Consider the following 115,343-nt stretch of genomic DNA (forward strand, 5'->3'; position numbering starts at 1 on the left):
GTGGACAGCCATACTTCCGAATTATGGCAGCAAATTTTATCGATTATTCAAACCAAATTAAGCAAGCCGAGCTTTGATACCTGGTTTAAGGCTACTAAAGCGATAACCTTCAACTCCCAGGTTCTCATTATCTCGGCACCTACAACGTTTGCAGTAGAATGGCTGGAAAGTCGTTACACCAAACTGGTAGGAGCAACCGTCTACGAAGTCACAGGGAAACAAGTGGATGTAAAATTCGTGATTGAAGAAAGCAAGCCGCCTGAGCTTGTGGTTCAACAATCCGCTCCGACTCCCGTAGTATCAAGAGAAGAAGCACAAACGCATCTGCTCAATCCAAAGTACACTTTTGACACCTTTGTAATCGGCTCTGGGAACCGCTTTGCGCATGCAGCCTCACTGGCAGTAGCCGAAGCACCAGCCAAAGCATACAATCCCTTGTTTTTATACGGTGGTGTAGGTCTGGGCAAAACCCATTTGATGCACGCAATTGGGCACTATGTCCTGGAACATAACCCAAATAACAAGGTAATTTACATCTCGTCTGAGAAATTCACGAATGAATTTATCAATTCGATCCGTGATAACCGCGGTGAAAGCTTCCGTAACAAGTATCGTAATGTTGACATTTTGCTTATCGACGACATTCAATTCCTCGCTGGAAAAGAGTCTACACAGGAGGAGTTTTTCCATACTTTCAATGCGCTCCACGAAGAACGCAAGCAAATTATCATCTCCAGCGACCGACCACCAAAGGAAATTCCCACACTGGAAGAACGGCTGCGTTCCCGGTTCGAATGGGGCTTGATTACGGATATTCAACCACCAGATCTGGAGACCCGGATTGCGATTTTACGCAAAAAGGCTAAGGCAGAGAACCTTGATATCCCTAATGAGGCCATGATGTATATTGCCAACCAGATTGACACCAATATTCGTGAGCTTGAGGGTGCATTAATTCGGGTAGTTGCTTATTCTTCGCTTACCAACCAGGATGTAACCACTCATTTGGCAGCTGAAGCGCTCAAGGATATTATTCCTTCCAGTCGTCCCAAGATGATCACCATCGCTGATATTCAGCAAAAAGTCGGAGAATACTACAATTTGCGCCTTGAAGACTTCAAAGCACGCAAAAGAACCAAAGCCGTAGCGTTTCCTCGTCAAATCGCAATGTATCTATCCCGTGAACTAACGGATTATTCGCTGCCTAAGATTGGTGAGGCTTTCGGAGGACGTGACCATACAACCGTAATTCATGCGCACGATAAAATTACACAGGCATTAAAGGTCGATCAGGAGTTGTACAAAGTGGTAAATAATCTTGCGGAGAAAATTAAAAATCCTTCCTAAGAGGAACAAAGAGCCTATACACAATCTATACACATGTGGGTAGGCTTAATTTTATGCTGTTTGGTGGGGTTATCCACATATTCGTCGCCCCTACTACTAATACTATTAAATAACTATAATAATTCATCATGTAAAGACGCGTAATTAACAGACTCAAATCCATCGAAATTCCCAATTTTTCAGCTAGGAGTGAAATCATGAAAATAAGCATTCTTAAAAATGAGCTCAACGAATCCATTCAACACGTATCCAAAGCTATATCCAGCAGAACAACAATCCCTATTTTGACCGGTATTAAACTGGAAGTTAGCCATCAAGGCGTCACATTAACTGCAAGTGATACCGATATTTCTATTCAATCGTTTATTCCAGCAGAGAATGACAGCCACACCATCGTGAAGATAGATCAGCCAGGAAGTGTTGTCCTTCCCGCTAAATTTTTCGTCGAGATTATTAAGAAGCTGCCCTCCAAAGAAATCCACATGGAAGTAAAAGAAGGATTCCAAACGTACATTTCTTCCGGATCCACTGAGATTCAGATGGTAGGTTTAGACCCTGAAGAATTCCCAGTGTTACCGAGCATTGAAGAGAATGACACGATCTCTCTACCAGGTGATTTGCTGAAAAATATGATCAAACAAACAGCCTTTTCTATTTCTACCCAAGAGACAACTCCGATATTAACGGGTATACTATGGAATCTGAGCGACAATGAGTTTAAGTTTACAGCGACTGACCGTCACCGCTTGGCAACAAGAGCTGCTAAACTTGAAGGCACGGAAAATGTCAATTTCGGAAATATTGTTATTGCCGGTAAAACCCTTAATGAGCTCAGCAAAATTATCCCTGACCAAAATATGCTGGTTGATATTGTCGTTGCGGATAATCAAGTTCTCTTCAAAATCGACAAAGTACTGTTTTATTCACGGATCCTAGATGGGATTTATCCTGATACTTCTAGAATTATTCCAACAACCTACAAAACAGAACTAACTTTAGATACAAAAAAATTAAGCGAATCGATTGATCGTGCTTATTTGCTGTCCCGGGAAGAAAAAACAAATATTGTTCGTATGCAGACGCTTGATCAAGGCGGTATTGAAATATCTTCAAGCTCATCAGAGCTGGGTAAAGTTCGCGAGGAACTTGAAGTCATTGATTTCAAAGGTGAACCTCTCAAAATATCTTTCAACTCGAAATATATGCTTGATGTATTAAAGGTCATAGAGAGTGAGCAGCTCGTTATTGCATTTACAGGGATGATGAGTCCGATCATTTTGAAACCACTTGACCAAACCAATAGCTTGTATATCATTTTGCCTTACCGTACAACAAATTAATGCCAATATTCATGAACATGTGGATAAGTGGCAGAAAGGATAAAAACCATGAAAAAAATACTTATCCACAGTGGATACATTAAGCTGGACCAATTTCTGAAACTCGCAGACTGTGTATCCACAGGTGGAATGGCCAAAGCTTTATTGCAGGAAGGTCACGTATTGGTCAACGGAGAGGTAGAGGAACGGCGCGGCAGAAAACTTTATCCGGGTGACAAAATCGAAGTGCAGGATAACGGTACCTTTGAGGTTGAAGGCGGAGGAGTAAAAGAGTAGTACGCTAGGGGAGGAACCATTTCGTGTTTGTTAAAAATATCGGTCTGCAGCATTATCGGAATTACGGGCTGCTGCGTCTGGAGAGCCTGGGCGATGTGAATCTGATTCTGGGTCAGAACGCCCAAGGCAAAACAAACCTCATGGAGGCATTGTACGTCCTGGCGATGACCAAAAGTCACCGCACCTCTAAGGACCGCGAACTTATCTCCTTCGATGCCCCCGGAGATGCAGCTCAGATCGTTGCCGAGGTGGAACGCAAGTATGGCGATCTCAAGCTGGAGCTCACCCTATCTGCCAAAGGTAAAAAAGCCAAGATCAATGGTTTGGAGCAGCGGCGCCTTAGTGAGTTTGTTGGATCTCTGAATGTGGTCATGTTTGCACCGGAAGATTTAGAGATTGTAAAAGGGACCCCTGGTATCAGACGGCGTTTTCTTGATATGGAGATCGGCCAAGTCCAGCCTAGTTATCTATTTCACCTACAGCAGTATCAAAAAATTCTCTTGCAAAGAGGTAATCTCTTAAAGCAATTATGGGGAAAAGAGGCTGCAGGGAAAGAGCTTCTGGAAATCTGGGATGCTCAACTTGTAGAGCATGGTGTTAAAATCGTCAAAAAAAGGAAACAATTCATAAAGAAGCTGCAAATATGGGCTGAAAGCATTCACCGGGGGATTACGAACGGCGGAGAAGAACTGAAATTGCTCTATGTCCCCTCTTTCGGCGATCGGGATGAGGAAGATGAAGCTGTCTTATTAGACAATTTTATGTTAAAGTTATCACAAACGAGAGAACAAGAAATCAGGCGCGGCATGACGCTGACGGGTCCCCATCGGGATGACCTGTCCTTTTTTATCAACGGAAGGGAAGCTCAGGTCTACGGTTCTCAAGGACAGCAGCGTACCACGGCTTTATCGCTTAAGCTGGCGGAAATCGAGCTGATCCATGAGGAAATCGGAGAATATCCTGTGCTGCTTCTTGATGATGTTTTATCCGAGCTTGATCCTTACCGCCAGACCCAGCTTATTGAAACCTTTCAAAGCAAGGTACAGACATTCATTACCGCTACCGGAATTGAGGGTCTGAATGCCGATAAATTAAAGGGCGCCAGCCTATTTCATGTTCATGATGGAAAAGTTGAGTTATAAAAGAGCGGAGGACGATCATGTATATTCATTTGGGCGGGGAGAAGATCATTAGGTCTTCGGAGTTAATTGCTATATTTGATATTTCGATTGAGAAATCTTCCAAGGTATCTAAGCAATTCGTTATTCACTCTGAGCAGGATAAGAAGCTTGAGCGGATTGGCGAAGAGGAAGCAAAATCTATTGTCGTAACTAAAAATATCGTGTATTACTCCCCCATTTCCTCCTCCACTCTTAAAAAAAGAGCCAAAATTTTGCTCGAAATATAACTTGCATTGGGTAACAAAGAGATAATCAGAAAGAAGTAGGTGAAGGCATGTCAATGAATCAACCGACATATGATGAGAGCCAGATTCAGGTACTGGAAGGGCTGGAAGCGGTTCGGAAACGTCCGGGCATGTATATTGGTTCGACTAGTTCTAAAGGTCTCCATCACTTGGTATGGGAGGTCGTCGATAATAGTATCGATGAGGCACTCGCAGGTTATTGTGACCGGATTCAAGTGATTATACATGAGGATAACGCGATCACTGTTATCGATAATGGACGTGGCATACCTGTAGGTGAGAATGTAAAGCTTAAGAAGTCGACGCTTGAAGTCGTAATGACCGTGCTGCATGCAGGCGGTAAATTCGGCGGTGGCGGATATAAAGTTTCCGGTGGTTTGCATGGTGTGGGTATCTCTGTAGTGAATGCCTTGTCTGAAAAGGTCCTTGTTAAGGTCAAACGTGACGGTCATATCTACCAACAGGAATATAGACGTGGTGCACCGCAGTATGACATCAAAATCGTTGGCGATTCAGATGAGACAGGAACGACTACAACCTTTCATCCGGATCCTGAAATATTTACGGAAACCACAGTTTTTGAATATTCGACACTGCTTACTCGTATTCGGGAGCTGGCTTTTCTTAACAAAGGAATCGAGCTTTCACTTCATGATGAGCGGACGGATGTCACCAACGTGTTCAAATACGAGGGTGGTATCGTTGAATATGTGAAATATTTGAATGAGAAAAAAGAAGCACTACATGAGGATCCGATCTACGTGGAAGGTTCACGCGATATGATCCAAGTTGAAGTGGCTCTCCAATATAACGATTCGTATACTGAGAACATCTACTCTTTTGCGAATAATATTAATACGCATGAGGGCGGAACGCATGAATCCGGCTTTAAAAGTGCGCTGACCCGTATCATCAACGATTATGCTCGTAAAGCGGGAGTACTGAAGGATAGCAATTCGAATCTGACTGGTGATGACGTGCGTGAAGGATTGACAGCCATTATTTCTGTCAAAATTCCAGATCCACAATTCGAAGGTCAAACGAAAACTAAGCTCGGAAATAGTGAAGTTCGGGGTATCGTAGAATCACTGTTCGGAGAGAAATTACAAGAGTTCCTGGAAGAAAACCCAGCAGTGTCACGTCGCGTTCTTGAGAAATCACTTTCCGCTTCGCGCGCGCGAGAAGCTGCTCGTAAGGCACGTGAGTTAACCCGTCGGAAGAGTGCGCTTGAAGTCAGTGCTCTGCCTGGTAAACTCGCCGACTGTTCATCCAAGGATGCCTCGATCAGCGAACTATACATCGTCGAAGGTGACTCAGCGGGTGGATCGGCTAAGCAAGGACGGGATCGCCATTTCCAAGCGATTCTACCGTTGCGTGGTAAGATCCTAAACGTTGAAAAAGCTCGCCTTGACCGTATTTTATCTAACGCGGAGATCCGCGCCATCATTACGGCTTTGGGCACAGGGATCAGCGATGACTTTGACTTATCGAAGGCTCGCTACCATAAAGTCGTTATTATGACCGATGCCGACGTCGATGGAGCCCATATTAGAACGCTATTATTAACGTTCTTCTATCGTTACATGCGGAAGCTAGTAGACGCGGGTTATATCTATATTGCACAGCCTCCTCTCTTTAAGATTGAGCGCAATAAGGTTATCCGCTACGCAGGCAGCGAGAAGGAACGCGATGATATTATCGCTTCTTTTGGAGAAAATGCTAAGGTTAACGTCCAACGTTACAAAGGTTTGGGAGAGATGAATGCAACCCAACTTTGGGACACAACGATGGACCCTGAGACCCGTATGATGCTCCAGGTTACGATTGAAGATGCGATGCTGGCAGATAGTATTTTTGATACACTTATGGGTGACAATGTTGAACCAAGACGTGACTTTATCCATGAGCATGCCAAGAACGTTAGATACCTTGATGTGTAAAAACAATATTTAATACAACCTCCGGCTTCTATTCCTAACGGAATGAGAACGCTGGAGGTTCTTTGATTTCAAGCTTCTTTTTAGGCTCTTGTAGATTGTTTATTGCGGGTCGAATAAGGGGATTTTCTTGCTTTTACACGTCCATAGGCTACGGCATAGCGATGTATTTTACGATAGATTGATTTATCAGGAAATAATTTGAATACAGCAATGGACGGAAGAGTGTTGACTTCCAGCAGCCACATATCCAGATGCTGATCCATGGCAATATCCAGACCAATCTCTTTGATTCCCGGATAGGCAGATTGAAGCTGTGCCGCGATTTGTATACCCAAAGCTTTTAAGTGATTGATCGTAACTAGGACTTCAGAGGGCGGCATATAATTTTTTAGCAGAGTACTTACGGAAAGGATACTGCCTCCACTGTGATAATTGGTGACGATTTTTTGAGGGGCAGCTACTCTTCCAAGCATTCCTGTTGTTTCCCATACTCCTGATGGAGTCTTTTGGGTAAGAACCCGAAGATCAAAAGGGCGGTCTTGATGACGCAGAAGGTCAATCCCTTTTTGAATCAAATAGGTTCGATTCTGAATTCGTTTCTGTAAGTTCTCATACAGCTCTTCTGGTGAGAAAAACACTTCCGCAGTCTTCCCATATCTTAAAATATACAAGATCTGTTCTTCGGGCTCTTCTTTATTAACGTTATCGAGGTCGGTACCGTGTTCAGCTTTCTGTTTGCTAGTGCTAAGAGTTACAGTACGCTGCTCAGCTCTCATTACACCGATACCATAACTTCCTCGATCTGGCTTAATATAGACCATTGTATATAACGCAAGCATCTCCTTAAGAGCATTGACATCGAATTTACGGGTATCAGGCACATATTGCAATAGAGAGTGATTTTGAAGGATGACTTTCGTTTTAGCCCATTTGCTTGGGACGCGTTGAATCTTCATTATCTTCCTCCTTATGAGTTTTGTGCAGGAATAGGTCCTTTGGGTTCCTTGTTGTAAAAAATGCAGTGGCAGCATAATCTTTGACAGCTGAAAATCAGGACAAGCTACCTAAACAATGGTATAATATAAGGATATGGGGTTATGCCTTATCGAACGATATTAGGATAATAAAACCGTGTTTCTTGTCTTTACAGTCTATGTAGTAAAGATATTTGCGGAAAGGGCAAATACCCTGATAAGCGCAAAAAGAAATCAATATTAGAAGATAAAAGGCTATCATGTTTAATTGTGCTACTTTTGTGAAAGTAATATAATTAAGGGTAGCGGTTTTTTAACTGAAGGAGGTCCAGCAACTCATGGCTGAACAAAATAACCCACAAGTCAAAGATCGGGACATTGGCGTGGAAATGCGTGAATCCTTTATGGATTACGCAATGAGCATCATTGTTAGCCGGGCTTTGCCAGATGTGCGGGACGGACTCAAGCCGGTTCACCGACGCATTTTGTTTGCGATGTCGGAGCTTGGAATGTCTGCGGATAAGCCTCATAAGAAATCTGCAAGAATCGTCGGTGAGGTTATCGGTAAGTACCACCCTCACGGTGACTCAGCTGTCTATGAAACAATGGTACGGATGGCTCAGGATTTCTCGATGCGCTATATGCTTGTAGACGGTCACGGGAACTTTGGTTCGATTGATGGTGATATGGCCGCGGCGATGCGGTACACAGAAGCCCGTCTCTCCAAGATTGCAGGCGAAATGCTTCGTGATTTGAACAAAGAGACAGTTGACTTCGCACCCAACTATGATGGTGAAGAGAATGAGCCGGTTGTATTGCCAGCCCGTTATCCGAATCTGCTCGTAAATGGGGTATCTGGTATTGCTGTAGGTATGGCTACTAATATTCCACCGCATAACCTTGGTGAAGTTATCGATGGTGTGCAGGCGATGATTAAGAATCCTGATATCACGCCAATGGAATTGATGGAGTTTATCCAAGGTCCGGATTTCCCTACGGCTGGATATATTTTGGGTCGTGAGGGCATTCGTCAGGCTTATCGTACGGGGCGTGGTTCAGTAACCATGCGTGCGAAGGCAACGATCGAAGAGAACAACGGCAAGGCTCGCATCATTGTGCATGAGCTTCCATACCAGGTTAACAAAGCAAGATTGGTTGAAAAAATCGCAGAATTAGTACGTGAGAAACGGATCGAAGGTATAACGGATCTTCGAGATGAGTCTGACCGTAACGGTATGCGTGTAGTTGTTGAGATGAGACGCGATGTTAATCCAAATGTAGTATTAAACAATCTATATAAACATACTTCTATGCAATCCACATTTGGGATCAACATGCTTGCCATCGTAAATAACGAGCCGAAAATTCTTAATCTGCGTGATGTACTTTATCATTATTTGCAGCACCAGATTGAAGTTATTCGTCGTCGTACTATATTTGATCTTAAAAAAGCTGAAGCACGCGCTCATATCTTAGAAGGTCTGCGCATTGCGCTTGATCATCTGGATGAAGTGATTGCGTTAATCCGTGCTTCACGGACAACTGATATAGCCCGCGAAGGATTAATGAGCACCTTTAGCCTCAGTTTAGAGCAGGCTCAGGCTATCCTCGATATGCGGATGCAACGTCTGACCGGTCTGGAACGGGAAAAGATCGAGAATGAATATAACGAATTGATCGTTAAAATTGCAGAGTACCGTGAAATTCTGGCTAACGAGCATCTTGTACTGGAAATCATCAGCAACGAGCTGCAGGATATCCGCGATAGATATTCTGATGAACGCCGGACAGAGATTACGGTTGGTGAAGAAAGTATCCTGGATGAAGACCTTATTCCACGTGAAGAGGTTGTTATCACTATTACACATACAGGATATATCAAACGTCTACCTGTCAGCACCTACCGCAGTCAGAAGCGCGGAGGTCGCGGAGTCATGGGGATGGACACCAAGGACCAGGATTTCGTGGAGCATCTCTTCGTGAGTAACTCTCATAACTATCTGATGTTCTTTACCGATAAGGGTAAAGTTTACCGGATTAAAGCTTATGAGATCCCAGAATTGGGCCGTACAGCCCGGGGGACGCCAATCATCAACCTGATTCAAATCGAACAAGGTGAGAAGATTAGTGCGGTAATCCAAGTGGAAGATGGCGATAGCGACAAATATTTATTCTTTGCTACCCGCGAGGGTATCGTGAAGAAGACGCCTCTTGGGGATTATAACAACATTCGTAAAGGCGGTCTTATTGCTATTAATCTTCGTGAAGAAGATTCCCTAATCGAGGTTAAGCTGACTGATGGACAGCAAAATCTCATTATCGGTACAGCTCGCGGAATGTCGATTACGTTCTCAGAGAATGATGTGCGTTCTATGGGACGTAGCGCGACTGGCGTTAAGGGCATTACGCTTGACGGTAATGACCATGTCATTGGTATGGACTGTGTCGATAAGGAGCTTGAGGTTCTGATTGTTACTACCAAGGGCTATGGTAAACGGACACCAGCCGGTGATTATCGTTCCCAGACTCGTGGCGGTAAAGGGATCAAGACCATTAATCTCACCGATAAGAATGGTCCTGTAGTGGGTCTTAAGGTCGTTAAGAAGGATGAAGACTTAATGATTATTACGACTAGCGGTACCCTGATTCGTACCAGCATGGATGGAATTTCTACTATGGGCCGTTATGCTCAAGGGGTTAAGCTGATTAACATCCGTGAGGATGACGCAGTAGCTACCCTGTGTAGAGCTGACAAGAACGAAGAGGATGAATCTGAGGAAGTGGAAGGTCTGGAAGGCTTGGAAGGGCAAGAAGGCCTGGATGGGCAAGATACAGTCGAGGAATCTGGCGATATTGATCAGCCTGAGATCCTGACTGAGGACGAAGACACTGACTTAGAATAGGTTGAATTCAAAAAAGAGCAAGGGCTTCTATTACAGAAGTTCTTGCTCTTTTTGTTGCTTTTAGAATGACCGATGCTTCAAAAAATAAAATAAATATTTTGAAAGAATAGTTTTCACTGCACTAGTGTCTTCCATTTATCCGTACTATAATTAGCCAATAGAATCCTATAAAGTACTAATTTCTCAGAAATTATCTGTCTTATCAATGTGAGGTAATGCTGGGTGTACGGCTTATAGAAATTAAGGGGCTGAGTATATGCCAAATATATTGGTTGGAGAAGTTAAAGCAGGCTCAAAGATAATAAAGGATGTAATTACACCTTTAGGGGGGACTTTATTCACTAAGGGAAAAATATTGCTCCCTCGTGATCTAGATATTTTACAGGCTTTTTTGATTGGGCAAGTGGAAATCGAAGGTGACCAAGGTGAGGCGAGTTCGGATGGAGCCAAAACAACAGCTAAGCAAGCTTCCCCTAAAGCTGGAGCCATTATCAACGAATCGATGTTGGCCAAGACTAATTCTCCTCTACATGATGAATACGATAAAATGCTCACTCTTATTAAGAACAGCTATCGATCGGTAACGGCAGCTTCACTTCCTATTTTTGAGCTTCGCAGTCAGTTAGAGACATTAATAGGTTATTTGAAGGATTATCATGTCTTGAAGTTTACACCGCGCACTTTAAAATATGAGGATTACAACTATCACAATGCTGTGTTGTCCGCGTTGACCTCCTATAAAATCGCTCAGTGGTGTGGGTACCCACAAAAGGATTGGATGCAGATTGCTTTTGCAGGATTATTACATGATATCGGCAATGCAAAAGTAGACAGCTCACTTTTACAGAAACCGGAGTCACTTAACAATAGTGAAATAGAAGAGGTTCGCCGACACACTACATATGGTTATCAATTATTACGCAATGTTACAGCGATTAATGAAGGGGTAAGACTTGCCGCCTTGCAGCATCATGAGAAGATTGATGGCTCTGGTTATCCATTGAAGCTGGACGGCAGTCAGATTCATTTCTACGCTAAAGTAGTCGCAGTAGCAGATATATTCCATGCTATGACCTTAGAAAGAGCCTACAGAAGAGCACAGTCTCCTTATTTGGTACTAGAGCAGATTCTGACAGAAAGCTTCGGTAAGCTTGACCCAGTGATTGTGCAGACGTTTATACAGAAGAGTACTGATCTCTTTAATGGCACTAGAATCAAATTAAGTGATGGCCGTCATGGGGAGATTATCTTCACAGATCGCGCAAACCCTACACGTCCGATGGTTAAGATAGAGGAAACAATAGTTAATTTGATGTTGGAACGTGAATTGTATATTCAAGAAATCATTGCTTAGGGCGTAGGTACAAAGGAATAAGGCTGTGCTAGCCATTATATATTGCAGTATTGAGGCTTTTGGCAGCACAGTCTCTCATTTATCTAGTATATTTCAAAAAAACTCTTGCAATGCAACTCCATACATGATATATTCTAAGTCCGGCCAAGAAGTACACATGCCGAGCTCGAAAAAGAAGTTAAAAAAGAGCTTGACATTAAATAGCCGAACATGATATAGTATAAGAGTTGCTGCTGAGACATTAAACGGCGCCAACGAGAACTTGATCTTTGAAAACTGAACAACGAGTGAGTGGGAAATCACGCAAGTGAAATCCAAAATTAGAGAATTAATTTTCTCGTCAGATGTTTCAAAATGAGCATATCGCTCTTTTCAATACTAATTGGAGAGTTTGATCCTGGCTCAGGACGAACGCTGGCGGCGTGCCTAATACATGCAAGTCGAGCGGAGTTATTTTGAAAGCTTGCTTTCAAAATAACTTAGCGGCGGACGGGTGAGTAACACGTAGGCAACCTGCCCTTCAGACTGGGATAACTACCGGAAACGGTAGCTAATACCGGATAATTTCTTTTTTCTCCTGAGAGAAGAATGAAAGACGGAGCAATCTGTCACTGAGGGATGGGCCTGCGGCGCATTAGCTAGTTGGTGGGGTAACGGCCCACCAAGGCGACGATGCGTAGCCGACCTGAGAGGGTGAACGGCCACACTGGGACTGAGACACGGCCCAGACTCCTACGGGAGGCAGCAGTAGGGAATCTTCCGCAATGGGCGAAAGCCTGACGGAGCAACGCCGCGTGAGTGATGAAGGTTTTCGGATCGTAAAGCTCTGTTGCCAGGGAAGAACGTCCGGTAGAGTAACTGCTACCGGAGTGACGGTACCTGAGAAGAAAGCCCCGGCTAACTACGTGCCAGCAGCCGCGGTAATACGTAGGGGGCAAGCGTTGTCCGGAATTATTGGGCGTAAAGCGCGCGCAGGCGGCTATTTAAGTCTGGTGTTTAAACCTTGGGCTCAACCTGAGGTCGCACTGGAAACTGGGTGGCTTGAGTACAGAAGAGGAAAGTGGAATTCCACGTGTAGCGGTGAAATGCGTAGATATGTGGAGGAACACCAGTGGCGAAGGCGACTTTCTGGGCTGTAACTGACGCTGAGGCGCGAAAGCGTGGGGAGCAAACAGGATTAGATACCCTGGTAGTCCACGCCGTAAACGATGAGTGCTAGGTGTTAGGGGTTTCGATACCCTTGGTGCCGAAGTTAACACAGTAAGCACTCCGCCTGGGGAGTACGGTCGCAAGACTGAAACTCAAAGGAATTGACGGGGACCCGCACAAGCAGTGGAGTATGTGGTTTAATTCGAAGCAACGCGAAGAACCTTACCAGGTCTTGACATCCCTCTGAATCCACTAGAGATAGTGGCGGCCTTCGGGACAGAGGAGACAGGTGGTGCATGGTTGTCGTCAGCTCGTGTCGTGAGATGTTGGGTTAAGTCCCGCAACGAGCGCAACCCTTAACTTTAGTTGCCAGCAAGTAATGTTGGGCACTCTAGAGTGACTGCCGGTGACAAACCGGAGGAAGGTGGGGATGACGTCAAATCATCATGCCCCTTATGACCTGGGCTACACACGTACTACAATGGCCGGTACAACGGGAAGCGAAGCCGCGAGGTGGAGCCAATCCCATCAAAGCCGGTCTCAGTTCGGATTGCAGGCTGCAACTCGCCTGCATGAAGTCGGAATTGCTAGTAATCGCGGATCAGCATGCCGCGGTGAATACGTTCCCGGGTCTTGTACACACCGCCCGTCACACCACGAGAGTTTACAACACCCGAAGTCGGTGGGGTAACCCGCAAGGGAGCCAGCCGCCGAAGGTGGGGTAGATGATTGGGGTGAAGTCGTAACAAGGTAGCCGTATCGGAAGGTGCGGCTGGATCACCTCCTTTCTATGGAGAATCGTTCTCTGCAATGAGAACATTCAAATCGGAAGCTAAGCTTCCAAAACTCAGGTTTAGGTCTGTTACTCACTCGTTGCTCAGTTTTGAGAGTTTAAGCTCTCAGCAAGACTTGATCCTTGAAAACTGGATACCGAAACGAATTTGCGTTTTAGAACATCTTTTAGCAACTTGTGTAAACAAGTAAATGTTATTAGTGAGATGATTCCAAAGAGAATGTCATCGTATGATATTTTCCTGCGGAAGAATCAAGGTTAAGCTAATAAGAGCACACGGAGGATGCCTAGGCGCCAGGAGCCGACGAAGGACGTGGCGAACAACGAAACTGCCTCGGGGAGCTGTAAGCAAGCTTTGATCCGGGGGTGTCCGAATGGGGAAACCCAGCTGTGGTAATTCGCAGTTACTCATTTCTGAATACATAGGAAATGTAGAGGCAGACCAGGGGAACTGAAACATCTAAGTACCCTGAGGAAGAGAAAACAATAGTGATTCCGTCAGTAGCGGCGAGCGAACGCGGAACAGCCTAAACCTAAGAGCTTGCTCTTAGGGGTTGTGGGACGTCTCACATGGAGTTACAAAGGAATATGGTAGGTGAAGAGGTCTGGAAAGGCCCGCGATAGAGGTAAAAGCCCTGTAACCTAAACTGTATTCTCTCCGAGACGGATCCCGAGTAGTGCGGGGCACGTGAAACCCCGTATGAATCCAGCAGGACCATCTGCTAAGGCTAAATACTACCTGGCGACCGATAGTGAAACAGTACCGTGAGGGAAAGGTGAAAAGCACCCCGGAAGGGGAGTGAAATAGAACCTGAAACCGTGTGCTTACAAAAAGTCAGAGCCCTATTAATGGGTGATGGCGTGCCTTTTGTAGAATGAACCGGCGAGTTACGTTTAACATGCAAGGTTAAGCCGAGAAGGTGGAGCCGCAGCGAAAGCGAGTCTGAATAGGGCGAATTAGTATGTGGACGTAGACCCGAAACCGTGTGATCTACCCCTGTCCAGGGTGAAGGTGCGGTAACACGCACTGGAGGCCCGAACCCACGTACGTTGAAAAGTGCGGGGATGAGGTGGGGGTAGCGGAGAAATTCCAATCGAACTCGGAGATAGCTGGTTCTCCCCGAAATAGCTTTAGGGCTAGCCTCGGTATAAGAGTAGTGGAGGTAGAGCACTGATTGGGTGCGGGGTCCGCAAGGATTACCAAGCTCAGTCAAACTCCGAATGCCATATACTTATTGCCGGGAGTCAGACAGTGAGTGCTAAGATCCATTGTCAAAAGGGAAACAGCCCAGACCATCAGCTAAGGTCCCCAAGTGTGTGTTAAGTGGGAAAGGATGTGGAGTTGCACAGACAACCAGGATGTTGGCTTAGAAGCAGCCACCATTGAAAGAGTGCGTAATAGCTCACTGGTCGAGTGACTCTGCGCCGAAAATGTAACGGGGCTAAACACACCACCGAAGCTATGGCTAGATGCTTTGCATCTGGGGTAGGGGAGCGTTGTGTAGGGGTTGAAGGTGTACTGAAAAGAGCGCTGGACACTACACAAGTGAGAATGCCGGTATGAGTAACGAAAAGATCAGTGAGAATCTGATCCGCCGAAAGCCCAAGGTTTCCTGAGGAAGGCTCGTCCGCTCAGGGTAAGTCGGGACCTAAGGCGAGGCCGAAAGGCGTAGTCGAAGGACAACAGTTTGAAATTACTGTACCACCGTAATCCGCTATGAGCGATGGGGTGACGCAGGAGGGTAGTGACGCGGACTGATGGATGTCCGTCTAAGCAGTGAGGCTGATGTGTAGGCAAATCCGCACATCGTTAAGGCTGGGCTGTGATGGGGAGCGAAAATTGTAGTAGCGAAGGTCATGATCTCACACTGCCAAGAAAAGCCTCTAGCCAGGAGAAGGTGCCCGTACCGCAAACCGACACAGGTAGGCGAGAAGAGAATTCTAAGGCGCGCGGAAGAACTCTCGTTAAGGAACTCGGCAAAATGACCCCGTAACTTCGGGAGAAGGGGTGCCCCGGTAGTGTGAATAGCACGAGGGGGCCGCAGTGAAAAGGCCCAAGCGACTGTTTAGCAAAAACACAGGTCTGTGCGAAGCCGCAAGGCGAAGTATACGGGCTGACGCCTGCCCGGTGCTGGAAGGTTAAGGGGAGTGGTTAGGGGTAACCCGAAGCTATGAACCGAAGCCCCAGTAAACGGCGGCCGTAACTATAACGGTCCTAAGGTAGCGAAATTCCTTGTCAGGTAAATTCTGACCCGCACGAATGGCGTAACGACTTGGGCGCTGTCTCAACGAGAGATCCGGTGAAATTTTAATACCTGTGAAGATGCAGGTTACCCGCGACAAGACGGAAAGACCCCATGGAGCTTTACTGCAGCTTGATATTGAATTTGGGTACGATCTGTACAGGATAGGTGGGAGCCGTAGAAATCGGAGCGCAAGCTTCGGTGGAGGCGCCGTTGGGATACCACCCTGATCGTATCTAGGTTCTAACCTAGTGCCCTTACCGGGTACGGGGACCGTGTCAGGCGGGCAGTTTGACTGGGGCGGTCGCCTCCTAAAGAGTAACGGAGGCGTTCCAAGGTTCCCTCAGAATGGTTGGAAATCATTCGCAGAGTGCAAAGGCATAAGGGAGCTTGACTGCGAGACCTACAAGTCGAGCAGGGACGAAAGTCGGACTTAGTGATCCGGTGGTACCGCATGGAAGGGCCATCGCTCAACGGATAAAAGCTACCCTGGGGATAACAGGCTTATCTCCCCCAAGAGTCCACATCGACGGGGAGGTTTGGCACCTCGATGTCGGCTCATCGCATCCTGGGGCTGAAGTAGGTCCCAAGGGTTGGGCTGTTCGCCCATTAAAGCGGTACGCGAGCTGGGTTCAGAACGTCGTGAGACAGTTCGGTCCCTATCTGTCGTGGGCGCAGGAAATTTGAGAGGAGCTGTCCTTAGTACGAGAGGACCGGGATGGACGTACCGCTGGTGCACCAGTTGTTCCGCCAGGAGCATGGCTGGGTAGCTACGTACGGACGGGATAAGCGCTGAAAGCATCTAAGCGTGAAGCCCCCCTCAAGATGAGATTTCCCAATTAGTAAGACCCCTTGAAGACGACGAGGTAGATAGGTTGGAGGTGGAAGTGCAGCAATGCATGGAGCTGACCAATACTAATCGGTCGAGGGCTTATCCTATAGTTAGAATGCAGATTCGTTTCGGATTCAGTTTTCAGGCATCAAGCCTGTAACACGCTTAGAAATTCATTGTCACTTCTGGTGATGAACCGAATTTTACGCGGCAGCGTCTGTTTCATAGACGCATGTTTGGTGGCGATAGCGGAGGGGTTCCACGCGTACCCATCCCGAACACGACCGTTAAGCCCTCCAGCGCCGATGGTACTTGGACCGAAGGGTCCTGGGAGAGTAGGACGTTGCCAAGCACGCAAGACCACTGTTGAGTAATCGACAGTGGTCTTTTTGTTATGTATATTTACTTAAGGATTGTTGCAAATTAAATTATGTTTGACAGACTAGAGTGTTTAACCCATAATACAATTCATACTAAACATATAAGAATTATAGGGGGAGCGAATTATGTCGTACTTTAGTGTATCTATTAAGAAACCAATTCTGTTGGGGGCAATAGCAGTTTTGCTATTGATGTTAATTGCAGGGTGCTCGGGGTCTAATAATAAGGCTGATTCAAATAAAGAGGCACAGGAAAGTGCGAGTCCGGCAACTCAAAGTCCTCAAACTGCAGAACCTGCAACGGGAGGGACTTTCGTCTATGGACGACCTGCTTCTGTAACTTCGCTGGATTTGCATAATCAGATTACGTCCAACAATGCTTTTGCAATCGACAAAGTCTTTGAATCATTAGTCGCTTTTGACAGCAAAGGTGAAATTGTAGATTGGCTTGCTAAGTCACATAATATCAGTGAAGATGGTCTGACGTATACATTCGAGCTTCGTGATGGGTTGAAGTTTTCCAATGGTACGGATGTGACCGCAGAAGATGCTGTATTCTCTCTTGAGCGGCACTTGAAGGTAGGCGGCCCGCTTGCAATATCCGCAAAGGTCGACACAATCAAAGCGCAAGATAACAAAACGCTTGTTATTACACTTAAAGAGCCTTATACACCATTTATCTCGGAGCTATCTAATTTCTCAAATGGTATCCTTCCTAACAATTTCGGGGGAGTATCCGAAGAGGAATTCTTCAAGAAACCAATCGGTACGGGACCTTTTGTTGTTGAAACATGGGACACTGCTGGTGATCTGACCTTCACTAAGAATACATTCTACTGGCAAGAAGGTAAACCCTATATTGATAAGCTCGTTTATAAGCTGATTGAAGATGACAGCCAAGCGATTAACCAGCTGAAGGCTGGAGAAGTTAATGCTATTGAATCTTTGGCTCTGCAAAATGCCAATGAGATTAAAGACGGGGCTGACACTAAAGTAGTTACTAACGGTAGTTGGGTGACAGAGCAATTGTTCTTTAATACGTTGGATGAACATTTTTCTGATGTGCATGTCCGTCGCGCTCTGGCGCTGGCGCTTGATCGTGAGGGCTTGACCAAGGCGCTAACCTTTGGTTATGCACAAACAGCAAACTCATTGCTGCCAACAACGATTCCTTATAACGCAAATGATACAATCAAAGCACTGAACTTTAATATCGAAGCAGCCAAGGAGGAGCTTGCAAAATCTTCCTTCCCTAATGGCTTCACTACCAAATTACTTGTAGCATCCGGTAATAGCACAAGAGCTCAAGAGGCACAAATTATTCAGGCAGCGGGCCAAACGATCGGGATTAAGATTGAGATTGAATCGATTGAACTTGCCACTTTCCGTGAACGTTTCTTCGCATATGATTTTGCGGCAATGCTGAACAGTGGCCAAGCGGATTCCCCTGAAGCGAACTCAATTATTGCTTTCCAGACCGATCCGGAAGGCTTCAGCAAATCATATTGGACGCATTATACAAATGATGAAGTAACGAAGCTTCTATATGAGGGACAAAAAACTGCGGATGGCGATGAACGTGCACAAATCTATACTAAGCTGCTGCAGACCCTTGCTGATGAAGTTCCTTATATTCCTCTTTACTATCCAGATGTTTTAAAAGGTATTCGTTCTTCAGTTGACGGTCTCGTTGTTCTACCGAACGGCAGTGCCCGTTTCGAAGATGTCCGCATCAGCCAATGATGAATCTTAAGCAGGTGTTAAATCAACCGAAAGGAAGCAAGGGTTCTTACAACTGGCTTGTGATATCTCTTATAAAAGCATTGGCAGTGATCTTCTGCGTAATGATAGCAGTCTTTTTCATCATACGAATCGTGCCGGGAGATCCAGCAAAAATGATTTTGGGAGAATACAGCACCCCTGAGGCGCTCAAGAGTATGCATCATACTCTTGGGCTGGACCTCCCTTTATGGGAGCAATTCATCCGATTTGTGAAGACGCTGTTTACTCAAGGAGATACTGGAAACTCCATTATTATGGGGACATCAACAAGAGAGTTGATTACACAACGGGCCCCTGTTACTTTGCTGCTCATCGTGATGGCTTGTGTGTTGGCGATTTTTGTATCCCTTCTGCTCGCTACGGTAGCCGCTACGCATAAGGATAAACTGCTGGACCATTTGATACGTATTTTTCCTACAATTACTCTAGGTATGCCAATCTTCTGGGTTGGCTTACTTTTAATTTTGCTCTTTAGTGTCCGGCTTGGCTGGTTCCCTGTTGGGGGAGTAAGTGAAGGGTGGGTCGGAACCTTGCATAGTCTTGCACTTCCAGCAGTCACTGTTGCTTTTTCACAGGTTCCTACGCTTGTTCGTTCATTAAGAGCGCAGATGCTTGAAGTGTTAGAATCGGATTTTGTAGTCACCCTTAAGGCTGCGGGCATACCAAACAGGGTTATTTTATTTAAACATGTGCTGCGCAACTCTGCTCTTCCTACGTTAATGCTGCTGGGTGTGAATATTTCTTATTTAATCGGAGGCACCTTGGTCGTTGAGCAGGTATTTGGAATTAAGGGAATTGGCAGCTTATTGTTCACCTCAATTTCGAAACGGGACTTTCCGGTTATTCAAGGAATAGCACTTTACTGTGCGCTATCTGTTGTGATCATCAGTCTCTTGATTGAAATCATTTCCTGGTGGCTTGATCCCAGAACGAAAGGAAAACAATGAAAACTATAAGACTAGACTCGCGATTGTATGAAGACGGTAAGATAACAAGCGGCTTAAAGCGAATATGGAATACCCCATCACTTCTAGTGGGAATTATTATGTTTGCAGCTCTTATTCTCTTGACTGTGTTTATACCTTATATAAGTCCTTATGACCCCTCTGAGCAAAATTTGAGTGCCTTTTTACAGCCTCCGTCAGCCGAACATTGGTTGGGAACTGATCAATTAGGGCGTGATCTGTTTACCAGACTGGTTTATGCAGCGAGGACTGATTTGAAAATCATGGTCTTGGCAGAAATCATTCCCTTTTGCACAGGTGTATTTCTAGGAATGCTGGCAGGATATTACGGCAAATGGATCGATACAGTTATTACGCTGTTGTCAGATACATTCATCGCCTTTCCTTTTTATCTGATCGTTATTATCGTGGCTTTTGCAAGTGGAGCAGGAGAACGAGGCATTTATATTACTTTTATCTTTGTAGGATGGATTGTCTTTGCCCGTGTCGTCAGAGGTCTTAGTGCTTCTTTTCGTAATCAGGAATGGGTGGCGTCCGCTCAAACCTTAGGGCTACCAGGAGTGAAAATTATTTTGCGTCATCTCCTGCCGAATGTACTTCCGCAAGCCGTGGTCGTCCTTATGACAGATATGATTGGATTGCTTGTTGCCATTGTTACACTCGGGTATCTTGGTATCGGCATTACACCGCCAACTCCTGACTGGGGGACAATGATTTCAGATGGACAGCCCTTCATCACTACAGCTTGGTGGCTCTCGGCCGTTCCGGGATTTGCAGTGGTGTATACGGGGATAGCTTTGTCGCTCCTAGGTGATGGTTTGGCAGACATATGGAGGAAAAAATAATGTCTATACAACCCATTTTAGAAATAGAGGCGCTATCGCTGGCAGCTAAGTCAAATGAGAGATTGGTCAATAATGTTAGTTTTTCGCTGGGTAGAGGGGAGAGTCTGGGATTAGTAGGTGAATCGGGATCAGGAAAATCGCTTACGCTGCGTGCAATTTTAGGCTTGCTTCCAAATGGTGTTGAACAGACTGGTGGCACCATTAAAAGTGACGTAAGCAGTGCGATGGTATTTCAAGATCCAAGAGGTGCGCTTGATCCGCTCTGTACGGTTGTCAAACAACTGGCTGAAGTTGTGTATTACAGACAGAAAGTAAGCCGTAAGACTTCGCGGGTAATTGCACTGGAACTGCTCGAAAGGCTTGGTCTCCCCGATTCATTGAAGAAAAAGGACCGGTATCCGAGTCAGCTGTCAGGCGGTCAGTGTCAACGGGTAGTCATCGCTCTGGCACTGGCGTGCAAGCCAGGCATACTTCTCTGTGATGAGCCGACAACGGCACTGGACGTCACGGTTCAACGGCAAATTATTGAGACGATCACGAGCCTCCAGCATGAGCTCAGTTTTGCCATGGTATTTGTTACGCATAACCTAGCGATTGCAGCAAACTTGTGTTCACGGCTATGTGTAATGAAACAGGGACAGATTGTTGAGCAGGGCAATACCCTTGATATTTTGCGAAATCCGAAAGACCCTTACACACAGATGCTGATTGATTCGGTGCTTCCTTTGCCAGAGCTTGAAGGGAGTAGAGACTCATGGAATTAGCCTTACAAATAAAAGATTTAACTGTTCATTATGGCGGCTTTACTGCACTGGATCATATCAATCTGAATCTTGAGCAGCACACCACCCTTGGGCTTGTTGGAGAATCCGGATCAGGGAAATCTACACTGGCGCGAGTAATTGCTGGACTGATTGCCCCAAATGAGGGACAGATTCTGTTGGGAACCCAAGAATTAAAAAAGAAAAGAAGCCGTGAGCAGCACAAAACAATCCAGATGATTTTCCAAAATCCAGATGCTTCGCTAAATCCTAAACATTCGATTAGGCAAATTCTTTCCGAGCCCTTATTGTTTCATAAAATAGTGGGGCGTACAGATGTTGAACAAAGTTGCAAAGAGCTTTTGAATCAAGTTCATTTAGAACAAAAGGCGTTAGACAAATTCCCGCATGAATTTTCCGGCGGCCAGCGTCAACGGATAGCGATCGCTCGTGCATTAAGTGTTGAGCCAAACATCCTGATCGCGGATGAACCTACAAGTGCGTTGGATGTATCTGTGCAGCTTAGTGTGCTCGAACTATTCAATACGCTGAAGGCTGAGCTTAATCTCACCATGCTTTTTATTTCTCATGATCTAGGAGTAATCAATGCAATTAGCGATACGGTAGCAGTTATGCGGCAAGGAAGGCTCGTGGAGCAGAGTCCGCGGGACCAATTCTTCATCCGTCCTAAACATGAATACAGTTATGAGCTGTTGTCGGCGGTTCCGAAAATGCCAAAATAAAGTACATCAGGAGGTTTTTTTATGAACCGAGAACATAAAGGATACGTGCCACTTTCACTGGCTGAGTACAATAAGCTAACACATTTAATTTCCAAAGTCTTGTTTACTGAGCACCCTCCAGTTATTATTCCGGCTGAGGCAATCCTTGGAATCGAGGCGGTAGCCGCCGGAATAGCTGCACCCGGTCGAACCATTGTAAATATAGTAACAGGTCCTTATGGAAGTTTATTTGGAAAATGGCTTGAGCGGGGTGGAGCAACGGTTGTTGAAGTAAAGGTTCCTTTTGATGAAGTGGTCACTAGCGACCAAGTTGCTTCTGCGATTAAGGAGTTTAAACCTTGTGCCCTTTCTTTTGTTCAAGCTGAAGTGGTTACTGGAGGCTCTAATCCTGCTAAAGAAATATTTGAAATTGCAAAAGAATTCAATCTAATTACTGTGTCGGACTCCGTATCTGCGGTTGGGGGGGAGGCCCTGCTGGTGGATGAATGGTCCGTTGATTTTGCAGTTATAGGTGCGCAAAAAGCCTTAGCTGGACCCAACGGTGTTAGTGCCGTAAGTATTTCTCCACGTGGCTGGGAATTTCTTGAGTCGAATGAAAATGCTCCACGCAATTCTATCTTATCCTTGCTGGATCTGAAACCATCACTTGGAGACGCCGCGCCATTGCGGGTTGCCCCAAACATTCCTACGCTGGAGGCTAGAGCCTTGACTCAAGCTTTGACACGAATTGAAGAAGAAGGATTGGATCAAGTAATCAAACGCCATGAGCGAGCCGCAGCAGCTGCTGTAGCTGGTATTAAATCCTTGGGGCTTGAGCCTTGGCAAAAGGACAGCAGACATTATTCTACGCTGACTACAACGGTGCGGATTTCTGGAAAGCAAGAGTTGCGGATTGAGCAGCCTATAGGCATTGTGGCTCCCGGAGACGGAGAATTATTTGGCCATCTTCTACGGATCAACCATTTTGGAACGAATGCTGAGCGGCAAAGTGTGGAGAAGGCTATATCCACGCTTGCCGAACTGTTGAAACAAGACCCTGTTCAGGCATTAGCAGCTGTTCGGCTGGCATGGGGGGAATGAAGATGATTCATAAGCATCCAGAGCTGCAAACGTTCAATGACATTTTTATAGCAGGTATCGAAGGCAGACGTTTTGATGTCGTGATAAAGGATGGGCGTTTTTCATCCATTACTGAAGCGGAGCCGCATCAAGTAGAGTCAAATCTTGCAGGAACAGATCTGTGGCTAAGTCCGGGTATTATTGATCTTCATACGCATTTAGCTTGGACAGATTTTGACCACTCTGATCAATTGAAGCGCGATGCCAACGAGATCGAAATTATGCAGGCACAAGCTTTTGAAGCTACTCTTAGAACGGGTGTAACGACTGCCCGTGATGCAGGTGGGATTCTGCCGAGCACAGTGCAGCATCTTGTTCAGCAATATCAGCATCCATTAAGAGTGCAGACCAGTAGCGATATGATTGGAGCAGCAGATGCCCGTGGTCTTAAGCATTTAGAACAACGCATGGCGGAAATCTTTGCTACAGGAGCGGGTTGGATAAAAATCATGGCCACAGGCGGGCTTGGAGCACCTACCGAGAAAGTCGTTGACCCGATCTTTTCCGAAGAAGAGTTCTCGTTCATTGTTCGTAATGCACATGCCCATGATAAGAAGGTACTGGTTCATACCTGGGGCGGAGTGACGATAGACTGGTCCATCCAGGCCGGCGTGGAATCAATAGAGCATGGGATGTTTCTAACTGAGGATCAGGCAGGAAGACTTGCTAACTCGAGGGTAGCGTTTGTACCCACCACATCAATTTATCGTATTGCTGCAGACCCAAAAGGCGTTCTAGCGTTGAACCCGATCATTTGCGACCGAGCTGCCCGCGCTGCCGAATGTCATTCCAAGGCCATTCATTATGCAAAAAGAGAAGGCGTTCGTATTGGATTCGGTACAGATTATGCCACACCTGCACTACATGGCTATAACCTTCAAGAACTGGATACATTGATTGATTATGGCTTAACTCGGAGAGAAGCTTGGCAGGCTGCGACTAAAAGTGCTGCTGATATTCTGGGGAGCGGTAACGAGCTGGGACAAATTGCAGAAGGTTTTATTGCAGATGCTGTTGTTTTCAAAGCGGATCCATATGAAGCGCACAATGCGGAGGCACTTCGAAGCAATATCATTGCCGTAATTACTGGAGCGAAGGAAGCGGAATTAATCTAGAATCGTCTAAGCTTCTTCTAAAAAACAACTGTTATCTTCTGCAGTTGTTTTTTTACTTTCTAGATAATTAGATGATAAGGGGAGGTAGTTATTATAATACGATAATACATAGATGATGTTTTATGCTTTTGATTTTATATAAAAAAACTCTTGCAATGCATCTCCATACATGATATATTCTAAGTCCGGCCAAGAAGTACACATGCCGAGCTCGAAAAAGAAGTTAAAAAAAGAGCTTGACATTAAATAGCCGAACATGATATAGTATAAGAGTTGCTGCTGAGACATTAAACGGCGCCAACGAGAACTTGATCTTTGAAAACTGAACAACGAGTGAGTAGGAAATCACGCAAGTGAAATCCAAATTAGAGAATTAATTTTCTCGTCAGATGTTTCAAAATGAGCATATCGCTCTTTTCAATACTAATTGGAGAGTTTGATCCTGGCTCAGGACGAACGCTGGCGGCGTGCCTAATACATGCAAGTCGAGCGGAGTTATTTTGAAAGCTTGCTTTCAAAATAACTTAGCGGCGGACGGGTGAGTAACACGTAGGCAACCTGCCCTTCAGACTGGGATAACTACCGGAAACGGTAGCTAATACCGGATAATTTCTTTTTTCTCCTGAGAGAAGAATGAAAGACGGAGCAATCTGTCACTGAGGGATGGGCCTGCGGCGCATTAGCTAGTTGGTGGGGTAACGGCCCACCAAGGCGACGATGCGTAGCCGACCTGAGAGGGTGAACGGCCACACTGGGACTGAGACACGGCCCAGACTCCTACGGGAGGCAGCAGTAGGGAATCTTCCGCAATGGGCGAAAGCCTGACGGAGCAACGCCGCGTGAGTGATGAAGGTTTTCGGATCGTAAAGCTCTGTTGCCAGGGAAGAACGTCCGGTAGAGTAACTGCTACCGGAGTGACGGTACCTGAGAAGAAAGCCCCGGCTAACTACGTGCCAGCAGCCGCGGTAATACGTAGGGGGCAAGCGTTGTCCGGAATTATTGGGCGTAAAGCGCGCGCAGGCGGCTATTTAAGTCTGGTGTTTAAACCTTGGGCTCAACCTGAGGTCGCACTGGAAACTGGGTGGCTTGAGTACAGAAGAGGAAAGTGGAATTCCACGTGTAGCGGTGAAATGCGTAGATATGTGGAGGAACACCAGTGGCGAAGGCGACTTTCTGGGCTGTAACTGACGCTGAGGCGCGAAAGCGTGGGGAGCAAACAGGATTAGATACCCTGGTAGTCCACGCCGTAAACGATGAGTGCTAGGTGTTAGGGGTTTCGATACCCTTGGTGCCGAAGTTAACACAGTAAGCACTCCGCCTGGGGAGTACGGTCGCAAGACTGAAACTCAAAGGAATTGACGGGGACCCGCACAAGCAGTGGAGTATGTGGTTTAATTCGAAGCAACGCGAAGAACCTTACCAGGTCTTGACATCCCTCTGAATCCACTAGAGATAGTGGCGGCCTTCGGGACAGAGGAGACAGGTGGTGCATGGTTGTCGTCAGCTCGTGTCGTGAGATGTTGGGTTAAGTCCCGCAACGAGCGCAACCCTTAACTTTAGTTGCCAGCAAGTAATGTTGGGCACTCTAGAGTGACTGCTTATGACAAACCGGAGGAAGGTGGGGATGACGTCAAATCATCATGCCCCTTATGACCTGGGCTACACACGTACTACAATGGTAGGTACAACGGGAAGCGAAGCCGCGAGGTGGAGCCAATCCCATCAAAGCCGGTCTCAGTTCGGATTGCAGGCTGCAACTCGCCTGCATGAAGTCGGAATTGCTAGTAATCGCGGATCAGCATGCCGCGGTGAATACGTTCCCGGGTCTTGTACACACCGCCCGTCACACCACGAGAGTTTACAACACCCGAAGTCGGTGGGGTAACCCGCAAGGGAGCCAGCCGCCGAAGGTGGGGTAGATGATTGGGGTGAAGTCGTAACAAGGTAGCCGTATCGGAAGGTGCGGCTGGATCACCTCCTTTCTATGGAGAATCGTTCTCTGCAATGAGAACATTCAAATCGGAAGCTAAGCTTCCAAAACTCAGGTTTAGGCCTGTTACTCACTCGTTGCTCAGTTTTGAGAGTTTAAGCTCTCAAGTAAGACTTGATCCTTGAAAACTGGATACCGAAACGAATTTGCGTTTTAGAACATCTTTTAGCAACTTGTGCAAACAAGTAAATGTTATTAGTGAGATGATTCCAAAGAGAATGTCATCGTATGATATTTTCCTGCGGAAAAATCAAGGTTAAGCTAATAAGAGCACACGGAGGATGCCTAGGCGCCAGGAGCCGACGAAGGACGTGGCGAACAACGAAACTGCCTCGGGGAGCTGTAAGCAAGCTTTGATCCGGGGGTGTCCGAATGGGGAAACCCAGCTGTGGTAATTCGCAGTTACTCATACCTGAATACATAGGGTGTGTAGAGGCAGACCAGGGGAACTGAAACATCTAAGTACCCTGAGGAAGAGAAAACAATAGTGATTCCGTCAGTAGCGGCGAGCGAACGCGGAACAGCCTAAACCTAAGAGCTTGCTCTTAGGGGTTGTGGGACGTCTCACATGGAGTTACAAAGGAATATGGTAGGTGAAGAGGTCTGGAAAGGCCCGCGATAGAGGTAAAAGCCCTGTAACCTAAACTGTGTTCTCTCCGAGACGGATCCCGAGTAGTGCGGGGCACGTGAAACCCCGTATGAATCCAGCAGGACCATCTGCTAAGGCTAAATACTACCTGGCGACCGATAGTGAAACAGTACCGTGAGGGAAAGGTGAAAAGCACCCCGGAAGGGGAGTGAAATAGAACCTGAAACCGTGTGCTTACAAAAAGTCAGAGCCCTATTAATGGGTGATGGCGTGCCTTTTGTAGAATGAACTAAGCGAGTTACGTTTAACATGCAAGGTTAAGCCGAGAAGGTGGAGCCGCAGCGAAAGCGAGTCTGAATAGGGCGAATTAGTATGTGGACGTAGACCCGAAACCGTGTGATCTACCCCTGTCCAGGGTGAAGGTGCGGTAACACGCACTGGAGGCCCGAACCCACGTACGTTGAAAAGTGCGGGGATGAGGTGGGGGTAGCGGAGAAATTCCAATCGAACTCGGAGATAGCTGGTTCTCCCCGAAATAGCTTTAGGGCTAGCCTCGGTATAAGAGTAGTGGAGGTAGAGCACTGATTGGGTGCGGGGTCCGCAAGGATTACCAAGCTCAGTCAAACTCCGAATGCCATATACTTATTGCCGGGAGTCAGACAGTGAGTGCTAAGATCCATTGTCAAAAGGGAAACAGCCCAGACCATCAGCTAAGGTCCCCAAGTGTGTGTTAAGTGGGAAAGGATGTGGAGTTGCACAGACAACCAGGATGTTGGCTTAGAAGCAGCCACCATTGAAAGAGTGCGTAATAGCTCACTGGTCGAGTGACTCTGCGCCGAAAATGTAACGGGGCTAAACACACCACCGAAGCTATGGCTAGATGCTTTGCATCTGGGGTAGGGGAGCGTTGTGTAGGGGTTGAAGGTGTACTGAAAAGAGCGCTGGACACTACACAAGTGAGAATGCTTAGAGTATGAGTAACGAAAAGATCAGTGAGAATCTGATCCGCCGAAAGCCCAAGGTTTCCTGAGGAAGGCTCGTCCGCTCAGGGTAAGTCGGGACCTAAGGCGAGGCCGAAAGGCGTAGTCGAAGGACAACAGTTTGAAATTACTGTACCACCGTAATCCGCTATGAGCGATGGGGTGACGCAGGAGGGTAGTGACGCGGACTGATGGATGTCCGTCTAAGCAGTGAGGCTGATGTGTAGGCAAATCCGCACATCGATAAGGCTGGGCTGTGATGGGGAGCGAAAATTGTAGTAGCGAAGGTCATGATCTCACACTGCCAAGAAAAGCCTCTAGCCAGGAGAAGGTGCCCGTACCGCAAACCGACACAGGTAGGCGAGAAGAGAATTCTAAGGCGCGCGGAAGAACTCTCGTTAAGGAACTCGGCAAAATGACCCCGTAACTTCGGGAGAAGGGGTGCCCCGGTAGTGTGAATAGCACGAGGGGGCCGCAGTGAAAAGGCCCAAGCGACTGTTTAGCAAAAACACAGGTCTGTGCGAAGCCGCAAGGCGAAGTATACGGGCTGACGCCTGCCCGGTGCTGGAAGGTTAAGGGGAGTGGTTAGGGGTAACCCGAAGCTATGAACCGAAGCCCCAGTAAACGGCGGCCGTAACTATAACGGTCCTAAGGTAGCGAAATTCCTTGTCAGGTAAATTCTGACCCGCACGAATGGCGTAACGACTTGGGCGCTGTCTCAACGAGAGATCCGGTGAAATTTTAATACCTGTGAAGATGCAGGTTACCCGCGACAAGACGGAAAGACCCCATGGAGCTTTACTGCAGCTTGATATTGAATTTGGGTACGATCTGTACAGGATAGGTGGGAGCCGTAGAAATCGGAGCGCAAGCTTCGGTGGAGGCGCCGTTGGGATACCACCCTGATCGTATCTAGGTTCTAACCTAGTACCCTTACCGGGTACGGGGACCGTGTCAGGCGGGCAGTTTGACTGGGGCGGTCGCCTCCTAAAGAGTAACGGAGGCGTTCCAAGGTTCCCTCAGAATGGTTGGAAATCATTCGCAGAGTGCAAAGGCATAAGGGAGCTTGACTGCGAGACCTACAAGTCGAGCAGGGACGAAAGTCGGACTTAGTGATCCGGTGGTACCGCATGGAAGGGCCATCGCTCAACGGATAAAAGCTACCCTGGGGATAACAGGCTTATCTCCCCCAAGAGTCCACATCGACGGGGAGGTTTGGCACCTCGATGTCGGCTCATCGCATCCTGGGGCTGAAGTAGGTCCCAAGGGTTGGGCTGTTCGCCCATTAAAGCGGTACGCGAGCTGGGTTCAGAACGTCGTGAGACAGTTCGGTCCCTATCTGTCGTGGGCGCAGGAAATTTGAGAGGAGCTGTCCTTAGTACGAGAGGACCGGGATGGACGTACCGCTGGTGCACCAGTTGTTCCGCCAGGAGCATGGCTGGGTAGCTACGTACGGACGGGATAAGCGCTGAAAGCATCTAAGCGTGAAGCCCCCTCAAGATGAGATTTCCCAATTAGTAAGACCCCTTGAAGACGACGAGGTAGATAGGTTGGAGGTGGAAGTGCAGCAATGCATGGAGCTGACCAATACTAATCGGTCGAGGGCTTATCCTATACGTAGAATGCAAATTCGTTTCGGATTCAGTTTTCAGGCGATCAAGCCTGTAACACGCTTAGAAATTCATTGTCACTTCTGGTGATGAACTGAATTTCATGCGGTAGCGTCTGTTCCACAGATGCATGTTTGGTGGCGATAGCGGAGGGGTTCCACGCGTACCCATCCCGAACACGACCGTTAAGCCCTCCAGCGCCGATGGTACTTGGACCGAAGGGTCCTGGAAGAGTAGGACGTTGCCAAGCACATTAAGCCATTGTTGATTTATCAGCAGTGGCTTTTTTGTTTTTTTTGGACAAGAGTGTTATTTGAAGGGGAGTACAACATCTGAAGGGGCTGTAATTGAGTGACATTTTTGTTACCGACGCTGAGGTCGATACAAGTATAATAGATAAGTGCAAATAATAAGCAACATCTCTAATACGAAGGAACTACTCATAAATTCTAACTTTGAATTTTCTTGTGTCTTTAGATGCATTGTGGAGGTAAGGAGGATTTAAGGCATGAAACAAACAAGAATTATTAAGATATTAATTTTTTCGTGTATAGTAGCTTTAATACTGGCAGGCTGCGGTACGAAAGCGCCCAGCTGGGATGCTTTTGAGGGTGCGCTAAACGAGAAAAATTTCCCTGTGCCCCAAGAGGCGTACTCACCAGACCAGACTACGACAAACGTTGCTATGGATTATGTGCGTTATTCTTTACCTGGATTAAAGGAGAAGAACGGCATCCCAGAGGAGTATATGGATACTATTAAGGCCTGGGGATGGGTTGAACAGGAAGAGGAGAATACCGATTCATCTGGTGTTTTTCAGAAGGATGGAGTAACGGTTCATTTAACAGTGCATGATGATTATTTTATAGTTATGATTCCTAAAGAAAAGAAGGCCTTAATTAAAGGTCTTAAGACAAAATAAATAATCGCCGTCCTTTATGGATGGCGATTATTTATTTATATGCGAACACAGGTTAACTGTACTCTATTGAGAGTAATAGGAGGCATCGGATGGATTAAACTTCAGCATGCCTTCCTTGTTGCGTTGATTTATTTTGAACAGTGTATAGAGACGGGGCAATAAAAGCCACAAGTGGCAAATAATCAGGGATACTGTAAATGCCGGTGGAGACCAAAAAATAAAGAGAGCTGCAATACAAAGACCAATATAAAAATTATGTAACTGTACTTTACGGAAAATGCGGTAACTAATGTGTTGATCTGGCATGAAGCCAAGCCACGGGATTTTAAATGAGATGGACCATCTTTTTGAAATAGGATGCCCGGAGATTAGAAGTACTGAGCGTGAAATAACATATTGAACCCAGAACATAACCGGAGCAGCTATAATTAAGTAGAGAATACTCCACCAAGAAAGAAAGACTGTCTCGAGCACAAGGACCAAAAGAGGGAGCAAAATATAAACACGCAGCAGAGGTGCCGTTAGATTAATTTTTTTGATTAATTTATATTGATAGAATGTAGCAGCGCCTTTGGTGTTGGGTTCCATATAAAATAGACTAACCTCCTCACAGATTCATATGTTCTTAATATCGGCGAATGAAAGCATTTTATTAAACTATGGGCGAATATTCACCGATATAGGGTCAGCGGAATATATATAATACACGAAACGAAGGATATGAAAAAACTATGAAAAGGTTTAAAATGATAGAAGGTGTATCATACTGTTCTTAAAAGAGTCAAGGTGGGATGGTTATGGAACAGCAAACCGGGCAAGCTTGTATCATTTGTGGGCAGGAAAAAGAAGAAGGTATTGTGATTGTCTCGCATTTTATTTGTGAGGATTGTGAGGCAGAAATGATCCGTACCGAGGCAGAAGATGCTAAGTACCGTTTTTTTATTGGCCAGATGAAGAAGATCGGATTGCAAAAGAACGCTTAAGTAGAGTAACTCTGTTAATTGATGCGGATAAGAGAGCAGTCTGGATGAAAGATATAAGGGCTGCATTAGAGATATTCATATACGGCTTCCTCGTTGTTTAAGCGGGGGGAGCCGTTTTGCTGTTCAGTCAGATGCTTTTATGAGGAAACATAGGAGTTTTTGAATATTTACGTTAAAATAGAAGGAACCCTATGGGAAGGAATTTAATATGAATAAATTACAACGATGTAGGGCACCTGTATACGAAATGCTGGAGCAATATAGAATTGTGGGTAATATATCTTATCATGTGCCGGGACATAAAAATGGAGCGGCATATGACGGCGTAGAAGGCGCTGGGTTTCTAGATGAGGTCATGAAGTACGATGTTACGGAGATTACCGGTACGGATGATCTTCATCATCCTGAGGGAGTCATTAAGGAAGCACAGGAGTTGGCTGCGGATTGCTTTGGAGCAGAGGAGAGTTTTTTTCTAGTTGGCGGAAGTACGGCGGGTAACCTGGCGCTGATTCTAACGGCTTGCCCCGAGCCAGGAATGATTCTGATTCTTCAACGAAATGTGCATAAATCAGTGATTCATGGTCTTATGTTAGCTGGAGTGAGGGCTGTTTTCGTCGAGCCGCTAATTGATCCACTCAGCGGCTTGGCAGTAGCGCCGGCGGCAGAAGCTGTTGAGGCTGCACTTGCAGCCTATCCGGAAGCCGCCGCTGTATTTGTCACCATGCCCAATTACTACGGCATGGGCAGTGACCTTGCGCCCCTCGCGCGTATTTGCCACGACAGCGGTGTACCGCTGCTTGTCGATGAAGCGCATGGGGCGCATTACGGGCAGCACCCGGCACTGCCTGCCGGGGCGCTTGCTTGTGGCGCAGACGGCGTAGTGCAGTCCACGCACAAGATGCTCACTGCGATGACCATGGGCGCTATGCTGCATGTTCAAGGGCAGCGGCTCGACCGTGCCCTGCTCTCGCAGCGGCTCGCCATGGTGCAGAGCTCCAGCCCATCATATCCTATGATGGCGTCGCTTGATCTTGCCCGGCGGCTGCTGCACAGCCGGGGCAGCGATGCATTCACGGCGGGGCTGGCCGCCGTGGATGTCCTGCGGCGCGGCCTTGCCGAGCTGCCGCGCTATGGATTGGTGCAGCCGGCAGAGCCGCTGCACGACGGCACGCCGCTGCATAAGGCGGCGTACGAGACGCAGGACCCCTTCAAAGTCGTCATTTATGACGCCACCGGGGTCCTAGGCGGTTTCGAGCTGCAGCGCAGGCTCGAGGCTAAGGGCTGTGTGCCGGAGATGAGTGACGACCGGCACGTAGTGCTGCTGTTCAGCCTCGGTTCGAAGGCCGAAGATGCAGCAAGGTTATTGCAGGCGCTGCGGGAAATAGATTCGGAGGTTACATCCGAATCACCGCACACCGCTGGCATTTTAGAATCTCAAAATATTTCCACGTGGAACAATTTGAATGTTTTACAAATCTCAGCACCTGTTCCCTTCTCTTTGAAGCCGGTATCAGTCAATGAGGTAGAAAGTATTAATCTTGAACACAGCGTGGGGAGAGTAGCTGCAGAAATGGTAATTCCCTATCCACCAGGCATTCCATTATTATATCCGGGTGAAGTCATCACAGATCAGATACAGCAAAGACTGACTGGTTTAGCTTATGGAGGCGCGAAGTTCCAGGCTTGTGCTGATCCGGTCTTGCAGCGTATTAAGGTATACAACATTCAGAAGGGCGGAGAAGTATAAGTGGGCAAAGAAGGTTTCTTCATAACATTAGAAGGGGGCGAAGGCTCCGGAAAAACAACGGTACTGGGCAGAGTAGCAGCATATTTGCAGAATCGGTCCATGCCCTATCGAATTACACGTGAACCTGGAGGCATAGAAATCGCCGAAAAAATTCGCTCTATTATTCTGGATCCTGCCCATACTGCAATGGATGCACGTACTGAGGCATTGCTGTACGCTGCATCAAGAAGCCAACATCTCGCTGAAGTAGTAGAGCCAGCTCTTAGAGAAGGGCTTACAGTCCTCTGTGACCGCTTTGTAGACAGCAGTCTCGTTTATCAAGGACATGCAAGAGGATTAGGTATGGAAGAGGTGTGGAGTATTAACCGTTTTGCTATTGGAAATCGCATGCCCGATCTAACCTTTTATCTGGATGTAGACCCTGAGATTGGATTATCACGGATTGCGGCCAATCAAGATCGCGAAGTCAATCGTCTGGATATGGAGAGTCTTGCCTTTCATCAGAAGGTTCGTGAAGGTTATCATTTATTAATTAAGGCGAATCCGGAGAGAATAGTAGTTCTTGATGCAAACCGCCCTATTCATCTGGTAGAACAAGATATCGTGAGAACTCTTGAAGAGAGAGTATTAAAGGGTTTTTAGGGTGTTTTGTCTAATATAATAAGAGAAGTGGCATATAACTAAGCGTTTGCTTATGAAGTGAGGTTACTACTAAGAACACATTAAGTAGTAATACTCCATAAAACTTTTTTGGGAGGGAATGCGAAGATGAAGTTGATCATTGCAATTATCCAGGATAAAGACAGTAACCGGTTATCCAGTGAGCTAGTAAAAGCCAATTTCCGTGCTACCAAACTCGCAAGTACAGGTGGATTTCTGCGGGCGGGAAATACGACATTTATGATTGGGGTAGAAGACAGTCAGATCGAAGCTGTATTGAACGTTATCCGTAACAGCTGTAAAGTGCGTGAACAACTAGTCACTCCAGTAACTCCGATGAGTGGCACGACGGATTCCTATTTACCGCTCCCTGTTGAAGTACAGGTCGGTGGCGCTACTGTATTCGTGCTTCCTGTAGATCGTTTCGAACATTATTAAGTATAATATAAATGAGTAAGTCATTTACAAAAAAGGGGCGGTAGATAACCTTTGAAGATCAATCCGGGATATAGGCCCTTAAAGAGTGAGCTTCCAAATGCAGAAGGGGCTAATAAGCCTGTTCAGCAGAAATCGTTCTCTGACGTTTTTCAGCAGCAAGGTGAACAGAAAACCAAAGATGAACTAAACCGCCAGATCAAAGAAATACAGTCACAAGGCGACCGTTTATCTAAGTCTATGACCATTCGTGAACTCACCATTTACCGGATGATGATCAAAAGGTTTCTGGAAGAAACCGCTCGTAGAGGCGTTATACTGAAAGAGACACGTGGATGGGATAGACGTGGGCGGGGTAAGCGTTACAAGCTGCTTGAGGAAATTGATGCGGCTTTGCTATCTATGGCAGACGATCTGCTGAATAGTGAGCAGGGCCGAATAGATCTGTTGGGACGTGTTGGAGAAATTCGTGGGTTGTTAATCAACCTTTCTTTTTAAAGTTTTGGGAGGAAATTATGCCTTTTCATGATATAGTAGGCCAGGAGCATGCTAAACGGCTACTCCAAAATGCCTTGCGCAAGGATGCTGTGAGCCATGCTTATTTATTTACAGGACCAGCAGGCAGTGGACAAATGAAGACGGCGCTGATGTTTGCCCAAGCAATTTTTTGCACGGAAAGCAAGGATGACGCCTGTGGCGAATGTCTAGAGTGCCGAAAGGTTGAGCATGGAAACCATCCTGATTTGTCATTGCTGCAGCCCGACGGTGCAAGCATAAAAATAGACCAGATCCGTGAGCTGCAGCGTGTCTTTTCCTATCGATCTGAGGGTGTGAATCCAAAGGTTTATATTATAGATGGGGCAGACAAAATGACGGTACAAGCTGCCAATAGTTTGTTGAAGTTTCTGGAAGAACCGCCAGCTCCGGCAGTGGGAATCCTAATATCTGATAATAGTCGTTCTTTATTGCCGACGATTCAGTCACGGACTCAGCGGATCCCATTTAGTCCGTTAAATCCGGATATTATGCTTCAAGCGCTAGCAAGTGAGGGTGTGCCGATCCCCTTAGCTCGATGTGCAGTATCACTCAGTTCGGGACTTGATGGTTGCAGGGAACTTTTGGAACAGAATTGGTTTGCAGAAATGAGAAATCTAGTGTTACAATTAGCTAAGGAGTCCTTAAGCAAGGGCAGCTCCACGGTAGCAACTGCCGGGCAGAAGCTGTTCAAGACTGGGCTCGCTGAACATTTGGATATCCTTTTCAGCATGTTCCATCTATGGTTTAAAGATATGCTCTACTTCCTGTACCGCAAGCACGAAAGTATCGTTTTTATAGATCAGTTAGACTTTATTTCCAGGCATGCCCGTGGGCGCAGTGCGGAACAATGGGTGGCTTATATGGGATATGCTGCAGAGAGTACTAAGAAGCTGCGTTCCAATGCCAATGCCCAGTTGTGTCTGGAGCAGTTCTTAATCCGACTGGAAAGTTAAAGGGTTAGCAATGATATATCCTCCGGATGTCGCTTTACCTGGAAGTATCGTTTTAACAGACGAGGAAGGACAAGCATGGATCATCAGGGAGCGGACATGCCCATAGGTTCCTTTTACCGGCAAACAAGGGGGTTAATTTTTGTACAGCGTAGTAGGTGTCCGTTTTAAAAAAGCGGGTAAAATATATTATTTTGATCCACTTGATTTTCCGATTGAACGAGATCAATGTGTTATTGTTGAGACAGCACGTGGGGTGGAATACGGTAAGGTTGTCGTAGGCAAAAAAGAGGTGGAGGAGTCCGATGTTGTACTACCCCTCAAAAAAGTGATGCGTATTGCCGGAGAAACCGACGCACGCGTTGTTGAGGAGAACAAAAGCGCCGCTAAGGAGGCTTTTACCACCTGTTTAAATAAAATACGCGACCACGGTCTCAAAATGAAGCTCGTAGATGTAGAGTTTACTTTTGACCGTAATAAGATTATATTTTACTTTACGGCTGAAGGACGCGTTGACTTTAGAGAATTGGTTAAGGATCTGGCAAGTATTTTTCGGACCCGCATTGAGCTTCGGCAAATTGGGGTACGTGATGAAGCTAAGATGCTAGGTGGACTTGGACCTTGTGGACGAGTGCTTTGCTGCTCCTCTTGGTTAGGGGATTTTGAACCCGTATCCATAAAAATGGCCAAGGATCAGAACCTTTCACTTAATCCGACGAAGATTTCCGGACTTTGTGGACGTCTGATGTGTTGTTTGAAATTTGAGCATGACAATTATGAGAGTGTAAAGGAAGAAATGCCAGCGGTCGGCAAGATTGTCGTGACCTCATTGGGGGATGGCAAAGTAGTAGGAATCAATGCCGGAAACCGTACGGTTCATGTACAGTTGTTTGAAGTGGGCAAAGTTAAGGAACTTCCAATGGATGATGTTGTCGTCAAGTAAACCATATAAGGTTACTTTCGGGGTGGAAACTTGGAGAAGAAAAATATATTTGCACACATGCAGGATATGGAAGCGCAGATGGAAACGATGCGCGCCAATCTTGGAGAATGGAAACAGACGGTAAAAGAACTGATGGAAGCTAACCAGAGGTTAACTCTGGAGAATGAACAGCTTCGCAAAATTTTAAAGCGGGATGCACCTTTGGATCCTACCGTAGATTCTGCGGAGGCGGAAGCTCTTTTAGCTACCGGAGAGGGAACAGAAGAGGTTGTCGGGGAAGGTTATGACAACTTGGCTCGACTTTACCACGAAGGCTTTCACATCTGTAATGTTTATTTTGGACATTTACGCACGGAAGGTGACTGTCTGTTCTGTCTTTCTTTTCTTAATAAATGAGGATATCCAGCCGTAGGAGATTAATCCTACGGTTTTTTTTGAATTTTAGCCAATAGGCATATGCCTTTGAAACAAGTTTTTCTCATCAAAACCTTTAGGAGATTATTACATGACGAATTCTTTTAATGATATATCTGTCCCCTTGTTACCGACGGAGCGGGTGGATGATTTACTAACACATGACCTGCGCATTATTCAAAGTGATGAAGTATTTAGTTTTTCTATGGATGCTGTATTGCTTGCTCGTTTCGCCAGTGTTCCGCCACGTGGAAGAGTTCTAGATCTTTGTACGGGAAATGGTGTAATACCGATTTTAATGACTACCCGGACAAAAGCTTCTATAGAAGGCATTGAAATACAACCTCGTTTAGCTGATATGGCTCGTCGTAGCGTGGCTCTAAATGGCCTTCAGGATCAGGTTGTAATTCATGAAGGTGATTTGCGCGAGTTATATACTACCGCAGGACATGGGGTGTATGATGCAATAACGGTGAACCCTCCTTATATGCCGCTTAATGGCAGTGATCTGAAGCTGAACAACCATCAAGCTATGGCTCGCCATGAGATAGGCTGTACACTGGAGGAGGTCATTCAGGCTTGTGTGCGATTGGTTCGGACGGGCGGAAAGGTAAGTATGGTTCATAAACCACAACGGTTGGTTGATATTATCAGTCTTATGAGACAATATAGACTCGAGCCAAAGATTATTCGGTTTGTACATCCACGTGCCCATCTGGAGGCAAATATGGTATTAATCGAAGCTGCACGTGATGGAAAGCCTGAGGTTCGTTTACAACCACCGCTCATCGTATATAATGAGGACAATCAATACTGTCCAGAGATTATGGACATCTACTATGGTGCTAAAGAGGGTAAATCATGACGATATCATGCCAAAGCAGTTTTCAAAACAAGACTAATACCAGTACTCAGGAGACAACAGGGTCGCTTTTTCTGGTGGCTACACCTATCGGTAATCTGGAGGATATGACCTATCGTGCAGTCCGTACATTGCAGGAATGTGATATTATTGCCGCGGAAGATACGAGACAGACCCGAAAATTACTCAGCCACTTTGAGATTTCACCTTCGATGTTGTTTAGTTATCATGAGCATAATAAGGCCGCCAGTGGACCTGAGCTTGTACGCTATATAATAGAAGGAAAAAATTTGGCACTCGTCAGCGATGCCGGTTTACCAGCGATTTCTGACCCTGGAGCGGATCTTGTAGCCCTTGCAATAAGTCATGGAATTCCGGTGATTCCTATCCCTGGAGCTAACGCAGCGTTGTCAGCTTTGATCGCTTCTGGTCTATCTACGAATACGTTCACCTTTATCGGCTTTCTTCCCCGAGAGCGTAAGGACATCCGAGCAGCATTAAGTCCACTTCGTTCGGCTCAAGGCACTTTGTTGTTCTACGAATCTCCCCATCGCGTAGTTAAGACACTTGCTCATCTTCAAGAAGCATTCGGTAATCGCCAGATTGTGTTGGCACGTGAATTAACGAAAAGATATGAGGAGTTTCTACGCGGTTCGATTGAGGAATGTACACTATGGCTGGCTGAACATCCTCCGCTAGGCGAATATGTTATTGTCGTAGAAGGGGAGAGCAAGGAAGATGCAGAAATCGCAGAATCGGCGTGGTGGCGTCAGTTAAGCATTGAAGATCATGTAGCTCATTACGAAGCACAGGATGTACCACGGAAAGAGGCTATGAAAAAAGCGGCATCAGACCGGGGTGTAGCCAAACGGGATATTTATAATGCGTTGCTTGATAGAGCAGAAGAGTAAGTGTTGTAGACGAATTCTTAGAATAACTAAGGATTGTCGGAAACGGCCTGCCCGAGCTTGAATGATTTATCTGCGGGTTAAATGTATTTTGTACAGTTATTTTTGAATTTTTTTATGTATTTGTTCGTTTAGTTGTACTTCATACAGTTATAAAGGTGGAAAGGATTGATTTCACGGAGATATAGGAAATATAAGTGTACAAAATACAATTAATTCGTTTAATGGTAAAAAGCATTTAAAATAACTGTAAGAAATACAACTAAGTATTACTAGTTCCGTCTTGAAGCACATTGCCCTTAGGGAGGGGATAACCAGGAGGGCAAACCCAGACATAAAAAATACCTCCCGCGGTCACGGGAGGTCAAGGAGATATGAAAAGGTTAGAATTAACAATTTGATTAGTTCTATTATATACTATTTAATTTAGTTTGTCACAGGGGTAGGGATGGAAGATATGCATTCATGACAAACTATTTTTCCTTTAAAGTAAGTTACGTTCTCAGCGTTGCCACAGAAAATGCAGGCAGGCTCATACTTTTTAAGCATAATCCGTTCGCCATCAACGTAAATTTCCAGTGCGTCCTTTTCGCCAATGCCAAGTGTACGGCGTAATTCAATAGGAATAACAACCCGTCCAAGTTCGTCTACTTTTCTTACAATTCCTGTTGATTTCATCATAACAATCGTTACTCCTCTCAATGTTCCAAAAACGTCATTATTCGACATTGTTCACTGTTTTATGATACTTATAATACCAACGATTCCCAAATCAGTCAACCTTTTTTCATAGGCTGAATAAGAAAATTTCCATAAGAACTTTGAATGTCCCTATAAAAATTAAGAATTACCCTGAAAGCATTTTGTCGATTTACCAAGACCAAAAATGATACTTTTCGACAAAGTACGACATAATTACTTATTATATACTGATATTAGTTAAAATCATATTAAATTATTAGAAGGAGTTGATCTCATGAAGCAGCCGCTCACGGAAGAAAAAGTTTTCAAGGATCCCGTTCATAATTATATTCACGTACAGGATACGATTATTTGGCGACTAATTAATACAAAAGAATTTCAGCGTTTACGCCGGATTCGCCAGTTAGGTACCTCATATCTCACTTTTCATGGTGCAGAGCATAGTCGTTTTTCTCATTCTTTAGGAGTATATGAAATTACACGGAGAATCATTTCGCAATTTGAGCGCAGCGGGTATAAGGATTGGATTCCTGAAGAAAGTTTGCTTACTTTGTGTGCGGCTTTGCTGCATGATTTAGGGCATGGTCCATTTTCACATTCTATAGAAGAAGCTTTTGAAATGAACCATGAGGATTGGACCTGCCGAATTATTTTGGAGGACACGGAGATCACCGAAATATTGCGTGATGTGGAGGAAGATTTTCCTCGTAAAGTAGCCTCAGTTATCTCTAAGACATATGAGCATGAAATTGTTGTCAATTTGGTTTCCAGTCCGCTGGATGCTGATCGTATGGATTATTTGCTGCGTGATGCGTACTATACAGGTGTAAACTATGGAACCATCGATATTGATCGGATTTTGAGAATGCTTCGTCCTTATAATGGGCGGATTGTAGTAAAAGAATCAGGTATGCATGCCATTGAAGATTATTTAATGTCGCGTTATCAAATGTACTGGCAGGTATATTTTCATCCGGTGACGCGCAGCTCTGAAATTATTTTGCGTCAAATCTTCCGTAGAGCTAAAGAATTGTTCCAAGAGGAGTACAAATTTCGCTTTATGATCGCTCCGCTGGAAGATCTCTTTCGAGGAGAAGTAACAGTGAAGCAATATTTAATGCTTGATGAGGCACTGGTACAGACTGCTTTTATGCAATGGACACTTGAAGAAGATGAGTTATTAAGCGACTTGTGTACCCGTTTTATTCATCGTAAACTGTATAAATATGTAGAGATCGAGAATTTGGATACAGATATGATTACGGAAATCCGCAGCAGTTTTGCGGGAGCGGGACTTAACCCAGAATATGACTTAGAGATTGATTATCCGACAGATTTGCCTTATGATGTGTTCCGTCCAGGAGCAGCCTTCGACAATAATCAAATTTTACTGCTTGATCGCAATGAGCAATTGCGGGAAATTTCAGAGGTATCGGATATTGTGCGCTCAATAAGCGGGATTCATCGTGGCAGATATCACCTATATTTCCCACAGGATAAGCTGAAAAAAGCCCTTACACGGTTGCCCTCTTCTGTAGCAGAGATTTTTGCAAAATAATACAAATATTTATGGAACTATTGATAAAAACAACAAGGAGTGAGCTTTAAAATGTATCTGTTCGACACACATACACATTTAGATGCGCCTCAATTCGACGAGGATCGCGAGGAAGTTATAGCTCGTGCAGTAGAGGCCGGAGTTAGCAAGATGATCAATATTGGATTTAATCGGGAAACGATCCCTTCAACGATGAAGCTGGCTGAATCTTATGATTATATTTATGCAGCGGTGGGCTGGCATCCACAGGATGCGATTGATATGAAAGAGGGGGACCTCGATTGGATCGCCTCTCTTTGCAGCCATGAGAAAGTGGTGGCCATCGGAGAGATTGGGTTGGATTATTATTGGGATACCTCTCCCAAGGATGTGCAGCAGGAGGTCTTCCGCAAACAAATTGGACTAGCCCGTGAACTAAAAATGCCAATCTGTATACATGACCGTGATGCCCATGAAGATGTCGTACGGATTTTACGGGAGGAAAAAGCAAATGAAATTGGTGGCGTAATGCATTCTTTCTCAGGCAGCTGGGAAACCGCAAAAATGTGTCTAGACCTAGGATTTCATTTGTCATTTGGAGGACCGATCACGTTCAAAAATGCCAGAGTGCCTAAAGAGGTGCTTGCACAGACGCCATTGGACCGATTATTGATCGAAACAGACGCTCCATATTTGACTCCACACCCCTTCCGAGGCAAGCGAAATGAGAGTGCTCATGTGAAGTTAGTAGCAGAGGCTGCGGCTGAAATTAAAGGGTTAACATGGGAAGAATTGGCTAAAATTACGTATGCGAACGCACTGGAACGATTTGGGATTGTCTGAAAACAGGAGTAAAACGGGTGAAAAATAGAGAATGGCCGATATATTAAACTTTTTTAATATAAAAACGGCTGATTATTACAATATTTTAACCATATATTTGCGTAAACGTGGTTGAATCGTCCTTTACAACATGCATCAAAACAGGATATCATCTTTTCAGTGATGTGAGCTGTTGTTATTGTGACAGCCATTGATTCATGGATCGTCTCGCTGAGTCTCCGTATGGAGAACGGGGGAACCAATATTGAACTGCCGCATGCCTGTATCTTGAATACGACTAGGAATTGCCGCAGAACAATATTTGATTTCTTCACGTGGTCTTTGGGGTGAATTTAAGGGCAACCGCCGTGAGCGGGTGACCTGAAATAGGGCGTCTCTCTTTCGTCCGAACCCGACAGCTAACCCCGTAAGCGCAAGTAAGAGAGGCAACCTCGTGCACAAACATTCCCGCGTATTCTGACATCGGAGAAGCCACGAAAGAGTCCTCAAGAGAACTCTTTTTAGGCTTCTTTATTTTTGAATAAACTGAATGTTGCCCGCATACTGTTATATAACAGGTGTGGGAGTAGCTGTGCCGAGCAGGCGATCCATGAGCAGGAGACGCTAAGTTAATACGTGCGTATCCTGTGACAATCTCAAATAGTTTCGTCAAAGAAATTCAGTCCTCATGATATACAAATTGACGACGAGGCTATGTAAGGAGGATGGAGAGAATGGGCTTATTCCAACCAGAGGTATCCCATGATTCGCAGTCATCCAGCAGGTCTTTCGCATTACGGTGGGAGCAAGTAAATACTCGCGTACTTTTACTTGCAGGTGTGATTTCAATCGCAATCGCGCTGTTAATTCTGCTGTACGTACACGGTCAAAGTAATAAACAATTAGTTTTAGTAATAGACGGGCAAACACAGACACTTGAAACGCGAGAAGCACTTCTTGGTGATGTGTTGGAGAAAGAGCAAATTTCGCTGCAGCCGCATGATGAATTATCTTTAGGTCTGAGTGATGAAATAAAAGACGGTGACCGTGTCGTTATCAATCGTGCGCAGAAATTTAGCCTTACTGCGGACGGAGCAACAAAAACGTTATATACGACCGAAGACACTATCGGTCAAGCGATTGACAAACTGGGTATCAACCTAGAAGGCTATGATAAGATTTTTCCTTCGTTAGACACCACCATCTCTGCTGACATGGAGATTAAGATCGTTCGTATCAACAAGCAAACGGTACAGCGAACAACTAACTTACCTTTCCGTGTTATTAAGACAGCAGATCCCTCCCTTACTGTGGGAACAGTTAGAGTGGCACAGGCAGGCAAACCAGGCGTCATGGTTCAGCATATTGAAAAGATCTATCAAGACGGAGAACTGGCCTCTATGCGCATGATCGGCAAGGAAGTACAAACGGTAACAAAAGATAAGATCATTGCCGTTGGTACTAAAGCACTTCCTAAGCCTACTGTAGTTGCTAAAGCTACAACAACTTCCAAATCAAGCACTACCTCCAAAACGACTAAAGTTAGCGCTAAGACTAAGAACGTCACAAGCAAGGCTGGCGTAGACTTTGAGTACAAGAAGATGATTAAGAACGTCTCCATGACAGCTTATTCGTCAGAAGAGCCAGGGATAGGTACTAAAACTGCCTCCGGAACACGCGTAACGGAAGGTCGTACAATTGCAGTAGATCCGAATGTAATTCCTATTGGCTGGTGGGTTTATATCGATGGGCTTGGATTCCGCCGTGCAGAGGATACTGGCGGTGCCATTAAAGGCAATAAAGTGGATGTCTATTATGATTCCCTGAGCCATGCTCGTAATTTCGGCCGTAAATCACGTACCGTTTATGTGATTGGACCTGTGAAACCAGAGCTTAACTAGAACTGAAGCTTTTGCAAAAAATCCTTTGATAAGCTATAGTGATGATAACCGTTAAGGAACGCTGGATGATCATTTCGTTGATCGCAGAGCAACCGCTCATCACTTATACATTCTTTAACCAAAAGAAGAGGAGCGAATCCTCTTCTTTTTGCTTTTTTTGGAAGGAGTCAAGAAATATGATTAAGGAATTAATCGTCGTTGAAGGCAAAAGCGATACCGTAGCCATTAAGCGTGCTGTAGAAGCGGATACCATTGAGACAGGCGGCTCTGCTGTAAACCGGACTGTAATTGCTAAGATCGCGCTTGCTATGGAACGTAGAGGGGTTATTATTCTTACGGACCCGGACCATGCTGGGGAGCGAATTCGTAAAATCGTTTCAGCGAAGGTGCCGGGCTGCAAGCATGCTTTTATTCCAGAGAAGGACGCAACTCGAAAAGGGGATATCGGTGTAGAGAATGCATCGCCAGAGGCGATTCGTCATGCGCTGCGTAATGTACATACCTCTTTTGAAGGAGCACCTGCTTTGATTGGTATTGATGATCTTATGGCGGCTGGAATGCTTGTACACCCTCGGGCTGCTGAAAGACGTATGGCACTTGGTAATTTGCTTGGAATCGGATATTGTAACGGCAAACAGCTGTACAAGCGGCTGGCGATGTTTGGGATTACGCGGGAGGAATTTGCCGGGGCTCTCGCCCAAATTGATCAGGGGGGCATTACTTCATGAGTGGTAGAGAGGAAATTTCGACTCCAAAACGGACCAAAGAGATTATTCAACGTTATGGATTCAAGTTCAAGAAAAGCCTGGGACAGAATTTTTTGATTGATCAAAATATTTTGGACAAGATTGTAGACGCTGCTGGACTAGATAGCGATTCTGGGGCGCTGGAGATCGGGCCGGGAATTGGAGCGCTGACGGAGCGTCTGGCACTAACAGCGGGTGCTGTAACTGCCGTAGAGATTGACCGTAGACTGATTCCAATATTAAAAGACGTACTTTCCCCCTATCCCCATGTTAAGGTTCGTAACGATGATGTCCTCAATGTGAACTTGCAGGAAATGTTCAAGGAAGATTTCACCACTGTGAACAAGGTCAGTGTGGTTGCTAACCTGCCTTATTATGTGACTACTCCGATTCTGATGAAGCTGCTCGAAGAGAAGCTTCCCCTTGATAACATCGTTGTAATGATTCAGAAGGAGGTTGCGGAGCGTATGGCTGCATCTCCAGGTGGAAAGGAATACGGAAGTCTTAGCATTGCCGTGCAGTACTACAGCGAGCCTGAGCTCGTCTGTATCGTGCCACGTACGGTATTCATCCCTCAACCTAATGTGGAGTCTGCTGTTATCCGTCTGAAGGTTAGAGAGCATCCTCCGGTAAAGGTGGAGAGTGAGAAGCATTTCTTTGAAGTGGTTCACGCTTCTTTCACACAGCGCCGCAAGACGATTGCTAACAATCTGAAGGCTCGCTACTTCCCTGAACAAGGACGTGAGCAGCTGGAGGCTTTACTCGCAGAAGCGGGTATTGAACCGACCCGTCGCGGAGAAACACTCAGTCTTGAAGAATACGCCCGCTTAAGCGGTGTTTTGCTAGCCGCTGGAATTGAATAAGCAATAGGAAACGGTTGTTGTCTTAAGGACGACAACCGTTTCTCGTAGAAATATAAGGATGTTATTCTGGTGGAGCATTATACATTCTTATATTTTAAAAATATGTTGAGTTATGAACCAACTGAGGCCTTTGCCCATACGATGGGGTAGAGGTGGTGGTTGTAATGAATTTAGGAGACTTGGTCGTTCGCAAATCTTATGGCGGTGATTTAACATTTCGTGTAGATAATATTGTGCAGGATAGAGCCGTCATTAAAGGCACAGATTTCCGCCTGTTGGCGGATTCTCCTCTGGATGACCTGGTTCAAGTGCCTCCTACCCGAATAACGGAACGGGGACAGCAAGCACAGATCAAAGCGAAGGAATCACTGACACAGCTGCGGAAGGACCGTCAGGAGCAAAGTCAGCGGAGCGGGGGAACCCTAACAGAGGGGACATGGGCTCCACCGTCCAAGGAAGCTCCTTATTTTGAAGTGCCAGGTAAAGTACTGCATCTGGATGGCGATCCGGCATATTTGAATAAGAGCCTTAGCTTATACGAGCAGCTGCGGATTCCCGCTGAAGGGCATCATGTTCATGAATCTGCAATGGCTGATACGTTATACCGGCTGTTGCCCCGTGTACGCCCAGATATTGTAGTGATCACTGGTCATGATGGGGTACTGAAGCAACAGCATACTTACGATCTGTATAGTCTGAATAGCTATAAAAATTCGCAAAACTTTATAGCTGCTATTAGGGTAGCTAGGGAGTATGAGCGGAATTTTGATGCGTTGACTATTGTTGCCGGTGCTTGTCAATCTCATTTCGAGGCCTTACTTGGAGCTGGAGCTAATTTTGCCAGTTCACCTGGTCGAATTTTGATCCATGCTCTGGATCCCGTGTATGTAGCAGCAAAATCATCCTTTACTTCCATCAGGGATACTGTAAATCTTAGCGATGTTCTGAATAATACCATCAGCGGTAATCAGGGTATTGGTGGTGTTGAGACCCGTGGCAGCTTCCGCATCGGAATGCCGCGACTGCAGAATCTGTCGGCGCTAAAAGTGACACCATCAGCCATTTAAGCGGCAGAGATAGGTCTATGGTGTCAGGAATATAGGTAATTTGAATGGGCTGAATAGAATATCCGAAAGAAAGGGTGAGCGCTGAGCTTAACCCTTTCTTTTTTTCTTTGTAATGCCTATATTACAGATAACAAGGATATTAGTCCGGCGCTGATTTCTCGCAAAAAAATTCCGTTGACAACGAAATATGCATCAACTATAATTAATTATTTATTTGCTTTGACATTGTCCTGAAAAAGTTGTATAATGGACAAGAAAAGAGGTGGTCGTCAGGTAATGGCTAATAACGCGCTGTTGGAAATCAAACGCAGTCTTGAAGCTCACGTCGGTCATAAGATCACATTGCGTGCAAACGGAGGTCGTCGTAAAACCGTTGAACGCACAGGTGTCCTGGAAGAAACGTACCCTTCTGTATTTATTGTCAAACTGGATCAGGAGCAGCAAACTTTTAAGCGAGTCTCCTATAGCTATGCCGATATACTTACTGAATCTGTGGAAATCACAGTTTGTGAAGACGATGGGCAGATGCGGATTATGTATATTAAAGCTTAATGTTTCACGAACAGTCTCCCTTGGAGGCTGTTTTTTGTTTGCGTTTTTTGGGACAAATATTTGGTGCATGATCCGTGTGCTAAGCAAGCATACTAATTGGGCAACGGGTTAATCATTTATTTTCATAAGGGAGGAATTCCGTAATGAGCCGCAGAAAACGAGGCATGATGTCGGAGGAACTGAAGACAGAGTTAGCCAAGGAGCTGGGTTTTTATGAAACCGTGGAACGTGAGGGCTGGGGTGGAATTACAACTCAAGACGCTGGCAACATGGTGAAAAAAGCGATACAGCTTGCTGAACAGGCTGCGCGGAAATCTTAAATTTTAGGCTATAAAGTGAATATTACTGAAAAAGGGTGCGTCTAAATGGCGACACCCTTTTATTATTGGACTTCATTAGAAGTTTCTCATATAATATGTTAAGTTGTTTTTACGGGAAAAGCTGAAGGTGGGTGAACGCCTTGAAAATGTATGAAAAGGCACCAGCTAAAATTAATTTGATGCTGGATGTGCTGCACAAACGTGCTGACGGTTTTCATGAGGTGGAAATGATTATGACCATGGTAGATTTAGCAGACCGCTTAGAGCTGTCTGAGCTGCCAAGGGATACTATTATAATATCAAGTCAGGCTGGTTATATTCCCCTGGACGAGAAAAATTTAGCTTTCCAGGCGGCAAGGCTTATTAAAGACCGTTATAACGTGAAGAGTGGGGTACATATCCATCTGGATAAAAGAATTCCGGTTGCGGCTGGCCTGGCTGGCGGCAGCAGTGATGCCGCAGCTACGCTACGCGGTCTAAACCGTCTGTGGCGTCTGGGTATTCCTGCACAGGAGCTACAGGAGCTTGGCGCTGAGCTGGGTTCTGATGTACCTTTCTGCGTCACAGGCGGCACAGCCTTGGCTACAGGACGAGGCGAAAAGCTGACACCAATCAATAACCCGCCACAATGCTGGGTTGTGTTGGCGAAACCACCGATCAATGTATCGACTGCAGAAGTGTATGGACGCGTTCGGAGCAATAATATAGCGGTTCATCCTTCTGCTCGAAAGATGCAGCAAGCGATAGAAGCTGGAGACTTTGGGGGCGTGTGCAACCATCTGGGCAACGTGCTTGAGGATGTTACCTTAAAGCTGCATCCAGAGGTTCAGCAGCTCAAGGAAGCGATGATAAAGCTTGGAGCAGATGGCGTACTGATGTCAGGCAGCGGACCTACCGTATTCGGATTAGTGTCCAAGCAGTCTAAAGTAGCAAGGATTTACAACGGACTGCGAGGGTTCTGCAAGGAAGTCTACGCAGTGAGATCACTGAATTAGTCTGCTTCTCTTGTGTAAACCCGTACAAAAGTGATATATTTTTCTAAAATATTCGGTTTTGGCGAGGAGCATTCCGTGAAGAAATTAAAAAGAAGCCAACGTTTGGTAGACATGACTCAGTTTTTACTTGAGCGGCCGCATGAACTACTGCCGCTGTCTATATTTGCCGATCGCTATGGAGCGGCTAAGTCCTCCATTAGTGAAGATTTGGCAATCATAAAAGAAGTATTTGAAGGTGAAGGCATCGGAGAGCTGCAGACTTTAGCTGGTGCAGCGGGTGGAGTACGTTATATCCCGGTTATGCCTAAAGATATGGCGCTTACCTTTGTGCAGCGCTTATGTGTGCAGCTAGAGCAGACTGACCGGATATTGCCTGGCGGTTATTTGTATATGTCGGATCTACTTGGGTTGCCGTCTTTGATGGAACAGGCGGGTAAGATCATCGCAACGGCCTTTTACGGATCGGAAATCGATGTGGTGATGACCGTTGAAACGAAAGGCATTCCACTAGCCTATGCAACAGCAGCACAGCTAGGCTTGCCGGTAGTGCTTGTGCGACGTGACCATCAGGTTACAGAGGGATCAGCAGTAAGTATTAACTACGTATCAGGATCTCATAAAAGCATACACACAATGTCTCTCTCCAGACGTGCACTCAAGGAGAAATCGCGAGTACTTATCGTAGATGACTTCATGAAGGCGGGAGGGACTGTACGTGGTATGGTCGATCTGCTCGGTGAATTTAATGCCGAGGTTGCAGGGGTAGGCGTTTTAGTGGAATCAGGCGCTGTAGAGACGGAAGAGCGTCTGTTGCACGATTACGTGTCCTTGGTAAAACTAAGTGAAGTAGACTCGAAAGAGCGGAGAATTTCGGCGCATCCGGGCAACTACTTTTCCTCTTGATTAGCCATTCTCTTACATTTTCAAAAAGCGTGGAAATTGTCGAAAACGTAAGGAATATTAAGAAAACTACTCGATGTATGTCGAAAACAACATATCCCAAAAAATATATTTCTTTTTTAGGTATTTTATGGAATCAAAAAGAAGGAATTCGCTTTGCTGTGTGGAATTATACACCAAGTCTCTGATGGAAAAAGGTGGTGAACACACACATGCAAATTACGGATGTCAGACTCCGCCGCGTTAACTCTGAGGGGAGAATGAAAGCAATCGCATCCATTACCATCGATAACGAGTTTGTTGTTCATGACATTCGCGTCATCGATGGCAATAATGGGATGTTTGTTGCAATGCCCAGCAAGCGTACACCGGACGGCGAATTCCGCGATATCGCGCACCCGATCTCTTCGGGAACACGCGAGAAGATTCAATCCGCGGTTCTGGCCGAGTACGATCGCGCCGCTACGGAAGAAGAAGAAGTTATTGAAGAGGGAGCTTAGGCTTCCTCGGAAGACGGCTACCTTTTGGGTGGCGTAGGATCCGCCGTTTTTGATAAGATCACACCGACATACACTTCATGAATTAGCAGCCTGATCTTGCAAGAAAAGCTATTGCTGGTGAAGGATTTGACGACATCTTCGAAAGGCAGCGATAAATGCTTTTCTAACTTGGGGTTTATAGAAAAGAGAACCATGACTTCATGGTTCTCTTTTCTTTTTGCCCGGAATGAGATATATTCAGTAGTGAGTTCAAGAGTAGGAGGTTGGCATTCTTGAAAAGAATGGCTGTAGTACTTGCCGCAGGTCAAGGCAAGCGAATGAAATCTAAATTATATAAGGTGCTGCACCCCGTTTGCGGTAAGCCGATGGTAGGGCACGTGCTTGATACAGTAAAAGCGACCGGATGCCAGCGCACCGTTGTTGTTGTTGGGCATGGCGCAGAGAAAGTTAAGGCCTATGTAGGTGAAGGCGCGGAATACGTGCTGCAGGAAACTCAGCTCGGCACTGGCCATGCTGTCAAACAAGCAAAGGATTTACTTGCTGGCGAAGAAGGAACAACTATAGTTATTTGTGGAGACACACCACTTGTTACCACGGAAACTCTAGAAGGACTCATGGCGCTTCATGAACAGCGTAATGCGGCTGCAACCGTATTGACAGCTGTTATGGAAAAGCCTACAGGCTACGGAAGAATTATTCGTGGTGAAGATGGCGGCGTTCTGAAGATTGTAGAGCAGAAGGATTGCACTACTGAAGAAGATGCCGTTCAAGAAATCAATACAGGCACTTATTGTTTTGATAATGCTAAATTATTTGCTGCACTCGAGAAGGTAACGAACAGTAATAACCAGCAGGAGTATTATTTGACTGATGTGATTGGGATTCTTCGTTCACAAGGGGATACCGTATTAGGATATCAGACCCATGACGCAGCTGAGTCTATCGGCGTTAATGATCGTTTAGCTTTGTCCGAAGCGGAAGCCTTTATGCGTCAACGTATTAATCGTAAACACATGCTGGGCGGTGTGACCATCATTGATCCAGCCTCCACTTATATCGGAGCAGATGTAGTTATCGGATCAGATACTACGCTTTATCCAGGAACCATCCTGAAAGGGAAGACTGTAATCGGGGACAATTGTGTGATCGGACCGGCTAGTGAAATCGAAGACTGTCAGATTATGGATGATGCAACGATTAAGCAGTCCGTATTGAATCAAGCTCAAGTCGGCGCACGGACAACCGTTGGGCCTTTTGCCTATTTGCGTCCAGGCTCTGTGCTTGGAGAAGAGGTTAAGGTTGGAGATTTCGTCGAAATCAAGAATGCTACGATTGGTGACGGTTCAAAAGTGTCACATCTTAGTTATGTCGGCGACGCATCTGTAGGTAAGAATGTAAACGTCGGGTGCGGTGCGATTACCGTTAACTACGACGGGTATAATAAATTCAAGACAACAATCGCAGACGATGCCTTTATTGGCAGTAATGTTAACCTTATTGCTCCAGTTACTGTGGGCAAAGGGGCTTTTGTTGTAGCAGGTTCGACAATTACACGTTCCGTTTCCGAGAACGATCTGGCTGTAGCTAGAGTAAGACAAGAGAACAAACCGGGATATGCAGAGAAGATCCGTTCCCGTGCAAAAGCGAAGAAAGACCACTCGAGTCCATCGTAAAGCGTTGCTAAGAAGCGCCGGACGGACTTATATTTCCGCGCCGGCGCCTTTGGAAAGCTAAATTCCGTCACGGAGGGTTTATATTTTATGACTTATTGTGATTCCAAGTTAAAGATTTTCACCTGTAACTCCAATCCTAAGCTAGCTAGTCAAATTGCTGATTACATCGGGATTCCGATGGGTGAATCACACACCACAAGTTTCAGCGATGGAGAAATTCAGGTCAAGCTGTCAGAAAGCGTTCGGGGATGCCATGTTTATATTGTTCAATCCACTTGTGGCCCTGTAAATGATAACCTGATGGAGCTTTTGGTTATGGTAGATGCGCTTAAACGTGCCTCCGCAAAAAGCATCAACGTGGTTATCCCTTACTACGGATATGCCCGTCAAGATCGTAAAGCCCGTTCCCGTGACCCCATTACCGCTAAGCTGGTAGCGAATCTAATTGAAAAGGCTGGCGCTCACCGTGTAATCACGATGGATCTTCATGCCATGCAGATTCAAGGATTCTTCGATATTCCAGTGGATCACTTGCTTGGTGTACCGATTCTGGCTCAGTATTTCCGTTCCAAGCAAATCGAGAACCCAGTTGTCGTATCGCCGGACCATGGCGGTGTAGTACGTGCAAGAAAGCTTGCTGATTTCCTGAACGCTCCACTGGCTATTATAGACAAGCGTCGTCCAGAACCTAACGTCAGCGAAGTTATGAACATCATCGGTAATATCGAAGGCAAAACAGCCATCCTGATCGATGATATCATCGATACCGCTGGAACGATCGTACTTGGTGCTAATGCTTTGATGGAAGGCGGCGTGAAGGAAGTATACGCATGCTGTACACACCCAGTATTGTCTGGTCCTGCACACGAGCGTCTGGAGAATTCTCCAATCAAAGAAATTATCGTGACGGATACCATTCCAATTCGCAGCGCGAATCCAACCTCTAAGCTCAAGGTGTTGTCCGTGGCTCCACTTATGGGTGAGGCAATTATCCGCGTTCATGAAGAGTTGTCGATTAGTAAATTGTTCGAGATTGAATAAATATAACGAATGAATAGTACAAAAGGGTTACACCTCCGTTCTCGGAGATGTAACCCTTATCGGCGTGCTACAGGTAGAACTACTGGATTTAATATCCGGGACGGGAGACAAAGGTGAATAAACTGCGGTTATAGAGTGTCCCTTGTAGCTCCACGAAAGCTTCGTCTACCGCTGTTAATACACCGATATCAATATGCACGTCGCCCTTGTATATTTCCACGGGCACTGCATATTGGATGTGGTACTGAAAATGGCGTTGATGTGTCAATAATTCGCCTTTGTGCGGCATGGGTTATCACCTGTCTTCGGAGTATAATTTCGCTCTGGTTGCACAGAGATATGTAGATTAGATCTATTGTACCAAAAACGGACTCCTCTTGCCGGAGAGCCCGAACGGAAAGGAAAGGTTCGATAATGAAATGGATTGTCGGATTGGGAAATCCCGGAACACAGTACGCGAAAACAAGGCATAATGTTGGCTTTATGGCTTTGGATGAGCTTGCTGCCCAGAACGGAATTGCCTTCAACCAGAGCAAATGTAAATCCGTCATCGGTGAAGGGGTCATTGGTGGCGTCAAAACCGTATTGATTAAGCCCATGACCTTTATGAACTTATCCGGTGAGGCCGTTCGCGCTTATATGGATTATTACAAAGTTCAACTTGAAGATATGATCGTCGTTTATGATGATTTGGATACAGAAATCGGAAAAGTTCGCTTGCGTTATCAAGGAAGCGCTGGTGGACATAATGGAATTAAATCCATCATACAGCATGTAGGGACACAGAATTTCAATCGGGTACGAATGGGTATTTCTCGTCCTGAGCCAGGTTTTGCTATTGTCGATTATGTTCTTTCTACTTTTCCTAAGAAGGAAAGCGATCCGCTTAAGCAAATGATCCTTAATACTTGTGATGCACTGGAATACAGCTTACAGCATTCATTCGAGCAGACAATGGCTAAGTTCAATGGTTAATCTGTAAACCCTGTTGTTTTTAAGGCTAAAGATGAAGCTGCCCGGACATACTGAAGGTATATAGTACCTTCAGGAGGCATATAGATGGCAATAAACTATGTTTGTAGGCACTGTAAGACATCTCTAGGCAGTATTAATAGAAGTGATGTTACAGAAATGCAGTTGGGCCTTCATTCCTTGACCCCTGCGGAGCGCAGAGATATAATAGCGTATAATTCAGAAGGTGAAATCACGGTAAAGGTTACTTGCGACTATTGCAAGGAGGCTTTAGAGAACAATCCGGAGCTTAGCCTGCTGACAAGTCCGCTTCAGTAAGGTGGAAGCGCCTGTCTCTATCGTCATCCGCAAGCCTTGGCGTTACAGCTGAGGCTTCTTTTCGATTCCAATCATAATAGGTGACGGTGGCTATGCCACCGTTAGCCTGTTTAGTAAGAGAGGTGCGCCTGTTGTTACAAGGTCTTATAGAAGCTTTTTCCAAGGATCCCGATTTCCAGTCTATCACCCATGGTGTTGCTGCAGGTATGAAAGAGCAGCTCATATCGGGGCTTACAGGTTCTGCTAGACAGATTATGCTTGCAGCATTACATGAAGAGACAACTCGTCCCTTACTTGTAGTGACTCATAATATGTTTTCGGCCCAGAAGATGGCCGATGATTTGCAGGAAGCGCTTTCTCCTGACCGGGTTCTGCTCTATCCCGCCAATGAACTAGTGGCTGCAGAAGCGGCTGTATCAAGCCCAGAGACATTGGCTCAGCGTATAGATGTGCTGACCAAATGTGCTCAGGGCTTCCGTGGTATTGTTGTAGTTCCTTACTCAGGAGTGCGTAGATTGCTGCCAGCCCCAGAGGTTATGGCAGAGGCACAAGTCACCGTTTCCCAAGATGGAACGCTTGCTCTGGATGAATTTTTGATGTCCATGATTGAAATGGGCTATGAAAGAGTAGAGCGGGTTGAGAATCGTGGTGAACTGAGCGTACGGGGTGGAATAATTGATTTTTATCCAATGACATCTCCTTTGGCTTATCGGGTTGAGTTATTTGACGATGAGGTTGATTCCATAAGAACTTTTGATCCAGTGGATCAGCGATCTATTGATAAGGTACGTAGTGTGAAGATTACACCGGCCAAAGAGATTATAGCTAGTAGATTGCGCCAGGAATCTGCTTCTGCTGAAGCCTCAGCTATGATGGAGCGACAGTTGGAGAAGATGGCGGATCGCCAGGCGAAGCTCAGGCTGCGGGAAGAAATTGGCCGTGAGCTGGAAATGCTGCGGGAAGGTACTTATTTCCCGGAGATCTATAAATATATCAGTCTTTTATATCCTGAACGCTCTCATTTATTTGATTACATGGCCCAGGATACCATTCTTATTCTAGATGAGCCGACAAGACTGCTCGAAACGGCGAGACAGCTTGAACGGGATGAATCGGAATGGAATCTGCATTTGCTGCAAAACGGCAAATCATTGCCGGATCTAGATCTCTCTGTCGATACGGATGTTGTTATGTATCAGCGCCCGTTCCAAAGCCTGTTTATGTCAATCTTTTTACGTCAGGTTCCGCATATTCAGCCTCAGAACATTCTTGGGTTTATCAGTCGTGGAATGCAGGATTTCCATGGCCAGATGAATGTGCTGAAATCGGAAATGGAGCGTTGGCAGAAGTCCGGTGTTAAGGTAATGATGCTTGCGAGCAGTGAGGAACGGATTGAACGAGTGCGCAGAGTTCTTTATGATTACGGCATTAACGAGCCGATGATTGTACAAGGAAATCTGGGTTCTGGTTTTGAGCTGCCCTCTATTCATCTAGCTGTTATAACTGAGGGAGAAATGTTCTCTCAGAAGCAGCGGAAGGCACGGAAGATCTCCAAAGGAATAGATAATGCAGAACGGATCAAGAGTTACACAGAGCTGAAAATCGGTGATTATGTCGTCCATCAGAACCATGGTATCGGAAAATATATGGGAATCGGCACGCTTGAGGTCAGCGGTATTCACCGTGATTACATGCATATTCTGTATGCTGGCGGCGATAAGCTCTCAGTTCCGATTGAGCAGATTGACCTGATTCAGAAATATGTCGGTTCCGAAGATAAAGAGCCGAAAGTATATAAGCTAGGCGGCAACGAATGGACACGAGTGACCAATAAGGTTCGTTCCTCCGTTCAGAATATTGCTGATGATTTGATAAAGCTATATGCTGAGCGCCAAAGTGCCGCAGGATATGGTTTTGAAAAGGATACACAGGAACAGCATGAATTTGAAGAAATGTTCCCTTACGAGGAGACCCGAGATCAGCTTCGGGCTATCGAAGAGATTAAGAAGGATATGGAACAAAACCGGCCAATGGACCGATTGCTTTGCGGTGATGTTGGGTATGGTAAGACTGAAGTGGCTATTCGGGCGGCTTTTAAATCAGCGATTGAAGGTAAACAGGTGGCGGTGCTAGTCCCGACAACGATTTTGGCTCAGCAGCATTATGAGACCTTCCGGGAACGTTTCGCTAATTACCCGCTTAATATTCAGGTCTTAAGTCGTTTCCGCAGCCGTAAAGAGCAGAACGAGACGATTAAAGGCGTTAGGGCAGGAACTGTCGACGTAGTTATCGGTACACATCGTCTGTTATCTCAGGACCTTGTATTCAAGGATCTGGGGTTATTAATTGTGGATGAAGAACAGCGTTTCGGCGTGACTCATAAAGAAAAGCTGAAAAAACTGAAAACGAATGTAGACGTTCTTACGCTGACTGCAACTCCAATTCCTCGTACGCTACATATGTCGATGCTCGGAGTGCGGGATTTGTCTGTCATTGAGACCCCGCCAGAGAACAGATTCCCTGTACAGACGTATGTAGTGGAGCATAGCCAGACCCTTACGCGGGAAGCTGTAGAGCGGGAATTAGCTCGTGGTGGTCAAGTCTATTATCTCTATAATCGTGTGCAGGGCATTCAAGAAATGGCCGCTCAAATCTCTATGCTTGTTCCTGAGGCTAGAGTTGGCATCGGACATGGTCAAATGTCGGAATCTGAGCTGGAGAAGACCATTCTCGATTTCCTTGACGGAGAATACGATGTGCTCGTCAGCACAAGTATTATTGAGACGGGCGTAGATATTCCGAACGTTAATACACTTATTGTGCATGATGCGGATAAAATGGGCTTGTCTCAGCTCTATCAGCTGCGTGGACGTGTAGGCCGGTCCAATCGGATCGCTTACGCTTATTTCACGTATCAACGGGACAAGGTTCTGACAGAGGTTGCAGAGAAACGTCTGCAGTCTATTAAGGAATTTACGGAGCTGGGCTCTGGTTTCAAAATAGCGATGCGAGATCTGTCTATTCGCGGTGCAGGTAACTTGCTGGGTGCAGAGCAGCATGGCTTTATCGCATCCGTGGGGTTTGATCTGTACTCACAAATGCTGGCGGAGGAAATTCGTAAGCGTAAGGTTACTGTGCTTGGGGAGGAAGACACATCCCTGAAAGAAGGCAATACAGTCATTGATTTGTCGATTGACGCGTATCTGCCGTCAGAGTATATTTACGACAGTATCCAAAAAATTGAAATTTATAAAAAAGTGGCGGCAGTAACCTCCTTTGATGATGCTTCCGAGCTTGAAGATGAGCTCTTGGATCGGTTCGGTGAGTTACCTGAAGCCGTGGTAAATCTACTATCGGTCGCTCGTCTGAAAGTGTATGGAAAAATGTATGGCATTGATTCCATGATTAGACGCGGAGATGATGTTACCTTGAATTTCTATGAGGGAAGTCTCGGCGCTTTAGACACAGCGAAACTCGCCAAAGTTGGAAATAGCTTCGAAAGACGTGTACAATTTGATAGGGATGCGAAAGCCAGTATCCGGGTCAAATCGAAAGATTTAAGTGATAAACAGCTGCTTGACTTGCTTGAACAGTTTCTTAAGGAAGCTAAACAGTCTTTTAAATCGAAGGGAGAACTACACAATGTCGTTAAATAAAACAAAATCATGGAAAGTGCTGCTCGTTTCATTGGCAGCGGCAGTTTCCTTTTCTATGCTAGCAGCATGTGGAAATAGTGCGGATGATAATCAAGCTGTGGCCACTTATAAAGGTGGAACGATTACACAAAAGGAATTTGCAATGGATCAGAAAATCATGAAATTTCTCTCTCCACAACAAGCGCAATATTTAGAAATCGATGCGTTTAAGGAGTCCATTCTGAAGCAAGAAGTGGGCTTTGAATATTTGGCTTCCCAAGCAACGGATGAAGCGAAAAAGCAAGCGGAGAAAGAAGCCGATACTCAAATCGCAAGCATTAAGGAACAGTTGGGCGATACCTATAAGAAGACATTGAAAGATGCTGACGTTACAGAGAAAGATATTCGTACTTATATGGAGCGTGTGCTGACAGTTTATCAGGATATGCTGCTTAAAGTGACTGATGATGAAGTTGTCAAAGAATTCGAAGCGACTAAAGGCGACTTTACGGTTGCCACACTGCGTCATGTGCTAATTGGTCTGACAGATGCAGACAACAAAGAGCGTACCAGCGAAGAAGCGCTTAAAATAGCGAAAGAAGTTAAGGCGAAGCTGGATGGCGGTGCTGATTTCGCAGCCATCGCTAAGGAATATTCTGACGATACTGGCTCTAAAGAGGCAGGCGGAGAATATAAAGATAAAGCTGTAGGCACTTATGTGGAGGAGTTTAAGAAGGCTGCTCAGACCTTGCCTCTAAATACCATCAGTGATCCTGTAGAAACTTCTTACGGTTACCACATCATCAAGGTGGAGTCCCGTACAGACAAGACTTTTGACCAGTTAACGGATGAGCAAAAAGAAGGCATTAAGAGCTCAATTGTATCCAAGAACCTAGAAACGTTCATGGAAAAGGATCTGGAAGCCATTATTGAGAACATCAATCTGCCAAAAAGCTCTGCTGCCGCAGATGAAACCGGAACAAATAGTGGAACAGAAGCCACTACAGCTCCAAGCGCATCCCCAAGTGCTTCTCCAAGTGCTACAGATGCCGCTGAATAAACATGGGTAAATATGGACAAGCTTACCTTAGAAAAGCCATCTTCACTTAAAGTGAAGATGGCTTTTTATTTCGCAGAAACGGTTGTAGAACTACCTTTATCTTGATGCAGATATTAATACATGTCAGCTTATGTATAAGGATCTGGGAAGAGATGAATACTATGGTCAGATATTACGATAAATCACTGGGATTATCCTTTCCCATAATGGACAGTAGTAAGACCATACTTCTTAAGAAAGCGGGGCACATGTGAAATGAAAGCTACTGGAATTGTTCGCCGTATTGATGACCTCGGACGCGTGGTTATTCCCAAAGAAATTAGACGTACTCTTCGTATTAGAGAAGGAGACCCACTGGAAATATTCGTCGATCGGGACGGTGAAGTCATTCTCAAGAAATATTCTCCGATTGGTGAGTTGGGTGACTTTGCAAAAGAGTACGCGGAGTCATTGTTCGAAGGTACTGGACACATTACGATGATTGCTGATCGTGACACCTTCATTGCCCTTGCAGGCGGCTCCAAAAAAGATTATTTGGAGAAACAGGTAGGAGTGCTGCTGGAGAAAGTCATGGACAGCCGTAAGACTGTGTTAGAAACCAATGAAGGCAGTTATGAAATTGCTAAAGATCATCCGGATTTGGTGTCCTCATATGTAGCCTCACCGATCATTTCCGGTGGAGATCCTATTGGTTGTGTAGTGATGGTGAGCAAGGATGATTCGGCGAAGATGGCGCAAATGGAAATAAAAATGGCCGAAACGGCTGCCGCTTTCCTGGGCAAACAAATGGAGCAGTAATCTTAATTTAGACCCCGCTTTCCTTTTGGTAAGATATACAAAGGGCAAACGGGGTTTTGTCGTTTACACAAAACCGTTTCTACTTGTGGGCATACATACGTTATAATATAGAAATTCATCCCATCAAAGTTGTAGAAGCAGGTATTATATGAAATCTAATACACAAACATCACGATTGCTGCAAGGCGCATTTATCCTTAGTGCCGCGGCCATTATCTCAAAGCTTATTGGCACACTTCAAAAAATTCCGCTGCAAAATCTAGGCGGAGATGCTGTATTTGGTATATACAACACAGTGTATCCCTTGTATACAATGCTGTTAACGGTAGCTATGCTAGGTCTGCCTGCGGCGATCTCCAAATTTGTCGCCGAAGCTTCGGCTGGGAGACGCGATGAAGAAGGCCGCCGGATTCTACTATTATCCGCGCTAATTACAGGCATCAGCGGCTTGATTATCGGCGCCATCACCTATGCAGGTGCACCCATCATTGCCGAATGGGTAGGTAACTCACATGTAATGCCTGCCTTGCGGACAAGCGCCTGGGGTCTGGCTGTTGTCCCTGTCATGTCAGCCATACGCGGGTACTTTCAGGGGCTGCATAATATGGTTCCTACAGCCGTGTCACAGATTGTAGAGCAGTCTGTACGGGTTACAGTGATGATTATTCTTCTGTTATATCTCACTTCGCAGGGAGCAGGAGCCGAGAGTATCGCTGCTGGCGCGCTGCTTGGTTCTGCCGGAGGGGGAGCCGCAGGGCTTGTAATTATGCTGCTGTACTTGAGACGTCACCGCCGGAGGGTAAAACAGGAAGCTGCTGCTGAAGTAGCTGCTGCTGTCGAAAGTCAGCGTGTAAGAGCGCTGGATGCAGGACATGGACTAGGTTCCAAACAAGGGTTTATGGGCATTAAAGCAGGTACACTGCTGGCTTATGGAATTCCCGTAATGCTAGGTGCACTGGCTATGCCTCTTATCGGTCTTGTAGATGTATTCACTGTGCCTCGACTGCTGTCGTCTGACGGAAGTGAAGTAGCTGCGATGGCCCAGTTTGGTGTGTACAATCGGGGTTTGCCACTTGTGCAGATTATAACGATGATTGCCACCTCACTGTCTGTTGTGTTCATTCCAGCTTTGGCGGAAGCGAAGTACAAGGGAGATATGAAGCTGATTGAGACCCGCTGCAGCTTGTCGCTGCGTTGGTTCTGGCTGTTAGGTCTAGCGGCCTCAGCGGGCCTTGCAGTGCTTGCTGAGCCGATTAATATGGCTCTTTACGGCGATACCGCTGGCAGCAGCACAATGACTTGGCTGGCTTTTACCGCTGTTGGCGGTACAGTCAGCATCATCTCTGCTGCGCTCCTGCAGGGCCTCGGCTACGTGCGCGCCCCGGCCCTGCACCTTTTGGCCGCCGCGCTGCTCAAGGCGGCCCTGAACCTGCTGCTGGTTCCGCAGCAGGGCATTACCGGCGCGGCCATCGCTGGCGTGGCCGCGCATTCGTTCGCAGCAGCGCTTAACGTGCTGCTGCTGTACCGCCAGGGCCATCTGCGGCTTCGCCTCGCAGATGCCCTGGCACGGCCCGCGCTGCTCACAGCGGGCCTGGCTCTCGCCGCCGCAGCTGCCAGCTGGGGCACTGGCGCCGCGGCTACGGCCGCTGGCATCGGCGGCGGACGCACCGCCAGCTTGGCGCAGAGCCTGCTCGGGGTGCTCGCAGGCTGCGTTGTCTTTGCCGTAGGTGCGGTGGTGCTGCGGCTGCTCAGCGAAAGCGAGCTTCGCCAGCTTCCGGGCATCGGCCCGTCTCTGGCGGACAAGTTCAAAAAGCTGCGTTTATTTCCATAATTAACCCGCTTAAAAGGAGGAACAGATATGAGTGCAACATTAACAGTTGTTGGTCTCGGGTCAGGTAATCCCGATCGGCTGACACTAGGAATTATAAAAAAACTGAAGGCAGCATCCGTTGTCTACGTTCGTACCCAAGAGCATCCAGTTATGGCTGCTCTCAACGAGCTTGAAATCGCCACGCAATCCTTTGATGGACTGTATGAAACATTAGCTTCGTTTCCTGAGGTCTATGCTGCAATTACTTCAAAATTGATTGAAGAGGCTCGCTCCGCCGCAGACGGTACAGATATTGTCTATGCGGTTCCGGGGCACCCCATGGTTGCAGAGTCAGCTGTTTCACAGCTGCGTCAGCGTTGCCCGGAAGAAGGAATAGAACTGCAAATATTAGGCGGGGAGAGTTTTCTGGACGAGGCGTTTGTGCGACTGGGGTTCGACCCTATTGAAGGCTTCCAGTTATTAGATGCTTCAGGCATTCGCAGCGCTCAGCTTCAACCTGAATTGCATACTCTGATTGGCCAGGTTTATGACAGCTTTACAGCTTCGGAGACAAAGTTATGTCTGATGGAGCTGTATCCGCCCGAATATGAAGTGGTGGTGGGTCATGCCCTTGGCGTGGAGAACGAAGAAAACATTGTGACTGTTCCTCTATACGAATTGGATCGGCTTGAGGGTTATGGTAATTTGTCTCTGGTCTATGTACCTGCGAATCGTGAGGAGAAGCTAAGAAATCGTACTTTCGCTCGCTTGCATGAGATTGTCGATATTTTGCGTAGTCCGGACGGTTGTCCGTGGGATCGGGAGCAGACTCATGAATCTTTGCGTAAAAATCTAATCGAAGAAACCTACGAAGTGCTTGAGACGATTGATGAGGATGACCCAGACCATATGAAAGAGGAGCTGGGCGATCTTTTGCTGCAGATCATGCTGCACTCCCAAATGGAAGAGGAGCTGGGCACGTTTGACGTATTTGACGTCATAGAAGGACTGAATGATAAGCTTATCTTCCGCCATCCCCATGTATTTGGTGACAAGAATGCGAATGATGCTGAAGAAGCTCTGATCAATTGGGAGGGCATGAAGGCAGAGGAGAAGCGGCGTAAAGGCGTGAAGCCAGAGGAATTATCCGCCCTCAGTGGGGTTCCGCGTGATTTGCCCGCTCTTATGAAGGCGTACAAGCTTCAGAAAAAAGCATCCAAGGTGGGCTTTGATTGGGACAACGCTACGGATTGCTTAGCTAAGGTTCGTGAAGAAATAGAAGAGCTGCAAGAAGCCATCGATACTGATGCAGCCGCCGAGGATCAAATTCTGGAGCTGGGCGACCTGTTATTTGCTGTTACCAATGTTGCCCGATTTATTGGCGCAGATCCGGAAGAAGCTTTAACCCGGACCAACCGCAAATTTGTGCGTCGGTTTCAGTATATCGAGCAAAGTCTGCGAGCCAAGGGTATGAGTGTAGAAGATAGTAGCTTGGAAGAGATGGAAGAGTTGTGGCAGGAGGCAAAGACTGAGGAACGAAAAGTATAGTAATTTTCTCAGACTATGTACGGTATACGGACCTTAAGATGAGGCAATGCTGTGAAAGTAGCATTCATCTCTGATTTAGATTATGGCGAGTAGTTTAATAGTGCTATAGAATAGATTCTGCGACGATTTCTGAGAAATAACTGTTTCTTTTTTTAAAAAACGACGATTCGTGGCAGGATTTTAAGATGACATCAAGAATATCATAAAGACGAAATGACGACTTGCCCCATAATATGGCGGTGAATCTCGTTTCATTTATTTTTTCGTATCCTAGGAGGAACTTTAAATTATGAACAAGACAGATCTGGTAAACAACATTTCCGAGAAAAACGGATTGGCAAAAAAAGATGTAGAAGCAGTATTGAACGGATTCTTGGGTGAGATCACAGAAGCTTTGGCAAAAGGCGATAAAGTTCAACTGATCGGTTTCGGTACATTCGAAACTCGTAAACGTGCAGGACGTACTGGTCGCAACCCGCAAACGGGCACAACGATTGAAATTCCAGAATCAACTGTACCGGCATTTAAAGCTGGTAACAAGCTTAAAGAAGCCGTTAACTAATGCGTCTTGACAAATTCCTGAAAGTGTCCCGATTAATCAAGCGCCGTACAGTGGCCAAGGATGTGTCCGAACAAGGCCGGGTGCTGATTAACGGGCGGGAATCTAAGCCAAGTAGTGCAGTTAAGATCGGTGACGAGATTACTGTGCAATTTGGACAAAAGCTTGTAACGGTCAAAGTCGAAAAGCTAGTCGAAACGACACGCAAGGACGAAGCCGCTGGTATGTATACTCTACTTCGGGAAGAGCCTGTTGCCAAAAGCACCGGCTTGGACTGGTAGGAGTAACATAGTTAATAGTAAAAAAGAAGGCACAACTTTACATATTGTAGAGTTGTGCCTTCTTTTTTCTTTTTTTATCTCTCTTATTTTAGTGGATTGGAATGTTCTATAACTTCTTCTACTGCCATAGATTAGAGGTAAGAAGGAGGGGTACATGCTATGATCGAGCCAGGAAAGGTAAATAAACAGCATGATCTGCACATGCGCAGTCGTAAACAGCTAGAGTTGACGGGCGTGCAAAATGTGGAGAGCTTTGATAGCGAGGAATTTTTGCTTCGTACAGAACTCGGCCATCTCACCATTCGCGGGAATCATTTACATATCAAAAATTTAAGTCTGGAGAATGGACTGTTGTCCTTGGAGGGCAATGTACATTCCCTGATTTATCTAGATCCCGGATCGCAGGGCAAAAATAAAGGTCTACTCGGTAAGCTATTTAAATGAATCCTGCAGTTCAGTGGCTGACGCTGTTCTACATGATATTGGCCGGGGTGACAATGGGACTGGCCTATGACAGCTACCGGGTGCTGTCGCTCAAGTTCAATTTTCCCAAATGGCTGAATGCCATGCTTGACCTGCTGTATTGGCTTTGTGCTGCTTTGTTTGTTTTTAGAATGCTCTATGCCGGAAATCAGGGGCAATTGCGATTTTATGTCTTTTTAGGTTTATTTCTAGGAATATGGATCTATTTTTTGATCTTCAGTGTTACGGTGCGGCGTTTTGTGTTAATGTTAATTCAATCGGTTCAGTATATGTGCAGATTGCTATGGAGACTTGTGGAGATTCTAATAGGTAAACCTCTTCGCTGGCTTTGGCGCCTTATTATAGGGTTGCTAGTGCTGCTAGGTCGTATTCTATTATTCATCCTTAAGCTTCTGCTGCGTCTAACGAAGCCAATTTGGGTATTACCAGTAAGGTGGATTTCTCCATGGTTATCTCGGCTTAAGCATAGCGCCTGGATCGTGAAGATTACTGGATGGATTACCAAATGGCGGAAACGCTGACCTTTGAATTAGGGGGTACGCTGCATGAACAGATTCACTGCGGAAGAGAAAAGTAATCCCAGCAAAAATTCGGCCGCAGGCGCGAAGAGAAGAAGAGTCATGTGGATTCTCTTTGTGGCAGTATTTTTTGGCTGGGCGGGTTATACTTACTTCAATCAAAGTGCGGCAATTACGGACAAGGGCGAGCAACTCGCCAAGAAACAAAAGACTAGTGAGAGTGTCACAGCATCTTTGAATCAACTGAAATATGAAGTGTCCAGACTTAATGATGATGAGTATATTGGCCAATTAGCGCGTAAATGGTACAATATCTATCCTCAAGGGGAAACTCCTATTCGAACAGAGCAATCAGAGCAATAATACTGGCTAAAAGAGGCTTTTACTCTGTTGCCTTGCTTTGCTCTTTACTGTATAATCAAATCACCGCAGACAGGATGACCTTAATATTCGTCTGTATATTTTTAAGGGAGGATCATTTTATTCTATGGCAATTGAAGTGGGCACCAAGTTAGAAGGCAAAGTGACAGGCATCACGCATTTCGGAGCATTTGTGGATCTGTCAGGAGGTGTCACAGGTCTCGTTCACATCTCGGAAATCGCCGATAATTACGTCAAGGATGTTAACGATCATCTGAAGATTAGTGATGTAGTAACCGTCAAGGTGATCAACGTCGATAAGGACGGCAAGATCGGACTTTCCATTAAGCAGGCTGTTGACAAGCCAGCATCGGAAGTACGTCCGCCTAGAGCTCCAAGACCAGAACGTCCTAGCGGCGGAGACCGTTTCGGCGGCGGTGGCGGCAGTGGTGGAGGCGGCGGTGGATTCAATCGTGAACGGGGTGGGCGTCCATTTAAGCCTGCAGCCGGTAAACCTTCATTCGAGGATAAAATGTCGCGATTCCTGAAAGACAGCGAAGAACGGATATCTTCGATTAAGAAGAACACAGAAGGAAAGCGCGGAGGCCGTGGAGCCAAACGCGTATAATCCAATACCTGTACATCATAAATAACCGCAAGGGCATTTCGCCCTTGCGGTTTTTTTGTCGTGTCATATAAACTTGCCGACAGCATCCATGTCATTCTCACATAACTCTAGGGCAATCGCTGGCGAATGACCGCCAGGCTTGCGCCTAAAACTGCACTGGAAACAAGCTTAAGGAGAAGCAACCTACTGCGCCGCAAGGGATCGATCTATTTTTTTAGGAATAATGAACAAAGGCTTTTTTGTCGGAAATTTCTTATGACTGTCCCTCCATTTCTGACAAACTTTCTCAAATGACCCGCTATATAATGAGAACCATAAATTCTTAAACGGGTGGTGTAGGGAAATGAGTAAAAGCAATGTGGTGAATTTGCCAGAGTGGACAAGAGTGGGAAGCGAAGATAAGAAGCAGAGACAAGCCTTAGGCACGCGTATTATAGCTTGGGGTCAGAAGCAGCGATATATTCAGCTTATTACAGCGAAGAAGTGGATGCTTCTGTTAAGCTTTATGGGGTTTCTGCTAGGTAGAGCTATGATTCTGGACGAGCTGTCCCCTTTTGCTGTCGCATATTTTGCCGTCATTGTGTTTATGCGTCGAGACTCTATGTTACCTGTAGCAGGTGCTATTATAGCTGGAAGTCTCTTCACTCCGTTTCCGGGTGCCTTGGTTACTACGGCTGAACTAATTATATTTTTTCTTGTTTATAGAGGGCTTGAAAGTTTCGAACGAATAGATTTGTCTTATGCACCCCTTATGGTATTCGTATCCTCGTTTATGGTTGGCCTGTTCAAGATTGTTCTCGGACCGTCTCTTTCCTGGTACCCCTTTATGATGACAACTCTGGATGCTTTACTTGGGTTTGTTCTTACCCTTGTGTTCATTCAGGCACTTCCTCTACTAACTTACAAACAAAAGAGCAGATCGCTGAGGAACGAGGAGGTTTTATGCCTTATTATTCTGTTAGCCTCCGTAATGACAGGCCTTGTGGGCTGGACCCTTAATGGTTGGTCATTAGAGCATATATTGTCTCGTTATTTAATTCTGCTCTTTGCCATGGCGGGGGGCGCTCCCCTCGGTGCAGCTGTTGGGGTGGTGACGGGGTTGATCCTCAGCCTGGCCGATATCAGTGCTATCTATCAGATGAGTCTGCTTGCTTTCTCCGGAATGCTAGCGGGAATGATGCAGGGTGGGCGAAAGGGTGCGGTATCTATTGGCATGTTGCTAGGATCAACGATCCTTTCCGTCTATTTTACGGGTCCGGGTGATATGATGGCCTCAACATGGGAGACCTGCGCAGCAATAGTGCTGTTTCTAATAACGCCTAAGGCGATGATATCGGCGATTGCAAAATATGTACCGGGCACGTCAGATCATAGCCGATCTCAACATGAATATGCCCGCAGGGTCAGGGATCTGACTGCAGAACGGGTCACTCAATTCTCACAGGTATTCCAACAGCTCTCCAGTAGCTTTGGTCAGATTCCACGTGCCGGAGAAGTGGGCAAATCGGATCGTGAAATGGAAGATTTTATGAATACGGTCACAGAAGGCGCCTGTGCTGGATGCATTCGCCGTACCCACTGCTGGGATGCAAAATTCTATCAGACATATAGATACATGACAGATATGATGACAACTGTTGAGGAATGCCCTGATATTACGGCTGCTCAGCTGCCACCGGAATGGAGCCGTATTTGTGGCAAAACCGGAGAAGTGCTTGAGGTCATGAAGGGACAATATGATCTCTACCAACATGATATGCGGTGGAAAAGACAAATATACGATAGTCGCCAATTTGTTGCCGAGCAGTTGTCAGGCGTGTCACAGGTTATGGAAGACTTGGCCAAGGAAATTAAGCGTGAGGGACAGGCCATGTATCGGCAGGAAGCGCAAATCCGCGAGGCTCTTGAGAAATTGGGACTGTCTATTCATGGCATTGAAATTTTAAGTCTGGACCCAGGACGCGTAGAAATAGAAGTAGTGCACGCTTATAATCGCGGTTTTGATGAATGCCGTAAAATGATTGCCCCACTCCTCTCCGACATTCTGGATGAGAATATTGCTGTCATGAGTGAGACGGCGGTTCATCCCCGGGAAGGACTCTCGATGGTTACCTTTGGTTCAGCCAAAGCCTTTGAGGTAAACACGGGTGTGGCAGTTGTTTCTAAAGGTGGAGATATGCTGTCTGGCGATAGTTTCAGCACCGTAGAGCTTGGAAATGGCACCTTTGCAGTATCCATTAGTGATGGTATGGGGAATGGTGAGCGGGCAAGGATGGAGAGCAGTGCCGCACTCGGCATGTTAGAAAAGCTGCTGCAATCCGGAATGGATGAGAAGCTGGCTGTAAAGTCGGTCAACTCAATTCTTTTATTACGCTCCCCTGATGAATTCTATGCTACTGTGGACATGGCTTTAATCGATCAATATTCTGCGCAGACAACGTTTATGAAGATTGCTTCAGCACCAAGCTTCATCCGGAGGGGGAGTGAGGTCATTCCAATAACCTCTAGCAATCTGCCGATAGGAATCATTAAAGATATTGATGTGGATTTAATCAGTATGCAGCTTCGCCCCGGCGATATTTTAATTATGATGACCGATGGTATTTATGATGCGCCTGGATATGCCGTTAATAAGGAGATATGGATGAAACGGATGATCCAAGAGCTTGAGGGTGATGATCCTCAGGATTTAGCGGACAGCCTGTTGGAGAAAGTGATCCGTTATCAGGGCAATGAGATCCTTGATGACATGACTATTGTCGTCAGCCGTCTTGATCATTTCCATCCGGAATGGTCCAGCCTGCATATGCCGGGCATCGGCCGTATGGAGCGTCCGCGTACGGTAAGTTAGTTATTTTAGGTTTAGTAGGTTTTAATGTTGGGTACGCGCGAAGCGTCGTATTGCTTGTATAGTTTAAGGCACGTGCAAGATATCGTGCTGCTTGGGGGGGCACGCGCGAAGCACCGTGTTGCTTGTATAGTTTAAAGCACGTGCAAGATATCGTGCTGCTTGGGGGCACGCGCGAAGCACCGTGTTGCTTGTATAGTTTAAAGCACGTGCAAGATATCGTGCTGCTTGGGGGCACGCGCGAAGCGTCGTGTTGCTTGTGAGTTTGTAGCACGCGTAAGGCGTCGTGCTAATGGAGGCAGTCGAGGCGAGTCCGTGATGTGTAACTCGCCGGCCTCTACTATTCTCGTTTCAATGGTCGGTTGACTTGGGGCGGAATCTGTAGATCTAAACTGTTTACTAGTGAAGGTATGGAACGGAGAGAAAGTTTGGAGCTGTAGAAGCGGAGCGTTCGCCTTTGTCCTCGGATTCCAACCGCGTGAGGCGGTTCTAATCAAGGAATCTGAGGACAACAGCGATCGAAAGCCCAAACATTTCTCGCAGTTCCACTATTCACTACCCCCCCTATTTGATCGAAATTCCCCCACTTAATATCGACCGTTTGAAATCTCTCATTTCTGGATATGCTAGAAACAGAGGTTCAAACAAAGGGGGAGTTGAGGGTTATGAAGCAAATTATGCTCATTACTGACGGTTGTTCGAATGTAGGAGAAAGTCCGGTGTTGGCAGCGGCGCATGCCCTGCAGGAGGGAATCACCGTAAATGTGGTCGGTGTAGTTGATTATGGTACGATCGGTGAAATCGGCAGCCGGGAGATTGCTGACATTGCCAAGGCCGGGGGAGGCCTTAGCCGAATAGTCGGAACACCACAACTGGCGCAGACGATTCAGATGATGACACGCAAGACCGTGGTTCAGACGATCCAGCAGGCGGTTAATAAAGAGGTAAAAAAGATACTAGGCGACGGCTCACTGGATCAGCTGCCTCCTGTTCAACGTTCACAGGTTGTTACAGTTGTAGATGAACTGACAGAAACAACGCCGCTGCGCATTGCACTTCTTATCGATGCCAGTGCCAGTATGAAGCCTAAACTGGGTGCTGTGGAAGATGCAATCCGCGATTTGGCACTCAGTTTAGAAGCACGGGAAGGCAAGAGTGAGATCGCTGTGTTTCATTTTCCCGGAAATAACAGCAGTGAAGATGCCAAGCTTGACCTGGATTGGACGCATGACATGTCAGGTATTCGTACGCTATTCTCTAAATTACACATGAGAGGCGCAACACCGACTGGCCCAGCTATTTTCAAGGTGCTTGAACATTATCGTTATGATACACTGGATGAACATCGTGGACGCCGACTAAGCGATGACCACGACGAAAGAGAAGGGATGATTGGTGGGTATGTCGTCTAATCCGTCCTATCCTACTGGTACCTTAATTAACGGCAAATGGCGGGGTAACCGTTATGTCGTTGAGCGGATGCTGGGAAGGGGCGCGAACGGAACCGTATATCTTGTGCAAAGAGAAGGCAGACGGGAAAGGTACGCGCTAAAAATCGGATACGATACACTTGAACTTCAATCGGAGATCAATGTACTGACCTCGCTGCAATCGCGACGAAAGCGGAATGAACATCGGGCTCGTCGTGAGAATCCATTGTCTTCTTATTTTTTGGAAGCGGATGATTTTGCGAATGGGGATAATATCCCCTTCTATGTGATGAGGTATGTTGAAGGCAAACCGCTGCATCATTTTTTATCGAAAAACGGTCCCGATTGGTTAGGCCTGGTAGGTCTTGGTCTGCTTGAAAAGCTGCGCACACTGCATGAATGTGGATTTGTGTTCGGTGATTTGAAGCCCGAGAACGTCATGGTATCTAAATACGGTGAAGTGGAACTGATCGACTTTGGGGGCACAAGCCCTATTGGTCGTAGCGTGAAGCAGTTTACCGAATGGCATGATCGTGGTTTCTGGAATGCGGGCAGTCGAATCAGCGATGAGGGTTACGATCTTTTCGCATTTGCTGTGCTGTGTCTTCGTTTGCTCAATGAAGAAGGGCTCAAAAAGGCAGCCTTACAGCTGCCGCAGACGAGAAGTGTGGACGAATTATTTAAGCTGGCTAGAAATTTACCCAATAAGAAACTATCCTCCTGGATTTGTATGGCGTTAAAAGGGGGGTTCTCAGGCTCTGCGGATGCTACTGAGGTCTGGCGAAACCATATTTATAACTCGCGCAGAAAGCGCCCGGATAGTATGGACACCCCCCGGTGGTTAAAAAATGCATTCGCATTGTCTTTGTTTTTGCTCGCCTTTACGATTTATTGGGTATTCCGTTTTTGAACTCATACATATAGTTGGAGAGAGAGGGGGGCGCATATGGAGCAAATGAATGGACTGGTGGAGTCTGTATTGGAGTCAGCAGCCGAGCATGAGCTGTGGGCGCCCCATGACACCATTGTAGTCGCAGTTTCCGGCGGCCCGGATTCTGTGGCTCTTTTGCATGTTTTACATGAAATATCTTTAAAATTTATACCGCTTACCTTAATATGTGCTCATGTGAATCATGGATTTAGGCCGGAGTCAAAGGAAGAGGCAGAGCTCGTACGTGGTATGGCTGAAGAACTGGGACTGCCCTTTGAGTTTGCGGAATTCGATATTCCCTCCTTGGCTAAAGAGAGTGGACTTGGTCCTGAGGGTACTGCACGTGAGAAGCGGTACGAATTTCTGATTGATACGGCTCACCGATATGGGGCGCGTTCTGTTGCTCTGGCTCATCATGCTGATGATCAGGCAGAAACTGTAATTATGCGTCTATTACGCGGAAGTGGCTTATCTGGACTGTCGGGTATCAAGTGGAAAAGAACAGAAAAAAAGGTGGAACTCATTCGCCCATTCCTACGTATTAACAAAACAGCACTTTTAGGGTTATGCCAAAATGAAGGTTTCACTTATGCTGAGGATGCCACCAATCTGCTGACGAAATACAAGCGGAATGCCATTCGTTTGGAAGTTCTTCCTTTTCTGGAAAAGTATAATGGCAGAGTGAGGCAATCCCTCGTACAGCTTGCGGAAATTGCGGGAGCTGAAGATGAGTATATGGAGACGTCTGCGGCAAAATGCTTTGAAGAGCTAGTTTCGGAAGGGGATGGGAAATACACCTTTAACAGAGCTTCATTTGCTGCCATACCCTCCGCTTTACAACGGCGTTTGATTAAACTAATATTAAATTATCTGTCGGCGGATTTATCTGCCCTTGATTTCCCCAAGATTGAAGCTGTACGTCGGGGAACGCTGCAGAGCTATCCCACCACCTGGAGCTTGGATTTGGGTGGAGGCCTGACTTGTGTGCGGCAATATGATAGTATCTTGTTCTCGTCCAAGCCCACGACGCCACAGGCAAGCTATACATATCGTCTGTTTTTACCGGACTCTGAGCTTAAATTGGAGGAAATAGGTAAGGTGATGTCGATGGCGGTACTGGAGAGAGAAAACTTTTTTGTACAGGGGGAGGATTATGGGAAGATGTCGGCTTGGTTTGACCGTGATGAACTGGTCTTTCCACTGACGATACGATCCCGATTGCCTGGAGATACCATAAGGATCATGGGATTAAACGGAAGCAAAAAGGTAAAAGATATTTATATTGATGATAAAATACCTGCTTCCGAACGGTCATTGATTCCCCTCGTTTGTGATGGTTTGGGCAATATCGTCTGGATTCCGGGCGTAAGACGCTCGATGCATGCCGCAGTAGGGCGGCACACGACCTCCGTACTTCTATTGTCTCTGGCAGAGCTGGATGACCACGAAGTCACGTAATGGTCGAAGTAAGTCTTTCATAGTATAACTTAGGAGGTTTCGCAAGTTGCAAAACGATATTCAAGAAGTATTGATCACCGAAGAGGAACTTCAGCAGAAAATTAAGGAGCTCGGTCGAACACTGAGCGAAGAATACGCAGGTCGTACCCCTTTAGTAATTTGTGTACTAAAAGGTGCGTTTATATTTATGGCAGATTTGGTTAAAGCCATTACAGTACCTGTTGAGATGGATTTCATGGCAGTGTCCAGCTATGGAGCATCCACCAAGTCCTCTGGAGTAGTCAAAATTATTAAGGATTTGGATGTATCGGTAGAAGGCCGCGATATCTTGATCGTTGAAGATATTATTGACAGTGGTCTTACACTCAGCTATTTAATTGAGTTGCTCCGCAACCGGAATGCTGCTACTATCTCTGTGGTTACCTTGTTTGATAAACCATCAGGCCGCACTGTTAATCTTGAAGCCAGCTACACAGGCTTCGTGTTACCTGACGAATTTGTAGTAGGCTACGGATTGGATTATGCCGAGCGGTATCGGAACCTCCCATATGTTGGAGTACTGAAACCTGAGATTTATTCCAATTGAACTAAGGACTGCCTCGATCATACGGATCGGATACCCACAACTTCCTTTATTTGAGGTGTCCCAAGAGGCTATGGTACAATAACTTGAGTGTTGTGAGAGGAGGTAGGGGATGAATCGGTTCATCCGGAATTCTGGTTTTTATTTGATTTTATTTTTAGTCGTGGTGGGTATTGTCCAGTTTGTGAGCAATGGAAATGAAGCCGCCGATTTCCCTAGATACGACGAGTTACGGCAGGAGATCAAGAACAACAATGTGAAGGATTTGACGGTTCAGTTTGAGGGTAATGCCTTTCTGGTCACAGGTGAGTATAGAGAGCTGCCTGCCGATACTAAATCGAAAAGCTTCTCCACATATATTCCTCCTACAGATGCCGCTATCAATGAACTGATTCAAGCCAGTGATGTTAATGGGATTGAATTAACTCAGAAGAAAATGGAAGGTACCAGCATTTGGCTGACATTCCTTTCTTCAATTATCCCACTGGTAATTATGTTCATCTTGTTCTTCTTCCTGTTTAACCAGGCGCAAGGTGGCGGCGGTAAAGTCATGAATTTCGGCAAGAGCAAGGCTCGGTTATATAATGAAGAGAAGAAGAAAATCAGCTTTGAGGATGTAGCAGGGGCGGACGAAGAGAAGCAAGAGCTTGTCGAAGTCGTTGAGTTCCTAAAAGATCCACGCAAATTTGCAGCTGTCGGCGCACGTATTCCTAAGGGCGTATTGCTTGTAGGTCCTCCGGGAACAGGTAAAACATTGCTTGCCCGTGCGGTAGCAGGTGAAGCTGGCGTTCCTTTCTTTAGTATTTCCGGTTCTGACTTTGTGGAAATGTTCGTGGGTGTCGGTGCTTCTCGGGTACGTGATTTGTTCGAGAATGCTAAGAAGAATGCTCCATGTATTATCTTCATTGATGAAATTGATGCTGTGGGTCGTCAGCGTGGCGCCGGTCTTGGTGGCGGACATGACGAGCGTGAACAGACGCTTAACCAATTGCTGGTTGAGATGGATGGATTCGGTGGTAACGAAGGCATTATTATTGTAGCGGCGACTAACCGCGCTGATATACTTGATCCGGCATTGCTTCGTCCAGGACGTTTTGACCGTCAAATTACGGTTGACCGTCCTGATGTGAAAGGCCGTGAAGCTGTACTTAAGGTTCACGCTCGTAACAAACCGCTTACGAAAGATGTAAGACTGGATGTTGTTGCTAAACGCACAACCGGATTCACAGGTGCTGATCTGGAGAATCTGCTGAATGAGGCAGCTTTGCTAGCTGCACGTCGTAACCGTAAAGATATTTCCATGATTGAAGTGGATGAAGCTATTGACCGTGTTATCGTAGGTACTGAGAAACGCAGCCGTGTGATCAGTGACCGCGAGAAACGTATTGTAGCTTATCATGAAGCAGGCCATACTATTGCAGGTTACTTCCTTGAGCACGCCGATATGGTGCATAAAGTTACTATTATCCCACGCGGACGTGCAGGCGGATATGTTATTATGCTTCCGAAGGAAGATCGGATGATCGTTACCAAGCAGGAGCTTTTGGATAAGGTTACTGGATTACTTGGTGGACGTGTTGCTGAAGAATTGTTTATTGGTGAGATCGGTACGGGTGCATACAGTGACTTCCAACAGGCTACGCGCATCGTGCGTGCCATGATTATGGAGTACGGTATGAGCGATAAGCTTGGACCTATGCAGTTCGGATCTTCTCAAGGTCAAGTATTCTTGGGTCGTGATATTGGGCATGAACAGAATTACAGTGACTCCATTGCTTATGAGATTGATCAGGAAATGCAGAACTTTATTACTTCGAGTTACGAACGTTGTAAAGATCTGTTGATCAAACACTCCAAAGAAATGCACTTGATTGCCAATACATTACTTGAGAAAGAAACACTTGAGCTTGATCAGATCACACAACTGATTGAACAAGGATTCCTTTCCGAGGATGGTAAACCAGAGGGTGGCGAAGGTGTTGCCCATGAAGTTGGCGAGCCTGTCATCGACAATATCGGTGATGTGCGAGTTCGCATTCAAGGCAAGCCTGAGGATGAACAGTCCACACTTCCTGACCTGTCGAAGGATATCCCGAATAACCCTGATTCTGAGGGTAATGACGGTTCCGGTGATGACAACAAAGGTGGGGGCACTAGCCTTACCTAATTGGGTCCACCATTCATATGATGTAAATTTATCCGGAGAACGTAACTGTTCTCCGGATTTTTTATTTTAATTTTTAAGGGATTCTATGCCTTAAAGCCTGTCCAGTTACATTGACAGAGGCTGGAACGTTGTGTACATTAGTGATTAATATTACTTACTATTTATATCAGCATGTTCATTTTTTCACCATGATGGCGCATGCCATTTGATAACATCATGTCGGCGAAAAGCCGCGAGGATTTAAGGGGGAGAACAATCGGTGGAAGCTCTGGCGCTTGAGCGCAAGCAGGAACAGAATCGAGAACTTCGTATACGTCTTGAACAGCTTAAAAAGGAACGAAACGCAATCATTTTAGCTCATTATTATCAACGTGATGAAATTCAGGAGGTTGCCGATTTCCGGGGCGACTCTTTTTTACTCGCTCAGAAGGCTGCAGAGACAGATGCAGAAGTTATTGTATTCTGCGGTGTTCATTTCATGGGGGAAAGTGCAAAAATTCTAGCCCCGAACAAAACCGTCCTTATTCCTGATGAACGTGCAGGCTGTCCAATGGCAGATATGGTCAATGTAGACGGTTTGCGTAAGCTAAAAGCTCAACATCCAAATGCTAAAGTAGTCACTTATATCAACTCGTCCGCGGAGATTAAAGCAGAAACCGATATTTGTTGTACCTCTGCTAATGCTGTGAAAGTAATCGAATCCCTTGACGCCGAAGAGATTATTTGGGTCCCAGATAAGAATCTTGGTCAATATGTACAAGATCAGACGGGCAAGAAGCTGATTATTTGGGAAGGCTATTGCAACACTCACGACATGTTGACCGTCAAAGATGTAGTAGAAATGAGAGCAAAATATCCAGATGCGGAATTTGTAGTTCATCCAGAGTGTCGTCCTGAAGTAGTCGCCATGGGTGACTATGTAGGCAGCACTACATCAATTCTGGAGTATTGCCGGAAATCGGATCGTAAGCAATTTATCGTTGGAACGGAAGATGGTACCGGATATCAGCTTCGTAAGGATAGTCCAGATAAAGAATTCCATTTTGCTACCAAATTTCTTGTTTGTCCTAATATGAAAGTTAATAATCTAAAAAAACTGGTGAAATGCCTGGAGACGATGAAGCCACAAATCTATGTACCGCCTGCTGTCGCCGACAAAGCCAGAACATCCCTAGAGCGCATGCTACAAGTCCGGTAGCATGCGCTACTCTTTCGTTGAAACAGGTGAAAAGCGGTCATGATTCCACAATATTTGGTTGATTTTGATCTTCGGGATATTCCTACGGTAAAGACAGATTGTATTGTTATTGGTTCAGGGATTGCCGGGTTATTCACAGCTATTAAAGCCAGTGAAGATCGGCGTGTCATAATGATCACAAAGAAATCAGTAATGGAAAGTAATACTCGCTATGCACAGGGGGGGATCGCAGCTGTTATAGCTGAGGATGATTCCCCTGCTTACCACCGGCAGGATACCTTAATGGCCGGAGCAGGTCTTTGCTCCTCAACAGCTGTCGATGCACTTGTTAATGAAGGGCCGGAAGGCGTTCATGAGTTAATTCGCTTAGGAACTCTGTTTGATAAGGAAGATGGGGTACTGGCTTTGACTCAGGAAGGTGCGCACAGCCACCGCCGTATTTTGCATGCTAATGGGGATGCTACAGGTTATGAGATTGTTCGTGCATTGGCGGAACAGGTAGCCGAACATGAGAATATTGAGGTCTGGGATGATCATTATGTTATCGATCTCATCACTGAAGGTGGAGAATGTGTAGGCGCATTATTGCAACGGCCCGGTGGTGGAAGGTTGTTCCTGCAAGGGGATGCGACCATTCTGTGCTCTGGTGGAGCAGGACAATTATATCGATACACTACCAACCCAGAAGTAGCTACAGGAGATGGAGTAGCAATCGCCTATCGCGCTGGGGCTCATATACGAGATATGGAATTTATTCAATTTCATCCTACAGCACTTAGTTACCCGGGAGCTCCTAGATTTTTAATCTCCGAAGCTGTGCGTGGGGAAGGAGCAGTCTTGCGCAATATTAATGGAGAACGGTTCATGGAACGTTATCATGACCTGCTTGAGCTGGCTCCGCGGGATATTGTAGCACGAGCTATTGTAAGTGAAATGGAACATACTAAATCAACGTTCGTTTATTTGGATATTACACATGAATCTCCAGAGATGGTGAAGCATCGGTTTCCCACAATATATGAGACATGTATGGGCTATGGACTGGATATTACAAGTGATTGGATTCCAGTGGCTCCCGCTGCGCATTATATGATGGGGGGGATTAAGACCGATCTGAATGGAGAGAGCACCATCCCACGTCTGTTTGCTTGCGGAGAGGTTTCCTCCACAGGCCTGCATGGCGCTAACCGTTTAGCTAGTAATTCATTATCTGAGGCCATTGTATTCGGACAGCGTATTATTGATCGGATTCATGAGCTTTCCCCGCTGGACCGTGATGTTTTATCGGTTAACAGTAACGAGGGACGTGTAGATTCGCCAACTCAAGCTATTGTGGAACGTCGTTTGAAGCTACAGAAGGTAATGGTTCGATATGCCGGACTACGTCGTAACGAAGAGATGTTACTTAAAGGACTAGATGAATTAAAACGACAGCTGCCAATCTTTGGATCAGCATTGTCCAAACGTGAGGAATATGAATTTGCTAATATGCTGACCTGCTGTTTGCTTGTGACAGAGTCTGCTCTGGCACGGGAAGAGAGCCGTGGGGCGCATTACCGTGAGGATTATCCGCAGCGGGATGATGATCAGTGGCGTAAGCACCTGCTTCAAATTCGCGAACTGGGAATAGTGGAGGAATTAAGCGATGATGTTTAATGGTTACAATGAAGAGCTAGTACAATCCATCAAGGCTTGGTTGCGGGAAGATGTTGGTTCCGGAGATGTAACCACGCAGATGACGATTCCAGTGGGCCATGAGTCCAAAGGGATTATTCATGCCAAGGAAGACGGTATAATTTGTGGCATTCCAATTGCAGAGCTGGTCTTTGAAATTGTGGATCCGGCACTTAGTTTTACAGCCCTTGTCGAAGAAGGCCAAGCTGTAACTAAAGGGACAGTAATTATTGAGGTTGAGGGCAGCACACATGCGATTCTAACAGGTGAGCGGCTTGCGCTTAACTTGATGCAGCGTCTTTCGGGTATGGCATCACGTACAGCTTCTTTCGTGCAGGTGTTGGAGGGATTACCAACTCGTCTAGTGGACACACGTAAGACAACACCAGGTCACCGGATGCTGGAGAAATATGCTGTTCGTATTGGTGGAGGCTTTAATCACCGTTTTGGGTTATATGATGCAGTTATGATCAAGGATAATCATATCAAAGGCGCAGGTGGTATTCGGCAGGCTGTAGGTCGTGCCCGGAAGAACATCCCGCATACGATGAGCATCGAAGTGGAGACCGAGAATTTAGAGCAAGTCGAAGAGGCGCTGGCAGCAGGTGCTGATATTATAATGCTCGATAACATGTCTAACAATATGATGAAGCAAGCCGTGGCTAGGATTAAATCGAAAGCTCCGCATGTTAAGACAGAGGCTTCTGGCAATGTATCGTTAGAAACCTTACGCGGGATTGCTGAAACGGGTGTGGATGTGATTTCTGTCGGGCGCCTTACGTACTCCTTCTCCAGTCTGGATATCAGTCTAGACCTTAATGCCAAGAAGGAAGGGCCTTTGTCATGATGCTTGCTGTCGATATCGGTAATACCAATATTGTTCTCGGTGTATATAGAAAACGCGAATTGCTGCATCATTTTCGGCTAAGTACTGCGCGTCAATCGACCGTGGATGAATATGGAGTAATGATACACAATCTTTTTCACATGTCAGGTGTATCTGTCAAAGACGTTGAAGGTGTAATTATATCTTCGGTTGTTCCGCCACTGGTTAAGACTATTGAGGATATGTGTATTAAATATATAGGGAAAGACCCATTGATTGTTGGACCAGGGATTAAGACGGGGCTTAACTTACGTTATGAGAATCCGCGTGAAATTGGCGCAGACCGGATTGTTAATGCAGTTGCTGCGATTGAACAATACAAATGTCCACTTGTCGTTGTTGATTTTGGTACGGCTACGACTTTTGATTGCATTGATGCAGGTGCTAATTATCTTGGTGGGGCGATTGTCCCCGGTCTAGGCATTTCAACAGAGGCATTATACCAGCGGGCATCTAAGCTGCCGCGAATTGAATTGGAAAAGCCTAAAAAGGTCATCGGACGTAATACGGTGCACGCGATGCAGGCCGGGATTATTTTTGGTTATGCGGGTCAGGTTGAGGGCATTGTTAAACGAATTAAAGTCGAGATGAACGCTCCCGAACTGAAGGTTATTTCGACCGGAGGCCTCGCCTCGCTAATTGCGGGTGAAACGGACTGTATCGATGAAGTAAATCCTATGTTAACGCTAGAAGGATTAAGAATTATTTACGATCGTAACCAATAAAGATAAAGAAGCCTAAAAGGCGAAGAGATAGGAGGGCTATGCACCCAATGGAAAAAAAGAAGGATCGACTAATCCGCGGCACGGCTCTTAATGGTAAAGTGAGAGCGTTTGCTGTCCGCACAACTGAATTGGTTGAAGAACTAAGACGCAGACACGATACGTATCCAACGGCTACAGCCGCAATGGGACGTACAGTTACCGCTGCAGCCATGATGGGCGCTATGCTCAAGGGTAGTGAGAAGCTGAGTATTATGGTTAAAGGGAATGGACCGATCGGACAAATCGTTGCAGAATCCAATGCATTGGGAGAAGTGCGTGGTTATGTGCATAATCCTCACATTCATTTACCGAGCAATAGCATGGGGAAGCTGGATGTAGCTGGAGCGGTGGGAACTGAAGGGTTCATTGATGTTATAAAAGATTTAGGTATGAAAGAGCCGTACAGAGGTAGTATTCCTATTATCTCCGGGGAGCTTGGCGATGATTTCACCTATTATTTTGCGGTTTCTGAGCAAACTCCAGCTGCGGTTGGCCTAGGTGTACTGGTAGATACCGATGAGTCAGTAATTGTGGCTGGAGGATTTATTGTTCAGCTTCTTCCTGGTCTGACTGATGCGGAGATCACAGAGATTGAAAAAGCTGTAGGGGCGATGCCTTCTGTAACAGCGCTTCTCGATCAGGGGCTGGAGCCAGAAGAAATGCTGCGCTACCTGTTGCCGGATGCAGTGGTTATGGATGAACTGGATATTAACTTTGCTTGTCAGTGTTCGCGTGAGCGGGTAGAGCAGACATTGGTTAGCTTAGGACGGGATGAACTGGAGAGATTAATTGCAGAAGATGAACAGGCTGAAGTCGTATGCCATTTTTGCAATGAGGCTTATGTTTTCAATAAGGACGATTTACAGGTCATTTTAGAACAAGCGAATTCGTAGGGTATTGGGATGATGACGAGACAGGAACGTGCACTTCGCAATACGGTTATTATTCTAGCTGTTGCAACTTTAATGCTCGGGGGTCTATTATTCTGGAGTTTGCGCGCCATGGCCCTTCTTAAAGGAGATACAACAGACAATGAATCACCGGATGTAGCGACTGCAGGCGGACAACCGATAACGGATCAGCAGTGGATGGATGAGCTCAAAAAAAAGCATGGAGAAGAAGTGTTAATCAGTATGCTTAACCATATTGTCGTGAACATGGAAGCTAAGGCATTAGGAATTACCGTGACAGACGATGAGGTTAAGCAGGAACTGGCACGCACTATAGTTGGGTACGAATCAGAAGCGCAATATTATGCTCAAATGCAATCTCAGCTCGGATTATCTCGTCAGGAAGTGTTCGCAGAGACAGCTTATCGTCTGTCCTTACAAGCGATAGCCACGGTGGGCATTACAATCAGTGATGCCGATATAGATGCTTATTTAGAGCAAAATGCCGAGCGCTTCATTCCAAAAAAGGAAATGCAGCTTTCTATGATCAAGGTCTCATCCTATGAGGAAGGCCAGCAGGTAATGGATCGCTTGGAACAGGGTGAGGATTTCGCTGATTTGGCTAGGGAAGTGTCTATTGATGATGAGAGTCGGCAGCACGGAGGCAGCTTAGGTAAAGTAGAGGAAGACGACCCTTTTTGGCCAGAGGGAATGTTAAAGACTGCCGCTGGATTGGATGTGGGTGATATAGCCGGTCCGATCGAGACAGGGGAAGACTTCGCCATTATCCGCTTGGAGAGTATTCACTCTCCAGAAATGCCGGATCAGAAAGAAATTCGGGCGCTTGTACGTCAAGAGCTGGCTTTGGAGCAAGCCCCTCCCTTGCAGCAGGTGGAAAGCGATTTACGCAATAAATATGAGGTATCAATAAATATTGACAACAGCCTGCAAGATTGATAATATGATATTAACGTAAACCCTACCGTTTTAGTCGGAAATAACTGACGGTGGTCAACAATTTAAACTCCATACACAGAAGCATAAAGTCATAATTTACGTTCTTATATCGCATTTATCATTCTAAGGAGGTTTTTGCTCATGGCTAAAGTCGTTAACAACGTAACAGAATTGATCGGAGGTACTCCGCTCGTTCGTTTGAATCGTCTGGCACAGGAAGGCTCCGCAGATATTTATTTGAAATTGGAATATCAGAACCCGGGATCAAGCGTAAAAGACCGGATTGCAATCAGCATCGTGGAAGAAGCTGAGCGTGAAGGTCTACTGAAACCGGGAGGTACGATTGTAGAAGCTACTAGTGGTAACACTGGTATCGGCCTGGCACTTGTAGCTGCTGCTAAAGGTTATAAAGCAGTTATCGTAATGCCGGAAACAATGAGCTTGGAGCGCCGTAATCTCCTTCGCGCATATGGAGCGGAATTGGTGCTGACCCCAGGATCGGAAGGTATGAATGGTGCGGTTAAGAAAGCAGACGAAATTCTGAAAGAAAACCCAAGCTATTTCCCATCCGAGCAATTCAAGAATAAAGCGAACGTGAAGATTCACCGTGAGACTACTGGACCTGAAATTATTGACGCTATTGAATCCATCGGCGGTCCTTTGGATGCTTTTATTGCAGGTATCGGAACAGGCGGAACGATCACTGGTGCGGGTGAAGTGCTGAAAAGCCAATATCCTGATATTAAGATCTATGCTGTAGAACCTGCTGCTTCCCCAATCTTGGCTGGAGGCAAACCAGGTCCTCACAAAATCCAGGGTATCGGAGCTAACTTCATCCCTGAGATTCTGAACCAAGATATCTATGATGAAATCATCCACGTTGAGAATGATGAAGCTTTCGAAACTGCACGTCGTGTAGCTAAAGAAGAAGGCGTCTTGTCTGGTATTTCTTCAGGTGCTGCTGTATTTGCCGCTCTTAAAGTAGCTAAAGATTTAGGCCCTGGCAAAAAAGTAGTAGTCATTATCCCAAGTAACGGCGAACGTTACCTGAGCACACCACTTTACAATTTCGAAGCGTAATTGTTTGCAATAACGTAAATCTATAAGAGTCTTCATACCACTTTTTTGGTGGTGATGGAGACTCTTTTCGTTGATTTAAAAGGCATTTGGTTCTGTTCATATATGAAGGACCAGACGTGGTGATTTTATTATTGTTGAAAAAAGCTCTGGTTTTTGCAGAAAACGAAAAAATCATAATAATTTCCTATCGCTGAGGGCTTTTCAATCATGCCTTAAGTACAGTATACTGACAGGCAATATACTACTGACGATTGGACAAAACTAAGCAAATGCTTACGAAGCGAGTTTTATTGCGAAGTGATGTCTACGAAGTAATGGCTTCATAAAACTTTTAGGAGGATGGCTTTGGAAATCATAACAACCTGGAACGAGTGGGAACAATGGGCTGCTGAAGACTGGAGCATGTTTCCCTTGATTATAAAATCCCCCCGGTGCACCAACGAATTACCCACGTCCTGGGAGAAAGCCTGGGAGTTAGCTTCCCAGTATTCTGTAGTTTTAGAAAGTGGTAAGGGTGGCCGTTATACGTACTTGGGCTTAAATCCTGTTTCGCTATTGAAGGGCAAGGAGGATAACGCGGAAGTATTTAGCTTCCCTACTGAATCTTTGGAATCAGCATCAGTGAACGAGGAGAGGACACCTGAGGCAACAACACTGCATGGACAACCGCTGGAGCTACTGCAGCAATGGATGTCGGATTTTACGTCGCCTAAGTTAAAGGATGAAGATGTTCCTCCTTTCTCTGGTGGATGTATTGGATTCCTTGGTTATGATGTGGTTCGTTCTTTGGAACGGTTGCCTTCTTTTGCCCAAGATGATCCTGGTTTTCCTGATTATCTTTTTATGAGGTTTGACGAGATATGGATTTATGATCACGAAGAGCATGTGCTGTATTGTGCTGTCCACGTTCCAGTTCCAGCAGACTGTGGGCTGGAGGATCTGCAAAATCTCTATCTTGGCAGTATAGAACAGGCTGGACAAATGGTAGAGCAGTGGCAGCTGATATCTTCAGCTGCAGGATTGGATGATGAGGCCGTGGGCAGCATTGAGGCCCTTACAGTTTCATCAGGAGAGTGGCCGGGCATGGCCTCGGCTTTCTCGCCTGAGAAGTTTCAGCAGGCAGTGCTGGACGTTCAGGAATACATCCGCCAAGGCGATGTCTTCCAAGTGAACCTCTCGCTGCGCCAGGAGGCGCAGCTGAAGTCCTCGCCGGAGGATGTTTACGAGTGGCTGCGCAAGCTCAACCCGTCCCCGTACATGGGGCTCTTGCGGTCGCCCGGCTTCGCGCTGTCTAGCGCTTCACCGGAGCTGCTCGTCAAGCTGCATGGGGACAAAGTGAGCGCCCGGCCCATCGCCGGCACCCGGCGCCGGGGACTCACTCCCGCGGAGGATGCCGCCATGGAGGCGGAGCTTCGCGGGAGCGAAAAAGAGATCGCCGAGCATATCATGCTTGTCGATCTGGAACGCAACGACATCGGACGTGTCGCTGCATACGGTTCCGTCAGCGTGCCGGAGCTGATGACGGTGGAGCGCTACTCTCATGTGATGCATCTCGTTTCGCAGGTAGAGGGCCAGATTGCGCCGGATAAAGACGCTTATGCGGTTATCGCAGCTTTATTCCCGGGGGGAACCATCACAGGGGCTCCCAAGGTAAGGACAATGGAGATTATCGAAGAACTGGAGCCGGTTCGACGTGGACCCTATACAGGTTCGATGGGTTTTATTGACTATAACGGCAATATGGAATTAAATATTATTATAAGAACGCTGGCTGTAAAAGACGGGGTCGGATATATTCAGACAGGTGCCGGCATAGTGATCGATTCCGATCCCTACCGTGAATACCGTGAATGCCATAATAAAGCCAAAGCGGTAGTGAAGGCAGTACTCTGTAGTGAACTGCAGCAGGAATTGCCAGCTACCAGCGGAGCCGAAGGGGGAGTAGCACTGTGATCTTGGTCATCGATAATTATGATTCCTTTACGTATAACCTCGTACAGTATTTAGGTGAGCTTGGGGAAGAGGTTAAAGTGCACCGCAATGATGAAATTACCATCGAAGAGATTGAAAAGCTGGCACCTGACCATATTCTGATTTCACCAGGCCCATGTACGCCAAATGAAGCGGGAATTAGTCTGGAATTGTTGCATCATTTCAAGGGGATCATTCCGATCTTCGGCGTATGCCTTGGACATCAAGCGATTGGACAAGCATTTGGTGGCAATGTCATCCGTGCTGAGCGTTTGATGCATGGGAAGACATCGCCTATTTACCATAACGGGACCTCAGTTTTTGAAGGTCTGGAGTCTCCATTTACAGCTACCCGATATCATTCACTGATTGTAGAGCGGGAGAGTCTCCCAGATTGCTTGGAGATTACGGCTGAGACTGAAGAGGGGGAGATTATGGCATTGCGCCATAAAGAATACCCTATTGAAGGTGTGCAGTTCCACCCGGAATCTATTATTACGGATCATGGTCATACGATGCTGCGTAATTTCTTGAAACGGAGAGCCGGAGAAACGGCATGAAATATATAGGATTTAACAATGGTGTCATTGACGCCCGAGAAGCCGTGGTTTCTGCCTTGGATCACGGCTTTTTGTACGGCATTGGCTTGTTCGAAACCTTTCGGACCTATGGGGGAGTTCCCTTTTTGCTGGAGCGTCATTTGAAGCGTATGGCAGAGGGGTGCAAGGAACTGGGCATTCCATTTGAGGCAGAAGCGGCACATCTACTTGACTGGATTAAGCGCGTTATGGACAAAAATGAATTAAAAGAAGCTTATATACGCTATACCGTAACAGCTGGTGAGGATATTCTCGGATTACCTGCTGGTGATTATCAAAAGCCCAATCATTTGTTGTACATCAAAGCGCTGCCGAAAGTACCAGATAAGCTTTACAGTGAAGGCAAAGAACTGCAGCTGTTGTCCTTGCGCCGTAATACTCCTGAGGGAACAGTGCGATTCAAGTCGCTGCATTATATGAATAACATTCTGGCTAAGCGTGAGCTTAGAGGGTATGCTTCTGCGGCAAATGGTGCTGAAGGACTAATGCTGACGGCAGAAGAATTTATTGCGGAGGGCATTGTCAGCAACATCTTTTTTATTAAAAACAACAGGCTCTATACCCCAGATCTCACCACAGGCATTCTTCCGGGAATTACCCGGGAAATGGTGCTGGAGCTGGCTCTTAGTGCAGGCCTTAGTGTTGAAGAAGGAACATATCACTGGGAGCAGTTGAAAGCTGCTGATGAAGTGTTTCTTACCAATTCCGTACAAGAAATTGTTCCTGTTACCGGGGTGTGGCACGGAGATGCAAGATTTACTATAGGTACTGGCCAGTGTGGAACAATTACTGCTGGCTTGATTTCATTATATAGAGATAGGACGGCGATTGCGAAATGAGACCAGTCCTCTTTAAGCGGACATACCGTTGTGGAAATACAGACTTGGAGTTAGGAAATCGAACATTGATTATGGGCATCCTTAATGTTACCCCTGATTCTTTTTCAGATGGAGGACTTTGGGATCATCCGGAAAAAGCCGTTGAGCATGCGCTGCGTATGGCTGCAGAGGGTGCTGATATTATTGATATCGGCGGTGAATCTACTCGTCCTGGTCATCAACCGGTGGGACTTGAAGAGGAGTTAGCCCGTGTATTGCCTGTGATCGAGAGTATTCATAAGGCGGCACCTCATCTTCCGTTATCCATCGATACCTATAAAGCTGAGGTAGCCCGCCAAGCTTTAGGTGCGGGTGCTCATATCATTAATGACATATGGGGTTGTAAGGCCGATCCGGAAATGGCGGCAGTGGCCGCTGCTGCTGACTGTCCTATTATTTTGATGCATAACCGGCAGGACCGTAATTATACGAATCTGAGTGCGGATATGTCGGCTGACCTTAAGGAAAGTATAGATCTTGCGTTAGCCGCAGGTGTTAAGCCGGCCAATATCATATTGGATCCAGGTATCGGCTTTGCTAAGGATTATAATGAAAACCTGCAGGCAATGATGCTTTTAGACGGGTTGACTGAGTTAGGCTATCCGTTGTTACTGGCGACATCCCGCAAAAAATTCATCCGCACGGTACTTGATTTGCCGTCTGATGATGTTGTGGAAGGCACTGCAGCTACAGTAGCTTTTGGGATAGCTCAGGGTTGCCAGATCGTCCGTGTACATGATGTATCTCTGATTAAACGAACGGTTAAGATGTGTGATGCGATGTTGTATGCTGCACCTCCAGTGGTGCGTGAATAGCTATATTTTACGAAAAAGGGCGGATTAATCATGGATAAAATGACAATGCATCGCATGGAATATTACGGATACCACGGTGTATTTGAGGAAGAACGTAAGCTGGGACAACGTTTTTACATTGATTTAGAGCTAGAGCTTGATTTGCAGGGTGCGGGCTTGAATGATGATTTGAATCAAACTGTGAATTATGCTGAAGTTCATGAATTAGTCAAAAACATTGTCGAAATAAAGTCTTTTAAGTTGATTGAAGCTTTGGCAGAATATATTGCATCCTCCGTACTGGACACTTATACTGTTATCAATGCAGTAACGGTTAAGGTAACTAAACCTCATCCGCCTTTCGACATTCATTTTCAGGGAGTGACTGTAGAGCTGCGCAGAACTAGAAAGTGAGAACAAGGTCCATGAATATACATTCCACCTCTGAAGAATCAGAGGCTTATATTGCTTTAGGGGCTAATTTGGGTGACCGCGAGGGCACACTGTCAGAGGCTTTGAACAGACTGGACGCTCATGATGAAATATCGGTGGTCCGCTGCTCCAAAGTTTACGAGACAGAGCCAGTAGGTTATTTAGATCAGCCGCAGTTTCTCAATATGGCAGCAGCTTTGCGAACGACACTTGCGCCCGAGTCCTTGCTGGAAGTGATGTTGGGGATTGAAACGCAGTTGGGTCGTATCCGGGATATCCGCTATGGACCGAGAACGGTAGATTTGGATTTGTTGTGGGTTGAGGGTCAGGTACTCGATACACCACATTTAACGTTACCGCATCCACGCATGTTAGAGCGTGCTTTTGTATTGTTTCCGCTCAGTGACATCGTTCCACAGAATGAACAATCTTCCGGACTTCGCAAGCTGATTACAGCAGCGCTTCAAGACATAGACGGGAAGGAAGGAATTCGGTTGTGGACAACAAGCGTTTGGGACGGAGGGTCAGGGCATTCCGTAAGCTAAAAGGGTATACTCAACAGGATCTTGCGGATCTTGCCGGAATTTCCTTGGCTGTGCTTGGTGCAGTCGAGAGGGGTAACAGACGATTAGAAGATCAAATTTTAGATAAAATTGCGAATGTTCTCGGGGTTACAACAGAAGAGCTTGTGGATCCCAACTCATAATTTCCAAGAATTAAAAGGCAGGAAGTGATACGAATGCTGAAGATTGGCGATATCGAGATGAAAAATCAGGTTGTTCTGGCACCTATGGCTGGCGTGTGCAATCCGGCTTTTCGTCTGATCGCTAAGGAATTTGGTACAGGTCTGGTCTGTGCGGAAATGGTAAGCGATAAGGCCATTATTCACGGAAATACACGTACTCGCGAAATGTTGTTTGTAGATGAACGGGAGAAACCGCTTAGTTTGCAGATTTTTGGCGGGGATAGAGCATCACTGGTGCAAGCAGCTAAAGTCGTTGATAAAGAAACCAATGCTGATATTATCGATATCAATATGGGATGCCCAGTGCCAAAAGTGACTAAATGTGATGCGGGAGCCCGCTGGCTTTTGAATCCCGACAAAATCTATGAAATGGTCTCTGCGGTTGTCGATGTTGTCGATAAACCGGTAACCGTGAAAATGCGGATTGGCTGGGATAGCGAGCATATTTTTGTCGAAGATAATGCGCGTGCGGTTGAACGTGCCGGGGGTAAGGCTGTCAGCGTACACGGTCGTACCCGCGAGCAGCTTTACACAGGCCATGCGGACTGGAACTACATCAAGATGGCAAAAGAAGCAGTTTCCATTCCCGTTATTGGCAACGGGGATGTTAATACACCTGAAGATGCTCGGGCTATGTTGGATCAGACTGGCTGCGATGGTGTAATGATCGGGCGTGGAGCACTCGGTAATCCTTGGATGTTGTATCGTACCATTCAATATTTGAGCACCGGCGAGCTTATGCCTGAACCTGGTTTGGATGAGAAGATTAAGGTTGCTATTCTTCATATGGATCGTCTGGTAGCTCTTAAGGGAGAAGCTGTAGCTGTCCGTGAGATGCGTAAGCATATGGCTTGGTATTTAAAAGGCTTGAAGGCTGCCGCTAGAGTGAAGGATGTCCTTATGACAGAAACAAAACGCGATGGAATGGTGAGGATATTGAATGATTTTGTCGTTCAATTAAAGCATGAAGAAGAGAGCAAGGGCATTGAAATGTCTTCTTCTGCTGTATAATCGCCTTTTTTCTGCTGATATTTGAACACATCTGACTTTATATGTGGTGTCATTGACATTTTGTAGCGGTTCCAATATAATTTCACAGTATAAAATCGCCGTTACAGTAAGAGCAATGCAGCAGGGAGGGTTCTTATCCTTCTAGATTAGCATATAGTATGGTGTTTTCAATAATTGTATACGACAGGAGAATCGGTTGAGATGAGCGATAAAGAAGTCATCCTTACGCCGGACGGGCTAAAACGTCTGGAAGATGAGCTGGAGACCCTCAAATCCGTAAAACGCCGTGAGGTTGCTGAACGGATTAAGGTAGCGATTGGCTACGGAGATATCAGTGAGAACTCGGAGTATGAAGACGCGAAGAATGAGCAAGCTTTTATCGAAGGACGCGTTCTCACTTTGGAGAAGATGCTTCGCAACGCGCGTATCATCAATAGCGACGAGATCGTTACTGACGTAGTAAGTATTGGTGTTACTGTAAGTGTCGAGGATTTGGAATATGGGGACACTATGGAGTATACGATCGTAGGTACAGCAGAATCTGATCCACTGAATAACAAGATTTCCAACGAAAGTCCGGTAGGCAAAGCTATTATCGGAAAAAAAATAGGTACGGTAGTTGATGTTTCTACACCTGCAGGAGTTATTCAATATAAAATTCTCGATATCAGAATGAAGTAATATACAGACCTTAATGTCTGTAAATAGATGTGCTGCCATATGTATTAGTCATTTCACTGTACATAGGTAGATAAGGGAACATGTTTGGGAAAGCTTCCTTAGGGAAGCTTTTTTCAAATCATCCAGAAACGATAGGTAAAACAAACTGCTTATATTTTGAGCTGGAACGGGACTGTCCTCTAACTATGGAGACGGAGCCGTTTCTTCTTGTGTATATGATATTACTGAGTTATAAGGGGATGAATCGCATGACCGAGGAAATGAACAATGTGGACAATGCAGAGAACGAACTTAGTGAGCTTTTGCAGATCCGCCGTGCCAAACTGGACGAGCTAAGAGGACTTGGTATTGATCCTTTTGGCAAAAAATACGAGCGCACAGCTAACGCTGGCGATATCGTAGCTAAGTATGATGGACTTTCCAAAGAGGAATTGGACGAGCTTTCTGTTGAAGTGAGCATTGCTGGGCGTATTATGGGAAAACGCGTTATGGGTAAAGCCAGCTTTGCGCATATCCAGGACCTTAGCGGAAGAATTCAGCTTTATGTTCGTCAAGACAGCATTCCTGAAACTCAATACGCGGCGTTTAATGTTCTCGATCTGGGAGATATTATCGGCGTTCGTGGAACAGTATTCAAAACCAAAACAGGCGAGACCTCCATCAAAGTGCATAATCTCGAAGTCTTGTCCAAATCCCTGCTGCCACTTCCTGAAAAATATCATGGTCTTAAAGATGTAGAACTGCGTTATCGCCAGCGCTATGTTGATTTGATTATTAATCCGGAAGTTCAACAGACCTTTATTGCCCGTTCAAGAATTATTCAATCGATGCGTCGTTATTTGGATTCACTTGGTTATCTTGAAGTTGAAACACCTACACTTCATACGATCGCCGGTGGAGCAGCTGCACGTCCGTTTATTACTTACCACAACACACTTGAAATGCAGCTGTATATGCGGATTGCTATCGAGCTTCACTTGAAACGCCTTATCGTTGGCGGTTTGGAAAAAGTGTACGAAATCGGCCGTGTCTACCGTAACGAGGGAATGTCGACTCGTCATAATCCAGAGTTCACTATGATTGAGTTGTACGAAGCATATGCTGACTACAAGGACATCATGAATCTTACGGAGAATATGATTGCACATATTGCCCAAGAGGTATTAGGTACACAACTGCTGGATTACCAAGGCAAAGAGGTAAATCTGTCTCCAGGATGGCGTCGTGTAACTATGGTTGATGCTGTTAAAGAAGTAACCGGTGTTGATTTCAGCGTTCACATGACAGATGACGAAGCACAAGCTTTGGCAAAAGAACATCGTGTGCCTGTTGAGAAACATATGACGTTCGGTCATATCCTTAACGCTTTCTTCGAGCAATTTGTAGAGGAAACTCTAATTCAGCCAACCTTTGTAATGGGACACCCAGTTGAGATTTCACCACTTGCGAAGAAAAACGATGAGGATCCACGCTTTACCGATCGTTTTGAGCTGTTTATTGTGGGTCGTGAGCACGCTAATGCATTTAGTGAATTGAATGATCCGATTGACCAACGTCAACGCTTTGAGGCACAGATCCAGGAGAAAGAGCAAGGTAATGACGAAGCTCATGAGATGGATGATGATTTCATCCGCGCCCTGGAATATGGTATGCCGCCTACTGGCGGACTGGGAATCGGCGTAGACCGTTTGATCATGCTGCTTACCAATTCTGCATCGATTCGCGATGTATTGCTGTTTCCACATATGCGTAACCGTACTGAATAGTATCTATAGAACACAGGGCTTAAGGGAGCTGTCTAAGGGCAGTTCTCTCAGCTACTGTTGATTAGAAGCGGTGCTTTCACTTAATTGCTCCTATAGAATGTAGAGATTTAATATTAGTTTCAAAAAAACTCTTGCAATGCATCTCCATACATGATATATTCTAAGTCCGGCCAAGAAGTACACATGCCGAGCTCGAAAAAGAAGTTGAAAAAAGAGCTTGACATTAAATAGCCGAACATGATATAGTATAAGAGTTGCTGCTGAGACATTAAACGGCGCCAACGAGAACTTGATCTTTGAAAACTGAACAACGAGTGAGTAGGAAATCACGTAAGTGAAATCCAAAATTAGAGAATTAATTTTCTCGTCAGATGTTTCAAAATGAGCATATCGCTCTTTTCAATACTAATTGGAGAGTTTGATCCTGGCTCAGGACGAACGCTGGCGGCGTGCCTAATACATGCAAGTCGAGCGGAGTCATTTTGAAAGCTTGCTTTCAAAATGACTTAGCGGCGGACGGGTGAGTAACACGTAGGCAACCTGCCCTTCAGACTGGGATAACTACCGGAAACGGTAGCTAATACCGGATAATTTCTTTTTTCTCCTGAGAGAAGAATGAAAGACGGAGTAATCTGTCACTGAGGGATGGGCCTGCGGCGCATTAGCTAGTTGGTGGGGTAACGGCCCACCAAGGCGACGATGCGTAGCCGACCTGAGAGGGTGAACGGCCACACTGGGACTGAGACACGGCCCAGACTCCTACGGGAGGCAGCAGTAGGGAATCTTCCGCAATGGGCGAAAGCCTGACGGAGCAACGCCGCGTGAGTGATGAAGGTTTTCGGATCGTAAAGCTCTGTTGCCAGGGAAGAACGTCCGGTAGAGTAACTGTTACCGGAGTGACGGTACCTGAGAAGAAAGCCCCGGCTAACTACGTGCCAGCAGCCGCGGTAATACGTAGGGGGCAAGCGTTGTCCGGAATTATTGGGCGTAAAGCGCGCGCAGGCGGCTATTTAAGTCTGGTGTTTAAACCTTGGGCTCAACCTGAGGTCGCACTGGAAACTGGGTGGCTTGAGTACAGAAGAGGAAAGTGGAATTCCACGTGTAGCGGTGAAATGCGTAGATATGTGGAGGAACACCAGTGGCGAAGGCGACTTTCTGGGCTGTAACTGACGCTGAGGCGCGAAAGCGTGGGGAGCAAACAGGATTAGATACCCTGGTAGTCCACGCCGTAAACGATGAGTGCTAGGTGTTAGGGGTTTCGATACCCTTGGTGCCGAAGTTAACACAGTAAGCACTCCGCCTGGGGAGTACGGTCGCAAGACTGAAACTCAAAGGAATTGACGGGGACCCGCACAAGCAGTGGAGTATGTGGTTTAATTCGAAGCAACGCGAAGAACCTTACCAGGTCTTGACATCCCTCTGAATCTGCTAGAGATAGCAGCGGCCTTCGGGACAGAGGAGACAGGTGGTGCATGGTTGTCGTCAGCTCGTGTCGTGAGATGTTGGGTTAAGTCCCGCAACGAGCGCAACCCTTAACTTTAGTTGCCAGCAGGTAATGCTGGGCACTCTAGAGTGACTGCTTATGACAAACCGGAGGAAGGTGGGGATGACGTCAAATCATCATGCCCCTTATGACCTGGGCTACACACGTACTACAATGGCTTAAGTACAACGGGAAGCGAAGCCGCGAGGTGGAGCCAATCCCATCAAAGCCATTCTCAGTTCGGATTGCAGGCTGCAACTCGCCTGCATGAAGTCGGAATTGCTAGTAATCGCGGATCAGCATGCCGCGGTGAATACGTTCCCGGGTCTTGTACACACCGCCCGTCACACCACGAGAGTTTACAACACCCGAAGTCGGTGGGGTAACCCGCAAGGGAGCCAGCCGCCGAAGGTGGGGTAGATGATTGGGGTGAAGTCGTAACAAGGTAGCCGTATCGGAAGGTGCGGCTGGATCACCTCCTTTCTATGGAGAATCGTTCTCTGCAATGAGGACATTCAAATCGGAAGCTAAGCTTCCAAACTCAGGTTTAGGCCTGTTACTCACTCGTTGCTCAGTTTTGAGAGTTTAAGCTCTCAAGTAAGACTTGATCCTTGAAAACTGGATACCGAAACGAATTTGCGTTTTAGAACATCTTTTAGCAACTTGTGCAAACAAGTAAATGTTATTAGTGAGATTTTTCTTCGGAAGAATCAAGGTTAAGCTAATAAGAGCACACGGAGGATGCCTAGGCGCCAGGAGCCGACGAAGGACGTGGCGAACAACGAAACTGCCTCGGGGAGCTGTAAGCAAGCTTTGATCCGGGGGTGTCCGAATGGGGAAACCCAGCTGTGGTAATTCGCAGTTACTCATTTCTGAATACATAGGAAATGTAGAGGCAGACCAGGGGAACTGAAACATCTAAGTACCCTGAGGAAGAGAAAACAATAGTGATTCCGTCAGTAGCGGCGAGCGAACGCGGAACAGCCTAAACCTAAGAGCTTGCTCTTAGGGGTTGTGGGACGTCTCACATGGAGTTACAAAGGAATATGGTAGGTGAAGAGGTCTGGAAAGGCCCGCGATAGAGGTAAAAGCCCTGTAACCTAAACTGTGTTCTCTCCGAGACGGATCCCGAGTAGTGCGGGGCACGTGAAACCCCGTATGAATCCAGCAGGACCATCTGCTAAGGCTAAATACTACCTGGCGACCGATAGTGAAACAGTACCGTGAGGGAAAGGTGAAAAGCACCCCGGAAGGGGAGTGAAATAGAACCTGAAACCGTGTGCTTACAAAAAGTCAGAGCCCTATTAATGGGTGATGGCGTGCCTTTTGTAGAATGAACTTACGAGTTACGTTTAACATGCAAGGTTAAGCCGAGAAGGTGGAGCCGCAGCGAAAGCGAGTCTGAATAGGGCGAATTAGTATGTGGACGTAGACCCGAAACCGTGTGATCTACCCCTGTCCAGGGTGAAGGTGCGGTAACACGCACTGGAGGCCCGAACCCACGTACGTTGAAAAGTGCGGGGATGAGGTGGGGGTAGCGGAGAAATTCCAATCGAACTCGGAGATAGCTGGTTCTCCCCGAAATAGCTTTAGGGCTAGCCTCGGTATAAGAGTAGTGGAGGTAGAGCACTGATTGGGTGCGGGGTCCGCAAGGATTACCAAGCTCAGTCAAACTCCGAATGCCATATACTTATTGCCGGGAGTCAGACAGTGAGTGCTAAGATCCATTGTCAAAAGGGAAACAGCCCAGACCATCAGCTAAGGTCCCCAAGTGTGTGTTAAGTGGGAAAGGATGTGGAGTTGCACAGACAACCAGGATGTTGGCTTAGAAGCAGCCACCATTGAAAGAGTGCGTAATAGCTCACTGGTCGAGTGACTCTGCGCCGAAAATGTAACGGGGCTAAACACACCACCGAAGCTATGGCTAGATGCTTTGCATCTGGGGTAGGGGAGCGTTGTGTAGGGGTTGAAGGTGTACTGAAAAGAGCGCTGGACACTACACAAGTGAGAATGCTTAGGATGAGTAACGAAAAGATCAGTGAGAATCTGATCCGCCGAAAGCCCAAGGTTTCCTGAGGAAGGCTCGTCCGCTCAGGGTAAGTCGGGACCTAAGGCGAGGCCGAAAGGCGTAGTCGAAGGACAACAGTTTGAAATTACTGTACCACCGTAATCCGCTATGAGCGATGGGGTGACGCAGGAGGGTAGTGACGCGGACTGATGGATGTCCGTCTAAGCAGTGAGGCTGATGTGTAGGCAAATCCGCACATCGTTAAGGCTGGGCTGTGATGGGGAGCGAAAATTGTAGTAGCGAAGGTCATGATCTCACACTGCCAAGAAAAGCCTCTAGCCAGGAGAAGGTGCCCGTACCGCAAACCGACACAGGTAGGCGAGAAGAGAATTCTAAGGCGCGCGGAAGAACTCTCGTTAAGGAACTCGGCAAAATGACCCCGTAACTTCGGGAGAAGGGGTGCCCCGGTAGTGTGAATAGCACGAGGGGGCCGCAGTGAAAAGGCCCAAGCGACTGTTTAGCAAAAACACAGGTCTGTGCGAAGCCGCAAGGCGAAGTATACGGGCTGACGCCTGCCCGGTGCTGGAAGGTTAAGGGGAGTGGTTAGGGGTAACCCGAAGCTATGAACCGAAGCCCCAGTAAACGGCGGCCGTAACTATAACGGTCCTAAGGTAGCGAAATTCCTTGTCAGGTAAATTCTGACCCGCACGAATGGCGTAACGACTTGGGCGCTGTCTCAACGAGAGATCCGGTGAAATTTTAATACCTGTGAAGATGCAGGTTACCCGCGACAAGACGGAAAGACCCCATGGAGCTTTACTGCAGCTTGATATTGAATTTGGGTACGATCTGTACAGGATAGGTGGGAGCCGTAGAAATCGGAGCGCAAGCTTCGGTGGAGGCGCCGTTGGGATACCACCCTGATCGTATCTAGGTTCTAACCTAGTGCCCTTACCGGGTACGGGGACCGTGTCAGGCGGGCAGTTTGACTGGGGCGGTCGCCTCCTAAAGAGTAACGGAGGCGTTCCAAGGTTCCCTCAGAATGGTTGGAAATCATTCGCAGAGTGCAAAGGCATAAGGGAGCTTGACTGCGAGACCTACAAGTCGAGCAGGGACGAAAGTCGGACTTAGTGATCCGGTGGTACCGCATGGAAGGGCCATCGCTCAACGGATAAAAGCTACCCTGGGGATAACAGGCTTATCTCCCCCAAGAGTCCACATCGACGGGGAGGTTTGGCACCTCGATGTCGGCTCATCGCATCCTGGGGCTGAAGTAGGTCCCAAGGGTTGGGCTGTTCGCCCATTAAAGCGGTACGCGAGCTGGGTTCAGAACGTCGTGAGACAGTTCGGTCCCTATCTGTCGTGGGCGCAGGAAATTTGAGAGGAGCTGTCCTTAGTACGAGAGGACCGGGATGGACGTACCGCTGGTGCACCAGTTGTTCCGCCAGGAGCATGGCTGGGTAGCTACGTACGGACGGGATAAGCGCTGAAAGCATCTAAGCGTGAAGCCCCCTCAAGATGAGATTTCCCAATTAGTAAGACCCCTTGAAGACGACGAGGTAGATAGGTTGGAGGTGGAAGTGCAGCAATGCATGGAGCTGACCAATACTAATCGGTCGAGGGCTTATCCTATACGTAGAATGCAGATTCGTTTCGGATTCAGTTTTCAGGCATCAAGCCTGTAACACGCTTAGAAATTCATTGTCACTTCTGGTGATGAACTGAATTTCACGCGGCAGCGTCTGTTTCACAGACGCATGTTTGGTGGCGATAGCGGAGGGGTTCCACGCGTACCCATCCCGAACACGACCGTTAAGCCCTCCAGCGCCGATGGTACTTGGACCGAAGGGTCCTGGGAGAGTAGGACGTTGCCAAGCACGCAAGACCACTGTTGAGTAATCGACAGTGGTCTTTTTGTTATGTAAATAGAGAATTCATTGGGCTATATTTTGAGATACTAAGATGGAGATAAGCGTGGTTTAAAAGGTGAACAGAGGCGAACTGTAAATTTTTAACACACTAAATTGTCCTCTCAGCACGGACTAACGTCCAATAATTCGCTTACTCGGCGGCCGTTTTTTGAATACCTACTCTGATGATGTAATGTTCTTGACAGTCCAAATGCCCTTTGCTAAGATGGCAATAATATATTTTTGGATAAGCATCTCAAACCTTAATTGAAGATCTACACTTGTTCAGCCCCCAGATGTACAGAATTGTCTGTCGTGAATGGACTGGAGTCAAAGGTTCTTCTTTCATAAAGTTTGTAGGCGGGTATAATTTAAAACAACCGAGGAGGAATGACCCAGGTGTGGAAAGATAAGTTTGGTAAAGAAGGTCTAACTTTTGATGATGTGCTGCTGGTTCCGCGTAAATCTGAGGTACTGCCTAAAGAAGTGGATTTGACCACAGTTCTAAGTAAGAATGTGAAGTTGAATATTCCACTTATGAGTGCAGGTATGGACACAGTCACAGAAGCAGCCATGGCCATTGCAATTGCTCGTGAGGGTGGCATCGGGATTATACACAAGAATATGCCTGTAGAGCAGCAAGCGGAAGAAGTAGATCGTGTGAAGCGTTCCGAGAGCGGAGTTATTACGAATCCATTCTCACTTACGGCAGAACATATGGTATCTGATGCAGAGCTTTTAATGGGTAAATATCGCATTTCCGGAGTGCCGATTGTAGACAGTGACAATAAACTTGTCGGTATTCTGACTAATAGAGACTTACGCTTTATTCATGATTTCAATATTCAAATTAAAGAAGTTATGACACATGAGAATCTTGTAACAGCTGCTGTGGGTACAACCCTTCAGGAAGCAGAAGGTATCCTGCAACGTCATAAGATCGAGAAGCTTCCCCTTGTGGACGAGAATAATATTCTTAAGGGCCTCATCACCATTAAGGATATTGAAAAAGCTATTCAATTCCCTAACGGAGCCAAAGATGCACATGGCCGTCTACTTGTTGGAGCAGCTGTTGGTATCTCTAAAGACACCTTCGAACGTACTGCAGCATTAGTAAAAGCTGGTGTGGACTTGATCGTCGTCGATTCTGCACATGGTCACCACATTAATATAATTGAAGCGGTTCGCCAAATTCGTGAGCTGTATCCTGATCTTACGATTGTTGCTGGTAACGTAGCTACAGGCGAAGCAACCCGTGAACTTATTGAAGCTGGTGCATCTGTAGTTAAAGTAGGTATTGGACCAGGATCGATCTGTACAACACGCGTTATCGCTGGTATCGGCGTACCACAGGTTACAGCCATTTATGATTGTGCCACAGTTGCTCGTGAGTACGGAATTCCTATTATTGCTGATGGCGGTATTAAGTATTCTGGGGAGATCACTAAGGCTATCGCAGCGGGTGCTCATGCTGTAATGATGGGAAGTATGTTTGCAGGTACTGAAGAAAGCCCAGGGGAATCTGAGCTTTATCAAGGCCGTAAATTTAAAGTATATCGTGGTATGGGCAGCATGAGTGCCATGAAACAAGGCAGTAAAGACCGTTATTTCCAAGATGATGATAAAAAGCTCGTTCCTGAAGGAATTGAGGGACGTATTGCTTTTAAAGGGCCTCTTTCTGACACTGTTCATCAATTGATCGGCGGATTGCGCTCAGGTATGGGCTATTGCGGTACGAAGTCATTGGAAGAACTGCGTAACGATACTTCTTTCATCCGCATCACAAGTGCTGGACTTCGTGAAAGCCACCCGCATGATGTGCAAATTACAAAAGAAGCACCAAACTATTCCGTATAATGGACTAACCGTATTATTTTTTGGACAGACAGGACTATTTCGTCCTGTCTGTCTTTTTTTGCGGGTACCCCTGTGTTAGAATAGAACAAGCTATTGATATGAGATTTAAAGGAGAGTCGTAATCATTGAAGCACAAACGAAAATTTAATGGTAAGCAAATTGTAATTAAGACAGCGACTGTAGGTCTGCTTTTAAATATGTTAATGAACCCAGTAATTCCAGCATTGGCTGAAGCGGGCAAAACTCCGGCTACAACCGAAGGTGCCGCAACTGCTACTGAAACTGCACCCAAGACCAACGCAGTTAAGATCCCTTCTGTGGAATCTCTTAACTTGGAATTGAGTTCTGCTATTCTAATAGAACCAACTACAGGCCAAGTACTTATGGCTCTAAATCCAGATACACCACTCCCACCTGCGAGTATGACCAAGATGATGACTGAATATCTTGTATCTGATGCCGTGAAAAAAGGAGACATCTCTTGGGATCAGAAAGTTATCATTCAAGAGAATGCTTCCAAACAGGTCGGATCACGAATTTTTCTGGCAGCTGGAGATGAACATACGGTTAAAGAGCTATACATAGCGATGGCTGTAGGATCGGCGAATGATGCCACAGTTGCTTTGGCAGAATTGGTATCGGGTTCAGAAGAACAATTCGTAGAACTAATGAATCAGACTGCACAGAAGATGGGCATGAAAAATACCTATTTTATTAACTCAACTGGACTTGATCGGGCAGACATGCCGAAGAAATTCCGTCCTGATCTTGATAAAGAGACTGTAATGTCAGCTAGAGATGCAGCTACTCTTGCTAAATTTATAGTTACTGACCACCCGGACTTCACTGAATTTACAACGATTCAGTCTTATAAATTCCGTGATCGGGATACAGCGCCGATCATTAACTACAACTGGATGCTGGAAGCTAACAAAAGTATTCCCAACTTTAAGGCATATGCTTATCCAGGTCTAGATGGACTGAAGACTGGCCATACCACAAATGCAGGTAACTGCTTTACAGGTACTGCTGTGCGTGATGGAATGCGTCTAATCAGTGTTGTTATGGGTGCTAATTCAGAGGCACATCGATTCACAGAAACAAAAAAAGTGCTCGACTACGGGTTTAACAACTTTGAAATCAAACAGGTTGTAGCTCCGAAGGCTGTTATTGCTGGCACGGAAACAGTTCCGGTACTGAAAGGCAAGAATAAAGATGTTTCTATAGTTACTGATGAAGGAGTTTCTTTCATTGTTCCTAAGGGAACGGTTTCTCCTGAAGTTACTACAACTGTTGTAACAAATGACCCTGCAACTTTGGTTGCTCCTATAGCTCAATCCTCTAAAGTAGGTAAAGTTACCTATTCCTACAAGGCTGAAGGCATGCAAGCAGCACAGGAGAAAACAGTTAATCTGATCACAGTAGAGGAAGCTGAGAAGGCTGGCTGGTTCAAGTTGTTCCTTAGAGCGATTGGCGATTTCTTCGGTGATTTATTTTCAGGGATCAAGAACTTGTTCTAATGCAGTTTGGTGTCGAAATCAGCAGTAAATCCGAGTAAATGGGTTGTAGATTTCCCTTCATTGGGGTAAAATTACAAGTTAGATTAAGATAGATCATTCGGGGGGTTAGGACATGGAAACAGGTACATCGCGAGTTAAAAGAGGCATGGCAGAAATGCAAAAAGGCGGCGTCATTATGGACGTCATGAATGCAGAGCAAGCAAAAATTGCTGAGGCTGCTGGTGCAGTTGCTGTTATGGCTCTGGAACGCGTACCTTCTGACATTCGTGCAGCTGGCGGTGTAGCACGGATGGCCGATCCTACAATTGTAGAAGAGGTTCTCAAGGTGGTAAGTATCCCTGTTATGGCTAAGGCTCGTATCGGCCATTATGTAGAAGCGAAAGTTCTAGAATCTTTGGGTGTTGATTACTTGGATGAGAGTGAAGTTCTTACTCCTGCTGATGAAGTATTCCATATTGATAAACATGAGTTCACCGTTCCTTTTGTATGTGGAGCGAAGGATCTGGGAGAAGCACTGAGACGTATTAACGAAGGTGCCTCCATGATCCGTACAAAAGGTGAACCAGGAACAGGCAACATTGTTGAGGCCGTGCGTCACATGCGCTTTATCAACAGTCAAATCCGTAAAGTAACGAATTTGTCCAAGGACGAGCTATATAATGAAGCAAAGAACCTGGGAGTTTCCTACGAGCTGTTGCTCGAAGTACATGAGCTTGGAAAACTGCCGGTTGTTAACTTTGCCGCTGGGGGTGTAGCTACTCCTGCAGATGCTGCTCTTATGATGCATTTGGGTGCTGATGGTGTATTCGTAGGCTCGGGTATTTTTAAATCGGACAATCCTGAGAAATTTGCGCGTGCGATTGTTGAAGCCACTACACACTATACTGATTACAAACTGATTGCTGAAGTATCCAAGAACCTTGGTGCACCAATGAAGGGGATTGATATTGCAACTCTCACCCCGGCTGAACGTATGTCGGAGCGTGGCCGTTAATAGAGAGAAGGTTGTAGGATGAAGATAGGAGTATTGGCGCTGCAAGGCGCTGTTACGGAGCATATTGTTAGTATAGAGAAGACCGGTGCAGAAGGCGTGCCTATCAAGCGTGTGGAGCAGCTAGAAGAGGTTGAAGGCCTGATTATCCCCGGCGGAGAAAGTACAACGATTGGAAAGCTAATGCGGAAATATGGCTTCATAGAAGCCATCCGTGATTTTTCTGATCAGGGTAAGCCTATTTTTGGCACATGTGCGGGTATGATCGTGCTGGCCAAAAAAATTGCCGGTGGTGAACCGGGGCATTTGGAGCTGATGGATATTACCGTAGCCCGGAATGCATTCGGCCGCCAACGGGAAAGCTTTGAATGTGATCTGGAGGTTAAAGGCATTGATGAGCCGGTTCGTGCTGTGTTTATACGTGCACCGCTTATCAACGAGGTAGGACCGGGAGTTGACGTGCTTACAGTCTATAATGATGAGATTGTAACCGCGCGCGAAGGCAACTTGCTGGTGTCTTCTTTTCATCCAGAACTGACCGATGATTTCAGACTGCACCAATATTTTGCCGATATGGTAGAGGCGAATAGGGAAGTCCAACAACAAAATCGCATATAAAGAACATCCTGACTCTTTCAAAGCTGTAATCAGCATTTTGAAAGAGTTTAGGCTGTTTTCAGGAGGGAAACTTTGTGTTAGATGTAAAAATACTACGTAGTGATTACGCAAGAGTGGAAGAGGCTTTAGAAAAACGGGGCAAATCACTGGACTTAATTGCTGATTTTCCACAACTTGATTTGCGTCGACGTGAATTACTGCAAGAAACCGAAGGTCTTAAGAACCGTCGTAATACAGTTTCAGGTGAAGTAGCGAAAAAGAAAAAGAACGGCGAGCCAGCAGATGATCTAATTACAGAAATGCGTACAGTATCTGACCGAATTAAAGAGCTTGATGATGAAGTACGTGAACTGGAAGCTCAGATTGCTGATCTTACTATGAATATCCCTAATATTCCTCATGATTCAGTTCCAGTAGGGAAATCCGAGGATGATAACGTTGAATTACGCCGCTGGTCGGAGCCCAAAGAGTTCGGATTCACTCCGAAATCACATTGGGAGCTTGCGCAGCAGCTTGATATTATTGATTTTGAAGCTGCAGCAAAGGTTACAGGATCCCGGTTTGTTTTCTATAAAGGACTTGGAGCACGTCTAGAACGGGCGCTGATTAACTTTATGATGGATCTTCACAGTGGTGAGCATAACTATGAGGAAATGCTGCCGCCTTACATTGTAAACAAAGACAGCTTGTATGGTACAGGACAACTGCCTAAATTCGAAGAGGATCTGTTCAAGCTGCGGGATACCGAATACTATTTGATTCCTACAGCTGAAGTACCGGTAACGAACTACTATCGCGAAGAGATTTTGACGGCAGCTGACCTGCCTAAATACCATGTAGCTTACAGCTCTTGTTTCCGTTCTGAGGCGGGCTCGGCGGGCCGTGATACTCGCGGTTTGATTCGCCAGCATCAATTCAACAAGGTAGAGTTGGTGAAGCTCACCACCCCTGAATCCTCTTATGAGGAATTAGAAAAAATGACAGCAGACGCTGAAAGTGTGCTGCAGCTGTTGGGACTGCCTTATCGTGTACTTGGGTTATGTACGGCTGATATGGGCTTTACATCGGCTAAGACGTACGATTTGGAAGTGTGGTTGCCTGAGAGTGGGATGTACCGTGAGATCTCCTCTTGCTCAAATACAGAAGACTTCCAAGCACGCCGGGCAAATATTCGTTTCCGTAAGGATCCAAAATCGAAGCCTGAATTTGTTCATACGCTGAACGGCTCTGCTTTGGCTGTTGGACGTACGGTTGCTGCAATTCTTGAGAATTATCAGCAAGAGGATGGCAGTGTTCTGATTCCAGAATGCCTACAACCTTATATGCGCAATGTAAAATCGATACAACCAAAAACTATTTAAAGATATAGTTGCTTTTTATTTGCATTGTATGGTACAATCCTAATGCATGTGAAATTTAAATGCATTTGGAGAGGTACCGAAGCGGTCATAACGGGGCGGTCTTGAAAACCGTTAGGGTGCAAGCCCACATGGGTTCGAATCCCATCCTCTCCGCCATTCCTTTATGAACTTAAAGAATAATTAGATAGAAACCGTTCCCTCTGGGGGACGGTTTTTTGTTTTGTTTGGTAGACCCAGTTCTATTGAGAATAAAAAGCTTCATTTCTCCGCAATGTATTAGAGAAGGAGGATGATCATAATCATGGATAGATCATTAGAAGTTGATCAGCATAAGCTTGTCTCAGCCTGGCAGGAGCGCTTGCCGGCGTTGATGGATGATGGGGATAGTTTCAGTGTGCTGGCGGATAATGGGGATCCGAATAGCTTGCTGATTCATTTTAATGCGGCAGGTCATCAAGGCTATTCGCTGGATTTTCGCTGCAAGTATGTAGATAGCAGAGAAGTGGCAGTGGATCTGCTGGATGTGGAACAGAGCGGTCTCCATATTGATGAGCGTAGTGATGCCGTACAGCAGCTGGCACAGCAATACTCACGGCAAATTCATGAATGTGCTCAGGCTCTTCAGAACTTGACCAATCCTTAGGAGGAATGAAAATGTCGAAACCAAAAAGTATCCCTGTTCCTGGGGCAGAGCCAACAAGTGGTGAGCGGAGAAAAGACCATACTCCTTCAGGCCCAGAACCACTTTCAGGTTCTAAAAAGGTGAAACAAGCGAACCATGTTGACCACCATAATCCACAAGGTTAACAAATAAAAACGTTAAGAATTTTAAAGAAGTGTTTCTTGATTTTTACAAATGGTTTATCATAGGAGGGGGAGAGATTTCTTTTACAATGGGAGAGGAGAACAATAATGAACAAAAAGTGGGGTTTGTCGGCCGCTGCATTGCTGCTTACAGCAGCAGTAATTCTGCCGGGATGTGCAAGTAAACAGGAGGCGCCAAAAGAGGCCTTAAAATCAGCCGCTACTAAAGCGACTACAATGTCATCTTATGAGATGAAGAGTAAATTCACGATCAACGATCTTACGATCGAGACTTCTGACGCTGAATCTGCTGCAATGACTACACAGGTACTTAGTATGCTTAAGAATGCTGATATTACCATTGATGGGGTATATCAAGCAGAGCCAATGCAGACAGAACTAACTATGGTTCTGAATCTGAAAGGCGATATGAGCATGAGCTTTAATGTTCCTATGGTAATGACTGCCGAGAAGTTGTATGTTAAGATTCCATCTATTCCTTTCGTACCGATTCCTGAGACAATCCTCAATAAGTTTGTAGAGGTTGATCTGAAGGCGTTGGCAGAGCAGGAGGGTGCAGAATTTAACCCAAGTACGATGGATACTCAAAAAATGCAGAAGCTGTCTAATGAAGTGGTGGACACTGTCCTAGCTGAATATGACGAAGAAAAATATTTTAACGAGATTGATCCCAAAGATGCTAATTTACCAGAAGGTGTGGAAGCTAAACAAGTCGTTCAGTTCCAAGTGACTAACGATAATGTTAAAGAAGCAATCACTATCTTGGTGAATAATGCCCTGCCAAAAATCATTGATATCGTAAGCAAGGAAGAATACAAGGATATGCTGCAGATTAAAGATGCAGATCTAGCTAAGGCTAAAGAAGAACTGACATCAGGTGAAGCTAGAACTGAATTGGATAAGGGCTTAGCTGATCTTGATAAGTACCTTACCATCAACCAGTTCCACTATAATACTGCGATCAATAAGGACGGATACGCTGTGTATCAGGATTTATTGATGGATGTTAAAGTAAATGATCCGGAAGATGGCACAAAAGTGGCCTTCTCAGTAAATGGAACGGGCCAATACAGCAAGATCAACGAAAAGCCGGTATTCAAGATTGGTATCCCTCAAGGTGATGATGTAATTACAATGGATCAACTTGGAGAAGAATTCGGTGGTTTGGGAACTTATTAATCCCAGTTCGCAAGATAAAGACCCGCATGAGGCGTATATTATACGCCCATGCGGGTCTTTTTTTAGGAAAAAAGTAGCGCTGATTCCTGCGACAATGCAGAATCCTATTTCTGTTCCTCTGTCAGCACATCTTCAGTTAAGATTGCGTAGGTTTGGTGATCCTGCCACTGTCCATTTATTTTAAGATACTGACGGGCAACCCCTTCAGGTTTAAACCCACTCTTCTCCAGGACTCTTCGGGAAGCTTCATTATGCAATAAAATAGCTGCCTGAACTCTATGTAGACCTAAGGCTCGGAAAGCATAGCCAAGGACTAATCCGACCGCTGCTGTCATATAACCTTGTCCTTGCATCCGATGATCCATTAAATATCCTAAATCAGCATATTGTGCTACACCTCGTGAGACGTTGGACAATGTGATCTGACCGATTAGCTGTCCATCCAGCAGATAAATGCCGAACATATAAGCTCTGTCCTGTAGGGCGTCCTCAATACGCTGATTGATGATCTGTTGCTGACTCTCCAGGGTAAAGAAGTGCTCATCACGTTTTGGCTCAAACGGTTCGTGGGTTACCCGGTTATTTAAACGAAGCTCCAGCAGGCTTTGTGCATCCTTAAGCTCAAGTGGAGAAATATAGATCCCTTGAGAGGTATGATATAGAGTAAGGGTCATTTAGGAGTCCTCCTTTTGTTTAATTGGCTTTTTACGTAAACGGCGAAAGAAGGAGGTGAGTAGATCTGCACATTCTTCTTGTAAAACATCCTGTATTACCTCAGTTCTATGATTAAATCGCGGCTCTTCAAGCAAGTTCATGAGGGTCCCGGCACATCCAGCTTTAGGGTCAGGCGTTCCATATACCGTGAGAGGCACTCTGGACTGCACTATTGCTCCTGCACACATCGGACAAGGTTCTAGGGTGACGTACAGCTGGCAATCCAGCAGACGCCAAGAATTCATGACATTGCTGGCCTCGCGAATGGCTACCATCTCTGCATGGGCTGTCGAATCCATTGTCGTTTCTCGTAAATTGTATCCACGTCCTATAATTTCACCATGTCGAACAATGACAGCGCCAATAGGAACCTCACCTAATGCCTCAGCTTTACGTGCTTCTGCGATCGCCTGCCTCATCCAATATTCATGAACCGCTTGTATATCTTCTGGCGATTCATTGGCTTTAATATTCAAGATCATCTTCCCTTCTTCTGTAACCATTGTACAACGAACAAATATTCGTTCTTAACAAAATGTGCATAACTCTGTGGATAACAGCCTACTTATACACATTTTTGTACACACCGGACTTTAATAATTTGTTTATATGTGCATAAGATGTGGATGGTTTCTTATATATTGTAGAGAAACACCTTTTGAATTTCAATATTTCGTGAATTAATAGGCTTGTTTTAAATGTCCTTTTCAAATGAGGGGGCAAAAGGTATGATGTTTATTATAGGCTCCGCAAGGATTTACCAGTGGATAAGAGGTGAATAACAGTTTGTCCATAAAGACAAAACTATCTGCTATTATTTTTGGAGCGGTACTGCTAATTTTAGCATTAAACCTGACATTTAACCTTTATGCCGCTCAGAATAATCTAAGAAATGAAAACGCAAATAATATGCAGATCACCGCTATGCAAATGGCTGTTTCTGTAGAACAAAGTAACTATAGCTCTAACTATGTAGAATATCAAATTGCGCATAACTTAAGAATGGCTGCCATCTTTGCCTCTAAGGAATTGGGTCCGGATTATAAGAATATAACCAATGCTCAACTTAAGGCCCTAACTTCCAAGTTGGGCGTGTCTAATATTTCAATTCTGGTAAAGACTGATAATGATATCGTGGTGACAAAGGCATCAAATCCTATTGATATTGGAATGTCCACTCAAGGTTGGGGGTACTGGTACCTTGCCCTTTTGGAGTTATTTGATAATCAGGAAGTCACTGTGGGGCAAGGTCAGTCATTGGATCATTTTTGGTCAGGCCCATTTGAATATTCAACCTACAATCCCGATTTCATTGAGAAGTGGGGTTATTATCATGATGAAGCAAGCAACTACATCATTAATCCTGTTATTCTCAATACTGCGGCTAGTGAATATGTCAAAATCACCAATCCCGATCAAATTGTAGAGCGAACCAAAGAAGTTAATCCTGGGATTTTAGAGCTTACAGGATTTAATCCAACAACATTTGGTTTAGCGAGTATGGCGGGCGATGGAAGCGATGCATTTAAAAAGAAACTTGGCAACCGCCCAATTAAGTTCGGTACCTATACTTATGGTAATGTGGAGCAAGATAAAGCGGCCATTCTATTAGCTCAGCAGAAGCAGAAGCCAGTTACACTGGAGACGAGAGTACATGGAAAAAGAGTACTCAAAAGCTTCATTCCTATCCAGACTGCTAAAATGGAACCTTATGTAATCGGTGTAGTTTTGGATTACTCTGTGATTTCATCCGTAGTTCATGAACAATTAACTAATTATTTGACTACGTCTCTGTTGTTGCTGGCATTATTTTTGCTATGTAGTTACATACTTTCGGGTTTTGTTACCCGTCCAATTCAGGCTATACTTGCCAAAGTCAATGATGTAGCGCGAGGTAAGTTCGAACCTCCATTAAGCGTAACCTCTCGTGATGAGTTAGGTCAGTTAGCCTTACGGATTAACGCTATGACTTCTCATCTTATGCAACGCACCAATCGTCTTAAACAGACGCTGGAAGAGAACCGGGCGGTTAAGGAGCATTTGGAATCCGTAATTAACGGTACGTCGGATGCGATTCATACGTTGGATATGGAGGGACGAATCACTAGCACTAACAGAGCCTTTGAGGAGCTGTACGGATGGAGTGCAACAGAAGTGATAGGCAATATGCCATATCTTGTACCCGCGACAGCGCTTAAGCAAGAGGAAGAGCGGCTTGACGCGTTAAGAAATGGTGCAGTTCTGCCGCCGATCGAGACAGTGAGACTTAAACGGGACGGATCATTAGTTGAAGTTAGCGTTAGTACCTCGATAATTCGAGATGAAGAGGGTTATCCCCATTCCTTTATTCACGTTTCTCGTGATATGACGGAACGCAATCGAATGGAGGAGCTGCTTAGACGCTCTGAGAAACTAACTACAGTCGGCCAATTGGCCGCAGGAGTAGCTCATGAGATTCGTAACCCTCTTACCACGTTAAAAGGATTTCTACAGCTTCAACAGGAGAAGGAGCTCTTGGTTCCGCTTCATGTAGAGCTGATGTTATCCGAGCTGGAGCGGATTAATCTTATCGTCAGTGAATTTTTAATCCTGGCTAAGCCGCAAGCCGTTCATTTTCAGGAGAAAGATCTTCGCTACATATTAGGTGATGTAGTTTCTCTATTGGATAGTCAGGCTCATCTACATGATATTCAATTTAGTACGAAATTCTCTGAACAACCTGCTACTGTACATTGTGAAGAGAACCAGCTGAAGCAGGTATTTATTAATATTGTTAAAAATGCAATTGAGGCTATGCCTGAGGGTGGCGTCATTTCAATGGAACTGTGGAACTCTGTGGATTGCGTCTTTATTGTAATCAAAGATCAGGGTGAAGGGATTCCAGAGGACGTGCTGCCTAAGCTGGGTGAACCGTTCTTCACGAATAAGGAATCGGGGACTGGTCTTGGGTTAATGATTAGCCAGCGTATTATTCAGGCTCATAAGGGTCATTTGGAAATACAAAGTGAAGTTGGCCGGGGGACAACCGTTATGATTAAGCTGCCTGCAGCTGGAGGGGTTACACCTTGGCTCAACATTAAGGATGAACGGAGTGAAGAACAACGTGAGAATTAATAAATTCATCAGTGAGACAGGGTACTGTTCACGCCGAGAAGCAGACAAGCTTGTGGATGCCGGCAGAGTGACGATCAACGGAGAGCCTGCTGTGCTGGGCAGTCAGGCTGTTCCGGGCGATGATGTGCGAATAGATGGTATAGCGCTTGAAACCTCGAGCCAGACGGTCTACATTGCTCTAAACAAGCCGGTTGGGATTACATCAACCACAGAACAGCATATCAAGGGGAATATTGTCGATTTTGTAGGTCATCATGAGCGTATATTCCCGATTGGTCGTCTCGATAAGGATTCGGAAGGATTAATCTTGCTTACTAATGATGGTGATATCGTTAATAAAATTTTGCGGGCGGAAGGCCGGCATGAAAAAGAATATGTGGTTACCGTGGACAGACCCATTACGCCTTCATTTATTACCGGCATGTCGAGCGGTGTGAAAATATTAGGTGAGAAGACGCTGCCCTGTGAGGTCACGCGTATTACGGAGCGTGTCTTCCGTATTATTTTGACAGAGGGCAAAAATCGCCAGATTCGTCGTATGTGCAGCGCTTTTGGCTATGAGGTTCGAAAGCTGCAACGCATTCGGATTATGAATATTCGCCTGGGGGCATTGCAAACGGGAGAATGGCGGGAGCTGTCTGCTGATGAGAAGAAAGAGCTTGGAGCTACGCTGAACTACGAGTTACTGTAGGAATGTTATTACAATGTTACAGGTCCATATAGAATGTAGTACTCGCAACAAAAAAAGAGCTGTCCGGGGTCTAAGACCTTTGGACAGCTCTTTTTATTACCTTACGAAATCACTTATTCAGCAGAGGGAACAATCCCTGTAAACTCTTTGGATTCTTGATATTTGCGAATAATGGAAACCTCTACCCGGCGATTCTTGCTTCGGCCGGTAGCTGTGTCATTATCCGAAATAGGATGATACTCGCCGTATCCAATCGCACTAAATTTGCGCGGATTTAGATTCGTGTTCTGCAGCAAAATCTTCATGAACTGAAGTGCCCGATCCGCACTCAGATCCCAGTTGGATGAATAGTTGCTATTGGAAATCGGAATATCGTCGGTGTGCCCTTGCACTACTACATCATAATCCGGGAATTGCTGCAGCATCGTTGAGATGGATTTAGCTAATTGCCGCGAATCATCCTTAACAATGGCTTGGCCAGAGGCGAACAATGCGTTATCACTGATCGTAATCATTAGCTGAGATTGATTAAGCTTCGTACTGAGCAGATCAGTTAGGCCGTTGCTCTTAATATATTGATCGAATTGTTTCTTAAGCTTCTCTAAATCCTCTTGTTCCTTTTGTCGTAGCTTTGCCATTTCTGCTTCTTCAGCTTTCTTGGAAGTAGAGCTACCCATCTTATCATTTTTCCCCAGATCTTCTTGAGTTTTACTAGGCATTGCTGCCCGCTCTTCAAGAATGCCTGTACCGCCATTAAGTGCGGAACTGAAGGCTTGACTCATCTCTTCAAATTTCTTGGCATCCGTTGCGCTCATAGAATACATAACGATGAACAGAGCCACCAGAAGAGTCATGAGGTCGGAATAAGGTAACAGCCACGATTCATCGGCATGTTCTTCATGCTCTTCGTGTCTAGTCTTTTTGCTCACCTGATCCACCGTCCTTCTCATTTAACTTAACGCGTTGCGAAGGTGTTAGGAATACAGCAAGCTTCTGATTGATGGCAATAGTAGATACACCGGACTGTATGGACAAAAGACCTTCGACCATCATCATTCGAACTTCGATTTCTTGTTTGGAGAGACGTTTCAGCTTATTAGCAATAGGATGCCATAATACGTAACCTGTAAAGATACCAAGCAAAGTGGCGATGAAGGCAGCCCCGATTGCCGCAGCCAATTTGTTCATATCACTCATATCAGCCAGAGCGGCGATGAGGCCGATAACCGCCCCGAGCACCCCAAGGGTAGGAGCATACATACCTGCCTGTGAGAAAATGAGCGCTCCTGCTTTATGTCTATCCTCTGTGGCGTGGATATCCTCCATGAGGACATCGCGGACAAAATCCTGATCATTTCCATCAATGATCATCCGCATGCCATTCCTGAGGAAGTTATCTTCTATTTCATCGACCTTTGATTCTAGAGCCAACAGACCTTCACGCCGTGTGATAGAAGCCCATTCCATGAACATAGTGATTAATTCGGGTTTACTGATTAATTTCTTTTTGATAAAAATCATTTTGAACAGACTTGGAATCTTTTTGACCTCGTTGAAAGGAAAGGCCATGAAAATAGACGCTGCCGTACCCACCAAGATAATAACGTAAGCAGCGGGTGTGGCCAAAGCATGAAGTGGAGCGTGCTTGAGGATCATGCCCCAGATTACAGCAACCAAACCAAAAATTAAACCAATTATTGTTGAAATTTCCATTTTGCACCTCGTCCGTGAGATTTAAGATGTGTTCCGACAATGCCGCGTATATCATCCTTGAAACAGCGGCAGGGCACTCTGTGCGAAACCGAATTAACGTATATTCTTATTTATCGACATCATTCGGTTTTTTGTGAAGTCATTTTTTCGGCTATAATGGATAAGGTAAGTAATTATTCATCTGTGAAGAAAACGGAGTGATATACGTGGGTGTAAAGCATGGTAGAGATTACGGTGAAATTCTAACAGATTTGACCGAAGCCGTCGGACGAATTTCCGATGGATATTTATTTTTTGAGATGGATCCGGACGAGTGGCAGGAACTACCCCAAGAATCAAAGCTGGAGGTATGGGAAGCATTGGCTGAGGATCTTTTCTTCGCGCTGGGTAATGAACCTATGATTGAAGTGGGGAGCGGCGTAATTATTTACGATAAGGACACGCATCGCATTAATATTTTAGTTGGCGAAGAGGATTTGGCTTCAGTGGTTTTGATTTAGGCAGAGGAGACGTCTGGACGTAATTTGCCCGTAGTTAGTAGCCCGTGTTAAAATTGATAAAGCCGAGTTATAATCGCTGGGATTTGTGAATACATTAAATCGAAAATATCGCCTTTATCCTGGCACATCCCTTGGACCTCAGAAGCTAAGGGATGTTTTGTTTAACGCCTAAGTCATGTAAAGGGAACTGCGCACTTTACTGCAATTTTTTGTAAGGGAGGAAACGAATTGTTATTTACGGAAGAGGAACTGCGTGAGGAGATCACCAAGCTGGAGGGGTGGAAGCTGGATAATAATGTTATGGTGCGAAAATATATGTTCAGCCAATATATGAAGGGCATTGCGTTCGTTGATGAAGTAGCCACGATTTCAGAAGCCTTCGATCATCATCCACATATTACGATTGATTATAAAACAGTTACCCTGCGACTTGAATCTAATGAAGAAGATGGGATTACGGCTCTAGATCTTCGAGCGGCGCATGAATTTAATGAAGCCTTTGAAAAAAATCATTAGTTTAGCCAAAATCATAAAATAAACGCCCGTGCATAGATAGTCACCTATCTCATACACGGGCGTTTTTAGTTGCTTGATGGGTTACTTTTTCTCTGAGAGCCAGAGTGCGACGTTGGCGATCTCTTCAGGGGCTAGCTTCTCCTTAAAGGAAGGCATTTGACCACGTCCTTTGGTGACGATGCTGTAGATTTCCTCAGCGTCATGCTGGCCGCCTTCATTCTGAAGACTTGGTCCAACTCCACCTTGAAGCTGATCGCCGTGACAGGTGATACAGCTGGCTTTCACGGTTGCTTCTGCCTTTGCTGCGTCCAGTTGAACTACCGGCATCGTGGGCTTATTTTCTTCCGCTACCTCTTCTTTACCCGGAAGTGTAAACATGAGTACTACCGCAAAGGCACAGGCGGCAAAAAACAAACCGCTCATGATCCATTTCTGCATCCCAATTCGTCCCTTCTATGTAAGCTGCTCCCTACATTATAGCTTATGGTGAAGCGTTATCATAGGGTTTGTGACAAAAAAATGAACGAGAATACAATCATTCTTATGAAATATCTGGTATTTAATATCATTTATCATAGACCATGCAATAAAAAGGTTTGTCTCCTGTAGGTGTGCGGCGTTCATACGTATCTGTAATCGTAAATCCACATTTTTGATAAGTTCGAATGGCGCGTTGGTTCCAGGTCAGGACTTCTAGATCTATCTCTCGATCAGGATAACGACTCAAGGCTGTCTGGACGATGGCATCTACGAATAGTTTGCCTAAACCATGGCCGCATAGATCGGGGCGCATCCCAACTCCTAAACGGACGACTCCTTCCATCGGGAACAACTGTGCGAATCCGCACAAAACCTCTTGTTCATTTAATATGGAGATATATTGTTCCTCCCGGAGCTGCGGATCGCCAAACTCGATGCCAAGAGCCTGCATCTGCTCCCACGGCATCCAGCCATAAATATTATATGGGGGCGTATAGCTCCACTTACAAATAGCTTCTCCGTGAATTGCCTCCATAGGAACAACATGAAAAGTTACCGAGGGATTTATCATAAAGTCAACGATCTCCTTTCACGAGGACATTGCTATATTACTAATTATATACAAAATGGGGGAGGTTCGACTCAGAAACTTTATATGAGAGGAATGTTTTACAAATTATGAGAGGGGTAAATAAGTAATAAGACAAAAAAACAAGCTCTCCTCCAAGAGTTACCTTGGAAAAGAGCCTATGTACGTTACTTATTGAACATCATCATTGTCTTCCGATTCAGCAGCAACCGATTGGTAAGCGTCTGTGCTCATAATGCGCTTAGCACCAACGTAGCGTTTCACGTAGTAGCTATCACTCAGAGAGCTAATCGTAACACCGCGTGAGGTAGAAGCGTGTGCGAACTTACCTTCACCGACATAAATGCCGACATGGGAGACACCTTTGCCACTTGTATTGAAGAATACAAGATCTCCGGCTCTTATATCATCACGGGAGATTGCTGTGCCCATTTGATATTGGGAACCTGATTGGTGTGGAAGGTTAATGCCAATCTTATCAAACACATACATTGTAAATCCGGAGCAATCAAATCCGTTAGTGGATATACCGCCGGATACGTATTTAGTACCGATGGCCTTGTCAATCACTTTATCCATTTTGGAATCTGCGAAAGCGCTTCCTGCTCCGATGGTGAGGATGATGGAAAAGCTTAGTACTGCTGCTGCTAACTTCTTCTTCAAAAGTGTATACCCCTTCCAAATGCCTACGAGGTTAGCTTAAGGGTTCGGTTGAAGGTCCCCTATGACCCCTCTATATAATGGAGGTCAATTCACCCAAAGTTGGTTCCCCCGTTTTCCTAATAGTTAGGAAACTCGGCTCATACTGTTGATTAGGATTAGCTTGTAATCAATACATGACAAAACCTTTGTAAATAACAACTTAATGATTACAAAAATGTTACTAAAATCTCACTGCGCTAATTGTAACAAACAGAAAGCCGCTTGGCAATCGTTTTTAACATATTAATGCAGAAAAATTGGCATTTTTACGGTAGAAAGGCATATGTAAGCGTTAATAATGACCTAATTTTTAATATAATTGCAATTTTTATCAAATAAACGTGTTTCAATTGGGCTCTATTAGTGTAAAAATATATTATGGAAAAAAGAAAAACCCGAATTTGATTACGGGAATAATCAGATTCAGGTTCATATAGTTGTAATTATGAGGTTATAGTTGTGAGGAAGGTTTCAATCGAAGGCTACAGCTTGATAAGCTGAAGTACTCATTACTCTTTTAGCGCCAACATAACGATTGGCCCAGTAGGCCTGACTGAGTGAAGTGATGGTCACTCCACGCGAAGAGGACGATTGTGCGAATTTTCCGTTTCCAACATAAATGCCGACATGGGATACTCCATTGCCAAGTGTGTTAAAGAACACTAGATCACCAGAACGCAGATTGCTTTTGGATACAGCAGTTCCAACGCTATATTGAGCTTTTGATGTACGAGGTAAAGTAAGACCCACATTCTTGAATACATATTTTGTAAATCCAGAGCAATCAAATCCGGCAGTGCTTGTACCTCCGGTTTTATAGGCAACTCCAATAGTCTTTGAGATTACAGTGTCCATCTTAGAGTCGGCAAAGGCGCTTCCTCCACCAATAGATAATGCCATTACAAGTCCTAGCGCCGCAGCGACGCATTTTTTTCTTAAATTATGTCTTTTCAAAAGATGTACTCCTTCCAAGGCCTGCGAGGTTAGCTTAAGGGTTCGGTAGAAGATTCCCTATGATCCCTGTAAAGCGAGATCAATTCACCCAAAATATGGTTCCCCCACTTCCCGGTGCAAAGGAATTAGGCGTGTTAAGCACCAAGAGAATGACGTTTCGACAGTTACACTTACGATAAATACATTTAGTTATGTAGGAATCGTTTCAATTGATTACAAAATTGTTACTAATAGCACAGGACTTATTGTAACAGAGCTTTTATGATTTTGCAAATACTCTTAAGTTATCCGTAATGAGAAAAAGTCCCAGCTCCTGAATACAGGAATTGGGACCTTTTTATTATGTCAAATAAGGTTAATTTATTGTGGAAATGCTTTGCTACACCATAGATGATATTGTGCAGAGATTCCCCACATTTTTAAGAGCGTAGAAGGTAGTGGTGAGATTTGCCGTATTATAAGTGCCGGC

General features: G+C 45.8%; 100 protein-coding genes, 1 tRNA gene, 9 rRNA genes and 3 riboswitches (1 of these 113 running past the window's edge). Of the genes, 97 read left to right on the forward strand and 13 right to left on the reverse strand.

Going from position 1 to position 115,343, the window contains the following annotated elements; genetic code table 11:
* The 6 genes from dnaA (at nucleotide 1) to gyrB (ending at nucleotide 6,329) form a co-directional block, all read left to right on the forward strand.
* Entirely contained in the window at nucleotides 1–1,347 is a 1,347-nt protein-coding gene (gene dnaA, locus MHH50_RS00005) for a chromosomal replication initiator protein DnaA (RefSeq protein WP_036677741.1), read from the forward strand.
* Between the two features lie 197 nt (nucleotides 1,348–1,544).
* Entirely contained in the window at nucleotides 1,545–2,687 is a 1,143-nt protein-coding gene (gene dnaN / locus MHH50_RS00010) for a DNA polymerase III subunit beta (protein ID WP_036677739.1), read from the forward strand.
* Nucleotides 2,688–2,735: 48 nt separating this feature from the next.
* Nucleotides 2,736–2,963 carry a S4 domain-containing protein YaaA gene (gene yaaA, locus MHH50_RS00015; RefSeq protein WP_036677736.1) on the forward strand — a complete coding sequence of 76 codons (228 nt, stop codon included), beginning with the start codon at nucleotides 2,736–2,738 and terminating at the stop codon, nucleotides 2,961–2,963.
* A 23-nt stretch (nucleotides 2,964–2,986) separates the two neighbouring features.
* Nucleotides 2,987–4,105, forward strand: a complete 1,119-nt coding sequence (gene recF / locus MHH50_RS00020; protein ID WP_076307607.1) for a DNA replication/repair protein RecF — start codon at nucleotides 2,987–2,989, stop codon at nucleotides 4,103–4,105.
* 17 nt (nucleotides 4,106–4,122) lie between these two features.
* Nucleotides 4,123–4,371 (forward strand): extracellular matrix/biofilm biosynthesis regulator RemA family protein, encoded by a 249-nt coding sequence (locus MHH50_RS00025; protein WP_036677731.1) that lies wholly within the window; start codon nucleotides 4,123–4,125, stop codon nucleotides 4,369–4,371.
* Nucleotides 4,372–4,418: 47 nt separating this feature from the next.
* A complete protein-coding gene (gyrB, locus tag MHH50_RS00030; RefSeq protein WP_036677726.1) occupies nucleotides 4,419–6,329 on the forward strand; it encodes a DNA topoisomerase (ATP-hydrolyzing) subunit B in 1,911 nt (636 codons plus the stop codon).
* An 80-nt stretch (nucleotides 6,330–6,409) separates the two neighbouring features.
* Here gyrB and MHH50_RS00035 read toward each other — a convergent pair whose 3' ends face one another.
* Nucleotides 6,410–7,285 carry a YheC/YheD family protein gene (locus MHH50_RS00035; protein ID WP_076276332.1) on the reverse strand — a complete coding sequence of 292 codons (876 nt, stop codon included), beginning with the start codon at nucleotides 7,283–7,285 and terminating at the stop codon, nucleotides 6,410–6,412.
* 356 nt (nucleotides 7,286–7,641) lie between these two features.
* Between MHH50_RS00035 and gyrA the strand changes: the two genes are divergently transcribed.
* The 16 genes from gyrA (at nucleotide 7,642) to MHH50_RS00115 (ending at nucleotide 30,378) form a co-directional block, all read left to right on the forward strand.
* A complete protein-coding gene (gene gyrA / locus MHH50_RS00040; RefSeq protein WP_036677722.1) occupies nucleotides 7,642–10,206 on the forward strand; it encodes a DNA gyrase subunit A in 2,565 nt (854 codons plus the stop codon).
* Nucleotides 10,207–10,462: 256 nt separating this feature from the next.
* Nucleotides 10,463–11,560 carry an HD-GYP domain-containing protein gene (locus MHH50_RS00045; protein ID WP_076124333.1) on the forward strand — a complete coding sequence of 366 codons (1,098 nt, stop codon included), beginning with the start codon at nucleotides 10,463–10,465 and terminating at the stop codon, nucleotides 11,558–11,560.
* 379 nt (nucleotides 11,561–11,939) lie between these two features.
* Nucleotides 11,940–13,497, forward strand: a 16S ribosomal RNA gene (locus MHH50_RS00050).
* 261 nt (nucleotides 13,498–13,758) lie between these two features.
* Nucleotides 13,759–16,684: ribosomal RNA gene (locus MHH50_RS00055) — 23S ribosomal RNA — on the forward strand.
* A gap of 128 nt (nucleotides 16,685–16,812) precedes the next feature.
* Nucleotides 16,813–16,929 (forward strand): 5S ribosomal RNA (rrf, locus tag MHH50_RS00060).
* Together the 16S, 23S and 5S rRNA genes form the textbook arrangement of a ribosomal RNA operon.
* Before the next feature lie 154 nt (nucleotides 16,930–17,083).
* The gene (locus MHH50_RS00065; RefSeq protein ID WP_076195273.1) at nucleotides 17,084–18,700 is read left to right on the forward strand and encodes an ABC transporter substrate-binding protein; all 1,617 of its coding nucleotides are present in this window, start codon (nucleotides 17,084–17,086) and stop codon (nucleotides 18,698–18,700) included.
* Complete coding sequence (locus MHH50_RS00070; protein WP_076195271.1) at nucleotides 18,697–19,686, forward strand: ABC transporter permease; 990 nt, start codon at nucleotides 18,697–18,699, stop codon at nucleotides 19,684–19,686. Before MHH50_RS00065 ends, MHH50_RS00070 begins: the two co-directional genes overlap by 4 nt.
* Entirely contained in the window at nucleotides 19,683–20,549 is an 867-nt protein-coding gene (locus tag MHH50_RS00075) for an ABC transporter permease (RefSeq protein ID WP_139330225.1), read from the forward strand. Before MHH50_RS00070 ends, MHH50_RS00075 begins: the two co-directional genes overlap by 4 nt.
* Nucleotides 20,549–21,313, forward strand: coding sequence for an ABC transporter ATP-binding protein (locus MHH50_RS00080; RefSeq protein WP_076195269.1), 765 nt, complete (start codon nucleotides 20,549–20,551; stop codon nucleotides 21,311–21,313). Before MHH50_RS00075 ends, MHH50_RS00080 begins: the two co-directional genes overlap by 1 nt.
* On the forward strand, nucleotides 21,304–22,053 hold the full coding sequence (locus MHH50_RS00085) for an ATP-binding cassette domain-containing protein (RefSeq protein WP_340033831.1): 750 nt from the start codon (nucleotides 21,304–21,306) through the stop codon (nucleotides 22,051–22,053). Before MHH50_RS00080 ends, MHH50_RS00085 begins: the two co-directional genes overlap by 10 nt.
* A gap of 21 nt (nucleotides 22,054–22,074) precedes the next feature.
* On the forward strand, nucleotides 22,075–23,133 hold the full coding sequence (locus tag MHH50_RS00090; protein ID WP_076195264.1) for an aminotransferase class V-fold PLP-dependent enzyme: 1,059 nt from the start codon (nucleotides 22,075–22,077) through the stop codon (nucleotides 23,131–23,133).
* A gap of 2 nt (nucleotides 23,134–23,135) precedes the next feature.
* Nucleotides 23,136–24,287: an amidohydrolase family protein gene (locus MHH50_RS00095; RefSeq protein ID WP_076303492.1), complete on the forward strand. Its 1,152-nt coding sequence runs from the start codon at nucleotides 23,136–23,138 to the stop codon at nucleotides 24,285–24,287.
* 424 nt (nucleotides 24,288–24,711) lie between these two features.
* Nucleotides 24,712–26,269 (forward strand): 16S ribosomal RNA (locus MHH50_RS00100).
* A gap of 262 nt (nucleotides 26,270–26,531) precedes the next feature.
* A 23S ribosomal RNA gene (locus MHH50_RS00105) occupies nucleotides 26,532–29,460 on the forward strand.
* Nucleotides 29,461–29,589: 129 nt separating this feature from the next.
* A 5S ribosomal RNA gene (gene rrf / locus MHH50_RS00110) occupies nucleotides 29,590–29,706 on the forward strand.
* A gap of 258 nt (nucleotides 29,707–29,964) precedes the next feature.
* Nucleotides 29,965–30,378 (forward strand): hypothetical protein, encoded by a 414-nt coding sequence (locus tag MHH50_RS00115; protein ID WP_036678856.1) that lies wholly within the window; start codon nucleotides 29,965–29,967, stop codon nucleotides 30,376–30,378.
* A gap of 63 nt (nucleotides 30,379–30,441) precedes the next feature.
* Here the strand turns inward: MHH50_RS00115 and MHH50_RS00120 are convergent, their stop codons facing one another.
* Entirely contained in the window at nucleotides 30,442–30,966 is a 525-nt protein-coding gene (locus MHH50_RS00120) for a hypothetical protein (protein ID WP_076194944.1), read from the reverse strand.
* Between the two features lie 209 nt (nucleotides 30,967–31,175).
* Between MHH50_RS00120 and MHH50_RS00125 the strand changes: the two genes are divergently transcribed.
* From MHH50_RS00125 to rsmI, 10 genes are all read left to right on the forward strand, one after another.
* On the forward strand, nucleotides 31,176–31,361 hold the full coding sequence (locus tag MHH50_RS00125; protein WP_036678851.1) for a sigma factor G inhibitor Gin: 186 nt from the start codon (nucleotides 31,176–31,178) through the stop codon (nucleotides 31,359–31,361).
* A gap of 208 nt (nucleotides 31,362–31,569) precedes the next feature.
* Nucleotides 31,570–33,108 carry an aminotransferase class I/II-fold pyridoxal phosphate-dependent enzyme gene (locus MHH50_RS00130; protein ID WP_340033832.1) on the forward strand — a complete coding sequence of 513 codons (1,539 nt, stop codon included), beginning with the start codon at nucleotides 31,570–31,572 and terminating at the stop codon, nucleotides 33,106–33,108.
* Complete coding sequence (gene tmk, locus MHH50_RS00135; protein ID WP_036678846.1) at nucleotides 33,109–33,750, forward strand: dTMP kinase; 642 nt, start codon at nucleotides 33,109–33,111, stop codon at nucleotides 33,748–33,750.
* Between the two features lie 126 nt (nucleotides 33,751–33,876).
* Nucleotides 33,877–34,206, forward strand: a complete 330-nt coding sequence (locus MHH50_RS00140) for a cyclic-di-AMP receptor (RefSeq protein ID WP_036678844.1) — start codon at nucleotides 33,877–33,879, stop codon at nucleotides 34,204–34,206.
* 51 nt (nucleotides 34,207–34,257) lie between these two features.
* Entirely contained in the window at nucleotides 34,258–34,701 is a 444-nt protein-coding gene (locus MHH50_RS00145) for a YaaR family protein (protein WP_036678842.1), read from the forward strand.
* Nucleotides 34,702–34,718: 17 nt separating this feature from the next.
* On the forward strand, nucleotides 34,719–35,693 hold the full coding sequence (gene holB / locus MHH50_RS00150; RefSeq protein WP_076099912.1) for a DNA polymerase III subunit delta': 975 nt from the start codon (nucleotides 34,719–34,721) through the stop codon (nucleotides 35,691–35,693).
* 139 nt (nucleotides 35,694–35,832) lie between these two features.
* Nucleotides 35,833–36,633 carry a stage 0 sporulation family protein gene (locus MHH50_RS00155; protein WP_036678838.1) on the forward strand — a complete coding sequence of 267 codons (801 nt, stop codon included), beginning with the start codon at nucleotides 35,833–35,835 and terminating at the stop codon, nucleotides 36,631–36,633.
* Between the two features lie 30 nt (nucleotides 36,634–36,663).
* Nucleotides 36,664–37,029 (forward strand): DNA replication initiation control protein YabA, encoded by a 366-nt coding sequence (gene yabA / locus MHH50_RS00160; RefSeq protein ID WP_036678835.1) that lies wholly within the window; start codon nucleotides 36,664–36,666, stop codon nucleotides 37,027–37,029.
* 109 nt (nucleotides 37,030–37,138) lie between these two features.
* A complete protein-coding gene (locus MHH50_RS00165) occupies nucleotides 37,139–37,912 on the forward strand; it encodes a tRNA1(Val) (adenine(37)-N6)-methyltransferase (protein WP_036678833.1) in 774 nt (257 codons plus the stop codon).
* Nucleotides 37,909–38,820: a 16S rRNA (cytidine(1402)-2'-O)-methyltransferase gene (rsmI, locus tag MHH50_RS00170; protein WP_340033833.1), complete on the forward strand. Its 912-nt coding sequence runs from the start codon at nucleotides 37,909–37,911 to the stop codon at nucleotides 38,818–38,820. Before MHH50_RS00165 ends, rsmI begins: the two co-directional genes overlap by 4 nt.
* 423 nt (nucleotides 38,821–39,243) lie before the next feature.
* Here rsmI and MHH50_RS00175 read toward each other — a convergent pair whose 3' ends face one another.
* Complete coding sequence (locus MHH50_RS00175; protein WP_036678829.1) at nucleotides 39,244–39,498, reverse strand: AbrB/MazE/SpoVT family DNA-binding domain-containing protein; 255 nt, start codon at nucleotides 39,496–39,498, stop codon at nucleotides 39,244–39,246.
* Nucleotides 39,499–39,793: 295 nt separating this feature from the next.
* Between MHH50_RS00175 and MHH50_RS00180 the strand changes: the two genes are divergently transcribed.
* The 13 genes from MHH50_RS00180 (at nucleotide 39,794) to MHH50_RS00240 (ending at nucleotide 52,436) form a co-directional block, all read left to right on the forward strand.
* Nucleotides 39,794–41,077 carry an HD domain-containing protein gene (locus MHH50_RS00180; protein WP_076218451.1) on the forward strand — a complete coding sequence of 428 codons (1,284 nt, stop codon included), beginning with the start codon at nucleotides 39,794–39,796 and terminating at the stop codon, nucleotides 41,075–41,077.
* A 51-nt stretch (nucleotides 41,078–41,128) separates the two neighbouring features.
* Nucleotides 41,129–41,899 (forward strand): TatD family hydrolase, encoded by a 771-nt coding sequence (locus MHH50_RS00185; protein ID WP_036678823.1) that lies wholly within the window; start codon nucleotides 41,129–41,131, stop codon nucleotides 41,897–41,899.
* A 198-nt stretch (nucleotides 41,900–42,097) separates the two neighbouring features.
* A riboswitch (cyclic di-AMP (ydaO/yuaA leader) is annotated at nucleotides 42,098–42,327 on the forward strand.
* Between the two features lie 285 nt (nucleotides 42,328–42,612).
* Complete coding sequence (locus tag MHH50_RS00190; RefSeq protein WP_076105834.1) at nucleotides 42,613–43,779, forward strand: 3D domain-containing protein; 1,167 nt, start codon at nucleotides 42,613–42,615, stop codon at nucleotides 43,777–43,779.
* Nucleotides 43,780–43,955: 176 nt separating this feature from the next.
* Nucleotides 43,956–44,507, forward strand: a complete 552-nt coding sequence (rnmV, locus tag MHH50_RS00195; RefSeq protein ID WP_036678817.1) for a ribonuclease M5 — start codon at nucleotides 43,956–43,958, stop codon at nucleotides 44,505–44,507.
* Nucleotides 44,504–45,388 (forward strand): 16S rRNA (adenine(1518)-N(6)/adenine(1519)-N(6))-dimethyltransferase RsmA, encoded by an 885-nt coding sequence (gene rsmA, locus MHH50_RS00200; protein WP_036678815.1) that lies wholly within the window; start codon nucleotides 44,504–44,506, stop codon nucleotides 45,386–45,388. The genes rnmV and rsmA overlap by 4 nt, the downstream gene beginning before the upstream one ends.
* 164 nt (nucleotides 45,389–45,552) lie before the next feature.
* Nucleotides 45,553–46,455 (forward strand): sporulation peptidase YabG, encoded by a 903-nt coding sequence (gene yabG, locus MHH50_RS00205; RefSeq protein WP_036678813.1) that lies wholly within the window; start codon nucleotides 45,553–45,555, stop codon nucleotides 46,453–46,455.
* A 276-nt stretch (nucleotides 46,456–46,731) separates the two neighbouring features.
* On the forward strand, nucleotides 46,732–47,007 hold the full coding sequence (locus MHH50_RS00210; RefSeq protein ID WP_019914493.1) for a Veg family protein: 276 nt from the start codon (nucleotides 46,732–46,734) through the stop codon (nucleotides 47,005–47,007).
* A gap of 143 nt (nucleotides 47,008–47,150) precedes the next feature.
* A complete protein-coding gene (locus MHH50_RS00215; protein WP_036678812.1) occupies nucleotides 47,151–47,327 on the forward strand; it encodes a small, acid-soluble spore protein, alpha/beta type in 177 nt (58 codons plus the stop codon).
* Between the two features lie 140 nt (nucleotides 47,328–47,467).
* Nucleotides 47,468–48,322, forward strand: coding sequence for a 4-(cytidine 5'-diphospho)-2-C-methyl-D-erythritol kinase (gene ispE, locus MHH50_RS00220; protein WP_076138497.1), 855 nt, complete (start codon nucleotides 47,468–47,470; stop codon nucleotides 48,320–48,322).
* 75 nt (nucleotides 48,323–48,397) lie between these two features.
* Entirely contained in the window at nucleotides 48,398–49,225 is an 828-nt protein-coding gene (gene purR, locus MHH50_RS00225; RefSeq protein ID WP_036678807.1) for a pur operon repressor, read from the forward strand.
* 209 nt (nucleotides 49,226–49,434) lie between these two features.
* Nucleotides 49,435–49,722, forward strand: coding sequence for a septation regulator SpoVG (gene spoVG, locus MHH50_RS00230; protein ID WP_020425826.1), 288 nt, complete (start codon nucleotides 49,435–49,437; stop codon nucleotides 49,720–49,722).
* A gap of 272 nt (nucleotides 49,723–49,994) precedes the next feature.
* On the forward strand, nucleotides 49,995–51,395 hold the full coding sequence (gene glmU, locus MHH50_RS00235; protein ID WP_076138495.1) for a bifunctional UDP-N-acetylglucosamine diphosphorylase/glucosamine-1-phosphate N-acetyltransferase GlmU: 1,401 nt from the start codon (nucleotides 49,995–49,997) through the stop codon (nucleotides 51,393–51,395).
* A gap of 87 nt (nucleotides 51,396–51,482) precedes the next feature.
* Nucleotides 51,483–52,436: a ribose-phosphate diphosphokinase gene (locus MHH50_RS00240; RefSeq protein ID WP_036678796.1), complete on the forward strand. Its 954-nt coding sequence runs from the start codon at nucleotides 51,483–51,485 to the stop codon at nucleotides 52,434–52,436.
* A gap of 88 nt (nucleotides 52,437–52,524) precedes the next feature.
* Here MHH50_RS00240 and MHH50_RS00245 read toward each other — a convergent pair whose 3' ends face one another.
* On the reverse strand, nucleotides 52,525–52,725 hold the full coding sequence (locus MHH50_RS00245; protein WP_036678792.1) for a hypothetical protein: 201 nt from the start codon (nucleotides 52,723–52,725) through the stop codon (nucleotides 52,525–52,527).
* Between the two features lie 125 nt (nucleotides 52,726–52,850).
* Between MHH50_RS00245 and pth the strand changes: the two genes are divergently transcribed.
* The 48 genes from pth to MHH50_RS00485 all read left to right on the forward strand — a co-directional run bounded on the left by pth (nucleotide 52,851) and on the right by MHH50_RS00485 (nucleotide 104,901).
* Entirely contained in the window at nucleotides 52,851–53,411 is a 561-nt protein-coding gene (pth, locus tag MHH50_RS00250) for an aminoacyl-tRNA hydrolase (RefSeq protein ID WP_076130069.1), read from the forward strand.
* An 84-nt stretch (nucleotides 53,412–53,495) separates the two neighbouring features.
* Nucleotides 53,496–53,726: an anti-sigma-F factor Fin family protein gene (locus MHH50_RS00255; protein WP_036678789.1), complete on the forward strand. Its 231-nt coding sequence runs from the start codon at nucleotides 53,496–53,498 to the stop codon at nucleotides 53,724–53,726.
* A 131-nt stretch (nucleotides 53,727–53,857) separates the two neighbouring features.
* On the forward strand, nucleotides 53,858–57,382 hold the full coding sequence (gene mfd, locus MHH50_RS00260; RefSeq protein WP_038568019.1) for a transcription-repair coupling factor: 3,525 nt from the start codon (nucleotides 53,858–53,860) through the stop codon (nucleotides 57,380–57,382).
* Nucleotides 57,369–58,421 carry a peptidylprolyl isomerase gene (locus tag MHH50_RS00265; RefSeq protein WP_076282728.1) on the forward strand — a complete coding sequence of 351 codons (1,053 nt, stop codon included), beginning with the start codon at nucleotides 57,369–57,371 and terminating at the stop codon, nucleotides 58,419–58,421. The genes mfd and MHH50_RS00265 overlap by 14 nt, the downstream gene beginning before the upstream one ends.
* 255 nt (nucleotides 58,422–58,676) lie before the next feature.
* Nucleotides 58,677–59,219 carry a stage V sporulation protein T gene (gene spoVT, locus MHH50_RS00270; protein ID WP_036678783.1) on the forward strand — a complete coding sequence of 181 codons (543 nt, stop codon included), beginning with the start codon at nucleotides 58,677–58,679 and terminating at the stop codon, nucleotides 59,217–59,219.
* 148 nt (nucleotides 59,220–59,367) lie between these two features.
* Complete coding sequence (locus MHH50_RS00275; RefSeq protein ID WP_076130071.1) at nucleotides 59,368–61,050, forward strand: polysaccharide biosynthesis protein; 1,683 nt, start codon at nucleotides 59,368–59,370, stop codon at nucleotides 61,048–61,050.
* Between the two features lie 27 nt (nucleotides 61,051–61,077).
* The gene (mazG, locus tag MHH50_RS00280) at nucleotides 61,078–62,577 is read left to right on the forward strand and encodes a nucleoside triphosphate pyrophosphohydrolase (protein ID WP_076307262.1); all 1,500 of its coding nucleotides are present in this window, start codon (nucleotides 61,078–61,080) and stop codon (nucleotides 62,575–62,577) included.
* 289 nt (nucleotides 62,578–62,866) lie between these two features.
* Nucleotides 62,867–63,139 carry an HU family DNA-binding protein gene (locus tag MHH50_RS00285; protein ID WP_036678778.1) on the forward strand — a complete coding sequence of 91 codons (273 nt, stop codon included), beginning with the start codon at nucleotides 62,867–62,869 and terminating at the stop codon, nucleotides 63,137–63,139.
* Nucleotides 63,139–63,417 (forward strand): RNA-binding S4 domain-containing protein, encoded by a 279-nt coding sequence (locus tag MHH50_RS00290; RefSeq protein ID WP_076130073.1) that lies wholly within the window; start codon nucleotides 63,139–63,141, stop codon nucleotides 63,415–63,417. The genes MHH50_RS00285 and MHH50_RS00290 overlap by 1 nt, the downstream gene beginning before the upstream one ends.
* A 159-nt stretch (nucleotides 63,418–63,576) precedes the next feature.
* Nucleotides 63,577–63,861: a sporulation protein YabP gene (yabP, locus tag MHH50_RS00295; RefSeq protein ID WP_036678773.1), complete on the forward strand. Its 285-nt coding sequence runs from the start codon at nucleotides 63,577–63,579 to the stop codon at nucleotides 63,859–63,861.
* Nucleotides 63,858–64,421 (forward strand): spore cortex biosynthesis protein YabQ, encoded by a 564-nt coding sequence (gene yabQ, locus MHH50_RS00300; protein WP_076186815.1) that lies wholly within the window; start codon nucleotides 63,858–63,860, stop codon nucleotides 64,419–64,421. The genes yabP and yabQ overlap by 4 nt, the downstream gene beginning before the upstream one ends.
* 24 nt (nucleotides 64,422–64,445) lie before the next feature.
* A complete protein-coding gene (locus MHH50_RS00305; protein ID WP_076130075.1) occupies nucleotides 64,446–64,781 on the forward strand; it encodes a septum formation initiator family protein in 336 nt (111 codons plus the stop codon).
* 124 nt (nucleotides 64,782–64,905) lie between these two features.
* A complete protein-coding gene (locus MHH50_RS00310; RefSeq protein WP_036678766.1) occupies nucleotides 64,906–65,406 on the forward strand; it encodes a S1 domain-containing RNA-binding protein in 501 nt (166 codons plus the stop codon).
* 343 nt (nucleotides 65,407–65,749) lie between these two features.
* A complete protein-coding gene (gene spoIIE / locus MHH50_RS00315) occupies nucleotides 65,750–68,257 on the forward strand; it encodes a stage II sporulation protein E (RefSeq protein ID WP_076130076.1) in 2,508 nt (835 codons plus the stop codon).
* Between the two features lie 662 nt (nucleotides 68,258–68,919).
* A complete protein-coding gene (locus tag MHH50_RS00320) occupies nucleotides 68,920–69,666 on the forward strand; it encodes a VWA domain-containing protein (RefSeq protein WP_038568031.1) in 747 nt (248 codons plus the stop codon).
* On the forward strand, nucleotides 69,650–70,594 hold the full coding sequence (locus MHH50_RS00325; RefSeq protein ID WP_094902328.1) for a serine/threonine protein kinase: 945 nt from the start codon (nucleotides 69,650–69,652) through the stop codon (nucleotides 70,592–70,594). Before MHH50_RS00320 ends, MHH50_RS00325 begins: the two co-directional genes overlap by 17 nt.
* A gap of 36 nt (nucleotides 70,595–70,630) precedes the next feature.
* The gene (gene tilS / locus MHH50_RS00330; protein WP_076303348.1) at nucleotides 70,631–72,073 is read left to right on the forward strand and encodes a tRNA lysidine(34) synthetase TilS; all 1,443 of its coding nucleotides are present in this window, start codon (nucleotides 70,631–70,633) and stop codon (nucleotides 72,071–72,073) included.
* A 46-nt stretch (nucleotides 72,074–72,119) separates the two neighbouring features.
* Nucleotides 72,120–72,659, forward strand: coding sequence for a hypoxanthine phosphoribosyltransferase (gene hpt, locus MHH50_RS00335; RefSeq protein ID WP_036678757.1), 540 nt, complete (start codon nucleotides 72,120–72,122; stop codon nucleotides 72,657–72,659).
* 109 nt (nucleotides 72,660–72,768) lie between these two features.
* Nucleotides 72,769–74,823 carry an ATP-dependent zinc metalloprotease FtsH gene (gene ftsH / locus MHH50_RS00340; RefSeq protein WP_036678755.1) on the forward strand — a complete coding sequence of 685 codons (2,055 nt, stop codon included), beginning with the start codon at nucleotides 72,769–72,771 and terminating at the stop codon, nucleotides 74,821–74,823.
* A 259-nt stretch (nucleotides 74,824–75,082) separates the two neighbouring features.
* On the forward strand, nucleotides 75,083–76,021 hold the full coding sequence (nadA, locus tag MHH50_RS00345; protein WP_036678753.1) for a quinolinate synthase NadA: 939 nt from the start codon (nucleotides 75,083–75,085) through the stop codon (nucleotides 76,019–76,021).
* A gap of 39 nt (nucleotides 76,022–76,060) precedes the next feature.
* A complete protein-coding gene (gene nadB / locus MHH50_RS00350) occupies nucleotides 76,061–77,677 on the forward strand; it encodes an L-aspartate oxidase (protein ID WP_076130078.1) in 1,617 nt (538 codons plus the stop codon).
* Nucleotides 77,667–78,542 carry a carboxylating nicotinate-nucleotide diphosphorylase gene (nadC, locus tag MHH50_RS00355; RefSeq protein ID WP_340033834.1) on the forward strand — a complete coding sequence of 292 codons (876 nt, stop codon included), beginning with the start codon at nucleotides 77,667–77,669 and terminating at the stop codon, nucleotides 78,540–78,542. The genes nadB and nadC overlap by 11 nt, the downstream gene beginning before the upstream one ends.
* On the forward strand, nucleotides 78,539–79,306 hold the full coding sequence (locus MHH50_RS00360; RefSeq protein ID WP_076186821.1) for a type III pantothenate kinase: 768 nt from the start codon (nucleotides 78,539–78,541) through the stop codon (nucleotides 79,304–79,306). Before nadC ends, MHH50_RS00360 begins: the two co-directional genes overlap by 4 nt.
* Nucleotides 79,307–79,353: 47 nt before the next feature.
* Entirely contained in the window at nucleotides 79,354–80,238 is an 885-nt protein-coding gene (hslO, locus tag MHH50_RS00365) for an Hsp33 family molecular chaperone HslO (RefSeq protein ID WP_036678742.1), read from the forward strand.
* 9 nt (nucleotides 80,239–80,247) lie between these two features.
* Nucleotides 80,248–81,192: a peptidylprolyl isomerase gene (locus MHH50_RS00370; RefSeq protein WP_081390648.1), complete on the forward strand. Its 945-nt coding sequence runs from the start codon at nucleotides 80,248–80,250 to the stop codon at nucleotides 81,190–81,192.
* 141 nt (nucleotides 81,193–81,333) lie between these two features.
* On the forward strand, nucleotides 81,334–82,272 hold the full coding sequence (gene cysK / locus MHH50_RS00375) for a cysteine synthase A (protein ID WP_036678737.1): 939 nt from the start codon (nucleotides 81,334–81,336) through the stop codon (nucleotides 82,270–82,272).
* A gap of 339 nt (nucleotides 82,273–82,611) precedes the next feature.
* The gene (locus tag MHH50_RS00380) at nucleotides 82,612–84,225 is read left to right on the forward strand and encodes an anthranilate synthase component I family protein (RefSeq protein ID WP_340033835.1); all 1,614 of its coding nucleotides are present in this window, start codon (nucleotides 82,612–82,614) and stop codon (nucleotides 84,223–84,225) included.
* Nucleotides 84,222–84,803 (forward strand): aminodeoxychorismate/anthranilate synthase component II, encoded by a 582-nt coding sequence (gene pabA / locus MHH50_RS00385; protein ID WP_036678733.1) that lies wholly within the window; start codon nucleotides 84,222–84,224, stop codon nucleotides 84,801–84,803. The genes MHH50_RS00380 and pabA overlap by 4 nt, the downstream gene beginning before the upstream one ends.
* Entirely contained in the window at nucleotides 84,800–85,681 is an 882-nt protein-coding gene (locus MHH50_RS00390) for an aminotransferase class IV (RefSeq protein WP_076280237.1), read from the forward strand. The genes pabA and MHH50_RS00390 overlap by 4 nt, the downstream gene beginning before the upstream one ends.
* A complete protein-coding gene (gene folP / locus MHH50_RS00395) occupies nucleotides 85,678–86,535 on the forward strand; it encodes a dihydropteroate synthase (RefSeq protein WP_340033836.1) in 858 nt (285 codons plus the stop codon). Before MHH50_RS00390 ends, folP begins: the two co-directional genes overlap by 4 nt.
* A 30-nt stretch (nucleotides 86,536–86,565) precedes the next feature.
* Nucleotides 86,566–86,928 (forward strand): dihydroneopterin aldolase, encoded by a 363-nt coding sequence (gene folB, locus MHH50_RS00400; RefSeq protein ID WP_076138480.1) that lies wholly within the window; start codon nucleotides 86,566–86,568, stop codon nucleotides 86,926–86,928.
* 11 nt (nucleotides 86,929–86,939) lie between these two features.
* Nucleotides 86,940–87,491, forward strand: a complete 552-nt coding sequence (gene folK, locus MHH50_RS00405; RefSeq protein ID WP_036678725.1) for a 2-amino-4-hydroxy-6-hydroxymethyldihydropteridine diphosphokinase — start codon at nucleotides 86,940–86,942, stop codon at nucleotides 87,489–87,491.
* Entirely contained in the window at nucleotides 87,443–87,652 is a 210-nt protein-coding gene (locus tag MHH50_RS00410; RefSeq protein ID WP_076099929.1) for a helix-turn-helix transcriptional regulator, read from the forward strand. Before folK ends, MHH50_RS00410 begins: the two co-directional genes overlap by 49 nt.
* A 33-nt stretch (nucleotides 87,653–87,685) precedes the next feature.
* Entirely contained in the window at nucleotides 87,686–88,702 is a 1,017-nt protein-coding gene (gene dusB, locus MHH50_RS00415; protein WP_076130084.1) for a tRNA dihydrouridine synthase DusB, read from the forward strand.
* 201 nt (nucleotides 88,703–88,903) lie between these two features.
* Complete coding sequence (greA, locus tag MHH50_RS00420; RefSeq protein ID WP_036678719.1) at nucleotides 88,904–89,383, forward strand: transcription elongation factor GreA; 480 nt, start codon at nucleotides 88,904–88,906, stop codon at nucleotides 89,381–89,383.
* Nucleotides 89,384–89,631: 248 nt separating this feature from the next.
* On the forward strand, nucleotides 89,632–91,149 hold the full coding sequence (lysS, locus tag MHH50_RS00425; protein ID WP_076309074.1) for a lysine--tRNA ligase: 1,518 nt from the start codon (nucleotides 89,632–89,634) through the stop codon (nucleotides 91,147–91,149).
* A gap of 406 nt (nucleotides 91,150–91,555) precedes the next feature.
* A 16S ribosomal RNA gene (locus MHH50_RS00430) occupies nucleotides 91,556–93,115 on the forward strand.
* A gap of 231 nt (nucleotides 93,116–93,346) precedes the next feature.
* Nucleotides 93,347–96,272 (forward strand): 23S ribosomal RNA (locus MHH50_RS00435).
* 128 nt (nucleotides 96,273–96,400) lie between these two features.
* A 5S ribosomal RNA gene (gene rrf / locus MHH50_RS00440) occupies nucleotides 96,401–96,517 on the forward strand.
* 432 nt (nucleotides 96,518–96,949) lie between these two features.
* A complete protein-coding gene (gene guaB, locus MHH50_RS00445) occupies nucleotides 96,950–98,407 on the forward strand; it encodes an IMP dehydrogenase (protein ID WP_036679982.1) in 1,458 nt (485 codons plus the stop codon).
* A gap of 125 nt (nucleotides 98,408–98,532) precedes the next feature.
* A complete protein-coding gene (locus tag MHH50_RS00450; RefSeq protein ID WP_076280414.1) occupies nucleotides 98,533–99,927 on the forward strand; it encodes a D-alanyl-D-alanine carboxypeptidase family protein in 1,395 nt (464 codons plus the stop codon).
* A 112-nt stretch (nucleotides 99,928–100,039) separates the two neighbouring features.
* Nucleotides 100,040–100,921 (forward strand): pyridoxal 5'-phosphate synthase lyase subunit PdxS, encoded by an 882-nt coding sequence (gene pdxS, locus MHH50_RS00455; RefSeq protein ID WP_036679980.1) that lies wholly within the window; start codon nucleotides 100,040–100,042, stop codon nucleotides 100,919–100,921.
* 18 nt (nucleotides 100,922–100,939) lie between these two features.
* The gene (gene pdxT, locus MHH50_RS00460; RefSeq protein WP_076130391.1) at nucleotides 100,940–101,536 is read left to right on the forward strand and encodes a pyridoxal 5'-phosphate synthase glutaminase subunit PdxT; all 597 of its coding nucleotides are present in this window, start codon (nucleotides 100,940–100,942) and stop codon (nucleotides 101,534–101,536) included.
* Between the two features lie 74 nt (nucleotides 101,537–101,610).
* Complete coding sequence (gene serS, locus MHH50_RS00465) at nucleotides 101,611–102,897, forward strand: serine--tRNA ligase (protein ID WP_038568043.1); 1,287 nt, start codon at nucleotides 101,611–101,613, stop codon at nucleotides 102,895–102,897.
* 67 nt (nucleotides 102,898–102,964) lie between these two features.
* Nucleotides 102,965–103,053: transfer RNA gene (locus tag MHH50_RS00470), tRNA-Ser, on the forward strand.
* Between the two features lie 145 nt (nucleotides 103,054–103,198).
* A complete protein-coding gene (locus MHH50_RS00475; protein ID WP_036679977.1) occupies nucleotides 103,199–103,540 on the forward strand; it encodes a hypothetical protein in 342 nt (113 codons plus the stop codon).
* 11 nt (nucleotides 103,541–103,551) lie between these two features.
* Nucleotides 103,552–103,704 carry a small acid-soluble spore protein P gene (locus MHH50_RS00480; protein WP_076138623.1) on the forward strand — a complete coding sequence of 51 codons (153 nt, stop codon included), beginning with the start codon at nucleotides 103,552–103,554 and terminating at the stop codon, nucleotides 103,702–103,704.
* A 105-nt stretch (nucleotides 103,705–103,809) separates the two neighbouring features.
* Nucleotides 103,810–104,901 carry a hypothetical protein gene (locus MHH50_RS00485; protein WP_076130388.1) on the forward strand — a complete coding sequence of 364 codons (1,092 nt, stop codon included), beginning with the start codon at nucleotides 103,810–103,812 and terminating at the stop codon, nucleotides 104,899–104,901.
* Between the two features lie 104 nt (nucleotides 104,902–105,005).
* Here MHH50_RS00485 and MHH50_RS00490 read toward each other — a convergent pair whose 3' ends face one another.
* Nucleotides 105,006–105,575, reverse strand: a complete 570-nt coding sequence (locus MHH50_RS00490) for a GNAT family protein (protein ID WP_076187218.1) — start codon at nucleotides 105,573–105,575, stop codon at nucleotides 105,006–105,008.
* Complete coding sequence (gene tadA, locus MHH50_RS00495; RefSeq protein ID WP_076130386.1) at nucleotides 105,576–106,097, reverse strand: tRNA adenosine(34) deaminase TadA; 522 nt, start codon at nucleotides 106,095–106,097, stop codon at nucleotides 105,576–105,578.
* A gap of 304 nt (nucleotides 106,098–106,401) precedes the next feature.
* On the opposite strand from tadA, the gene MHH50_RS00500 reads away from it, so the two are divergent.
* Both MHH50_RS00500 and rluF read left to right on the forward strand, forming a co-directional pair.
* Complete coding sequence (locus MHH50_RS00500; RefSeq protein WP_312150937.1) at nucleotides 106,402–108,729, forward strand: ATP-binding protein; 2,328 nt, start codon at nucleotides 106,402–106,404, stop codon at nucleotides 108,727–108,729.
* Nucleotides 108,719–109,420: a 23S rRNA pseudouridine(2604) synthase RluF gene (gene rluF, locus MHH50_RS00505; protein ID WP_036679985.1), complete on the forward strand. Its 702-nt coding sequence runs from the start codon at nucleotides 108,719–108,721 to the stop codon at nucleotides 109,418–109,420. Before MHH50_RS00500 ends, rluF begins: the two co-directional genes overlap by 11 nt.
* Before the next feature lie 113 nt (nucleotides 109,421–109,533).
* Here rluF and motB read toward each other — a convergent pair whose 3' ends face one another.
* Together motB and motA are read right to left on the reverse strand one after the other, a co-directional pair.
* Nucleotides 109,534–110,349: a flagellar motor protein MotB gene (motB, locus tag MHH50_RS00510; RefSeq protein ID WP_076130384.1), complete on the reverse strand. Its 816-nt coding sequence runs from the start codon at nucleotides 110,347–110,349 to the stop codon at nucleotides 109,534–109,536.
* Nucleotides 110,333–111,133, reverse strand: coding sequence for a flagellar motor stator protein MotA (motA, locus tag MHH50_RS00515; RefSeq protein ID WP_036679967.1), 801 nt, complete (start codon nucleotides 111,131–111,133; stop codon nucleotides 110,333–110,335). Before motA ends, motB begins: the two co-directional genes overlap by 17 nt.
* Nucleotides 111,134–111,339: 206 nt before the next feature.
* On the opposite strand from motA, the gene MHH50_RS00520 reads away from it, so the two are divergent.
* Together MHH50_RS00520 and MHH50_RS00525 are read left to right on the forward strand one after the other, a co-directional pair.
* Nucleotides 111,340–111,633 (forward strand): hypothetical protein, encoded by a 294-nt coding sequence (locus tag MHH50_RS00520; RefSeq protein WP_036679966.1) that lies wholly within the window; start codon nucleotides 111,340–111,342, stop codon nucleotides 111,631–111,633.
* A gap of 228 nt (nucleotides 111,634–111,861) precedes the next feature.
* The gene (locus tag MHH50_RS00525; RefSeq protein ID WP_076130383.1) at nucleotides 111,862–112,149 is read left to right on the forward strand and encodes a 4a-hydroxytetrahydrobiopterin dehydratase; all 288 of its coding nucleotides are present in this window, start codon (nucleotides 111,862–111,864) and stop codon (nucleotides 112,147–112,149) included.
* An 81-nt stretch (nucleotides 112,150–112,230) separates the two neighbouring features.
* Here the strand turns inward: MHH50_RS00525 and MHH50_RS00530 are convergent, their stop codons facing one another.
* The 5 genes from MHH50_RS00530 to MHH50_RS00550 form a co-directional block, all read right to left on the reverse strand.
* Complete coding sequence (locus MHH50_RS00530) at nucleotides 112,231–112,587, reverse strand: cytochrome c (protein WP_036679962.1); 357 nt, start codon at nucleotides 112,585–112,587, stop codon at nucleotides 112,231–112,233.
* Nucleotides 112,588–112,714: 127 nt separating this feature from the next.
* Nucleotides 112,715–113,200 carry a GNAT family N-acetyltransferase gene (locus tag MHH50_RS00535; RefSeq protein ID WP_076280416.1) on the reverse strand — a complete coding sequence of 162 codons (486 nt, stop codon included), beginning with the start codon at nucleotides 113,198–113,200 and terminating at the stop codon, nucleotides 112,715–112,717.
* Nucleotides 113,201–113,389: 189 nt separating this feature from the next.
* On the reverse strand, nucleotides 113,390–113,842 hold the full coding sequence (locus MHH50_RS00540; RefSeq protein ID WP_232061490.1) for a C40 family peptidase: 453 nt from the start codon (nucleotides 113,840–113,842) through the stop codon (nucleotides 113,390–113,392).
* 44 nt (nucleotides 113,843–113,886) lie between these two features.
* Nucleotides 113,887–114,029: riboswitch (cyclic di-AMP (ydaO/yuaA leader) on the reverse strand.
* 362 nt (nucleotides 114,030–114,391) lie between these two features.
* Nucleotides 114,392–114,820: a C40 family peptidase gene (locus tag MHH50_RS00545; RefSeq protein ID WP_076130394.1), complete on the reverse strand. Its 429-nt coding sequence runs from the start codon at nucleotides 114,818–114,820 to the stop codon at nucleotides 114,392–114,394.
* A gap of 57 nt (nucleotides 114,821–114,877) precedes the next feature.
* A riboswitch (cyclic di-AMP (ydaO/yuaA leader) is annotated at nucleotides 114,878–115,016 on the reverse strand.
* Between the two features lie 218 nt (nucleotides 115,017–115,234).
* Nucleotides 115,235–115,343, reverse strand: the 3' portion of a protein-coding gene (locus MHH50_RS00550) for a hypothetical protein (RefSeq protein ID WP_340033837.1). 722 nt of this gene lie beyond the right edge of the window; the window shows 109 of its 831 coding nt (coding positions 723–831); its start codon lies off the right edge, out of view; the stop codon is at nucleotides 115,235–115,237.

The sequence above is a fragment of the Paenibacillus sp. FSL H3-0302 genome, from assembly GCF_037982245.1.
Classification (GTDB): Bacteria; Bacillota; Bacilli; order Paenibacillales; family Paenibacillaceae; genus Paenibacillus_AQ; species Paenibacillus_AQ odorifer.

What these genes read in the sequence shown, in the direction of transcription:
- spoVG (WP_020425826.1), top strand. Translation starts at nt 49,435, where the DNA reads ATGCAAATTACGGATGTCAGACTCCGCCGCGTTAACTCTGAGGGGAGA.
- MHH50_RS00090 (WP_076195264.1), top strand. Translation starts at nt 22,075, where the DNA reads ATGAACCGAGAACATAAAGGATACGTGCCACTTTCACTGGCTGAGTAC.
- MHH50_RS00075 (WP_139330225.1), top strand. Translation starts at nt 19,683, where the DNA reads ATGAAAACTATAAGACTAGACTCGCGATTGTATGAAGACGGTAAGATA.
- nadB (WP_076130078.1), top strand. Translation starts at nt 76,061, where the DNA reads ATGATTCCACAATATTTGGTTGATTTTGATCTTCGGGATATTCCTACG.
- yabQ (WP_076186815.1), top strand. Translation starts at nt 63,858, where the DNA reads ATGAATCCTGCAGTTCAGTGGCTGACGCTGTTCTACATGATATTGGCC.
- MHH50_RS00185 (WP_036678823.1), top strand. Translation starts at nt 41,129, where the DNA reads ATGTATCTGTTCGACACACATACACATTTAGATGCGCCTCAATTCGAC.
- MHH50_RS00255 (WP_036678789.1), top strand. Translation starts at nt 53,496, where the DNA reads ATGGCAATAAACTATGTTTGTAGGCACTGTAAGACATCTCTAGGCAGT.
- MHH50_RS00025 (WP_036677731.1), top strand. Translation starts at nt 4,123, where the DNA reads ATGTATATTCATTTGGGCGGGGAGAAGATCATTAGGTCTTCGGAGTTA.
- MHH50_RS00305 (WP_076130075.1), top strand. Translation starts at nt 64,446, where the DNA reads ATGAACAGATTCACTGCGGAAGAGAAAAGTAATCCCAGCAAAAATTCG.
- MHH50_RS00065 (WP_076195273.1), top strand. Translation starts at nt 17,084, where the DNA reads ATGTCGTACTTTAGTGTATCTATTAAGAAACCAATTCTGTTGGGGGCA.
- MHH50_RS00165 (WP_036678833.1), top strand. Translation starts at nt 37,139, where the DNA reads ATGACGAATTCTTTTAATGATATATCTGTCCCCTTGTTACCGACGGAG.
- tadA (WP_076130386.1), bottom strand. Translation starts at nt 106,097, where the DNA reads ATGATCTTGAATATTAAAGCCAATGAATCGCCAGAAGATATACAAGCG.
- MHH50_RS00285 (WP_036678778.1), top strand. Translation starts at nt 62,867, where the DNA reads ATGAACAAGACAGATCTGGTAAACAACATTTCCGAGAAAAACGGATTG.
- gyrA (WP_036677722.1), top strand. Translation starts at nt 7,642, where the DNA reads ATGGCTGAACAAAATAACCCACAAGTCAAAGATCGGGACATTGGCGTG.
- MHH50_RS00475 (WP_036679977.1), top strand. Translation starts at nt 103,199, where the DNA reads ATGGATAGATCATTAGAAGTTGATCAGCATAAGCTTGTCTCAGCCTGG.
- MHH50_RS00530 (WP_036679962.1), bottom strand. Translation starts at nt 112,587, where the DNA reads ATGCAGAAATGGATCATGAGCGGTTTGTTTTTTGCCGCCTGTGCCTTT.
- MHH50_RS00370 (WP_081390648.1), top strand. Translation starts at nt 80,248, where the DNA reads ATGATGACGAGACAGGAACGTGCACTTCGCAATACGGTTATTATTCTA.
- MHH50_RS00290 (WP_076130073.1), top strand. Translation starts at nt 63,139, where the DNA reads ATGCGTCTTGACAAATTCCTGAAAGTGTCCCGATTAATCAAGCGCCGT.
- MHH50_RS00275 (WP_076130071.1), top strand. Translation starts at nt 59,368, where the DNA reads ATGAAATCTAATACACAAACATCACGATTGCTGCAAGGCGCATTTATC.
- MHH50_RS00535 (WP_076280416.1), bottom strand. Translation starts at nt 113,200, where the DNA reads ATGATAAATCCCTCGGTAACTTTTCATGTTGTTCCTATGGAGGCAATT.
- dusB (WP_076130084.1), top strand. Translation starts at nt 87,686, where the DNA reads ATGCTGAAGATTGGCGATATCGAGATGAAAAATCAGGTTGTTCTGGCA.
- MHH50_RS00360 (WP_076186821.1), top strand. Translation starts at nt 78,539, where the DNA reads ATGATGCTTGCTGTCGATATCGGTAATACCAATATTGTTCTCGGTGTA.
- MHH50_RS00190 (WP_076105834.1), top strand. Translation starts at nt 42,613, where the DNA reads ATGGGCTTATTCCAACCAGAGGTATCCCATGATTCGCAGTCATCCAGC.
- rnmV (WP_036678817.1), top strand. Translation starts at nt 43,956, where the DNA reads ATGATTAAGGAATTAATCGTCGTTGAAGGCAAAAGCGATACCGTAGCC.
- MHH50_RS00210 (WP_019914493.1), top strand. Translation starts at nt 46,732, where the DNA reads ATGGCTAATAACGCGCTGTTGGAAATCAAACGCAGTCTTGAAGCTCAC.
- ftsH (WP_036678755.1), top strand. Translation starts at nt 72,769, where the DNA reads ATGAATCGGTTCATCCGGAATTCTGGTTTTTATTTGATTTTATTTTTA.
- MHH50_RS00490 (WP_076187218.1), bottom strand. Translation starts at nt 105,575, where the DNA reads ATGACCCTTACTCTATATCATACCTCTCAAGGGATCTATATTTCTCCA.
- pdxS (WP_036679980.1), top strand. Translation starts at nt 100,040, where the DNA reads ATGGAAACAGGTACATCGCGAGTTAAAAGAGGCATGGCAGAAATGCAA.
- gyrB (WP_036677726.1), top strand. Translation starts at nt 4,419, where the DNA reads ATGTCAATGAATCAACCGACATATGATGAGAGCCAGATTCAGGTACTG.
- dnaN (WP_036677739.1), top strand. Translation starts at nt 1,545, where the DNA reads ATGAAAATAAGCATTCTTAAAAATGAGCTCAACGAATCCATTCAACAC.
- MHH50_RS00320 (WP_038568031.1), top strand. Translation starts at nt 68,920, where the DNA reads ATGAAGCAAATTATGCTCATTACTGACGGTTGTTCGAATGTAGGAGAA.
- pth (WP_076130069.1), top strand. Translation starts at nt 52,851, where the DNA reads ATGAAATGGATTGTCGGATTGGGAAATCCCGGAACACAGTACGCGAAA.
- MHH50_RS00265 (WP_076282728.1), top strand. Translation starts at nt 57,369, where the DNA reads ATGTCGTTAAATAAAACAAAATCATGGAAAGTGCTGCTCGTTTCATTG.
- MHH50_RS00125 (WP_036678851.1), top strand. Translation starts at nt 31,176, where the DNA reads ATGGAACAGCAAACCGGGCAAGCTTGTATCATTTGTGGGCAGGAAAAA.
- rsmA (WP_036678815.1), top strand. Translation starts at nt 44,504, where the DNA reads ATGAGTGGTAGAGAGGAAATTTCGACTCCAAAACGGACCAAAGAGATT.
- yabP (WP_036678773.1), top strand. Translation starts at nt 63,577, where the DNA reads ATGATCGAGCCAGGAAAGGTAAATAAACAGCATGATCTGCACATGCGC.
- MHH50_RS00115 (WP_036678856.1), top strand. Translation starts at nt 29,965, where the DNA reads ATGAAACAAACAAGAATTATTAAGATATTAATTTTTTCGTGTATAGTA.
- mazG (WP_076307262.1), top strand. Translation starts at nt 61,078, where the DNA reads ATGAGTGCAACATTAACAGTTGTTGGTCTCGGGTCAGGTAATCCCGAT.
- hslO (WP_036678742.1), top strand. Translation starts at nt 79,354, where the DNA reads ATGGAAAAAAAGAAGGATCGACTAATCCGCGGCACGGCTCTTAATGGT.
- MHH50_RS00480 (WP_076138623.1), top strand. Translation starts at nt 103,552, where the DNA reads ATGTCGAAACCAAAAAGTATCCCTGTTCCTGGGGCAGAGCCAACAAGT.
- greA (WP_036678719.1), top strand. Translation starts at nt 88,904, where the DNA reads ATGAGCGATAAAGAAGTCATCCTTACGCCGGACGGGCTAAAACGTCTG.
- MHH50_RS00180 (WP_076218451.1), top strand. Translation starts at nt 39,794, where the DNA reads ATGAAGCAGCCGCTCACGGAAGAAAAAGTTTTCAAGGATCCCGTTCAT.
- motA (WP_036679967.1), bottom strand. Translation starts at nt 111,133, where the DNA reads ATGGAAATTTCAACAATAATTGGTTTAATTTTTGGTTTGGTTGCTGTA.
- MHH50_RS00085 (WP_340033831.1), top strand. Translation starts at nt 21,304, where the DNA reads ATGGAATTAGCCTTACAAATAAAAGATTTAACTGTTCATTATGGCGGC.
- MHH50_RS00070 (WP_076195271.1), top strand. Translation starts at nt 18,697, where the DNA reads ATGATGAATCTTAAGCAGGTGTTAAATCAACCGAAAGGAAGCAAGGGT.
- MHH50_RS00240 (WP_036678796.1), top strand. Translation starts at nt 51,483, where the DNA reads ATGACTTATTGTGATTCCAAGTTAAAGATTTTCACCTGTAACTCCAAT.
- MHH50_RS00130 (WP_340033832.1), top strand. Translation starts at nt 31,570, where the DNA reads ATGAATAAATTACAACGATGTAGGGCACCTGTATACGAAATGCTGGAG.
- cysK (WP_036678737.1), top strand. Translation starts at nt 81,334, where the DNA reads ATGGCTAAAGTCGTTAACAACGTAACAGAATTGATCGGAGGTACTCCG.
- nadC (WP_340033834.1), top strand. Translation starts at nt 77,667, where the DNA reads ATGATGTTTAATGGTTACAATGAAGAGCTAGTACAATCCATCAAGGCT.
- MHH50_RS00175 (WP_036678829.1), bottom strand. Translation starts at nt 39,498, where the DNA reads ATGATGAAATCAACAGGAATTGTAAGAAAAGTAGACGAACTTGGACGG.
- MHH50_RS00095 (WP_076303492.1), top strand. Translation starts at nt 23,136, where the DNA reads ATGATTCATAAGCATCCAGAGCTGCAAACGTTCAATGACATTTTTATA.
- yabG (WP_036678813.1), top strand. Translation starts at nt 45,553, where the DNA reads ATGAATTTAGGAGACTTGGTCGTTCGCAAATCTTATGGCGGTGATTTA.
- spoIIE (WP_076130076.1), top strand. Translation starts at nt 65,750, where the DNA reads ATGAGTAAAAGCAATGTGGTGAATTTGCCAGAGTGGACAAGAGTGGGA.
- MHH50_RS00140 (WP_036678844.1), top strand. Translation starts at nt 33,877, where the DNA reads ATGAAGTTGATCATTGCAATTATCCAGGATAAAGACAGTAACCGGTTA.
- folK (WP_036678725.1), top strand. Translation starts at nt 86,940, where the DNA reads ATGAATATACATTCCACCTCTGAAGAATCAGAGGCTTATATTGCTTTA.
- tilS (WP_076303348.1), top strand. Translation starts at nt 70,631, where the DNA reads ATGGAGCAAATGAATGGACTGGTGGAGTCTGTATTGGAGTCAGCAGCC.
- MHH50_RS00380 (WP_340033835.1), top strand. Translation starts at nt 82,612, where the DNA reads ATGGCTTTGGAAATCATAACAACCTGGAACGAGTGGGAACAATGGGCT.
- spoVT (WP_036678783.1), top strand. Translation starts at nt 58,677, where the DNA reads ATGAAAGCTACTGGAATTGTTCGCCGTATTGATGACCTCGGACGCGTG.
- rsmI (WP_340033833.1), top strand. Translation starts at nt 37,909, where the DNA reads ATGACGATATCATGCCAAAGCAGTTTTCAAAACAAGACTAATACCAGT.
- folB (WP_076138480.1), top strand. Translation starts at nt 86,566, where the DNA reads ATGGATAAAATGACAATGCATCGCATGGAATATTACGGATACCACGGT.
- pdxT (WP_076130391.1), top strand. Translation starts at nt 100,940, where the DNA reads ATGAAGATAGGAGTATTGGCGCTGCAAGGCGCTGTTACGGAGCATATT.
- MHH50_RS00215 (WP_036678812.1), top strand. Translation starts at nt 47,151, where the DNA reads ATGAGCCGCAGAAAACGAGGCATGATGTCGGAGGAACTGAAGACAGAG.
- MHH50_RS00035 (WP_076276332.1), bottom strand. Translation starts at nt 7,285, where the DNA reads ATGAAGATTCAACGCGTCCCAAGCAAATGGGCTAAAACGAAAGTCATC.
- folP (WP_340033836.1), top strand. Translation starts at nt 85,678, where the DNA reads ATGAGACCAGTCCTCTTTAAGCGGACATACCGTTGTGGAAATACAGAC.
- yaaA (WP_036677736.1), top strand. Translation starts at nt 2,736, where the DNA reads ATGAAAAAAATACTTATCCACAGTGGATACATTAAGCTGGACCAATTT.
- lysS (WP_076309074.1), top strand. Translation starts at nt 89,632, where the DNA reads ATGACCGAGGAAATGAACAATGTGGACAATGCAGAGAACGAACTTAGT.
- MHH50_RS00485 (WP_076130388.1), top strand. Translation starts at nt 103,810, where the DNA reads ATGAACAAAAAGTGGGGTTTGTCGGCCGCTGCATTGCTGCTTACAGCA.
- MHH50_RS00245 (WP_036678792.1), bottom strand. Translation starts at nt 52,725, where the DNA reads ATGCCGCACAAAGGCGAATTATTGACACATCAACGCCATTTTCAGTAC.
- MHH50_RS00310 (WP_036678766.1), top strand. Translation starts at nt 64,906, where the DNA reads ATGGCAATTGAAGTGGGCACCAAGTTAGAAGGCAAAGTGACAGGCATC.
- MHH50_RS00120 (WP_076194944.1), bottom strand. Translation starts at nt 30,966, where the DNA reads ATGGAACCCAACACCAAAGGCGCTGCTACATTCTATCAATATAAATTA.
- MHH50_RS00045 (WP_076124333.1), top strand. Translation starts at nt 10,463, where the DNA reads ATGCCAAATATATTGGTTGGAGAAGTTAAAGCAGGCTCAAAGATAATA.
- MHH50_RS00080 (WP_076195269.1), top strand. Translation starts at nt 20,549, where the DNA reads ATGTCTATACAACCCATTTTAGAAATAGAGGCGCTATCGCTGGCAGCT.
- MHH50_RS00545 (WP_076130394.1), bottom strand. Translation starts at nt 114,820, where the DNA reads ATGGCATTATCTATTGGTGGAGGAAGCGCCTTTGCCGACTCTAAGATG.
- holB (WP_076099912.1), top strand. Translation starts at nt 34,719, where the DNA reads ATGCCTTTTCATGATATAGTAGGCCAGGAGCATGCTAAACGGCTACTC.
- MHH50_RS00390 (WP_076280237.1), top strand. Translation starts at nt 84,800, where the DNA reads ATGAAATATATAGGATTTAACAATGGTGTCATTGACGCCCGAGAAGCC.